Raw genomic sequence first — 115,343 nt, 5'->3', positions numbered from 1 at the left:
TCTGCAGCTGGCTTGTCGTTGGCGACCGGGCTGCCACCGCGCTGATGGTCGGCAATAACTTCGACCAACTGCGCTTTGCGCATCCGAGACGTGCCGGTGATACCCAGCTGTGATGCTAAGTCTTTGAGTTGGGCAAGTTTGAGGCTGCCCAGGCCACCAGACCCATTAGCTGTTGGGGCCTGTACTGTGTCTTGTTCAGTCACGAAGGTTCCTTCCCCCTCGTCGGACGGGCTTTAGATACCCGCAGGATGTGTGTGACAATCGTGGCTGCGAGTGGAAATGCGCCAGATTCGTCATGTGGTTTTGCGATATAGCAACACACAATGTTGCACGGTAAGTGTCAACGTTGGTGTTTAAGGTGTGAGATAACCTGACATCTTCAGATGATGAGTTATCAAAATCCTCTCCGCAGAATTGCGGTAAAGACCAGGCCGAACACGAAGATTTGGAATCGCCCAAACCGTAAAAACGTTCTCGTTATGGCCGGAATACTTCCATCGTAGCACCTTCGGTGGCAATCGGCAGAATCCGCACATCCCAACGCTGCGACGATTTCGCTGCGCGCTCCTGCAATTTCGTCGTCACCTTGGCTGATTCAGCCGCATTGGCCGCGAAAACACACAGGGTTGGGCCTGCACCGGATACCACTGCCGCGTGGTTTTCAGCTCGCAGCGCGAGCATATGTTGCAGCGTTTCGGGCATCGAGGGTTGGCGGTATTGCTGGTGCAACCAATCTTGGGTTGCGGGCATCAGCAGCTCCGGATGCGTGGTCATCGCCGGGGCTAATAGGGCGGCCCGTGAGGCATTGGCCACAGCTTCGGCGTAGGGCACATCAGCTGGCAGCAGCGTTCGAGCTGCCGCCGTCGAAAGTGGCTTGGCCGGAATAGCCACCACCGGCGTGATGTCAGGATGTGGAGACAGTTGGATCGAGCGATATTGTTTGCCGGATTCGCCTGGTTCGTGCCAAGAAAACGTCAGACCACCATAGACGGCCGGAGCAACATTATCCGGGTGGCCTTCAGCCTCTGAGGCCCACTGCAACAGGTGTTCTTTGGTCACGCCACAGTCGGGCGGCAGCAGCGCTTTGACCGCCATGGCAGCGGCGATATGAGCCGCAGCTGAGGAGCCTAGACCTCGGGAGTGCGGTATCCGGTTGATGGCTTTGAGGCGCAGGCCCGGCAGATGCCAGCCGAGCCGTTCGAGTCGAGCTCGGATCTGGGTGATGATCAGGTGTCTGGCGTCGGTGGGCAGGTAGTTGTGCCCCTCGCCCTCTACTTCGGCGCTGAAACCGGTTTCGGTGGTCTGGATTTCCAGTTCATCGTAGAGACCGAGGGCAACCCCGGCGCAGTCAAAACCGGGCCCGAGGTTGGCAGAAGTTGCCGGCACCTTGATGTTGGCGACGATATTCGCCGGTACCCGGTTGGCCGGCGGCGTGGTGGCTGGTGATGCCACGATTATTTACCCTCTACGCGCATTACAGACAGGACTTCGTCAACCACATCTAACTGTTTGGTTGCCTCGAGAGTTTTTGCCAATTGCGCTTCTTTGGCGCGGTGAGTGACAAAAGCCAACAGCGCCGTTTGACGCTCGTCGTTGGAATCCTGGTCTGGGGTTTGGTTCATCGATTTGATCGAGACATTGTGTTCGGCAAATGTCCCGGCCACCTTGGCCAACACTCCGGAAGCGTCGGCAGCGCGCACCACAACCATGTATCGGGTGGTCGCCTCACCGATATCCAGACACTCGAGTTCCCGACGGGCCGTATGAGTGCGTCCCGGTCCGCCACGCAGTTTCCGCTTGGCGATCGACGTCACGTCCCCCATGACCGCTGAAGCTGTCGCAGCACCACCGGCACCTGGACCGTAAAACATCAGCTCGCCGGCATTTTCGGCCTCGACAAAGACCGCGTTGTACGCGCCGCGCACCGCAGCCAGTGGGTGTTCGCGCGGTAGCAATGTGGGGTGTACGCGTAGTACCACGCCCGCTGGGTCATCGAGCTCTTCGACGATAGCCAGCAGTTTGATGACATAGCCGGCATCGGCTGCGGCTTTGTGGTCGAGGTCAGAGATCTCCGCGATGCCCTCGGTGTAAACCTGGTCCAAGGTAAATGGCGAGTGAAACGCCAAGTGCGCCAGAATCGCGGCTTTGGCGGCCGCATCTGCTCCGCCGACGTCGGCGGTGGGGTCAGCTTCGGCATAGCCGAGTCGTTGTGCTTCAGCCAACGCATCGTTGAAGGACGCGCCCGTGGAGTCCATCTCGTCGAGGATGTAATTGGTCGTGCCGTTGACGATCCCCATGATGCGGGTGATCTTATCTCCGGACAATGAGTCGCGCAGCGGGCGTAGGATCGGGATCGCACCGCCAACCGAAGCTTCAAAGGACAACTGGACCCCAGCTTCAGCTGCGGCTTCGTAGAGTTCATTGCCGTGAGTGGCCAATAAGGCTTTGTTCCCGGTGACCACACTGGCGCCCTGGTTGATCGCCCGCAGCACGAGTTCACGTGCTGGGTCTATGCCGCCCATGAGTTCAACCACGATATCGGCGCCTTCGAAGACTTCGTCGACGTCGTCGGTGTAGTACTCGGTGGGCAGTTCGTAGTCGCGGGTGGCCTGGGGGTTTCTGACCAGAATTTTGGTCAGGTTGAGCCGGGTGCCAATGCGCTGCGTCAGTGCGTCTGCGTTTTCGGTCAGAATACGAGCAACCTGTGATCCGACGGTTCCACCGCCCAACAATGCGATGTTCAGGGCCGGTGTATCAGATGCAGTGGTCATGGTCCTCCGAGTAAACAGTAAAAAAGTGGCTTTGGCACCGTGTCGTCATTGTAGTCCAGTTGGAATTGGCCGGTTACAAATCGACCTCACGGGCAAACAGATCATCGATGGTTTCGCGGCGAATAATTTCGCGGGCTGCACCGTCTTTGATGGCTACGATCGCCGGGCGTGTCAGCATGTTGTAGTTAGAACTCATCGCATGACCGTATGCACCGGTGGCTGGGACCACTAAGAGGTCTCCGTGGTCAGTGTCTTCTGGTAAGTACACGGTATTGACGACGATATCGCCGGACTCGCAGTGTTTGCCCACCACCCGAGACAGCACCGGCTCCGCGTCACTGACGCGATTGGCTAACACAGCGGTGTAGTCAGCGTCGTAGAGTACCGGCCGGGGGTTGTCGGACATGCCCCCATCGACGGCAACATAGCGACGCGGATGGTGTACCCCAGCGTGTTCGACCCACACGGTTTTGGTGGTGCCCACCGTGTAGATGGTCAGTCCGGCCGGACCTGCAATAGAGCGTCCCGGTTCGATCGAGATCCGCGGGCATGGGATGTTGAGTCGGTCGGTTTCGGCGCTCAAGTGTCTGGCGAGGTTATTGGCGATGACAGCCGGTGCGGCTGGATCATCTGCTTCGGTGTAGGCGATGCCGTATCCCCCACCGATATCGAGTTCTTCGATGTGGATGTTTTCGTCAGCCAGCACGGCGATGAATTCCAGCATGCGCGTGGCGGCGGCTTCAAAACCTTGGGAATCGAAGATCTGGCTGCCGATGTGGGAGTGCAGCCCAACGAAGTTGATATGAGAGGCCTCAGCGGCGATATGCGCCGCCTGATACGCAACCGAGGTCTGCGCATCGGGCGCTGGCGTGATGCTCAGCCCAAATTTTTGGTCCTCATGAGCGGTGGCGATGTGGTGGTGGGTCGAGGCATCCACGCCCGGGGTCAGTCGCAGCATCACATTCGCAGGGGTCTCCAGCTTGGCTGCCATGTGCGCGACACGGTGCAGCTCTGCCAGCGAATCGACCACAATTCGCCCGATGCGCTTGGTGATCGCAGTGTGCAGTTCTCCATCGGATTTATTGTTGCCGTGCAACCCGATGTGGGCCGGTTCGATTCCAGCTCGCATTGCCAGGGCCATTTCGCCACCGGATGCGGTGTCGATACGTAGGCCTTCCTCGCGAATCCAGCTGGCAACTTGGACGGTCAACAGGGCTTTGGAAGCGTAGTAGACATCGACTCCCCCGCACAGAGAACCAAAGGCTGTGTTGAAATCGTCAACATAGGCTCGGGCGCGGGCCCGGAAGTCATTTTCATCGATGACCCATAAGGGGCTACCAAAGCGTTCAACTAGCTCGGTGACGGGAATCCCCTGGATCGTGACCTGGTCATCATCACGAGCGACCCCGGACGAGAAAATCTTTGGATTCAGCGCGGGGGTGTTGTCGGGGAAGGTCAGCCATTGAGGGGCGAGCGGTGAGCGCATTACATTTTCTCCGGTGCGGATACACCCAGCAGACCCAGCCCATTGGCCAGTACTTGGGTGGTCGCATCATTGAGCCAACGACGCGAATAATTGACAGGTTCGGGGTCGACTTTCGTGCCGTCCTTCGCTGGTGCTGGCACGATGCGGGCGACAGCGTACCAGGCGTGATAGGCCGCCGCGATGGCTTCCAGGTGCCGGGCTAACCGGTGGGGTTGGCGCAATCTGGCGGCGCTTCCGACAATCGCCGGGAACTGTGCCAGTTTGGACAACAACTCTTCTTCGGTCGGATGCTGCAGCGTCGCTGCGTCAAACTTCTCGACTTCACGCACCACGCCCTGGGCGTCGGCGGTGCGAGCCGCTGAACGGGACCGGGCGTGGGCGTATTGCACATAAAAGACCGGGTTGTCGTTGGTCTGTGCTCGCAACAGGTCTGGATCAATCTCGATGGGAGAATCATTGGGGTAGCGTGCCAGTGAATACCGCAGCGCATCTACACCCAACCACTCGATGAGATCACGCAGCTCGATGATGTTGCCGGCACGTTTCGACAAGCGCGCACCGTCAACGGAAATCAGCTGCCCAATGAGGATCTCAATGTTTTCGTCCATATCGTCGCCGGCACACGCTGACAGCGCCCGAAGACGATTGACATAGCCGTGGTGGTCGGCACCCAAGAGGTAGATCTTATGGTGGAAACCGCGGTCTTTTTTCGACAGATAGTATGCCGCATCGCCAGCAAAATAGGTGGGTTTGCCGTCGGCTTTAATGAGCACCCGGTCTTTGTCGTCACCAAAGTCGGTGGTGCGCAACCAAAACGCGCCCTCCTGCTCAAAAGTGTGCCCCTGTGCTTTGAGCCGCTCAAGTGCTTCTTCAACTGCACCGGATTCATGGAGTTGCGCTTCCGAGAACCAGACATCAAAGTGGACATGGAAATCATCGAGCGTCTCGCGAATATCCTCGAGTTGCAGCTGATAGGCACGCGTGCGTAGCTGCGGTAGCACCGCCTCGTAATTTTGGTCTTTGATGCTGGGATCTTCGGCCAGGATGGCTTCGGCAATCTGGTGCACATATTGTCCCGGGTAGCCACCCTCGGGCACATCCTGGCCGTGCATCCGCGCCCAGACAGAGGCCGCGAATGTGTCGAGCTGTGCGCCGTAATCGTTGATGTAGTACTCGGTGGTCACTGTGGCCCCAGAGGCGCGCAACAGGCGGCTGATCGCATCCCCCAGCGCGGCCCACCGGGTGTGGCCGATGTGCAGCGGTCCGGTGGGGTTCGCCGAGACGAATTCCAAGTTGACCACGTCGCCGGCGGCCTGATCATTATGGCCGAAGGTATCGCCGGCTTCGACGATCGTCCGGGCCAGTTCCCCGGCCGCGGCGGCGTCCAGGGTGATATTGATGAATCCGGGGCCCGCAATATCGACGGCGGCAACACCATCGAGAGCCTGCAGCTTTGGAGCCACGATTTCCGCGAATTGTCGCGGGGTCATTCCGGCTCGTTTACCCAGTTGCATGGCAATATTGGTCGCCCAATCACCATGGTCGCGCGACTTCGGACGTTCAACACGAGGGGCCTCTGGGACCGCATCGGCGGGCAGATCGATCTCGCCGGCCTCAATCGCGTTGTGCAGGATGTGGGCAAGAGCTTCAGAAAGATTTTCAGGATTCACGAGACCAAGTTTAGCTATCGGGCACCTCCTGAGCACATTTAACGTCGCGTTTTACCATCTGGGCGGATGGGCGGCAGCCAATTTTCGTTCCGACCGGTTTGTACGGTAAGCTATTCAGGGTCTAGTAGAACTGTCTTGGTTCTGCAGGATCCCCGCCTCCGTAGCTCAGGGGATAGAGCGTCTGCCTCCGGAGCAGAAGGCCACAGGTTCGATTCCTGTCGGGGGCACTTTTTCTCGCCAGCCTGCGTGCTGGCGATTTTTCTTTTCTCTCACGGCCTGTGACGCACTGAACCATCCGCAGATGCGCTGACATATTCGAATCCACTGCCTCTTGCTCATGGTCACGGCCACCCCGAAAGCTCACCAGTTCACTAGTTTCGTGGATTCCCAGGGGTCCTGTCGCGCAAATCCTAAGTTTTGGACTAAAAGTCGTCATTGACGACAGTGTTTGTCTTTGAGTGAACTACTATGGAATGATGAAAAATTGCTGCATACTTCAAAAATCAACCGATGCGGAATAATTTTGGGGATGGCGAAATACATGCGACGGAAAACGCACCCTCTTGAAGGCCAGGATCATCTGAATCCCAACGATGAGCTATCCATTGGATTAGACATCATGCGACGCCGTGAGGCCTCAAATCTTCCGCGAACCGATTTAGCCCAGAAGATTGGGATTTCTGAACGGACCCTGTTCCGGTGGGAAATGGAAGGCACCACGATGAAAAATCGTGAGCGCACCATCGAAGCGCTCGCATCGATGGTCTACACCCCCGGTGGCAAACCCACGTCGTTGACGATGACGCGCAAAGAGCTGCGGCGTGCTACTTCAATGGATTTAGCCTCTGAGCTCCAAGATCGTGCCCGAATCATGGATAGCTACACCCAACTCGTTGAAGAGCTCAAACACCGGCTGCGCCGCGACGGTCTGGATCATTACATCCCGCCGGGACTCTAAGGCACGGATCCGACGCTGAACCCAGCCAGATGGCATGGATGAGTTCGTCAACAACCAACATCTGACCGTTAATACGCCACGATAGGCACAACTCACGTAGAATTTGGCCATCATGTCCAACACTTCTGCGCTTGAGCTGTCCGCCATCTCCTTTCCCGAAGATCTACCGGTCTCTCAACACCGCGAACAGATCATGGCCGCTATCGTCGACCACCAAGTGGTCATCGTTGCCGGGGAAACTGGCTCCGGTAAAACCACACAGCTGCCCAAAATGTGTCTTGCCCTCGGGCTCGCGGACGCCGGGATGATCGGCCACACCCAACCACGACGAATCGCCGCTCGATCAGTGGCTGAACGCGTCGCAGAAGAACTCGGCCAAAACATCGGCTCGACCGTGGGGTACCAGGTGCGGTTCACCTCCGAAGTATCCGATGATACCCAGCTGAAAGTCATGACCGACGGGATTTTGTTGGCTGAGATCCAACACGACCCGGACCTGTCGAAGTATTCGGTCATCATCATTGACGAAGCACACGAGCGCAGCCTCAACATCGATTTCCTGCTGGGCTACCTCAAACGACTTCTGAGGAAACGGGCCGATCTGAAGGTCATCATCACCTCGGCCACCATCGACCCCGAATCATTTGCCGAACACTTTTCAGACACCAATGATCAGCCAGCGCCAATCATCGAAGTCTCAGGGCGCACCTACCCGGTCGAGGTTCGGTATCGTCCGCTCCAACAAGAAGCGCTGCCGGATGATCCCGATGACGACGCCGACGATATGGAAGACGCCCGGGATCCCCTGGATGCGATCGCCGATGCGGTTGATGAGCTCAGCCACGAAGAGCCCGGCGACATCCTGATCTTCTTCCCCGGCGAGCGCGAGATCCGTGACGCCGCTGAGGTCTTGGGCCCGCGGGTGGCGCGCAACCCACGGTTAGCCAAGGCCGAGATTTTGCCGCTGTTTGGGCGCCTATCGCTACAAGACCAACAACGGGTATTTCGTCCCGGCAAAAATCCCCGTATCGTCTTAGCCACCAACGTCGCCGAAACCTCCCTGACCGTACCGGGCATTAAATATGTGATCGATACCGGAACCGCACGGATTTCGCGCTATTCCCAGCGCACCAAGGTCCAACGACTGCCCATTGAGCGCATCTCACAGGCTTCGGCTCAGCAACGTTCCGGCCGTGCGGGACGAACCAGCCCCGGTATTGCGATCCGGTTATATTCGGAAGAAGACTTTCAGGCACGGCCCGAGTTCACGGATCCAGAGATTCTTCGAACTTCGTTGGCTTCAGTGATCCTGCACATGGCCTCGATCAATATCATCTCCACGGCCGATGAGCTTCAAGACTTCCCATTCCTGCAACCGCCCGAACACAAACAGATTACCGACGGAGTCACCCTGCTGACCGAGCTGGGTGCGCTGAACACCGGCAACCCGGTGCGCGTGCGCGGCCGCGGTGGGCGCTGGGTAACTCGCACCTTCCCAGCTGGCACCATCACGCCGATTGGGCGCCGGTTGGCACGGTTACCAGTCGCGCCGAGGTTAGCCCGCATGATCCTGGCTGCAGAAGAGCATCATGTGGTGCCCGAAGTGCTCGTGTTGGCTGCCGGGCTGACCATCCAGGACCCCCGCGAACGCCCCGAAGAACACCGCGCGAAAGCCGATGAGCTCCATGCGCGGTTCACCGACGAAAGATCAGACTTCTCAGCCCTGCTGAACCTGTGGAACTACCTACATGATCAACAGCGCGAGTTGTCGGGTAACCAGTTCCGCAAACTGTGCCGCAACGAGTTCATCAACTATCTGCGAGTTAGGGAGTGGCAAGATCTGGTGCGTCAGTTACGCCAGATCGCCCGTGAGGTCGGCATAGAGACCGGGGCTAAAACCATCGATGCCGTCAAGAACCACGATGGGATGCACCAAGCGCTGTTAACCGGGCTGTTGTCGCATATCGGGTCCTGGGATGAACGTCGAAAGCACTACCAAGGCGCGCGCGGTACACGGTTTGCGATCTTTCCGGGATCCGGACTGTTCAAAAAACGTCACGACTTTGTCATGGCCGCAGAGCTGGTCGAAACCTCGCGGTTGTGGGCGCGCCAAGTCGCCGCAATTGAACCCGCATGGATCGAGCAAGCCGCCGGACCGATCGCCAAAACCAATACGTCAGAACCCTACTGGTCACGGCGTCATGGCACAGCGATGGCCCGCCAGCGCATCACCGTCTACGGGGTGACGATTGTGGCCGATCGCCCCGTACGGTACTACAACGTCGATCGACCGGCCGCGCGCGAACTGTTTATCCGGCATGCGCTGATCGAAGGTGACTGGAATACCCGGCACCACTTTTTCAAGCGAAATCGGGAACGGCTCGCAGAGGTTGAAGAACTAGAAACGCGGTTACGCCGTCGTGACCTGTTGGTTTCAGAAGACGATCTTTACGCGTTCTACGACGCACGGTTGCCGGAAAGCGCCGTCTCGCAACGGCATTTTGACGCTTGGTGGCGCAAGGAGCGCCACAACAATCCAGAGCTCTTGGATTTTGACCCCAACCAGCTTTTGGCAGAAAATATCCAGGATCTCGACCTCGAAGAATTTCCCGACGTATTCGTACACCCCACCCCAACCGGGGATGTGCAGTTACCGTTGCAATATGAATTCACCCCGGTCGCCAGCATTGGGGCCGATGCTTCGGGAACCGGTCGCCCTGCCGGTCCGCGTACCGATGGCGTGACGGTCACGATCCCGCTCGCCCTACTCCACCAGATGGATCAACAACGCTTCGATTGGCTCATCCCCGGGCTGCGTACCGAGCTCATTACCGCACTGATCCGCGGCCTGCCCAAACCCATTCGTAAACACCTCGTCCCCGCCCCTGATACCGCACAGGCTGCTGCTGAGCATCTGGCCGAACACGCCGACCCGGCACGCGATAACTTCTATGACGCGTTGGGCACCTACTTGCGGCAGGTCAAACACCAGGTGGTGGGCCCTGAAGACTGGGCACGGCAGAAACTGCCACCCCACCTACGCTTCACGTTCCAAGTGGTCGACGATCGCGGGGCGATTGTTGGCACTGATGACGATCTAGCCGCACTACAACGAAACCTTGCGGGCCAAAACCAGACTGCCCTGGCAGAGTCTCTCACGGATGCGGCACGGGCCAAAGGGGTAAACCTTCCTACCCCTGGAGCACAACAAACCCAACGCACTAAAGGCAAGAAACAACGTCCCCGTCCCCCAGCGCCGCCAACAAAACAAGCCGATGACCCACTGACCCCTCAATCGGGGTTGACCAGCTGGACTATAGGAGATATTCCTGCCACGATCCAGACGTCGGTATGGACTGGTTCTGCTCATCAGCAAGTCACCGGCTATCCTGCTCTGCAGGCCGAAGAGGGCCGGACACCATCTGCCGCGCTGGTGGTGTTGCGCACCGCTGGGGAACAGGCGGCCGTGCACCGCGGTGGGGTCATCGCCCTGTTGCAAGCTGAACTACCAAATCCGCAACGCTACATTCTTGATCATCTATCACCCACAGAGAAGTTGGCCTTTGCGCAATCACCCTATCCAGATAGCGCCGCTTTGGTCGCCGACTGCACGGCCACCGCCATTGATGCGCTCGTCCCCGAAGAACTGCCGATGACCGAGACGGCTTATCGCAACCTGCAACAGACTGTCCAACAGGACCTGATCGATACGACGTTCAAGGTGACCTCGGTGGTAGCCGAGATTCTGAACCTGTCGCGAGAGGTCGATCGTCGCATCCGGAAGATCCGTTCCCTATCGCTGGCTGCCGCGGCCGCAGATTTACGAACTCAACATGATGCGCTAATTCGACGCGGGTTCGTGTCCCGGACCGGCTGGGCGAGACTGCGCCATGTGCCGCGATATTTACAAGCGATGAATTTACGCATGGACAAGCTGGATGCCGGTGGTGCCCTGCAACGCGACGGGCTCAACACACAGGTGGTTCAGGAATTAGAAAAAGCCTATGAGGACCTGAAAACTCAGGCCCCCACAGGCGTACCCACTCCCGTAGCCATCCAGGAGATCTCTTGGCTTTTGCAGGAGCTGCGGGTTTCATTATTCGCCCAAGAACTTGGCACCGCGACCAGCGTGAGCGAAAAACGCCTCCGACAAGCTATCAAAGCCGCCGAGGCAGCACTGCGTTAGTCTTCCGGAACGAACTGGCCGTACCCGGCGTCGCGTAGCGCGGCACGCAACTTGGTGGCCGCTTCATCCATTTTTTCCTCATCGGGTTCACGAATGATGTTGGAGACGTCGAAGTCTGCGACCGAGTTGGTCGGGAAAACGTGCATGTGCATGTGCGGAACTTCGTAGCCTTGAATGATCAGCCCAGCACGTGTCGCCCCGAGGCCTTTGACCTGTGCGGCACCGATGCGCGACGCCACTGTGTACACGTGTGCGTTGAGCTCTTCGGGAAGATCTGTCCACATGTCAATTTCTTCACGTGGTACCACCAGGGTGTGACCATAGGTTAACGGACTGATGTCCAAAAACGCCGCGCACTTATCGTCCTGCCAGATGAATCGGCCCGGCAACTCACCGTTCATTATCTTGGTGAAAATCGTCGACACAAGTTCTCCTCACATTGTCCCAGGATATGTTCCGGCTTCAGTCTAGTATCGAGGCGACGAAAACTTCAGAGGTGAGCTGCCTAGATATCCGAGGGCATCACACCGGGTTCGTCCCCTGTGGCCACTGGCAGATCGCGGGAGGAGGACCACGCCGACCAGGACCCGGGATAGAGCGCACCGTCCAATCCGGCCAGCGCCAGCCCCAAGACTGTTTTTGAGGCAGTGACTCCAGAGCCGCAGTAGGCGGTCACCGGGGTCCCCGAGGTGATCCCATATTCGGCGAATTTCTCGCGCAGTTCCGCGGCCGGGAGGAATTTGCCCTCCTCATCGGTCAATTCGCCGCCCGGAGCCGAGACCGCCGCAGGGATGTGCCCGGCCACTGGATCAATGGGTTCTTCTTCACCGGTGTATCGCTGGTAGGCACGGGCATCAAGCAGGACCCCTTCGTCACGGACAAAGTCGGGTACCTCTTCGGTGTTGACGACGGGCATCTTGCCCCACGACAGGTAGGCCGAACCGATACGCGGCAACACCTCACCGGCATGCAGCGGTAGATCTGCCGCACGCCAGGCATCAAGACCGCCGTCGAGCACGTACACATCGGTCATGCCCGCATAGCGCAGCAACCACCAGGCGCGTGCGGCAGCCGATGCGGCCACGGCATCATAGATCACCACGGTGTCTTCGTCATTGAGACCCAGCATGCGGACCGCTTCGGTAAATTTCGCCGGATCGGGTAACGGATGTCGACCGGCAGCGGGCGCCCCGTGGCCGGCCAAGTGGCTGCTCATGGACACATAGACCGCTCCGGGGATGTGACCCTGCCGGTAGGCTTCGTGATTTTGCGTGGGATCAGTTGCGGACCAGCGCACATCCCAAATGACTAGCCGACCGGGTTCAGGCACCGGGGTGGGAGCGACAAAACCTTCAGGTTGCGGCGGAAGCTGGTCTGCCATCATCCGGGTACGCACTTCGACGGTGGATGCATCGGGCAGCGAATAGTCCGTGCGGTCCAGCCCCATCCAGGCGGCCAGTACATCAACGCTGACTAATACAGGTTGATTCATTCGACCATGCCTCCACCAAAAACGGGATCAGGGCATGTATTAGATTTGGTGACACGCAGCGTGCCATCGAGTTGCGGGATTTTCACATCCTCAACTTTAGCCCTGTGGGGGCTCAATTGCACAGACATTCGTCAATACCTTCTAACTATTCGGTCGCGGATGGTTCCTTGCTACACTGAAGGCCGAGTTCATCACATCAACTACAGGGAGCTTTCCGCAATGTCGTCAGCTTCATCGTCACGGCCTCGCACTCGCAATACGTGGCAGAAGCAGGCCATCGACGAGATTTTGGATGCCAGTCCAGACTTTTTGTCGGCCCAACAAATACACCAGTCAGTAGCCGAAACGGGCCGTTCTGTTTCGCTGGCCACCGTGTACCGGGTGCTGCAAGCCCAGGTTGAAGATGGGGTCGTAGATATCCTTGCGCTCGACGACGGGCAAACCTTATTCCGCAAATGCGCCTTGACTGGCCATCACCATCATTTGGTGTGTCGCAATTGCCGGGCGACCGAGGAGATCGAAGCCCCAAAAGTCGAACAATGGGCCGACCATATCGGCGATGAATACGGTTATACCGACATTGACCACACACTAGAGATTTATGGGTTGTGCCCTCAGTGTGCTCACAGCGCTTCGTAACGGCTATACCGCTCGCCCGGTTGATGCTCCTCGGATTCAAGGGCGTCCCCGTGTGCGGTACATTCGGGTAGTTCCACCACCGTGGTGCCGTCGATGGCGGCAGGTTCGTGCAAGCTCCCCAGTCCATAGGCAGCTTCCAGATTGTCTCGAGTCAGCACTTCGTCGGGCGTGCCGGCTGCTATGACTCTGCCATCCATGAGGATGACATGATCTGCTGCGGCGGCTTCGTCGAGATCGTGAGTGGTGAGAATTACAGAATGGCCATGATCGTCGACTTCAGCGTGAATCACCTCATCGATAATACGCATCGAGGTCAGGTCCAACCCGGTCATCGGTTCATCAAGCACCAGTATTTCATGCCCCTGGGCGATGCCCTGAGCAACATACACGCGCTGACGCTGACCGCCCGAGAGTTCCTCGAGATGCCGGTTTTTCAGGTCGGTAATGTTCATGACGTCCATCGCGTACTGAATTGCGTTGCGATCCGTTGGTCGGAAGATACCAAACCATCCGCGTTGCGCATAGCGCCCCATGGACACCACATCTTTGACGGTAATCGGTGTCCCCGTAGGGAAGACCACCGACTGCATCACAAACGAAATATCTTGTCTGACTTCTTTGACCGGCTTGCCGAGTACTTGAATCTCTCCGGCACTGGGTGCCAGTATCCCAGCAATAGCCTGCAGCAATGTGGTCTTGCCCGAGCCGTTGGGTCCTATCACCGCAGTGATTTTGCCTTCCGGGATGGTAAAACTCGAAGCCGAAACAGCGCGATGGGAACCGCGGTATAAGACAATGTCTCGGGCTGTCACGAGAGTCATAACGCTCCTTGCTCAGCGGGTGCTGCGCTACGCTGGCGACGGGCCAGTGCAGCGGTCGCTTCTCGAAGAGTTAACACCAAATAGAACCCGAGGATTGCCACCAGTGCCATAGATGCTCCGGCAGCGGTTCCCAGGTGATAACTGAGAATCAATCCAACAGTAACAGAGACGATTCCGATCACAAGCGAGGCCATGATCATTCGGGGCACCGTACGGGTAATAAGCGCTGCGGTAGCGGCCGGACCAATGAGCAAGCCAAGCACGAGTAATGTCCCAACGGCTTGGAAGGATCCAATGACTGCCGCAGCAATCATCAACAACAACAGCCAATGGGTTAGCTGTGGGCGCATTCCGAGTGCCTCAGCTTTATCCGGTGAAAACGACAGGGTCATCAGGGGGCGATAGAGCATCAGGGACAGCATGCCCACCCCGATGACGAACACCAGCTGCACCCCGATATCAGACCACGTCACGCCCAGCGCGTCGCCAAATAGGATCGCGGTCAGCGACCCCTGGAAGCTATCGGCGCGGGAGATGATCACGACACCAAGTGCCATCATGCCCACGAATAATAAACCGATGGCGGTATCTTCTTTCAACGTCGTGGTGCGATGGACGAGCTCCAGCAACGAGACCATGACAAATGCAGCCAGCGCTGCGCCCAAATACGGTGAGAAATTAAAGACCACGGCGGCGGCGATCCCGGGCACCACTCCATGGACGAACGCGTCACCGAAAAAGCTCATACCGCGCAGGACCAGCCAGACACCCACGAAGCTCGACATGAGTGCGGCGAGGAGTCCGCCTAACAGAGCTCGGATTTGGAAACCAGCCTGGAATGGTTCCATAACCCAGTTCAACAGCTCCACTATTTGGGCCCCTTCCGAATTGCTTGCATAGTTAGTTTATGGCCTCAGCCAGAGCTTCTGCGTTGTACACCATGGCATCCTGATATGTTTCCGCGCCCGATCCAGGCTCGCCAATACCATTTTCATAAAGCATCACAACCGGAACATCACTCTCTGTCTCGGCTTCAAGAGCTGCGATCATGCGATTGGGATTGTTTTTGGCGGTGACCAGTGCATCGGCGCCTTCATCATTCAACAACGCTGTCAGTTGCGACAGGTCCTGGGAAGACGGTTCACCATCGGTTGAGCCACCGGGAATGACTACGCCACTAACTTCCACACCATAACGATCAGCTAGATACCCATAGGCTGCATGGTCGGTCACTAAACGAGCCGAATCCACATGTGCAAGCAGTTCTTCCACCTGGGCGTCAGTCGCTCGGAGGTCTTCTGCAACTTCTGCCCCACAGGACACATAGGCATCCTCGCCGGTCACGTCGGCAAGTTTCTGACCAATCAGTTCAGCGCCATCAGCCATCCGCGAGACATCCATCCACACGTGGGAGTCGTAGGATCCGTGATCCTGGTCCTCAGCCTCGTGCCCGTGGGCATGTCCGTGCTCGTCAGCATGATCGTGGTGGTGTTCCTCTTGATACGGAATCGGATCAAGCTGTGGCGCTACTTCGAAGAGTTCGGCACCATCAGTTTCCGCGTTCTCCAAGGAGCGCTGCAACGACGACTCTAAACCCAGTCCATTCAAGACCACCAGATCAGCCGAAACCATATCGGCCATCTGGGCACTCGAGGCTTCGAATTGGTGCGGATCATCGCCAGCACTCATCAGGGTTGTCGTCTGACCCCCGGCACACGCAGTAATCTGTTCGGTAATGGAACCGACCTGCGTTGTCGTAGCGATGACCGTTGCATTGGTATCCCCATTGTCTGTGGACTGACTTTCTGCGTCTGTGGCGCATGCCGAGAGCGCCAGACCGAGAGCGCAGAAGGTACCAACCAGTGCCAGCGTGCGTTTTTCACTGAAGTGCATGATGAGCCTTGTAGTCCTTTGCTTTGGGAGATTCAGCCACCGTAGAGAGGGCATTCAACACTTTACAGTAATGCAAATGGTTCGCATTAGCAATAAGGGTGCGGGGCGACCTGGGCCTAGATCGACGCTTCTCCCCCAGCTTTGCCCATCCGTTGGCGAATCGTAATGGTCTGAGACTGCGTGACGTCGCGAATTTCTCCTACCAGAACCTCGATCACATCTTCGAGGAACAAGATTCCCACGGTGCTACCACTGTCATCTTGCACCCGGGCCATATGCACCCCGATGCGCTGCATCACGGTCAGCGCTTCCTCGATGGGTTTATCCAGCGTGATATTGACCATCGAGCGGACACGGGTGACCGGGATCGGTGCGGTATAACGCTCTTCGGGGACTGATAGCAGATCTTTAATGTGGAGATAGCCAATGACCGTATTATCGCCACGATCTTCGACCAACAAACGTGACAGCCCGGTCTTCCGCACGGCTTCGTCAAACCGTTCAGGAGTGTCCGTGGTGGAGACACTGATAATTTGATCCATGGGGACCATGACGTCTTGTGCTGTGACATCAGAGAAGTGCAACGCACCGGACAAAATGCCAGACTGGTCATCAACCAATCCGGTTCGTTGTGATTCAGCGACGATCGATTGGACTTCTTCCAGCGTGTAGGTCGAAGTGACCTCGGTCTGAGGTTCGACCTTGAACATGCGCAACACAATATTGGCTGTCCAGTTGAGCAGCCGAATAACTGGTCGTAGCACTTTCTCTAAGAACACCAGTGGCGGAGCTAACAGGATAACTGCTCGATCTGCCACGCTGACCGCAGCATTTTTCGGCACCATTTCGCCGAAGGTCACGTGCAGGAAAGTCACCACTATCAGCGCTAACACGAATGCCAGCACCCCAGCGAAGGCCGGATCCAGTCCAAGGGCTTCCAACGGAATACCAAACAGGTAAGCGATCGCTGGTTCCGAGACATTCAGGATCAGCAGCGAACACACCGTGATGCCTAACTGGCAAATGGCCAGAATATCGGTCACGTGCTCCATCGCGAAGAGCGCCTTTTTGGCCGCTTTCGAGCCTTCATCGACACGGGGCTCAATTTGAGAGCGTCTGGCCCCCATGACCGCGAATTCACCGGCCACGAAGAACGCGTTGCCAGCGAGCAGCACAATCAGCCACAGCAGACCCGGAACATGCTCACTCATGCATCCTCCTTCTGGGACGAGCGCTGCGGTGTGTGCGTATCCTCCGCGGGTACATATTTGACGCGCTCGATGCGGTGCCCATCGATACGACGCACTTCTAATGTGCCGTGATCGACATTGACCATGTCACCGACATCGGCCACGCGACCTAATTCCGCCATAATAAAACCGCCAACGGTCTCGTAGGCCTCATCTTCATCGATGACTAACCCCGGGATGTGCGTCATGACTTCATCGGGACGCATGACGGCCGGGAAGAACCAGCCCCCATCGGCACTTTGCAGCACGCCGGGCGTGATGCGGTCATGCTCATCGGCAACTTCCCCGACGATTTCTTCCACAAGATCTTCCAGCGTGACGATGCCAGCCGTGCCGCCGTATTCATCAACGACCAACGCCATTTGAAACGGTGCTTCACGCAAATCATTAATTAACGTGTCCAACGTGACTGATTCTGGCACGCGCACCATTTCACTTACAATCGTGCCGGCGCTGAGTTTAGCGCGGCGGTGTTTGGGCACGGCAATGACCTTTTTAATGTGCAGTATCCCGCGGATCTCATCGGCGTTACCATTACTGACCGGGAAGCGCGAGAACCCGGTCCGTCGGGCAAAGAATAGTACTTCATCAAGACTGGCATCGGCTTCAACGGTTTCCATATCCATTCGCGGCGTCATCACATCGGCTGCTGTCCGCTCCGAGAATTTCAGAGTGCGATCCACAAATGAAGCGGTCTTGACGTCGAGGGTGCCCATTTCGGCAGAACGCCGAACTAATGATGACAATTCCTCTGGTGTGCGCGCGCCGGAGAGTTCTTCCTGGGTGGCCATCCCAAACAGGCTCAACACCCAGTTGGAGAAGTTATTGAGTCCAGCAATGATCGGCCGGAAGACCGCGGTGAAAATCAACTGCGGGCGGGACAGCAGTCTGGCAATAGGCATGGCCCGGGCCAGGGATAAATTTTTTGGTACCAGCTCACCGATCAGCATCGACAACGCGGTTCCGATGATCATCGCGATCGTTAACGACACCGAATAGACCACAGCCTCGTTGTCACCTAAGAGTGGCTGCAACGGCGTGACCAGCAGACGCCCCAGCGACGGTTCGAGAAAAAACCCGGTCAACAGGGCGGTCAGCGTGATACCGAGCTGGCACGAGGACAGTTGAGTTGACAGTGACTTGAGTGCTTTCAGGACGGGCTCTGCGCCCTTGTCGCCCTCGTCCACCATGCGCTGTACCGTTGGCACGTCTAACGAAATGAGTGAGAACTCAACAGCGACAAAGAATCCGTTGCCGAAGATCAGCAGCATGCTCACGCCGAGTAATAGCCATTCGACCATCACGCTGCATCACCGACCTGTGCCGCGATCCCGGCACTGAGGCGCTCAGGCCAACTCGGGGGCTCCATTTCATTCGCCGGAGCGTGGCGATTGGTTCGAGAATCCGTGCGTCGAGCACGTCTGTCATTGTCCATGATGCAACTTATTATAGAGCCTATCTTCCTACCAGGAACTCGCGACCGGACGGCCTTCGTCATAGCCGGCGGCAGATTGCACTCCGACCACCGCCCGATCGTGGAATTCGGCAAGATTCGTGGCACCCGCATAGGTCATGGAAGAACGCACGCCCGCGGTGATTGAATCCAGCAGATCCTCGACCGACGGGTGGGCCGGATCGATATACATCTTGGATCCGGAGACCCCTTCTTCGAAGAAGGCTTTGCGTGCACGAGCGAACGCGTCGTCGTGCTTGGTTCGAGCCGACACAGCCCGAGCTGAGGCCATTCCGAAGTTTTCTTTGTATTTTCGACCATCCCGGTCGGTAAACATATCGCCAGGCGATTCCAACACCCCGGCGAACCAGGAGCCGATCATGACTTGGGAGGCGCCCGCGGCCAGTGCTAGCGCTACGTCGCGGGGATGTTTAATGCCACCGTCGGCCCAGACGTGTTTGCCATGGCTTGCAGCTGCTTGGGCACATTCATGGACGGCCGAGAACTGTGGCCGCCCGACCGCTGTCATCATGCGGGTGGTACACATGGCGCCGGGACCTACACCCACTTTGACGATGTCCGCACCGGCTTCAATGAGGTCATGTGTCCCTTCGGCAGAAACCACATTGCCGGCAACGATCGGCACGGGCAGTTCGGACAAACTCCGCAGGGCCGTCATCATCTTTTCCTGGTGACCGTGCGCGGTATCCACGACTAGCACGTCCACACCGGACTCGATGAGTTTCTCGGCGTGGTCCCGCACATCGGCGTTCACCCCGACGGCTGCACCCACACGCAGGCGCTTGCGCTCATCCAGCGCCGGCGTATAGATGGTTGACCGCAACACGCCCTGCTGCGTCAACACGCCCACAAGTTTCGTGCCATCCACAACCGGCGCATAGTTAAGCTGTGCGTCGTGCATTTTCATGTAGATATCGCGCAGCGATTTGGCTTGCGCATCTTGCGGTAGGCCGCTGAGATCAGACTCCGCAACGGTCAGCAGGGGTTCGCGCAACAACGCCTGCACGGATGCGAATTGATCGATGCCTTCCACGTCGGCCACGTGGACAATACCGAGCAGCGAGCGATCTTTGTCAACAACACAGACGGCTGGATGGTTGCGTTTTTCGGCCAGGTGGCGAACATCTAATACTCGGTCATCGAGCCCTACATAGAGTGGCGTCTCGAACAGCGTGTCACGGGATTTGACCCAGTCAATCGATTCTTGCAGCAGATGCAGTGGCATATCTTGCGGGAAGATACCAATTCCACCGCGCCGAGCGATGGTTTCGGTCATCCGTCGCCCGGTCACCCCGTTCATATTTGACGCAATCACCGGAATGGTCGTTCCGATGCCATCGGTGGATGAAATATCAACGTTCATCCGCGAGCCGACCTGGGAGTAGGAAGGCACGAGGAAAACGTCTGAATAGGTCAAGTCTGTGGTGACTGGGTTAAGAAAACGCATATGACCATCATGACAGTTTTTTCATCTCCTGGCAGCGCTGGCTCGTCGATCCGAGGCTGTAGCTGTGCTCATAATCACATTTATGTGGCGTGATTTTGCGCGCAGCCGATCTGTGCGCAATTCATCGTATTCTGTGGCAATTCAACTAACTTTGTCACTATGATGGATCCAGCTGCTGTTGACAGTTGCCTTCAGTGAGTTCGCATTCACCGAAGATAAGTACCGGGACGCTGTTAACGGAACCAACGGCGAGTATCGTCGTGCCCGGCGTTTCGAGTCTCGCCACGTGTACGCTCAAAACACAAGAACTTACGGAAGAGGCCTTCACCGTGCCAGAACTTACGTCCGCCCAGCTCTCCGAGGAATTTCCCGGGAATGAATGGCTTGTTGCGGATATCTACGAAAAGTACAAGGCGGATAAGTCTTCTGTGGATGAAAAATGGGCCGAAATCTTCGCCCGTTTAGAATCTGCCAACAATTCTGGTAACAACCAGCAAGCCGCAGACTCCCAGACCGCCGCACCTGCTCAACCCGCACAGACCAAAGAAGCTGCAAAGCCCGCGGCTGCTGAATCGAAGAAACCAGCTAAGTCTGAGCCTGCAGAAGCTGCGGCGAACTCCAAGAAGCCACCCAAGCCTAAAGTTCGTCGTGCTGAAGAGTCCCCCCAAGCCATTACTTCCGAACCGTCAATAGCTGCTCAAGCAGAACGCGACAAAGAAGAAGCCGCCGGCGAGGCGAAGGAAGACGAGTGGGTCCGCCTTCGTGGGATGTCCCAGGCGATTGCCGCCAATATGGACTCGTCGCTATCCATGCCCACCGCGACCACGGTGCGCGACATTCCGGTCAAGGCGCTCATTGATAACCGTACGGTGATTAACAACCACCTTCAGCGCACCCGAGGCGGACGGGTCTCCTTCACCCACCTGATCGGTTATGCGATTATTCGGGCCTTGGTCAAGCACCCTGAGATGAATGCGCTGTACCGAGAGGAAGACGGCAAGAAGTTTAAGGTCAACCCGGCCCACATCAACTTCGGGTTGGCCATCGACCTGCCAGGTGCGAAGGGTGAACGCGTCCTGGTCCAGCCGTCGATTAAAGCTGTTGAGACCATGAACTTCCGCGAGTTCTGGGAAGCGTATGAAGATCTGGTCAAACGCGCGCTGAACAATAAACTCACGATGGAAGACCACTCGGGCACCACCGTGTCGCTAACCAACCCCGGCGGTATAGGTACCGTTCACTCGGTCCCGCGGTTGTCTGAAGGCCAAGCGGCCATCATCGGTGTCGGCGCTTTGACCTACCCGGCCGAATTTGAAGGCACGTCGCAAAAAGTGCTCTCGGATCTGGCAGTTTCGAAGACCATGACCGTCACCTCAACCTATGACCACCGCGTCATCCAGGGTGCCGGTTCGGGCGAATTCTTGCGCACCGTACACAACCTGCTGCTGGGTGAAGACGATTTCTATGACGAGATCTTCGTCAACCTGCGCATCCCAACCGTCCCGGTTCGCTGGGCACCCGACGTGCAGGTGAACCCTGAAGACGAAGTGAGCAAGGCCGCTCGTATTCAGCAACTGATCCATGCCTACCGCGTCCGTGGCCACCTCATTGCGGACACGGACCCGCTGGAATACCGCATGCGTACCCACCCGGATCTTGACCTAGACTCACATGGATTGACTCTGTGGGATCTTGACCGGATCTGGCCTACCGGCGGTATTGGCGGCAAACCGAACATGTTGCTGCGTGACCTGCTCGGGGTGCTGCGTGATGCATATACCCGCAACTCTGGTTACGAGTACATGCACATCGACGACCCGGAACAGCGCGCCTGGTTCCAGGACAAGTTGGAACACCCGTTCACGAAGCCGACTCGCGAAGAGCAGTTGCGCATTCTGGGCCGGCTGAACGCAGCCGAAGCCTTCGAGACCTTCCTGCAGACCAAATTCGTGGGCCAAAAGCGCTTCTCCCTCGAGGGTTCCGAATCGCTGATCGCCCTATTGGACGCGGTACTGTCAGGTGCCGCAGATGATGGCTTGGACGAAGTCGCCATCGGGATGGCCCACCGCGGTCGTCTCAACGTGCTCACCAACATTGCCGGCAAGACCTTCACACAGGTGTTCCGGGAATTCGTGGGCGATGTTGATTCCGGTATCGCCCAGGGCTCCGGTGACGTCAAGTACCACCTGGGTACCGAAGGCACCTTTACCTCGTATAACCGCAATACCACGACCGTCTCGGTTGCGGCCAACCCGTCGCACCTCGAAGCCGTCAACCCCGTGTTAGAAGGTATCGTCCGGGCCAAGCAAGACCGCTACGACCACGGCACGAAATCGCCGAAATCGTATTCGGTGTTGCCAATCCAGATTCACGGTGACGCCTCCTTCGCTGGTCAGGGCGTGGTATTTGAGACCATGCAGATGTCACAACTGCGCGGGTACCGCACCGGTGGTACGGTGCACGTAATTATTAACAACCAGGTTGGGTTCACCACCCCGCCATCGCAGTCTCGTTCCACCACCTACGCCACCGATGTCGCCCGGTCGATTCAGGCTCCGGTCATCCACGTCAACGGAGATGACCCAGAGGCCGTTGTCCAGGCAGCTCAGTTGGCGTATGAATATCGTCAGCGCTTCCACCGCGACGTCGTGATCGATTTGATCACCTACCGTCGTCGTGGCCACAACGAGGGTGACGATCCTTCGATGACCCAGCCTGGCATGTACAACCTGATCTCCAACAAGACCTCCACGCGTCGCCTCTACGTTGACGCGCTGGTTGGTCGTGGTGACATCACCCAGGAGGAAGCAGACCAGGCCGCAGCCGATTACAAGAATCGTCTGGAAGCCGCTTTCGCCGAAATTGGCGAAGCGGAAACCTCGCCGATCCCAATCCTGGGTTCAGCACACGGTATCGAGGACACTTCAGAGCGCTACAAGCCTGAGTCCACCGCGATTTCCGAAGACATGTTGCGCCGCATTGGCGATGTGCACATGGAGATCCCAGAGGGCTTCAACGTGCACCCGAAACTGCTCACCCTGTTGGAGCGCCGTCAAAAGATGGCCATCAACGGCAACATCGACTGGGGCTTTGCAGAACTCGCAGCCTTCGGTTCCTTGGCCATGGAGGGCGTCCCAGTCCGGTTGGCCGGGCAGGACTCGCGCCGTGGAACCTTCGTCCAGCGTCACGCTGTCTTCTACGACCGCGAGACCAACGACGAATGGACACCACTAGCCTCCTTGTCCAATGATCAAGCCAAGTTCTGGATCTACAACTCGTTGCTCTCCGAATACGCCGCCCTTGGTTTTGAGTACGGCTACTCGGTCGAACGACCAGAAGCCCTGGTGCTGTGGGAAGCGCAATTTGGTGACTTCGTCAACGGCGCACAAATCGTCATTGACGAGTTCATTTCCTCATCGCAACAGAAGTGGAACCAACACTCCTCGATCGTGCTGTTACTGCCCCACGGTTATGAGGGCCAGGGGCCAGACCACTCCTCGGCACGCATCGAACGGTTCTTGCAGCTGTCTGCAGAGGAAAACATGCGCGTCGTCCAGCCGTCCTACGGTGCAAATCACTTCCACCTGCTGCGTGAACACGCCTACTCGACACCGCGTCGTCCACTGGTCGTGTTCAGCCCGAAGCAGCTGCTGCGCCTGCGTGCTGCAGCATCCCAGGTGGAAGACTTCACCCGTGGACGCTTCATGCCCGTCGTGCCTGATAATCGGGCCGCTGCCTCAGCATCCAAGGTAGTCCTAGTGTCGGGTCGGCTCTATTACGATCTGGTCGACCGGCGGAAGAAACTGGATCTGGAATCCGATATCGCTCTGGTCCGGGTTGAAGAGCTCTACCCGCTTCCGATCGAAGCGATCAAGACCGAATTGGACAAATACCCCAACGCCTCGGTGCACTGGGTCCAAGACGAACCAGAAAACCAAGGTCCGTGGCCGTTCATGATGCAGTACCTGGTACCGCAGCTGGAGCGTGAAGTCGCGGTCATTAGCCGTCCGGCTTCTGCATCCCCAGCAGCGGGTAATAAACCACGTCATGATGAAGAACAAGAAACCCTCTTGCAGGATGTCTTCGGCGCCTAGCTCAGCAATCGCTTAGCACTCCGCTTGTGGCGGCCCACGAATTGGGCCGCCACAAGCATTTAACCGCAGATTTCGACTTCCGAGCGCTACAGTAGAACAAATACCGGTTCGTGAAAGAGGCAAAATACGTGCACACTCGAAACATCCGATTATTCTCCGTCGGTGCCCAAACCCTCACCGGTGCCGGTGATGCCCGCGGTCTCGGATGGCTTGGCCGCGTGCTGGCAAAAACCCAGGCACCGGACCTACTCATCGAGTCCTATCCGTTGGTCTTTCCCGGCGAAACCACAGCACAACTTGCAGATCGCTGGGAGAACGAGGTGCTGCCCCGTCTGGCCACCGATGAAACAGAGAACCGTATGCTCCTGGCAGTGCCACAGGATCCACTTGAGATGGCCGGATCCTCAGCACGCGCCCGGCTGCACCTGGCCAACACACTTGACCGGGCAGCCCAACATAATATTGCGACCTTCGTGGTGGGCCCCACCCCCGCACAAGACACCGCGGTCAATAAACATCTGGCACAACTCAACGCCGCATACCAAGATGTCGCCGTGCGCCGCGAAGTCCCTTACATTGACGCGTTCACCGATCTGGTGAATCACCAAAACTTTAACGAAGACGTCATGATCAACGACGGGCTGCCCGGTCAAGCCGCCTACGGGTTGATCGCATGGCTGGTGCTGAACCGGGGTTGGTTCGAATGGTTAGGGATAACTGACCCAAATATTCATCGCTAACAGTGGGTGGTACACTGTTCTGGAGCCATTGAACGAAAGGAGTATCACGATGAGTAAACGTGGTCGTAAACGCAAGGATCGTCGCAAGAACCGTGCCAACTCCGGCAAGCGTCCAAACGCCTAGCCGGCATTAAATACGAAAAGTCTGAACTTTCATAGTTCAGACTTTTTGTATATGTGCAGGCTGTTAGCGGTCGTTGGTCTTCAACTGCTCGATACGCTGCATAATTTTCGTCTTCAAACTCTGGGGAGCTTTTTCATCGCATGACCGTTTAACCACGTCACGGATGATCAGTTCTAAGTCATGTTCAGACTGGCACTCCGAACAATTCTGGATGTGTGCTTTAACTTCCTCAAGATCCGCGGTATCTAAAGCACCGTCGAGGTAGCGATAGATGCTATCCATGCGAGCCTCTGGGCACCCGCCGGTTGTGTCGTACTGGTCGGACTCGGTCCGAACGTGCTGGGTCTCATAGGTCATTTTTGGGCCTCCTCCGATGCGTCTGATTGTTGTTCTTTTTGCAATGCGATTGCGCCTTCAATGCCGCGCTCGGCAGCATAGTCGGTGAGCAACTCGCGCAAACTACGACGCCCACGATGGAGTCGAGACATCACCGTCCCTATGGGAACATCCAGAATGTCGGCGATCTCTTTATACGCAAACCCCTCGACATCTGCTAAATACACTGGGATGCGGAAATCTTCCGAGATCTCCGCCAGTGCTTCTTTGACGTCACTATCGGGGAGATAATCTAACGCCTCCGTCTCAGCTGAACGCAACCCGGTGGCGGTATGGTCAGCGGCACGTGCCATCTGCCAGTCTTCTAATCCATCGCCATCGGCTTCTTGCGGACGCCGTTGACGTTTCCGATAGATATTAATGTAGGTGTTCGTCAAGATCCGGAACAGCCAGGCCCGTAAATTGGTGCCAGGCTTGTACTGATGAAATGAAGAGTACGCCCGAGCGTAGGCCTCTTGCACTAAATCCTCGGCGTCTTCCGGATTGCGCGTCATCCGAAGCGCACCGGAATACAGCTGATCCAGATACTGCATCGCGTCTCGTTCGAAACGAGCTCGACGCTGTGAGTCTGTCTCAGCTTTCGGATCAACACGAGAGCCGTCATCGGCTGCAGGGATATCAGAAGGCAAATGAGTCATCCCAGCCAAGTCTAGTCCCAAAACAGCCAAATGCGATGATTCTGTCGGCGCAGTCATGGTGAGCACGATGCTGCAACACCTCCTGGTTTTACGACCGCATGTGTTCGTCTAGCAACTACAGCGAGCAAACATCAGTAATTATTCCCTTTATGCCGGCTGAACTGCCACGCTGACAGCGAGAACAGGGTATCTTTGAAGGAGTTGATCATGTCACCGAATCTTATGAAAGAGGCCCTGTTGGTCCCAATGACGCCCGCCCCCGGTGAAGCCTGGCCAGCTCCCTTCACCACGCAGCCAGTCAATGCCACCGTGGCACTACCCGGCTCCAAGTCATTAACAAACCGACACCTCGTCCTCGCAGCCTTATCTCAGCAACCCAGCCGCCTAAGCGGCGTCTTAGTCTCGCGCGACACCGACCTAATGATCGAGGCGCTCACCGCGCTAGGGGCCCAGTTCACACCCGTCGATAACGACCCCACCGTCCTTGACGTCACACCCATCAGCTTGGGTGCCACCACCGGTCAGATCACCATTGACGCCGGCTTGGCCGGGACCGTGATGCGGTTTATTCCTGGTGTAGCAGCCACCACGAACGCCACCGTGCTCATCGACGGTGACGAGCAGTCCTATGCCCGACCCATGGGCCCGGTGATCGATGGTCTTCTTCAAGCAGGCGTCCACATCACCGCCCAGGACCAAGAGCCCATTGGCAGGCTGCCCCTGACCGTCCACGGGCAGGGCTCCCCCGCCGGAGGCGCCGTAGCTATCGACTCAGGTGGTTCCTCCCAATTTGTTTCTGCACTATTACTGGTCGGTGCGACCTTTACCAACGGCCTGGATATCCGACACACCGGAGAGCACACACCCAGCCCCGAGCACATCGACATGACAGTCAAGGTGCTGGAGGCCGCCGGTGTGGTCGTGCACACGCCAGAACCGAACCGATGGGTGGTTGAGCCCGGTCCGATAACTGCCGTCGATACGGCCGTCGAGCCTGATTTATCAAATGCCGGACCATACTTGGCCGCCGCGGTGATCACAGGTGGGGCCGTCACCGTGCCCTACTGGCCACTCGAGACCACCCAGATCGGCGATCGTTGGCGCCAGATCCTGCCCGCATTTGGTGCTACCGTCACGTTCGACCCCGTACCCGGCACAGATTATGGCAATCTCACGGTTTCGGGCACGCGCACAGCTGCGGGGCGTCCCGTGCTTACCGGCGCAGGCGAGCTAGAAAACCTAGCTGAACTGACCCCGACGACCGCCGCCCTGGCACTGCTGGCCGACGGGGAGACTCGTCTCACCAAGATCGGGCACTTACGGGGCCACGAAACTGATCGACTTACCGCCCTGCGGACCGAAGCACAAAAGCTTGGCGTCACCATCGACGAAGGCCCCGATTACCTCACCTTCTCGGGCGGGTACGAGCTGCATCCCGCCACACTCGAGTCATACGCTGACCACCGCATGGCCACCTTCGGAGCGCTCATCGGACTGGCCGTGGATGGCACCGTCGTCACCGATGTCGCAACCACCGCCAAAACTATGCCAGATTTCCCCATCGCGTGGGCCAAACTCGCTGCCGGTGAAGGACGAATTCGCGCATGAGTCGTTATCGTATCGATTACTCCCGCTACGATGAATCTTCGGTCCCGAAACGGCCCTCGAAACACGGCACCCGACCACGGACCAAAGACCGGCCCGCCCACGAAGACGCCATCACCGGACGCGTCACAACGGTCGACCGGGGCCGTTACACTATCTATCTAGCCGCCCAACGCAAGACCAAAAAGACCCCCGGAACCAAGGCGCGCTATATTACCGCGATGCGCGCACGCGAAATGCGCAACACCTCGATTGTGCCCGGTGATCTCGTCGACCTCGTCGGTGACACCTCCGGTGAGGAAGGCACTCTAGCCCGGATTGTGCGATTACAGCCCCGAGAAACTGTGCTGCGTCGCTCCGCAGACGATACTGATGCGTATGAGCGGGTCGTGGTGGCCAATGCCGACACGCTGATCATTGTCGTAGCTGCCGCCAATCCAGAACCTCGCACCGGGTTTATCGATCGGGCCATGGTTGCCGCGTTCGACGCCGGAATCACACCGGTGCTGTGCATTACCAAGACTGACCTGGCCGATCCCACCGAGTTGATCGCACACTACAATCATCTGGATCTAGAAATCTTCACCATCGGGCCTCTCAACCCCGACAGCGACGACGTCTCCCCCATCCTGCGTCCGGCAGACCTGGATGCTCTCCAAGAGCGGTTGGCGGGACACATTTCGGCACTTATCGGACCGTCTGGTGTGGGAAAATCTACCCTGCTGAACGCCTTGACCGGCGCAGACCGAGCAGTGGGACATGTCAATGTCGTGACCGGACGCGGCCGTCACACTTCGTCGTCGGCGTTGGGCATTCCACTCAACCAGGCGGGCACCTCCATGCTGATCGATACGCCTGGGATACGCTCCTTTGGGATGGGTCTGGTCGATCCGGATACCGTCGTTGCCGCATTCGAAGACTTGGCCGAGGCCATTGCGAACTGTCCGCGCGGTTGTACCCACACAGCAGATTCTCCAGGTTGTGCTCTCGATGCGTGGGTGGCCGCAGGCCACGCCGGAGAGGCCGGACCGCAACGGCTAGCCTCATTGCGCAGACTGTTGACCAACCGGTTAGAAACTGACGACTTTGAATAACCCCAACACGAAAGACTCCCCACTATGCAGCTGACCCCATCCCGCCAGGGCTACCGCGAGGATCTCAACCTCGCGCTTGTCATCGCCGACTCCGTTGATGCGCTGACCATGTCGCGTTTCCAATCCGTCGACCTCAAAGTCGACACGAAACCGGATATGACACCGGTATCTGACGCCGACCGGGCCGCCGAAGAATTGATCCGTCAACAGCTCAAACGGGCCCGCCCACGAGATGCTGTCACCGGTGAAGAATACGGCACCACCGGGTCGGGCAAGCGGCGCTGGATCATCGATCCGATTGACGGGACCAAAAACTTCGTGCGTGGGGTTCCTGTGTGGGCCACCCTGATCGCATTAGTCGATGACGATCGTCCCGTGGTCGGTGTCGTCTCCGCACCAGCGTTATCCCGCCGCTGGTGGGCCTATGAGGACGGAGGCGCCTACACCGGTAAGTCCCTGTCGAACGCCACCCGCATCCACGCTTCTGACGTCACCGACATCTCCGATGCCTCGCTATCGTTTTCTTCTCTTGAAGGCTGGCGCGACCGCGGCAATATCAGTGAGTTTCTCGAACTCACGACCGACGTCTGGCGGGTGCGCGCTTTCGGCGACTTCTGGTCCTACATGCTGGTGGCCGAAGGTGCCGTCGATATTGCCTGCGAGCCTGAACTCGAACTCTACGATATGGCCGCCCTGGTCCCAATCGTCACCGAAGCCGGCGGGACCTTCACCTCGTTGGACGGCGAACCCGGACCCTGGGGAGGACACGGCCTCGCCACGAATACGCACCTGCACCCTGACGTACTTGAACGTCTGAACCCGGCGTTGCGTGGCCAATCTCGAGCCTAAACTCCGTCCGACTACCCTGCTAGCTGTCGCGCTGGGCGGTATGCTCGGGGCAGCAGCCAGGGTCTTTCTGCCCTGGCCGACTCTGCCTATCCAGCCCGTGGCCGAGCTCGACCCAGTTTCGACTGCTATCGTGAATGTTTTGGGTGCCGCACTGCTGGGGTTAGTCGCCGGGTACACAGCGCATCGCCCGTGGCCAGAGCCATTGCAAAAGGGAGTCACCACTGGTTTTCTGGGCTCCTTCACTACCATGTCGGCGCTGGCCGTCGTGGTGGTCGGCTTCACGCTCGGACAGGGCATGGTTCATTCGGCCACACTGGGGTTCACCGTCGTCTCCCTTATCATCACGGTTTTTCTTATCGTTGTCTTCCTATGGCTTACGACGGTGATCACTATCGGAGCGAAACACCTCGGTTCTCGTTTGGCGGTGAGCCGGTCATGATGTGGTTTTGTTTAGCCGCAGGGCTAGGAGCCGTCCTGCGCTATGTCGCCGATATCTACCTGCCTCGCAGCGGCATCTTGGTGGTAAACATCGCCGGATCTTTCCTTGCCGGAGCTGTTCTCGGTTTCGACTATTTCGTGAACGTTGACCCAACAGTGGTTCTCATTGTCCTCGGCGGTTTCGCTGGCTCAGTGACCACGTACGCGACAGTTGCCCTCGCAGCTGCAGAGCAGCGAATCCAGAGCACACGCAAGGTGGCTCGCACCTGGTTGCTCCAGGTGGGACTATCAAGTCTCGCGTGCTGTTTCGGGTTGTTGGGCTCAATCGTACTGTTGGGTTAGGGCATACTCCATATGGTCTGGCCCGGCCCTGCATGGTCTGGATGCCCGAGCCCTCGGCACTCCGGTGCACCCGCAGACCCGGCTGCCTACGGACTAATACGCGCCAGTCAGCTCGTGTTAAAGGGCTAACCGGTAGATGTAGTAGTGGTAAGTTGGCCACCATTACAGCAGGAGGTGGAACACCCGTGACACTCACTCGTCCCCTAGGTGTGAGCGTCTTGCTCGCCGCAGCTACACTCACCGGATGTGCGACAGCGGACAGTGCTAAAGACGACGCGTCTCAAGCTCACGCGGAGCGCCTGAAAGAGGACGCAGCGACGAAAAAACAGTTAGAAACGCTAGAGGCTCTAGAAAAGCCTTCCGCCTCAGCTGAGAGCCCGGGAGACCAGGAACTAGCCGCGATCACAGATCCCGAGGAAGCAAAGGCCGTCGCACTTCAAAACGGTCGACCGGAGGCCGCGTGGGACAAGTATTGTGTTGCCTGGGACGTTAACGACCCTGAGCACGGCGGGACCGGGCTAGCCCGAGAAGTCGCGCAAATTTGGTTAGACACCCATGACGCTGAGTGCCCGGATGCAATAGTGCATCCGCATTATTATGCCCAGTCTTTCGCGGACGGTGAGCCGGGTGAGATCGTCGTGACGCTGGAGCAAGCTGCATTAGATGACTATTTCGTAAATCCAAACAGCGATAAAGGATTGCAGCAATTCGGGTTTCACATTTTCGAAGCTGCTCTTGAAGAACACTCCGAGCTGGAGGCCGTTACCGTCAAGGATGAGGAGACAACGCGTGCCTTCACCGCAACACCCGACCAATTTGAACGCGGCATCCTCGACGCGTACTAATTTCCAGAAAGACCGTACACAAAGTACAACCGGTTCAGCAGATTACTGGTACAGCCAGCTGGGAAGATCAACTTTCTAGCCGATTCGACGTCGGGCTGATTCCGCATGATAGGAACGAAAAAGCCCGCCACCTCAACGGTGACGGGCTTTGTCTTGTGGAGATGCCGGGAATTGAACCCGGGTCCGATGTGGTATTCGTAAGGCTTCTCCGTGCGCAGTCTGCATGGAGTTTTATCGACCTCAGTCACTCGCAGACGAGCAACTGTTAGGTCTAGTCGGCTTCAGGTCTCCGTCGCTTCCCCCGACAGGGGCGACGGACAGTGGCTATTTAAACGACGCCAGGATCTAGGTCAATAGCAAACCTAGGCTGACGGACTCGGTCGCTAGTTAGGCAGCGAGAGCGAAGTCAGTGCGTTTAGAATCGGCACTTGATTTTTTTGCAAAGGGTGTTTACGAGATAACTTTGCGTCCTCGGCACGCTTCCCTTACGGCAACTCACATCGTCGAAACCGATCATCCCCATATTCTGTTGTCTAACAGCACCTGGCCTTGCCAGGACCTTCTACTGTAACGCAGAAGCACATCATGTACAACTCCGGCCGGGAGTTTTTTATTCCCAAACCTCATGCGTTAAAGTGCTGAGCGACCGTGGCGGTTCGCCTCTCGCATGGCACGTTGGGCTTCTCGTTTATCTTGGGCCTCGCGAAGCGCCTGACGCTTATCGTAGTCACGTTTACCTTCAGCCAGCGCGATTTCGACTTTCGCTTTTCCATCACGGAAGTACAGCGACAGCGGGACGATGGTGGTACCCGTTGCGTCGAGCTCACGCTGGAGTTTATTCAGCTCACTGCGGTGAAGAAGTAACTTCCGACGGCGTCGAGCTTGATGGTTGGTCCACGACCCCATCCCATATTCCGGGATGTAGACGTTCTCGAGCCATAACTCGTCTTTAGCAAACATCGCGAAGCCGTCAACGATGGAGGCCTGACCATCACGCAGCGACTTCACTTCGGTTCCCATGAGCGCTAAACCAGCTTCATAGGTGTCTTTGATGTTGTAGTTGTGACGTGCCTTGCGGTTGGTAGCAATCACCTGTCGATCTGTATTCGCAGGCTTACTGCGACCAGACTTCTTGGACATGTATTCTCCTTCCGCATGACGAATTCGTCCAACGTCCTAGTATACAGCCCCTGTCAACGCAGCGCCCCCGCTCAATGAAGATATCGAGCGGGGGCGTCAACGCGCTTCGTAGGAGCTTAAGTTTAGAGCAACCCTGCAGGGTTGACCGGAGTACCGTTCACCAGAGTTTCGAAGTGCAGGTGGCATCCAGTGGAGTTTCCGGTCGTGCCCGTGTAGCCAATGACCTCACCTTGCGAGACCTTCTGTCCCGGGCTCACAATATAGCGGGTCATATGGTGGTATTTGGTCGCCAGCAGTTTCCCTTTCACGCTGCCGTGGTCAATGACTACACGGTTTCCTGCGGTTGAGACTGCCCAGTCAGCGTTGATGACAGTCCCGGAACGTGCAGCCTTGATTGGGATGCCACAGCCACCGCCGTAATCAATACCGGTATGGACATAGCCACCGCGACCACCGTAGTCATAGGTTCCAGCCGGAGTCGGACGCCAGCCGAAGCCGGAGGTGACGTAGGTATTGATCGGGACGATCAGGCCCCAGCTGCTCCCGCTGTTGCTCGTTGAGCCACTGTTGCTCGATGAACTACCGCTACTTCCTCCACTGCTGGCGGACCGAGCCGCCGTCTCAGTAGCTTTTTCTTCCGCTTCCTCATAGTCGTCGTTCGCAGTTTTAGCTTCTTCGCGAGCTTTTTCAGCAGCCTCTTTCTGCCGCTGCGTTGCCTCACGCTCTGCTGCCTGGCGTTCTGCCTCACGGGCTTTACGTTCCGCTTCTTCGGCTGCCTTACGTTTTGCTTCAGCTTCAGCGACAGCATCTTCGTATTCGCGCTGCAACGCTGAGATTTCAGAAGACCGGGCGTTAACTTTCTCCTGCTGTTCCAAGATCTGTTCGTTTACGGTGCTGGCTTCTTGGCGGTTCTCTTCAATGGCAGCCTCGATTTGAGGACGCTCGGCCTCAAGCTCAGCGGTGAGGCGCTCATTGGTATCGATCATGCCATCCAGCTCAGCCTTGGCTTCGTTGGCCTCATCGCGGGCTTGTTGTTCCGCAGCTAGCGCTTCTTCAGCCTGCGCTTTGAGCTCGCGGATCTCAGCTTCGACAGCTTCCAGACGGGCCTGGGCGTTCATATCTTCAGCGTTTTGCTGGGAGACATCCGCGATCTGATGCTCCTGAATGCGCAAAGCTTGCTGTGCCATCCCCATGGCTTCGGGTAGTGAGGAATCAGAGACGCCAAGGATGAAGGAAAGGTCGTTTACCCCGCCCGATTTGTACGCTTCGGCTGCGATTTGCCCTACCTCATCCGCGGCAAGGTCCAACGCTTCTTGCGACTCCGCGATTTCCTGCTGGATATCGGCAAGGCGGCTCTCGGCGTCTGCTACTCGGTTATTGAGCGAGCTGACTTCTTGCTGAGCCGCTGCAACGCGCGCTTCGGCATCTTCAACGGCCTGCTGTGCGGCGGGCAGCTTATCTTGCAGGTCTTGCAGTTCGGTGACCTTTTGCGCAATGTCCTCATCAAGACCTTCAAGCGAAGCGTTGAGGTCGCCGCGCTTTGAATCGAGGTTCTCTTTCTCGTCCGTCAGATCGGAGAGCGAATTGTCGAGTCTGTTTCGCTCGTTTTTGGAGTCTTCGAGTTCCCGCTCGAGCCGATCAATTCGATCTTGCCCAAAAGCGGGTACCACGGAGGTGACCCCTAATACGGCTACAATGCCGGCTGCGGCAAGAGCACTTGAGAACCGTCGTTGAATCATATTCATGTCTCCTTCAGACACGCGCCAGTGCACTCGGGGGAAGTGTAGTCAGTTGCCCGGTCATAACCATGTTTTCTAAAACCTAAACTTTCAAGTACCGACGAAGTGTCAACATCGATGACAGCGCGGCTAAGACCAACGCGATGAGAAATAGCAGCGGGACGAGTAATAACGCATCCGTTGAGGTGATGAAACCTGTCTGGGGATATTCAGTTGCCAACCAGTCCGCGATAAAGAATTTCGCAATGGCCCACGTGGCGATAGATGCTAATGCCGCCCCGAGGAGCGAAGCGACGACACCTTCGGCTAAGAACGGCAACTGAATCATGGTCTTAGATGCCCCTACGAGTCGCATGATCCCGGTTTCGCGTCGACGCGAGAATGCCGACAGACGAATGGTTGTCGCGATGAGCAAGATAGCCGTGATTAACATAATGACTGCCAAGGCGATAGCGATGACAGAAGCGATGTTCATGAGTGAGAATAACGATTCTAGGAGTTCTCGCTGATCCGAGACCACTTCGACCCCGGCCATTCCAGAGAACATTTCGTTGACGACTTCGTACTGCTCTGGATCGACCAGTGAGACCCTAAATGATTCTGGCAGTTGGTCAGCGGTGACACTTTCGGCCATGTCCAGGTTGGAGTATTGCTGCTGGAACAGCTCTAGGGCTTGTTCTTGAGACTCGTACTCGTAGCTTTCTACGTATGCTGCGGCCTGTGGGGACTCCAATTGCGCCTCGATAGCCTCGCGCTGGCCGTCGGTCACGGCCCCGCCGGCACAACTGGCGGCCGTAGAAGTGTCGTTACACAGGAAAATCGCAACTTCGACCCGGTCGTACCAGTAACCCTTCATCTGGTTGATTTGCATTTGCAAAAGCCCAGCGGACCCCACAAAAGTCAAAGAAATGAAGGTCACCAAAATAACCGAGATAACCATCGAGAGGTTACGGCGAATTCCCGAAAATGTCTCAGACAGGATAAACGCAAACCGCACTACCGTACCTCTGACTTTCTCAGGCGAGACTGCAGTTTTGCGGTATTGTCAGCTGGTTGATACCCAGCTTCGGGTTCGTCGCGAAGTATTTTACCGGCTTCCAGTTCAACCACACGCCGACGCATGGTATTTACAATTTCGTGATCGTGGGTCGCCATGACGACGGTGGTGCCGTTTTGGTGAATCGTGTCCAAGACTTCCATGATGCCCCAAGAGGTGTCTGGATCGAGGTTTCCAGTCGGTTCATCCGCAAGCAAGATGGCGGGCTTATTCACCGCAGCACGAGCGATTGCCACACGCTGCTGTTCACCACCGGAAAGTTCGTGTGGAAAGCGGCGCGCTTTGTCTTGTAATCCCACAGTCTCGAGCACTTCTGGGACAGCTTGGTTGATGAGGCCGCGGCGCTTCCCCAGCACCTGCATCGCGAACGCGACATTCGAGAACACATTTTTATTCGGTAACAAACGGAAGTCTTGAAAGACGACGCCCAAGTCGCGCCGAAGATGCGGAACACGCCATGAAGAGAGGCGGGCGACGTCGCGTCCGGAAACATAGACGGTACCCGTGGAGGCTTTTTCTTCGCGCTGGACGAGTCGGATAAAAGTGGATTTCCCGGATCCAGAGGGACCGACGAGGAACACGAATTCGCCACGCTCTATTTCCGTGGTCACTCCATTGAGTGCGGGACGCGAGGTCGTGTCGTAGACCTTCGTGACATCTTCGAATCGGATCATGTGTATTTCCTTGACCGAATCGGCACACGATTCACTGGCGCCCGGTCAGGGTTGGGGAAGCAAAAGCACCAGCCCTTCAAGACTAGTCACGGTTCGATAACATCCGTGGGATCTTGGGGCTGGTGCAGTCGGCGTGTTGAGTTTTTTATTAAAGTTTCAGCAAAACGGCTTCGCCTTGGCCGCCACCACCACAAAGACCGATGGCGGCTTTGCCGGATCCTCGGCGACCAAGCTCTTTGGCTGCGGTCAGAATGAGGCGAGCGCCAGAGGCTCCCACTGGGTGTCCTAAGGCGATCGCTCCACCATAAGGGTTGGTCTGCTCAAGCGGGTAGTCGCCTAAGTCTTTCAGCGATTGGACTATCACCGCGCCGAAGGCCTCATTGATTTCTATGAAGTCCAGATCGGTAGTGGACCACCCGGCACGGTTAATGGCGCTCAGAATCGCGTTCGACGGTTGTGAATGCAACTGGGCATCGTTCGGGCCTGCGACCTGCCCGTAACCGGCGACCGTAGCTAGGATGGTGTGACCGTGTTGTTCAGCATATTCGCGCGATACCACCAGCACCGCTGCTGCGCCGTCAGAAAGTTGTGAAGAGTTCCCGGCTGTGACAGTGCCATCTTTGGCAAACGCTGGGCGCAGTTTGGCTAGCGATTCTTCGGTGGTGCCTTCGCGCACCCCTTCATCACTATCGACGACGATGGGCTCACCACGGCGCTGCGGTATCTCCACCGGGCTGATTTCCTCGGCACGCATTGCTGCACCGTCCACTGCCCGCTGATGCGATAAAGCGGCAACCTTATCCTGGCTCTGCCGATCGATGCAGTGTTTTTGGTTGCCCTCTTCGGTAAGTACCCCCATGGAGCCGCCACTGTCCTGATCGACCAAAGCGTCATGATCAGTAGCGTCGAGCATGGTAACAGGTCCATACTTATGACCCCGCCGAGCACCGGGGATCATGTGCGGAGCATTTGTCATGGAGTCTTGGCCGCCGGCCACAACCACATCGGCATCTCCCAGGGCGATCAGTCGGGCTGCGTCAATGACTGCGGTGGCGCCCGATAGGCATACTTTGTTAATTGTGATGCCGTGAACGTTGCGGCCGATTCCTGCTTGCAGCGCTGCTTGACGTCCGGGGTTTTGACCGGCCCCGGCTTGAATGACCTGACCCATGATGACCGTATCAACGGCTTCTGCGGATACGCCGGCATCTTCAAGTGCGCCTTTGATAGCGTGCGCGCCCAGATCGATGGCTGTGAAGTCGGCTAGCGCACCTAGAAGGCGTCCGAATGGGGTGCGAGATCCGCCGATAATCACTGCGTCGCGTGGTGACGTAGGCAAAGTGACTCCTAAATTCTGTGTGTGGTACCCCACATAGTCTAGCGTAAGAAGCGCCACAGCCGGTCACTTGTATAGCCTTAGATTTACGTCTGGTGTGAACGTCGTCTAACTGTAAACGTGCCGCTATCGAAGCTTGGACTCGCTCCGAGAGACGCACCAGCGGAGTGTTTCAGGGGTTTCTAAGAGTCTGCCCTCGGAGCTCTGTTAGTCGTGACGAGCTTCGGCTCGCCAACGAATCCCTGCGTCAATAAAGTCATTTATTTCGCCGTTGAAGACCTTCTCCGGATTGCCTTCTTCGTGGCTCGTACGAAGATCTTTGACCATCTGGTACGGATTCAACACATAAGATCGCATCTGATCGCCCCAAGAGGCTTTGACGTCACCGGCCAGTTCCTTCTTCTTGGCATCCTCTTGTTCTTTTCGCAACAACAGCAAGCGTGACTTGAGAACACGCAAGGCCGCTGCACGGTTTTGGAGCTGCGACTTCTCATTTTGCATCGATACGACGATCCCGGTCGGAAGGTGAGTGAGTCGCACCGCCGAGTCAGTGGTATTGACGTGCTGACCTCCGGGTCCTGAAGACCTGAAGACATCCACGCGCAATTCGGTGTCCGGAATCTCAATAGAGTCGTCCGATTCGATCAGCGGGACAACTTCAACTGCAGCAAACGAGGTGTGACGGCGCCCCTGGTTATCGAACGGTGAGATGCGTACCAGTCGATGCGTACCGGCTTCAACAGACAAGGTGCCATACGCGTATGGAGCGTTCACCTCGAAGGTCGCGGATTTCAGTCCTGCCTCTTCAGCATACGAGGTATCCATAACCCGAGTCGGGTATCCGTTGTGTTCTGCCCACCGTAGATACATGCGCATCAGCATCAGGGTGAAATCGGAGGCGTCCACTCCCCCGGCTCCAGCACGGATAGTGACCACGGCTTCGCGCTCGTCGTACTCACCGCTGAGCAGCGTTACGGTTTCGAGCTGGCCAAGCGATTTTTTGATACTTTCCAATTCACCCATGGCCTCGGCTCGCAGATCAGCGTCTGCGCCTTCTTGGGCCAGTTCCACCATGACTTCGAGGTCGTCGATGCGGTTATACAACGAGGTGAGTCGTTCAAGTTCGTGTTCTTTACGAGACAGGGCTGAAGTAACCTGTTGTCCGATTGCGGGATCATTCCACAGGTCGGGGGCGCTGGCCTGTTCGGAAAGCTCAGCGATCTCGGCGCGGATCTGATCGATATCAGATACGGCCTCGATGGATTCGTAGGTGTGACGCAGGTCTGCGATTTCTGCGGAAAAGTCTATATCAGCCATTATTTCTCAAGGATACGCGAAATGCGCTAAGGCGCATAACTTTCTTGTTACTGCTCTAGTTGCGTTCGCGCTGTACTTTCTGCCACGACGCGCACCCCGGCGGGCAGCATCCAGTTGACAATAGGAGGATGTGCAGTTGCTGAAAGCTGGACCACAATGCTTGTATCGTCCACTACTTGTACCGAGTCGATGCTGAGGTTAGAAAAACGCTGGGCGGCGTCAACATCGTTGAGATGTTGGGCGACTTGGTTGCTAGCGGATACGGGATTGATGGATAGAGACAGTTGCTCGGGGCTGGCTACTGTAAAAGCGGTCGCTGCGCTCTGGGCTGCTGAATCGGTCAAAGATAGCAACTTGCGATGCTGGAGGGTGACCGACGTGATGGCTGCGATTGTCACAGCGAAGAGCAGAATGACAACCGTGGCTCCGATTATAAAGATGGAAGTTTGTCCATCATCGTCGCGGAATTTCTGGATCATTCGAACTCTCCGATGACGTGGTGACCTGTAGCGCTCATGGTGGCGATTCTGGTGGGGGTACCAAAGAAGGTAGGCACTAAGGGCAACGGAACATCGATACTGACGTGCACGCTGATACGCGTTCCTGGGGTGCTGCAGACTGGGTTACTGCAGTCGATCGTTGTGGTCGTCATGTCGGGGTCGAGTTCATAGTCCTGAGCAGTGAGATGGACCACGCTGACAGCACGACTCTCGGCGTCTGCCTCCGCACTCGTGTGGCCAACAGTTTTTGCGGCCTGATCTGAGGCAGCAACGGCTGCATAACCTGCCGCTTGTAACTGAGAAATGGTAATCAGCACATACATCGCAGGGATAAGCAACAGCACTGTCAGGCCGATAAATTCTACTGTGGCGGAGCCGGTGTCATTGTGGTGTGAGATCATATGCCTGGGCGGTAGCGGACAACGGGATTGGTCCGGTCAGGAATCCAAACAGCGGCACGCGATGCGAGACCGTCACGGTGATGCGTTCCCCGTCAGATTCGCGAGCGACCTGGATGTGCGCATTTCCAGAGTTTGGAATGGCTTCTGCAAGCAGCATCGCGGTTCGATCTTGCCCCTCCGCCAGGTTACGATCCGCCAGCGCAGCATGACGAGCTCCTGCGGAGGCCACATCGATCAGTGTGTTTTTGGTGTGGATGATAACCCCCACCTGCAAGATAGTGCCGCACAGCAACGTGACCAGTGCGATAATCATTGCCGATTCCGCGACAATGGCACCGTCATCCTCTCGCCGCCGCATTTAGGCTCCAGACACCCGTGCGATTGCGTCTTCAAAGAGGCCATTGAGAGCCGGACCGGCCAGGGCAATAAGTCCGGCAACTAGTATCGCTGACATCAAGGTGATCATCACCCACCCGGGGACATCACCTCTCTCGTCGGCGAGACGGTCGATAGAGAAATATCCAATGAGGCTGTGAATGAGGTGCATAGTGGGTTCCTTTCGAGATTAGATTCCGATATTGAGTAATGAGAGGCCTGGGAACACGGCAAACACCACCGTGAGGGGCATAATGCCAAAGATAAGCGGGACAAGCATATTGATTTCTTTCTTACCCGCTACCTCGAGGAGTTCTCGTTTGGTAAGTTCACGCACATCCATCGCTTGAGCATGAAGTACCCCGGCTAACGGCGTGCCACGTTCATAGGCCACTGTTAGACCTGTGATGAAGCGTTCAACGGAGTGGAGTTTGAGCCGATCTGAACAAGACTTGAGCGCCGTTGTGAGACTGTCTCCTGAACGGACGTCAGCAAGCACCACATTGAATTCATAGGCCAGCTCTCCACGGGCGGTGTTCACGACCCGTTCGACGGCCCCCTGCGCTGAATCTCCAGCTGTGACGGACAAGGCTAAGAGTTCCGCCACCGTAGGGAATTCCGCGAGGATGGTGGCGCGCCGCTTTGTGATTTGCGCAGTCAGAAGATTATCTCGTAGGAAAAATGCCAGGAGCGTCACGGCCAAGATCATGATCAATCCCACCAGCGGATGCAGGCTGTAGTTTATGGCCGCCCAGATGCAGGCCGTAGTGGCGGTAGCGGCCGCGAGGACCGCCATGATGAGTTGTTGTGCTCGATAGTCTGTCACCGTAAGTTTCGAACCGGCTTGGGCTAGACGCGCTGTAAGTTGGGCGTTGCCAAGATTGAGTTTGTTGAGTTGTGCAACACCCACCTCGATAACTGGGGCCGCCAGAGTCGAAAGTGTTCCAAGTGTTGTTAAGGTCGATGTTTCGTGGTGCTTGGCAGTAGTCTGTGCCCGCATCTGTGGTGCTACGCGCTCAATTAAGCTCGGTCTACTTCGACGCACGAGGACTACCGCGATCATGGTCAGTCCGAGGCCACATACGACGGCCAGAGATACAGCTGTCCACATCGTCGTCACAAGACTCTCCGCTCTGGAGGCAGAGAGCCAATCCGTAGCATGAGCTGGTAACAGATAATGGAAACTCCCATGCCCACCAGCAGCACGATGAGACCCGCGAGCGACTGGTAGGCAGCAGCTGCCTCGGGTTGCATGGCGAGCAACAATAGAATTAACCATGGCGCAACCACGGCTAGTCGTGCCCCATTAACTGTCCATGATTGTCGGGCTTCAAGTTCTGCTCGAGTCCGTGCATCATCTCGCAGGAAGTCGGACAGTGTTTCTAGCAGACGGCCAATATCCGCCCCGCCCACTTCGCGTGTCACCTGGAGCGCTGCGACCAGCCGATCTGCGGTCGGGTCGGCGAGGATATCCTTAAGCCGGTCAAGTGCATCATTGAACCGGGCCCCCGATCGGTAGTCGGTAGCGAAACTGGCAAATGCTTCCCGAAGTTCAACGGGACCACGCTCTGCCAAGTCGGCGAGCGCTTCGGGCAGGGTGAGACCTGCTCTGATTGCTGACCGAAGGTTGTCGATGGCATCGGGCCAAACCTCACGCAAGACTGTTTGGCGACGTTTGGCTTGCCAGGTGAGCGCGCCCCACGGTAGTGCGGCGGCGAATACAGCGAAGCACAAACCAATCGGCGCAGCCCCGGTCAAGGCTGTGAGGCCTATGAAAACGACCGTTCCCACAACGAGTGATAACGTAACCACGCCGGTTACTGTGATGCGCTGGATCCCGCTTCGTGCTATCAGCTGCTGGGCTTTAGATGGCGTCGGGTCAGAAGTTCGGGGTTTACGGGGCCAGCACGACCACCATATAAGTAGCAGCCCTGCCCCGAGTAACAACCCCAGGATCGCGCTCATGCCGCTTCTCCGAGCACACTCCGAATGTCTATTCCAGCATGAGCGTATTTCTGATGCTCCATCAGCCCGGTAGGGTTAAAAGTCAGTTGATGATCCTGCATACGAAATACCGGGGCGGTTTCGATCAAGCCCGCTTCGACGCGGTTTCCTACCGATAAAATTTCCGTAACTTGACGCTGGCCATTTGGATTGCGAGCGCAGTGCACGACTAGGTCGAAGCAACTTGCAACCGTTGGAGTTACGAAGTCGCGGCTGATATTTTCTCCCGCTAAGAGCGGCAGCGTACAAATTTTGGTCAGCGCGTCGTGAGCGGAGTTGGCGTGAACACTACACATTCCAGCTAATCCAGCATTCATGGCTACCAACATATCTAGGGCTTCAGCTTCTCTCACTTCGCCGACGATAATGCGATCTGGTCGCATGCGCAGGGCTTCTTTCACAAGACGTCGTAGCGATATCTCGCCGATTCCTTCGAGATTCGGTTGACGACACTGCATATTGACCACGTCTCGCTGAGGTATTTTCAATTCGAAAATCTCTTCCACAGTAATGACGCGTTCACGGGGCCCAATCGAGGCGGATAAACAATTGAGCATTGTGGTCTTACCTGCTTGAGTCGCGCCAGAAACCAAGATGTTCAGTCCGGCTCTGACTGCAGCATCGAGGAAAGCCGCGGCTTGGGCCGTCAGACTGTTATTCCGCACTAAATCATGGAGTTTGTGGGCACGGACCACGAACTTACGAATATTGACTGCCCAATGTTGTGAGGTGATATCGGGAATCACAACGTGTAATCGAGACCCGTCAGGTAATGCGGCATCAACGAATGGGGAGGACAGATCTAGGCGCCGCCCACTGCTTTTCAGCATTTTCTCCACCAGATCCGAGACCTGCTGAGCAGTCAAGGAAATATTGGTCATCTCTGTCACCCCAGCTCGAGCGCAGAAGACCTGGGTCGGAGAATTGATCCAGATTTCTTCTACTTCAGGATCATCAAGCAAAGGCTGTAACGGTCCGAAACCCGCGACTGCGTCGAAAACCGCCTGCTGGGTAGAGGCCATGTCTTCGACCATCGGTAGTGGCGCTTGCATGCTGCGAGCATCATATTCAGCTGCGGCGCTAGCGACGAGGGCTCGTATTTCTTCTGGTTGCCCTGTTGGATCAAGGCCACGAGCTCGGATGAGTTCGCGCACTTCAAGTTCCAACAACTGCTTTGCTTCCATACAGCTTCACTACCAACTGTTCTTCCAAATGCTTTGTGACAACGTTCACTTTGGTAGAAGGTTTCACAAGTTGCAAGCCCTGATCCACTCCGCTGTGGATAACCGTAGGAATGGGTGGCTTGTCCACAGACAGATCTCATGACCTAGGTGGTGGCTCCTGTTATTTCGGAGGATGGAAATCTACGTCATGAAAGGAACCGTGATGTACCTACAAATCTTTGGGCTAGCCTCACCACCTGCATGGTGGTACTTAAGTCGTGTGCCCGCCGAGGGTGGAGCAGAGTTGGCAGCAGCCCTGCGAGACATTCTGGGTTCACGGCTAAAGTTCTACTGTGGCAACAAGTTATTAGACGAGTACGAGCAACATGATCTAGCCGAACTCTGGACTACACAGCCTCCGCAAATCCTTGCCAAGCCCGCCGATGCCGAACCCCGGGTTGAACCTGAGACATACCTGAAGCTCATTACAACGACCGGTCCAGACGCGGGTCGTGTTTTCCCTCTGACGCGACGCAATTTATCCGTTGGTCGCGCTTCGGCTCGGGCTCAGGTGCGCGATCCGTGGTTGTCCGGATATGATTTCGATATTCGTTTAGCCTCAGATGGCCCCACAATAATTTCTACGGGAGCGCAACCGCGAGTCTGGGACTATGGAGACGTTTTTATCTCAGGCCAAACGACGTTCGTTTTGCGTCGCGGCATCCAAGGCCCTCTTCATGCCCCACGTGATCCAGGGGACTATGCAATCTCACCGGGTCAACCTCCATCTCCCCCAAACCTCCTCTTGCAGATCATTGGAGCTGCTGCACCGCTGCTAATCGGTGTGGTGTTAATGCTAGTAACTGGAATGTGGTATTTTCTACTATTTTCCGGTATCTCGGTCATTATCGCAGCCGTCCTCATCTTGCAATATCGTCGAGCCAGATCACGCCACATTGCTGCGATCCACGATGAACTGCAGAGGGTCGCAGACCGATTCGCAGCAGATGTATTTACTCCGCACGAATTGATCGGCGCATTTTCCAGTCCGGATGAGGATCCACTCGCTCTTACCGGGCTTCAGCCCACCTTCCCTGTAGTAACGGTTGGTACAGGCGCTCGTCAGGCTCAACTGACTGATTCCCAAGATAGTGACCGGTGGGCATCACATCTTGTCGGGCGTGTCTCTAGTGTCTTGTGTTTGGAACCCGGTAGTCAGACACTTATTACTGGTGATTTGGCAACGAGACGTGCCCTAAAGCATTGGCTTCTTGCTCAGATCATGCGACATGCAAAAGCGACGGGCACCGGTTTCATAGACGAAAGTATTCACGTCGGTGGGCCCCCCGCTGTGGAAGTTTTGGAAGGATACGTCCCAGCCCCCGATCCAAAGCTGCACCAGCTGATTTTCCTTCGGGATTCAAACGTAGTTGCCGACGACGAAACCGCAGTCGTCGATCTCAATGAGGGGACCATCGAAGGTCCGTATAGGTCTACAAACCTGGAGGTTTTCGGGCTTAGCGAACCGACGTTGCAACTGGTTTCTCAGGAACTTCTGCTGACCAGGCCAGCCGAGCAAGTAGAACCACATCATCTGAACTTGACGCAGAACTTGTTGGAGGGCACTGCCACCGCACAGATGCTTACTACTGTCGGATCGGGAAAGTTAGGGCTAAGCATCGACCTTGTACGAGAGGGGCCGCATTTGCTCATAACCGGTACCACCGGCTCTGGGAAATCCGAATTGCTCTTGACCGTGCTTGTGGGTCTTGCACAACGTTACCCACCATCTGAGATGAGCTTGATCCTGCTCGACTTCAAGGGTGGTTCCTCGTTCAACGTGCTGGCTGCACTGCCTCACACAATGAGCGTGGAAACTAACCATGTGGCGGCCGCCTCGTTTCGCTCACTGGAGGCCATCGCCGCGGAGCTGTATCGCCGGGAGGCCTTGTTTGCTAAGCATCTGGTAGCTGATTATGCAGCTTATCGGCGAGCCTTTCCCCAGAGGTTGCTGCCCCGATTAGTTGTCGCGATCGATGAACTGCGAGTGTTGGTAGACCAAAACACTGAGGCGGCGACGACGCTGGCGCACTTGGCTGCTACAGGACGGTCACTCGGGTTCCATTTGATCTTGGCTACTCAGCGGACCCAAGGAGCCGTTAGTGCGGATATTCGAGCAAATATTGGTTCTACAATTGCTCTTCGGACTGCCACAGAACACGACTCCTGGGACGTATTAGGTAGCGCCGATGCCTTTCAAATATCTCCTGTGACACCCGGAAGAGCATACTTTAAAGCCGGAGCAGCCGCACCACGTATGTTCCAAACCGCGCGGTACACGCTAGAAGACGACCCCCTGTTGATAGTTCCCCAAGATGATCCACGAGTCCACAAGGTGGCATCGACGAGTGACTGGCCCGGAGTTGTTCGTCGGCTCCAGCAGTCTGCTGCGGTATTGCCCACACCGCCCCCAGTGATACTTCCGGCACTCGTGAATGAGATCGAAGTAGCGACTCTACGAGAACAATACGGGACTACAGCACTGCACACACCCATTGGCCTGGTTGATGATCCAGCCAATTGTCGCCAGTATCCTGTGGAGATTGGTACGTCTGGCACGGCTTCCGATGAGCTCAGATTAAGCGGGTCTGTGGCGTGGATCGGCGCGGCAGGCAGCGGACTCGAGGCTCTTGTTGATGTTGTCAGTAACCACGTAGTAAGGACAGCGGAACACAAAATACTGTTTGAGGGCCGTCAGCTGGCGCAAACGCTTCCCGGGTGGGACTACGAAATGCTCATTGATCTGGCTACTAGTGATGCCCTGAGGGATGTTTTAGATGACCTGCGAACGAAACTGGCCTCTGGGATGCATATTACCCTGGTGATCACAGAATGGGGCAGCTGGGCCAATGCACCTGTAACCGGAAGTTTTCAAGGGCTTGAAGAATGTCTAATCCGGCTGATGCGACAATTTTCGCCGTTGCTTACTGTGTATGTGTTTGGTGCTCGAGAGCTCGCTGGAGGTCGGTTGCTCGCGACAATCCCAGACCGGTTCTATATACCGAAGAATTCCACTGCAGAACATCAGCTCATCTGGCCAACGCTCCGGTTAGTACCACCCGTGACCGCACGGGCAGTGCTAGTCACCGCTGATCAGCCCCAAGGTGGCCTCGAGGTCCAACTCTGTATTGGCTAAGCCCCGCTTTGGGCCATCGCCGAAGAATATAAACAAATCGTGGCGGCAGTGGCGACATTGAGGGATTCAGCTAGCCCGTAGAGAGGCACCGCAACCCGAGCGTCAGCAAATTCAAGATCGTGACCACTAAGCCCGCGCGCTTCGTTACCGAATAGCCATGCCGTGTGCTGAGCGAGCATACCCGTTTCAGTCTGATCTAAGCCAACGTCACCGTATCCGTCAGCAGCTAGGATCTGACCGCGATACTGAGTTCTAAAGTCGGCTAAAGGCACGTTGGCGTAGACCGGGAGATGGAACAGTGATCCCGCTGTGGAACGCACAGCTTTAGGATTATAAATGTCCACTGTATCGGGAGTCGTAAAAACGTAATCGGCTCCAGCCGCGTCTGCGGCGCGAATGATGGTACCGGCGTTGCCAGGATCCTGGACTCGTACCAACCCAGCAATCAACGCAGCTTCATCGGAGGGGACCCCTCGGGCTGCGGGCAGATTGGCAACCACAATAATGTTTTGGTGGACCACCGCATCTGACATAGCCTGTAACACCCGGTCGGTGGTCTCGGCTACAAAAACGCCATGGTCAAGCTCGGTTATAAGCTCCATCAGCTCTGGATGGGTTGAGGCCAACCGTGCAGTGTAGTAAACCTCTGCCACGGTCTGTTCGGGGGGCCAGAATTTCAGGGCCTCAACTGACAGGTCTAACAATCCCAGGTGTGCACGAAGGGCCTCACTCGCTGATTGCGGGCCTTCTGCTAAGAACCGCTGCCTCCGAATCCGGACAGCAGAACGCCCCGCCAACTGGGCGACCCGTTTGACGCGCTCAGCGTTCGGGTTGTCCATCGAGTTGACGGGGCGGCTATGCATCGAGAGAGTCGCTAGTTTTACTTAGCGGCCGGTGCGTTCACATCAGCTGGCAGGGCTTCCTTAGCCAATTTGACCAGCGAAGTGAAAGTCTCAGCATCAGATACGGCAATCTCAGCCAACATACGGCGATCCAAATCGATTTCAGCCAGCTTCAGACCCTGGATGAAGCGGTTGTAGGTCATACCGTTAGCACGAGCCGCAGCATTGATACGGGTGATCCACAACCGGCGGAAGTCGCCTTTGCGCTTGTGACGGTGCTGGTAGTTGTAGACATACGAGTGCAACAGCTGCTCGTGTGCTTTGCGGTACAAACGTGAGCGCTGACCGCGGTAACCTTTGGCGCGCTCCAGTACTGTGCGGCGCTTTTTCTTTGCGTTGATCGAACGTTTGACACGTGCCATGCGTTCTTCTCCTTAAGTGTGGGTTCCCGGGTGGGAAAAAATTGTTGGGATGCTACCTGGTAGCTAAACTTAGATGCCTAGCATGCGGCGAATACGTGCCACATCAGCTTTTGCCAGCGCTACGTCTGGTTTGAGACGACGCTTGTAGCGGGAGGACTTATGCTCCAGGTAATGCCGGCGATTAGCACGCTCGCGCATCAATTTTCCTGACCCTGTCACGCGGAAGCGCTTGCGGGCACCATTGTGAGTTTTCATTTTCGGCATGAGGGCCGCTCTCCTTCTTGTTGTTCGCTGACTTCCGCTTGGAACCAGCTCAGTCTTATGGCAAGACGTTACCTACCAGAAACGCTCCACGTTCCTAGCAAACTTCTAAATCGTCGAACTGTTTACGACTTGGGTCCTGGTTTTGGACCTTCGGAGGCTTGTTTCGCCTGCTCTTTCAGTTCTTCAGGCATTGCATCAGCCACAGAGTTCTTCGGCTCAGCCTGGTCGGCTTGCTCGTCCCGGGCCTTCTGCGCAGCTGCTGCCTCACGGTCACGACGTGATCCCCCACCTTGGCGTGGTTTGTGCGCGCCGCCTTTACCTTTTGTGGCCTGGGTGCCGCGATGCGGCCCGACCACCATGACCATGTTGCGTCCGTCCTGACGAGGTCTGGATTCGATCTCGCCAAATTCTGCAACATCTTCAGCAAAGCGCTCCAAGAGCTGCACGCCGAATTCTGGCCGCTGCTGCTCACGGCCGCGGAACTGAATCATCGCTTTGACCTTGTCTCCCGACTTCAAGAAACGCTGAGCCTGGCCAACCTTGGTCTGATAGTCATGGTCTTCAATTTTGAGACGGAAGCGGACTTCCTTCAATTGGGTGGTTGCTTGGTTTCGGCGGGACTGACGGGCCTTAACAGCGGCCTCGTATTTCCACTTACCGAAATCCATCAATTTTGCAACGGGTGGCTTCGCCTTCGGAGCGACTTCCACCAAATCTAGATCAGCTTCAACAGCCAGCCGCAACGCATCTTCTATGCGCACGATGCCGACCTGTTCGCCCTCTGGGCCAACTAACCGGACCTCGGGCACGCGGATGCGTTCGTTTACTCTTGGCTCGCTAATGAGATATCTCCTTGTTAGGTTGAATACTGTCAGTCGCCACCTCCCTGGCTGACTTCCAGGGCAAGGCATAAAAAATGCCTCCCTGTAAGACAGTGGAGGCTAATGCTGCGCCAACGTAGTTCAGCGCAGTCATTCGGACTGACGATACGAGAATCTGGTCCGAGCTACCCGATAACTTGATACATGATCCGTCGGCGGGTGGGAGGTGTGCTCCACTTGTCATTCAGCTAATGATCTTAGCATGTTCTTCAGGCACCATCAATTTGAAGTTGGCTCCCGCCAGCTACTCTGTGCACGAAAAGTTACTGCGACGATGATTTGAATGCGTCAAGGTGTGCCAAGCTTAGGGGTATGACTGAACCACATGATCACGCCCAAGAGGGTGTCTACGAATTTGGCCTCGACGATGTCGAAAACCAGGTTCGCGAAATACACGAAGTTCCTGCAGCCGAAGTTATTGCCACTACCGCTGTGCACTTGATGACGGCAGCCGCCGTTAAAGTCGGTCTTGGCGATATGCCCAATGCACGCGACCATATCGATCTGGATGAAGCGCGAAAATTGATTACCGCTCTTGCGGGACTCGTAGTCGCTGGGGCACCCGACATGGGTTCAGCCCACGCTGCTCCGCTGCGTGATGGTCTGCGTACGCTGCAACTGGCCTTCCGCGAAGAATCAATTGTGCCAGACCCCCCTGGTCAAGGACCCGGCGAAAAATACACCGGCCCAGTAAACTAACCACCAGTTGAGCTCCGGCGCTGCACCAAGTGTTCGTTCAGCGCCGGAGTGAACAATCCGATCAGCACTACGGCCCCGGAAAGAGCTAAAGCAATCCCGAGCACCGGTTCGCCGAGTTGGAAATAACTGATCGATACAATCACTGCCAACACCTCGATCACAATGAGCGCGCCACGAGGCCAGGCTTTCCCCCTAATCACGCCGAGGCCCGCGCCGGTCAACCAGACCGCACCCAGCAGGTAGAGGAACACCAAGAAAAAAATCGCTGTACCGGGCAACTGCTGAGAGCCCGGATCTGCGATGGTCAGCACAGCATTGACGACTAACGCCAGCGCTTGGGCAAACACAACGATGGCAACTATCCATACCGACGGTGACAGATTATTGGACTGCGAGGACTGCGACATATACGACTCCGTGGAACAAACGATGGCCTGAGCAGGACGGCCGATTTAGGTTTAGCCTAACGCCATGTTTCAACTGTTAATGTGAGCGTGGCATCACGGTCATGTTGAATTTACTTGAAATGTGATTAATCACTCTCGGTTTCGGCGAGAATTCTTTGAAAAGCTCTTGAACGGGTGCGGACTCCGTGGAAAGCTGGTTCATAACATATTGACGGAGATCAGTAATCACTTTGTCATTCTTGGACACAAGGCGTCGTTGCACTAATCTGAACGTCTTGGATTGCAGGTCAAAAACACCATTTAACTTGGACGCTGACAAGCGTCTTCTTAGGGAGCGATCATCATGGATTGGCGCAGTCGAGCAGCCTGTCTGGACAAGGACCCGGAGCTATTTTTCCCAGTCGGAAACACCGGCCCTGCGTTATTGCAGATTGAGGAAGCCAAAGCGATCTGCCGGACCTGTCCTGTGCAGGAAGTTTGCCTCCAATGGGCCATCGAGTCAGGTCAAGATTCTGGTGTTTGGGGTGGCATGAGTGAAGACGAACGCCGCGCCCTGAAACGCCGGAAAGCGCGCGCACGTCGCGCTTCATAGGTACAGATGTTCAATTGGGGTGTCGCACCAGCTGGTGTGACACCCCAATTGTTTAATGATCCAACGGGATCTTGATGATAGCCCGTGTGCCTGCTGTCCCGTGGTGATCAGGACGCTGACGCTCCCAAGTGATTGTTCCTCGCAAATCTGCTTCGACCAGCGTGCGAATAATCTGGGTGCCTAAGCCGCTGCCAAAGACTGTCGGAGCATCGGAGTTACTTGGAACTCCTTCATCGATGACTTCGACTCGTAGATATGGGTGGGGTTCACCGACCCGTTGCTGACGTTTGGTCAACAACTTAATCGTCCCTCCGGTGGCGGCCGTGCCATGTTCAACCGCGTTTGTTGCCAGCTCGTTGACGACCAACGCTAGGGGTGTGGCCAGCTGTCCCGGTAACTCGCCGAAGCTGCCATCGATCTGCGTGTGGATCAGTCGGTCCTGTGCGGCAATCTCGACTGCCATAGTGAATTGTCGGTGTAATAGGTCATCCATATCCACCGTGGCGTCCATGGTTTGAGACAGCGTCTCATGAACTAGGGCAATCGCATCCACCCGTGCCATTGCTTGCAGAAGCGCTTGGCGAGCGCTTTCGGACTGCATGCGGCGAGACTGCATGCGAAGCAGTGAGCCGACAGTCTGGAGGTTATTTTTGACCCGATGATGAATCTCTCGGATCGTCGCGTCTTTGCTGATCAATTGTTCGTCTCGGCGACGGATCTCTGTAATGTCACGCAGTAACACCAGAGCTGCGAAGCGTTCCCCGGACTGGTTTACAAGTGGAATCGACCTTGCTGAGAGAACTATTTTGCGCGTCTCGATATCGACTCGAGCTGATTGCCGGCCGAACAGCACGGTTGGCATGAGTTCGTCGATAGGTATGCCAGGGTCCAATTGGTTCGTTACTAACCGGGACAATTGGCGGCCATCCACCGCCTCGCGGATGCCGAGTTTCCGAAAAGCTGAGGTGGCGTTGGGTGACGCGTACGTCACCAGCCCGTGGGCATCGATACGCACCAAGCCGTCACCCACCCGCGGATTCCCGTGACTGGTCGAAGAGGCTTTAGAATCTTGGGCCGGCCATATCCTATTCGACATCATGACTAATAAATCATGGGCGGACTGGCGGTAAACCTCTTCGAGTCTCGATGCGTGCCGCTGCGACACCAGGTTTTGATGGACGGTCACGACCGCAACCGTTGTCTCCTTCGATGTGACAGGCCATGCGGACACCCCCGGTGGGCCGCTGGGATACTCGCCATCGACAGCTACCGGCGCGTGGGTAGCAAACACTTGCCGCAGGAGACCGATGATATTGGTCGGGGCCGTGATACCCATCATGTCCTGTGGCAGCGTCGTCTGAGCGGTCACCGGCCGTGCTTGGGCGTGAGCGACGAAGCTAGTGTCTTGGGGATACCACAACACCAGGTCACAAAACGACAAATCGGCGATGATCTGCCACTCGGCGGTGAGGAGCTCAAGCTGAGCTCGATGGTCTTCGGGAATGGAGAACCCGGAAGTCGAGGAGTGCATGGTTGTAGCGTAGTCCTGACTTCCGGGTTTTGCGAAGTGGTGTCGCGTCTACAGGATCAACGTCCGGAGCCGGCGGAGCACGACTGTGAGCATGGAAAGATCCGTGTACCCGGTCGCGGTGACTTGTGCCTTGAGCTGTTCCGAGATGCCATCCAAGAAGCTCCTGACCCTTGCCACGCGGCGGAGATGGTCCGCTTCCCAATGCCGGATGGCATCGACTGGGCTTAGGCCTTGACTGCCTTCAGTGGCGAGTACCTCTCCGGTCAGTTCGGTCAACCAAGAGTAGAGATCTTCGCGCATGGAGACCCTAGACAGCGCGTCCCATCGGGTCCGCCGTGACAGGCCACTCACCAATTCAAGAAGCTCGCTGACGTTGAACTCGTCGTGGAGTGCAAAAAACACGCCGATGACCCGTTTGGGGTCCATGTTGAGTCGTGCCGCGAGATCCACGATGTCCATGAGTGAATAAGCTTCGAACATGCGTGCAGTCCGAACGGCCAGTTGCGGTGGGAACCCCGCTTCGATAAACCGGTCGCGATCGGTTTCAAAGCGTTTCTTCGTATCCCCGATAAATGCAGATGAGATCTCCGGGATCAGTTCCACGACCTGATCTTTGTATGCACTGATGCGCTGATGCATCGTCAGGTCGGCACGCTGGTGGTGAATGATCCAGCGAGTGAGCCGATCGCTGAGACGTCGCAACCGGTAACCGGATTCCCAACGAACCGAGGCATCCATGGTTTTGGGCAGTGTGTCGAGGTCCTCGCGATATTCGTCCACCTCATATACCGCCTGGGCTGTCAAGAAGGATTCGACGACAGTATGGGTGTCTGCTCCGGTCTCTTCTTGGGCCCGGAACACGGTGGTGATGCCTCCGGTATCGACGACGTAGTTGGCCACCATCATAGCGATGATCTCACGGGCCAACGGGTGTTCAAACACTGTGCTTCCCGCCTTGTCACGCAGCGTTTTCGGGAAGTAGTCACATAGCCAGTCTCGAAACCACTCGTCATCGACCATGTCCGAATCCAGCAAATCTTGCATCAGCTGGATCTTGGTGTAAGACGCTAAGACGGCTAGTTCGGGTGTGACGAATCCTCGACCGTCACGCATCCGTTGGCGGACTTCTTCTTCAGAAGGCAAGGATTCTTGTTCTCGGTCCAGGCCTGCGTGTTCTTCTAACCATGCGGTGTGCCGGATAAGGGTCGGCGTCCAGTCTTCATCAAGACCTTCTTCCAGCCGTAACAATGCGTTCTGGTTGACGTTTGTGGTCAGCACCAGGTCCGCGACCTCATCGGTCATCGACAACAGCAAGTCTGTGCGTTCTTCAGGTGAGATCAGATTCTGGGCCAGCATCGTGTCGATGAGAATCTTGATATTGACCTCATGATCTGATGCGTCCACCCCGCCTGAGTTATCGATGGCATCCATATTGAGCCGCACACCGTGCAGGGCAGCTTCCACACGCCCCGCTTGCGTCGCACCGAGGTTACCGCCCTCACCAACAACGCGGGCCTGAAGTTGTCGCCCGTCAATGCGAATGGGGTCATTGGCCCGGTCGCCAACATCGTCGTGGGTCTCGTCCGAGGCTTTGATGTAGGTACCGATGCCCCCGTTATACACGAGGTCTACCGGTGCTTGGAGGAGGGTCTTAATGAGTTCATTGGGCGTCATTTCTGTGACATTCGGGCCGATATCAAATGCTTGACGCATTTCCTCGGTGATGTCGATAGAGCGTGCGGTGCGATCAAAGACTCCCCCACCAGCGGAGATCAAGTCCGGATCATAGTCTGCCCACGTCGACCGTGGCGTGTTGTAGAGGCGCTCGCGCTCGTCGAAAGATGCCTCCGGCTCCGGATTTGGGTCAACGAAGATGTGTAAGTGGTTGAACGCGGCGAGCAGTTTGGTGTGTCGGGAACGCCGCATACCATTGCCAAATACATCCCCGGACATGTCGCCGATCCCCACGACGGTGAACGGCTCGTTCTCGACGTCCATGCCGAGCATGCCAAAGTGGGACTTCACTGATTCCCATGCGCCACGGGCTGTGATGCCCATGCCCTTATGGTCATACCCGACGGAGCCGCCCGAAGCAAAGGCGTCCCCGAGCCAGTGATCATATTCGGCAGCAATTTCGTTTGCCGTGTCGGAGAAACCTGCGGTGCCTTTATCCGCTGCGACCACGAGGTATGTGTCGATGCCGTCGTGTCGGATGATGTTATCCCGCGTCCAGGTTACGATACCGGCGTCACCGGTTTTCTGGTTGTCGGTGATGTCTAACATGCCGCGCATAAATGTTCGGTAGGCGTCGCGGCCGGCTTCGACCCACGCAGTGCGGTCGACTCTGGGATCAGGCAGCCGGTGAGCATAGAATCCACCCTTAGCGCCCTGCGGCACGATCACAGCATTTTTCGTCTGTTGGGTTTGTACCAGTGACAGAACTTCCGTCCGGAAATCCTCTCGCCGATCCGACCAACGTAACCCGCCGCGCGCAATCGCACCGAACCGGAAATGCACCCCAGAGACTTGCGGGGAGTGCACCCAAATTTCATGCAGTGGACGGGGATTGGGCGCAAACGGAATGCGTTGAGGTGCGAGTTTGAAGCTCAACCACCCGTGACCGGTATAAGCGTTGGTTCGGTCCGTGGCTTGCATGACCGTCAAGTACTGACGCAACAGTCGATCGGCATCTAATGTGGGAACTTGTTCAAAACGTTCGTGTAGCTTACCGACGATCTCATCCAGTTTGTTTGTGCGCTCTTGTGATGCTGCCCCATCGCTCTCATCACCGACGCCAGCTAGCTCTGGGGAAAAGCGGGTCTCAAAATATTCGACTAATCCAGCGGTGATTCCCGGGTTATCCAAGAGGACTTCGGCCATGAACTGGATCGAGGTGGGTACTTGGAGTTGACGCAAGTAATGTCCATAGGAGCGCAGTACCGCCACCATCTGGGGATCGATGCCTTGATGCAGCACTAATTTGTTGAACGCATCGGCGGTAATATCGCCCGAAATCGCGGCCGCGACGGTATCTTCGAGCAACTGGCTCACACTGGAGAGGTTCACATCCTCCTCGGTGACCAAACCAACGTCGTAGAGGTAGTAAATATGCCCATTGCGTGGCGTGATTCGGAAGGGGTATTCATCCGTGACTTGCACACCAAGTTCACCCAGAATCGGCATAAGCGTAGTCAAAGTGATGGGCTGCGTCGAATACACCTTCATTCGCGCACCCTTTTCTAGGGGTTCCAGATAAATGGAAGGCCGATCCTCTGACAGAGCCGTCAAACGCGAGATGTCTTCCATCGCGTCGTCGATTTCAAACCGTACCCGGTAATTGGGCGGGAACGCTTCATCCCAGACTTGCGCGGCTTCTACCCCCGAGTCCTCCCCGAAGACCGCGACGGCTTGGATATCCACGCCCTCTTTCCAGGACCGGACCGCCATAACCAGGTCTTTTTCAATCTGGTGCGAATCTACCGAATCATAGCCTTCCCAACCATGAGGCAACTGGATACGGTAAAACAGGCGCGCCAGCACGGACTCGTCGAGGAAGACATTGAAATCTAATGACTCGGCGTTGAGGTGCTCCACGAGCACGTCTTGGATACGTAGACGCACCGAGGTGTTGTAGCGGTCTCGAGGCAACAACACCATGGCCGTCATGAACCGCCCGTAGATATCGGGGCGTAGGAAAAGCTTGGTTCTGCGACGCTGGCCGAGCGACAAGATCCCGAGCATGGTATCTAGTAGCTCTTGGGCATTCATCTGGAGCATCTCGTCACGCGGGTAGCGCTCCAACTCATGAGCCAATGCTGCACCCGAGTGCGATTGCGGATCAAATCCAGCCTCAGCTTGGACTTGTTCAGCAAGTTCGCGGGCGTATGGAACCTGGTCGATGGGGACAGAGCCCAACGTGGGACGCCACAAACCAATAAAACGACGCTCTCCGACTACTTCGCCGGTCGTGTCGTACTGCTTGGTCGAAATGAAATCCATATAGGCGTTGCGGTACACGCGAGATCGCGAATTCGTTTTGGTGATGATCAACGGCTGTGGTTTCTCGATCTGCTGTTGACCTAAGTTGGTCAGAGGCTGTTTCCGAGACTCTTGTTCCCGTAAAACTCCCAAACCTGTATCGGGTCTGGCATCTAAGTAGTGCTCGCCTCGTTCGTTGGTTGCCAACTCGTATTCTCGATACCCCAGAAAGACGAAGTTATCGTCGCGCATCCACTCCAGAAGTTGTGCTGCTTGTTCAACACCGCGCGCGGTGTCAGGGCTTTCAGTTCGTAACGCCTCGGCCGCCTGGGTGGCAGCATCTTTCAACAAACCGAAATCGTCGTGTGCCGCCCGTGCATCCGCAAGTGACGCATACACCGCTTGCTCTAACTGTTCTGCCTGGTCAGGTTCCAATGGAATAGCCGTTTGGATGGAGATCCAGGACTGCAGTTCTGCATGATAACCCTCGGGCGATGCTGGGATCTGTTCCAGGGGCACCGCCGGGTCACCAGAGATCCGCGGGCGGTGTGGGGGCAGTTCGAAGATATTGGTCAGTCTGCCGTCGTCATTGGCATGCTGCGCTACAACTATGGGGTGCACTATCACAGAGATCGGGACGTCGAGCTTGTTCAGCTCAGCCGAAACCGAGTCGACAAGGTACCGAATGTCGGGATGGACCACTTGCACAGTAGCGTGGCGGGCCGAACGAATGACGGCAATTTTCGGTTGCCCAGCAGCAGCCACGGCAAGCTCCAGGTGCGACTGGACCATAGCGGCTCGGCCCTTGTCTCCAAGCGCACGTTGGTCATCGACGCCGACATGCCGGAAATAGGCTTGAGTCAACTCATCAGAGGCTTGTATCGGGCTGTTCGCGGACGGCGCTGTCCACAACGGATCATTCGCTGGCATCATGCAACTTTCTGTGGAAGACATTACCTGTTGGCGGCCCCATTGCCGCCTCCACTTACCTTAGCTTCTGGCCCGTCACCGCAACAGGGTTCACAGAGACATCCGGTTACTCAGTGCTACGAGCGGTCTCTGGCCTGCTCTTGAGCCCCTTTATTATATTGCGAAACGACCAGTGAGATCGAGTGCGTCCGGTAGGTCCTCGGGAGGGTGTGCGGGTCATCCCGACTGGGGCGCATGCGTGGAGTAGGTGGCGAATCGCCAGTCGCACTTCCGCTTTCGGTGCGCGCTCAGCCAGAGTTTTACCCTCCAGCAGAGCGGCAGCGGTCACTTCCGGTGCCCACGGTATGAAGTGGCGTAGCTCAATCTTCGGGCCAAATCGCTCCCAGACATCTTCTAGCTGGCGTTTAGGGGCGATGCCAGCGGTCATAGCTGTGACTTTATTGACAAGTGGAACAACGGGCCCGGTAGTGATTTCAGTCAGCTGTTCCATCCCTTTCATCAGTCGCACGAAACCCACTGGGTCGCCAGTGCCGACAGCAACGACAGTGTTGGCGGCTGTAACGGCACCGATAGTGGTGGCATTACGTTGAGGAGCTGGAATATCAAAGCTTAGCTCTTCGTCTTCTTCAAGTCCGAAACCACAGTCGATAACAATGTGATCCCACCCGTCCCGAGCGGTCTCTAGCAGCTGCTCCCAGGCTGCTGCCCGGATTTGCGGCCAACGCTCGGAGCGGGTCAACCCTGTAATGACATCCAGTGACGCACCGTCAATACGAACATTCTGGGCGTAGTCTCCCAGTTCGATGGCAGAAATACCGCGGTGCTCAATCGCTCGGCAGGCTTGGGCAATTGCCGCGGCGTCATCTAATAAGCCCAGCTGCACTGCTACGGCCGCGCCATAAGTATTCGCGTCAATGAGCAAGGTACGGTATCCATCCAGTGCCGATTCTGCAGCCAGGTTGACCGCCACCGTGGTCACCCCCGGAGCACCGATGGGTCCCCACACCGCAGTCAGTTGACCGCGTGGTGTTTCATCTGACCCCACGGGTGCCATGTCCTCACATCGGACAACTCGATCCGGTGAGGTGTACCGGTCCATTGTGTCGGATGAGGCCACAACGGTGCTGAGCTGGTCAGGTGGTGGTTGGGGCAGGTGAGTCAGCGCTTCGGGTGTCTCAGATTGAGTTGGCAGATCTTTGGTTGGATCATAGGGTGCTGCCCTGCGTCCGGTTTTACGCTTTGGTAACGTGTCGGGATCCAACTGCTCCAACACCTGCAAGTCATGAGCGCTAAACTCGACCGGTTGTTCGGAAGGTGCAGCAGAATCCTGATGGGCCTGACGCAGCCACTCAACAAGCTGTGGGCCCGTCAGCGTCGGGGAAGCAACAGGAACGCCTAGATCGGCAAGTCGCTGACGATCTTCCACGACATCCGATATCGCCGCCACCTTTGGGCCTTGACTCTCACCATCAAGCACCTGGTGCAGTGTCTCTAATCCGACAAGCTCAATGTCGTCGGCGATTAGCACGATGTCAACCAAGCCGGACCGCGCAACTGCCATGAGCTCAGCGAAGACCTGGCAACGGTGTGTAATAGTGACTGAAGATTGAGTTGCTTCAATCGGGGTGACATGGTCGAAGCGTGGATTAATTGTGGTGGCTACACTCAGTTCGGACATTCGCTCAATCTCCGATAGTCGCCGGCACAAGCGCAATCTTTGCGTCGTTAGCCTGGGCATCCAGTACAGGTGGAACGGCATCCTGTGCGAGCATCATGTAGACCGTGGTGGTGTTTGCCGCCGCAAAGGCAGAGGTGTTGTTATCTGTGCCCGTTACTTCAGCGTTGGAGATCATCTTGGTCGGCTCCTCATAGCCACGGCCGTCCTCGCGTGCTGCAGCAACCCACACGTCCACTCGTGAACCGATGGTCACGGAGGCTGGCATGTCCTCAGATACTCGCACCCCGACTTGTTGACGACCATCAGGATCCGATTGCGCGACTTGACGCTGCGTGAGCAATTCCCCTTGCAGGATCGTGGATGAGACCAAAAATTCAGGTGGCAGCTCCGTATCGGCTTCCCAATAGTGCTCCGCGGACTCAGAAATACTGGCCTGAACTATATGAAAATCTTCGGCCGTGACTTGCGCTCCCGGAACGATGTCCGTCGATGCCGCCCAGTAACCCTGGCGCTCGTCAATGGATTGCACCAGAGCCACTACCCCGGTGACTGATAGCGCTACTAAAAGCAGCCCAATAAGTAGGCGCGGGTCCCGCCAACCGGGCGGGCGAATGCGACGTGCTTCTGCTGGTTTATCGTTCATGCTTGTCCCTCAGTGATGCTTCCAACCATCTACTGTGACCCATCACTCCCGAGAACAAAAGAGCTCGTGGCCCAACTGTGGACAACTTCTTGAACCGCATCGCCGTACCCAGGATGCATTCACTGCGGTGCGCTTGTGAACAACCTGAAGCTGAAGTAGTCTAAGAGCATCAAACGACATCAAATTTTAGCCTTTGAAGGAGCTGCGGTGCCTCGATTCATGACCTTGACGGATGTTGCAGAAGAGCTCCAGATCTCAACCGCCGCGGTTCGCACTATGGTATTGAAGGGTGAACTCGAAGCGTTTCAAATTGGCGGCCGGGGTCAATGGCGGGTCGACTCCCAGAAGTTCGAAGCATTCATCGAACAACTTCATGCTGAACAACGCCAACGTGTCGAGACCGAACAGCAACAACACACTGAACAGCACCAATAACCCGCTGCCCCTATACCTCATCTAATCCCATCGGCGAAGCACGCACCAATTGGATCGCCTCGAATGGCACGATTCTGAAACCTCGCAGTGCCGTGGTGCGACGGAATTCGTCACGCGCATGCAGCGCAAGATCGAGATGATCATATCCCACCCGGTCGATCGTCCCCTCGGCTAGGGTGTCGCCGTGACGCGCCACGATTTGAACCGGCTCACGCCGCCGAGCCAACATCCGGTAGACGGAGCCCATCTTTGGGCCGGCCTGTAATGGTCTGCTCGGGACTACAGCGCGCCGCAAGTCGGCATCAACGCTGAGGATCGCTTCGCGAGGGACCAGCAGAGCATTTGCCCCATCGGCACCACCTACCCATGCTGGTCCAACCGCTTTGAGCACCAACGTTTGCAGCCGACCGTCGCGCAGCATAATGCGCACCTGTTGACCTAGTGCCGCTCGGAGTCGATCCATCAGGGTTAATTCCGCCCACAGACCACGGGTTAGTTCTGCGGCATCCTGTTCCACCGCTTGCCATTGGCCAAATTCTAATTGCGCTTCGAGATCTGCAAATAAGTCGTTCCATCGCATGTGATCACCTTATGTCGCCCACTAGTCAAAAGCATTGACGGCCTGTCCGCTCGGGCGAGATTTTCCGCCTCTTAGAGCTTTTTCAACGCACCATATCGACCCTGGACGAGTAAAGTTTATCAAACGATATCAAAATGCATCATTGACATTCAAAGTTTATCTCTGTAAAACTACTGTCATCATTGATCGTTGAACTATCGGAGAAAATATGACGGGTCCTCAAGTTACACCCATCAAGTCCCGCATTAGCGCTGAAGATCTCTTGCTGTGCGTGCTGAGTCTCGCCACCGGGCCCATACTCTGGTGGTTGAGTCGATCATGGCAGAGCCTTTCAGCAGCGACCTCAGGTCAAACACTGGAATACTGGATCGCTCTCGTTTGCGGGTTTGGCGGCATAGCTCTATCCGTCCTGTGGATACTCTTTTTCCTAGCTGGGGTGGGCATGATCATCGGGCTGAGAACTCGCAATGCTGCGCTAGCGTACTGGGCCGAAGTGTTTACGCCAAAGTTTCTGCGCCGTCTCATCATTTCGGTGGTAGGCCTGCAAGTAGCTGTCGCTCCACAAGCGTTCGCACTACCCAACGAACACGAGAGTACCGAAGCCCCCCACGTCGAAGATCACCAGCCATTTATGCCAGAGGTTTACGATCCTCAAGTTGACCCCACCGAGTCTGAGTCACCGACCGATGGGCTTGTACCAGAGGCCTCCCCCACGAGCTCTGATACTGAGACACCTTCCCCCGCAGTTGAACCACGTCAATTGAGTGAGGCAACTATCACTCCAACACCTGAAGCGTCACCTTCACTAGCTGAAGACGTAGATCCCATGCCACGCCAGACCTCTACCATCGAGCTCGAATTCGAACCTGACTCACAGACTCAAACTGATCCGCAGCTGCAACAACCGGGGAACCGTTTCACACCACAACAACCCATCCCGTCACCCTATATTGCCGCGCCACAGCCGACTCGGAACACAGAAGATCCCACGGTGGTGATCAAGACCGGTGACTGCCTCTGGGACATCGCCCACAACGAGCTCGGGGCCGACGCGACGCTGTTCCAGATCGATCAACGATGGAGACATTGGTGGGACCATAACCGCGCAGTAATTGGGGAAGACCCTCACGTCCTGAGTCCAGGGACAGTCCTAAAAGCTCCGCCATTTACCAGCTAATCTCATCCCCCATCCCGAGAAAAAGGAAAAACATCATGTACTCAGCTCTCACTGCCTCCACCCTGTCTGATCATCTCGAAGAGACCCAAGATACGCCCAGCCAGAGACGACATCTACAAGCAGTAGAGGCCCCGCCACTTCAGATTGGCTCGGCCGCGATCCTACCGGCCACGAGACTTCGCCAGGCGGCCCGCCCTGAACATGTTCCACTGGATCCCCGAGAGGAGTTCGCCCCAGCTCAAGAGGTGGGAGCTCAACGCGGCCGATCGAACGTCTTTACGTTCCGTAGCGCCGAACGTCCCCAACCAGTCGATCATCAACACGCCAAGTTGCTGGCAGATATAAAGAAAGTAACCCAAGCCGTCGGGTCAGCATTTATTGAAGCCGAACTGGGTATTCGGTCCTTCGGCCAATTGAGCTCATGGTTAGAATTCGACCTATTTCACAAACTCAAAGCACGGGTTTACCACAGCGCCAATGCAAAGCATGTGGCAGCTCGTCGTGGCGAAGCCTCTCGAAAGGTGCCCTCGGTAAAAACCATTGGGGTGCGGGCTGCCATGCATCGCAACGGAGAATGGGAAAGCTCGATGACCATTCGCGTGGGGAAACGAGCCCGCGCGATCGCAATGCGAATACAGCTGCATCGCGATCGCTGGCGGGTTATTGCTCTGGAGGTTGGTTAGGAATCCCGACGCGCTTTCTTAGCTGCCTTCCGGGCCTCACGTTGTGCAGTTTTGCGGTCCGTTCGAGACTTTTGCTGCGTTTTGACTCGCTGGCCATCAGCCGCCCGTGTTTGGGTAGTCGTTGAACCGGGGGCTTCTGCCGAGGGACCGGAAAACTGCAGAGGCTGTTGTTGGCGATTGCCAAAGTTTGCGATCTGCGAGAAATCTGCCGCAACACCGGGCATTTGCGATCCGACTTTGACTTCAGGTTTACGAATCTTGAGGTGGAACAGCTTATGCACAGTATCCTCGCGGATCGCTTGCATCATCGACTGGAACATCGTATGGCCTTCGCGCTGATACTCGACCAGTGGATCGCGTTGGGCCATGGCACGTAATCCAACACCTTCGCGCAGGTAATCCATCTCGTAGAGATGTTCTTGCCACTTCTGTCCGATAGATTCCAACAACACGCGGCGTTCGAGTTCCCGCAACTGCTCAGCGCCAAGTTCTTCCTCACGCAGACCATAGAGAACTTTCGCATCGGAGATGAGTTCACGCTTCAGGTCGGCTGGCTTCAGAGAAGACAGGTCGCCCAGTTCTTGTTCGATATCTTCTTGCGACAGAGAAATCGGGTATAGCGCCCTCAGATTCTGCCACAGCTGATCCCCATCGACTTCTTCGGAGCTTTCCAGCATGTATGCTTCGTCAACGATAGCTGAAATAGAGTCTTCAATGAACTCATGAATTCTCGTCTCAAGGTTTTCACCCTCGAGGATCTGGCGCCGGTCGGCATAGATTGCCTCACGCTGCGAGTTCATGACCTGGTCATATTTCAAAACATCTTTACGCTGTTGCGTGTTGCGTTCCTCGACGGTCGCCTGTGCCCGCTCGATCGCTTTGCTCACCATCTTGGCTTCCAGGGGCATATCGTCAGGATAATTGCTCATACTCATAACGCGTTGAGCCATCCCCGCGTTGAAGAGGCGAAGCAGATCATCGGTCATCGACAGATAGAACCGAGACTCTCCAGGGTCTCCTTGACGACCGGAACGTCCCCGCAGCTGATTATCGATGCGTCGGGACTCGTGACGTTCGGTACCCAGGACGTACAGCCCTCCAGCCGCTTTAACTGCTTCGCGTTCCTCTTCACTAGCTGCCTGTGCTTTGGCGAAGACTTCAGCCCAGACGGCCTCATATTCTTCGGCGTCCTCTTCGGGATCCAAACCGCGTCGATTCATCTCCGCAACGGCCGCGAATTCTGCGTTGCCGCCCAAAATAATGTCGGTCCCGCGACCGGCCATGTTCGTGGCAACAGTGACCGCACCAAGACGTCCGGCGTCGGCAATAATGGCTGCTTCACGCGCATAGTTCTTGGCGTTGAGCACCTCGTGTTTGACGCCAGCTTTGGCCAACAGTTTCGAAACGTACTCAGATTTTTCAATCGAGGTTGTACCGATAAGAATCGGTTGCCCCTTCTTGTGCCGTTCCACCACGTCTTCAACCACCGCGGCAAATTTGCCCTTTTCGTTCTTATACACCAGGTCTTGACGATCCTCGCGTTGGACGTCGCGATGGGTAGGGATGGGAACCACGGCGAGTTCGTAGGTGGACATGAATTCGCCGGCTTCTGTTTCGGCGGTACCGGTCATCCCCGACAACTTGTCATACTTGCGGAAATAGTTTTGCAGGGTAATCGAAGCAAGGGTCTGGTTTTCCGGTTGCACCTTGACCTTTTCTTTGGCTTCAATAGCCTGGTGCAATCCGTCTGATAAGCGTCGACCCGGCAACATACGTCCGGTGTGTTCGTCGACAATACGAACTTCACCATCAATAATTTCGTATTCCCGGCCGCGCAGAAAGAGCTCTTTGGCTCGAATGGCGTTATTCAGATGTCCGATCAGTGGAGTGTTGGCAGACTCATAGAGGTTGTCGATGCCCAGCCAATCTTCAACCTTGTCAATCCCTGATTCCAAGACCGATACGGTGCGTTTCTTCTCATCGATTTCGTAGTCGATGTCGCGTTTGAGGCGCGGGGCTAGCGCAGCGAACTGAGAATACCAACCGGAAACGCCACCTTGCGCCGGTCCTGAAATGATAAGCGGGGTCCGAGCTTCGTCGATCAGAATCGAGTCGATCTCGTCGACAATCGCAAAGCCGTGTCCACGCTGGACCATATTGTCTTTGCTCATGACCATGTTGTCACGCAGATAGTCGAAACCGAATTCGTTATTCGTCCCGTAGGTAATATCAGCATCGTATTGGGCTTTGCGTTCCGAAGGCGGTTGACCCGAGGAAATCACCCCGGTCGTCATCCCTAAGAACCGGAAAATACGCCCCATAAGTTCCGACTGGTATTCGGCAAGGTAATCATTGACCGTGACGATGTGCACGGCATTACCGGTCAGTGCATTGAGGTAGGCCGGTGCGGTAGCGACCAAGGTTTTACCTTCACCGGTTTTCATTTCAGCGATCATGCCTTCGTGCAGCGCTGCGCCACCCATGAGCTGCACGTCAAAATGCCGCAACCCAACGGTGCGCGACGCGGCCTCACGGACCGCTGCAAATGCCTCGGGCAAAAGAACATTCAGGCTCACGCCGTCTGCGATCTGTTCTTTGAACGCATCGGTTTCTGCACGCAGCTCAGCATCCGTGAGGTTTTTGAAATCGTCTTCAACTGCATTCACGGCGTCTGCGTATTGGCGTAGCCGCTTCAGCGTGCGTTTCTCGCCGGTTCGCAAAATCCGTTCGATAAAAGATGCCACGTGTTTTTGTACTCCCGAAGTCTATTCCTATGGCGGTTTTGCCGCACACATTTGACAGTCTACGCCGCTAGGCTTCCCGGATACCAAATTTCAGGCTCCTAGACATACATGATGCCCCACCATTACGGGCGGGGCATCATGGTTTAGCAGCTAGCTTTAGGATTCGGCCTGGCGATAATCGCGTACTGTTTCAGTTTCTTCATCCCCCATGGAGATCACACCGTAAGACCAACCGCGACGACGATAGGCCACCGATGGGAGATCGGTCTCCTCATCAATAAACAAGTAGAAATCGTGTCCGACCAGTTCCATGTTGTCGATGGCATCATCCAGGGTCATTTTCTCCGTGGGGAAGACCTTCCGACGAATCGTCACAGGTACTTCGCCGTTCTGGTTGATACGTTCTTCTTCAGCCTGTTCCTTGGCCTCCGCGGCCTGTTGCTCCAGGACCTCTTCAACCAGCGAGACATCAGATGGTACAGGTGAGAAGTTCTGGGTAAGTTCCTGCACGGAGGGACGACGGCGCCCCCCTTTTGCTCGTTCACGAAGCCGGCGCAGTCGTTCCTGTAAACGTGCAAACGCGTGATCGAAGGCGATTTGCTTATCGTTATCATTAGCTTCGGAACGAACCACGTTTCGAGGTGAATGCAAAGTGAGTTCAGCGGTCACCAGACCGGAAGCTCCGGTGTGTGATTCACGAGAAACGAGTTTGACCTCCAGACGCTGCGCTTGTTCGGTCAAAGATGAGATCTTGTCGAACTTTTCTTCGACGTAAGAACGAAAATCATCCGTAAGATCTGTGTCGCGGGCTAGGTAATTGATGTCTAATGCCATCAAAGCCTCCTCGTGTACTTAGAACAATAAAGTTAACGACGAAACAACTAAAACTCCCGTCCTATTTGCTCCGCCGCCTTCGCTGGTCACCCCAATGTTACCTGCTGTGGCCCGCCAGGATAAGATTTAGTCTGGCCTCTCTACCTCTCGAGTACTTTTTATGGACTTCTTCGACACTCTGGCGGACTAACTGCGCGGTATCACCGTCGACAGTACGACAGCCGCAGCGATATCAAAACCTGCCGCTTGTAATGTCCTGGCGGCTCCCGCGAGTGTCGCGCCAGTAGTCAAAACGTCATCCACGAGGATAATAGGCTCTGCAGGTTCTTGATGTCGCCGAGCAAGCCGGAACTTTCGTCGAGCACTTTCTCGCCGAGCCTGGACCCCGCTGCCGTGATGGGCAGTGCGCGAAAAGAAATTCCATCGAGTTTTCAACAAACCTGGATCGCAGTGCAACCTGTCAGGCAGGGGGCTTGGCAGCATCATTGTCACTGGGTTGTAACCGCGTTTCCGCATACCGGCACCTGAGGTTGGGATAGGCACCACGCGATAGGATGGCGAGCCACAGTCTTGGGTGGCGTATTGCAGGGTTCGGTACATAATCGGACGAAACACTTGCGCGAGTTTGATGCGCTGGTGATCTTTGAAGTTCAGGACCAGTCTTGCCATCTCCGGGGTATATAACGAGGCAGCAAATACCGGTAAAGGTTGGCCCGTCACGATATCTAGCGGTAATGCATCGGCGAAATCTTGGGCCTGGATCACCTGGCGGGTTTGGTCTCTGAGCAGAGCGGTACACACGCGACACAAATGGTATTTTTCGGCATCAGACCAAACACACAGCGCACAAGGATTGGGAACCAGCAGATTCATCATACCGCCCCAGGCCCGACCGACGTGTTGAGCCACCGGCGACGTCATGAAGCTATCCAGACGGTGTAAGAGACGCATGTTTCGAGCATGCCGTATGGCAGCATCGAGGGGGCTGGATCAGCACAGCTTGTGGACAACTCAGCCTTGTGGACAACTCAGCCCGGGTAGGACAGTTGGGTGGGAGCCTCGGGCTGGGCACGCCAGTTATTACCGACGCGCAGGTACACGTTGTCTTCGGTTTCGGCATAGGTATTGCCAGCACCGGTCGAAAAGTTGATCATTCCCAGCATCGGTTTGAAACTCACAGACGGGCCGCTAAACCCGATGAGTTCCAATTCGACACGGTCTCGGGCAGACACTTGGCCGGCCAAGATCTCGGCGGTGGAGTACCACGAAACTTGGTTGGGAGGTTCGTCGGTCTGGAGCCGGAACGTGTTGCCTAGCGCTTGGGGTTGGCTGTCTTCGTCGCGAATGACCCCAGCGATGTACAGCTGGGCGGGGTCATCTTCTGATTCGACCACGACCGCGGCTCGGGTGCCTTCCGGTGAGATTCGCAGGTCAATGATTTCTTCGTCGCGGCCGGCCCAGGGGTGCATAATCTCTAACACTTGGCCGTTGCGATTGGTATTGGAAGCGATGATCGTGTTGCCATCGGTGACCGTAAATACCCAGCCGTGCACATCAAGTGATGGAGCCGTCAGCTCTGATCCGGTGGCGATTTCATAGGCCTGCGTAGCATCGGTGGCGATATAGAGCGTGTCACGGTCGCTGTTCACAAAGGCGGCGGTGTCGCGCTCGCGGTTGATGGTGGGGTCAGTGGGCTCGAGGTTTGCCACGTTTGGAAAGCCCGGCAGTGTACCGGTGCTATTGGCTTCGTAACTGACCAATTGATCCGTATCCGCATCGACACCCACCTGAGTATTACCCGGGGTCACGGTGCTATCGGCAGCGACAAAACCGTCCGGGGGATCCTCGAACGTCAAGGTGGTGCGCTCACGGGTCATCGCAAGTTCCGAAATACCGGGGTATCGCTGCAGCGTCAGCTCCAGCTGTTGTGCCATGCGATATCGACCGAGTTCAGAAGTGTTTTGAAAGGTCTCATCGGTGAAATCGACCTGGGCGATACCACTGGTCACCGGCACCACATCGCGGTACAGGTCCGCATCGGCCGGGAAGGCCGTCACGACCGCCCCCTCCAAATACCGCGCTGGCCCATCTAGCAACGCATTGACGATCGTGGTGGGTTGGTCCGGAGTGTTGAGCATCCACCGGACATCGGGTACCGCATACTGATACGTCGGGTCATAGAAGTACAGCGTTTGGGTGTTAAACAGTGCACGGAATTGTGCAGCGTCAAGGTGAATGCCGTCGGGGACCTCATCGATTCGCCACTGACCATCAACTTGCACGAGCCCAAAGTCGGCTTCGCGGGTGGCGCCGTCATCGGCGATCTCCAGCACTCCGACATCATCCAGGGAACCGACGACGGCAAGCTCGACGGTGTAGTTGTTGTCGCCGGTGGCATCCACGATGGGCCGTCCGGTGTAGATGGTGGTTTGGGCCGCCGGGTCCCAGTTGGCGGCTGCGGAGTCGGTCAGAAATTCACGGGCGGTAGAGAAATCTCCCTGAATGCCGGTTGCCGCCAGGATGAACCCGTTGATGACCGAGGTTGGGGTGGCGTCGGTTGCCGGGCCGGCTGGGTTGAAGGTGTAGGCCACGTCTCGGTCGATGTCAGCTTGCGGATCAGATTCGCCGACCTGACTGGATTGCGGGATGCTGGCGCAGCCGGCCAGGATGGTGGCTACAAACACCGCGACAACGAGCGTGAGGTAGCGCACCGACCTCATGGGGACTCACTTTTCGGCTGGTACAGGTGTTGTTCGGTAATCCGATTGAACACGGCCGAATGGGTCGGTTCCTCAGCGTCGGTGACATCCACATCGCGGGGGGCAATACGTTGCGCCCGGTCGTATTCGGGCGGCAGGCCTAGCGGCGGTGCCCCTGACACGACGGTGCCGGATACCCTGGGCAGCGTGACCCGGAACGCCGAACCTTGATCGATTTTGCCCCAGGCGTCAAGGGTACCGTTATGCAGGCGCGTATCTTCGACGGCGATGGCTAATCCTAAGCCTGAACCACCGGTGGTACGGGTACGCGCCGGGTCGGCGCGCCAGAACCGATCAAAGACGTGTTCGAGTTGCTCTTCGGTCATGCCCATACCGTGATCACGTACCACAATGGACACTGCGGTATCGTCACCTTCTAATATGACATCCACCGGGTTGGACAACCCGTGTTCAATCGCGTTATTGACCAGATTGCGCAGAATGCGTTCGATACGACGCGAGTCAACTTCAGCGGTGAAGGAGTCTCCTTTGGCCACGACTGACAGTTGTGTTTCCATCTTGTCTGCCAAAGGCTGGGCCGTGAGCGCGACATCAGCAGCTAGGTGCAGCAGATCAGTTTTCTCGACGGCGACCTCAGCCACTCCGGCGTCGAAACGAGAAATTTCTAGCAGGTCTTCCAATAACGCTTGGAACCGCTGAACTTGGTGATGCATCAATTCAGTCGAACGACGCAGCACCGGATCCAACTCACCACGGGACTCATACAGCACTTCCGAAGCCATGGACACCGTCGTCAACGGGGTGCGCAACTCGTGGGACACATCGGAGACGAAGCGTTGCTGGATCTGTGACAGGTCAGCCAGCTGGGTGATCTGGTCCTGAATGTTGTCGGCCATCTTATTGAACGACTCGGACAGTGAGCCGATTTCGTCGGTGCGTTTGACGTCCATCCGGACCGACAGATCCCCCGACGAGAGCCATTCGGCAGTTTGGGCAGCCTGTTGAATAGGTTTTCCGACCGAGCGGGTGACCCACAGTGCAATGCCGATATTCATGAACACCAACACCACTCCGGCTACCAGCAGGATGTTCATCAGGTAGTCAATGGTCGCCTGGACGTCGGACAGATCATAGATGAAATACAGCGCGTAGTAGTTGCCGGGCGGCAGTACAACCTGGGTCCCAAATGCCAGGCCGGGTTGGGTGGAGCCCGCATCCGGCAAGGAAATGGATTGGTAATAAATTCCACTCCCGGAAGCAACCTGTTCGGCTAACTCATCGGTGATGAGTTGTTCCGTGGCGCCTCCGGAACTCATCGAACCCACATACAGGCTGTCGTCTTCGTCAAGTGGCAACAGCAAGAAGTCCCGGGCGAAAGCCGTGTCGTCAGTGGTCAGCTGCCGCAGCGTGTCAGCAACCAGTGAAGTGGTGGATTCTTCGTCCGCGGTCGCGGCGTTTTCAAAGACCTGGCGGGTCTGTTGCAACGCGTGGTTTGCTTCGGCTTGGACTTGATTGAACCGAGATCGAAACAACCCGCTGGTGATCTGTTGGGTAAGAAAAAACGCCAGGAACAAGGACCCGATGATGGTTGCTGCCGCCGCGATAACGGCGGTACGCAGAGACATCGACGAATCCCAGCGCCACAAGAACCGACGGCGAGCGCGATTGGCCATGCGACCAAGGCGTTGAAACCATGAGGGTCTTTGCTGCTCTGGCGGCGCTTCGGCCGGGGTTGCAATGTCGGTGGACATGATCAACCGGCTTTATATCCGACCCCGCGCACGGTGAGAATCACTTCTGGATTGTCAGGGTCTTTTTCCACTTTGGCGCGCAACCGCTGCACGTGGACATTGACCAACCGGGCGTCGCCCTGATGGCGGTAGCCCCAAATCTCTTCGAGTAGCTCTTCGCGGGTCAACACTTGGCCTGGTCGACGTGCAAGTTCCACCAGCAGGTCGAATTCCAGCGGGGTCAAGCTGAGGCTTTCGCCATCGCGGGTCACTTCGTGGCCAGCGACGTCGATGGTCAAGTCAGCGATCTGTAGGGTTTCAGGGTCGCGACTATCGGTTTCGCGTAACCGGGCGCGCACCCGGGCAACCAGCTCGGCGGGTTTAAACGGTTTGGGCACGTAGTCATCGGCGCCGGCTTCGAGGCCACGCACGACGTCGGCGGTTTCAGACTTTGCGGTCAACATGACCACAGGGGTGTCGGACTCTTTACGTAGCTCCCGCAGAATCTCGATTCCGTCTTTGCCGGGCAGCATGAGGTCCAAGAGCACCAAGTCCGGGCGGACGCTACGATACATGTCATTGGCTTGATTCCCGTCGTAACAGAAGTAGGTTTCGAACCCATCGTTACTCAAGACGATCCCGATCATCTCGGCCAATGCTTCATCGTCGTCAACCACTAAAATTTTGGTCTTCAACCATCTTCCTTCCCGCGCGACTGGTAGATGAATTCCCGTCTAAAGCATACCGGACAACTCCGCGTAACCTGTTCCATAATGGATATTAAGGTAATCGCGCCAAAATTGCCCATCGAGTCTGGTCTACCGTGGTTAGAATCTGTCGTACTACTCGTCTGACTGATTCTTGTCACGCACCCCTGGCACACGCAAGGTTATGAGGAGCCCATGTCACAGTACGGCCCACCCAATCCACCCCCTGAACACCAGGGGCCACAACAGCCGGGCTCCTATAGTTGGAGTTCGCAGGACGCCCAGCCGAGTCCATACCCAAATTATGGCGGGCAAGCCCCATATGTGGCCGCAAGTCAACCAGGTACCTTGCCGCTGCGTCCCCTGACTCTGGGTGATTACTTCGCTTCAATGTTTACCACGATTCGAAAATCCCCCGGCCTATTTTTTGGGGCCGCCCTGATCTTCGGCTCGATAGCCGCCATCCTTGCTGCTACCGGCGAGTTTTTTCTGCTGCGCTCCTTTGGGACCGCAATGTTTGACCCCTCTGCCGCCTTCGACCAAATCTTTAGCGGTCTTGGGCTCGGCTTCTTTGGGGCCATGATGCTATCGCAGCTCGTCATGCTCTTGGGCCAAACTCTTAACTGGGGGATGTACTCCGCGATGGTCGCACGCGGGGCCATCGGGATGAAGACCTCTCTGGGCCAAGGCTTCCGATTACTACGGGGGCAATGGGGCAGACTCATCGGACTGATCGCCCTGTTGATCGCCGCTGTCGTGGTGGTCTGGCTCGTCGTGGCGCTGTTGGTATTTCTGGTCATCGCTGTGGCATTTGCTGGCGGAGAACCACAAAGCGGCGCCGGTGTGGCAGCTACCGTTATCAGCGTGCTCGTGGCTGTCTTCGCGCCCTTGGTGGTGGCGTTGTTCTTGGTGATTCGTTGGTATCTGGTCATTCCGACGATGATTATCGAAGACGTCAGCATTTTTGCAGCACTTCGTCGGTCTTGGCGCCTGACCCGCGGGCACTTCTGGCGCACGCTTGGCATAGTACTGTTATTTGCGTTGATCCTGGGGATCGTCTCGGCGATCATCACCAGTCCGCTGAGTTTCATCTCGGGCTTTATCGTGGCCAGCGCTGGCACGGAGGCGGAGCTGTTTGGTTCAGTCATGGTGGTGAACCTGCTCATCAACGCGATCGCCACCCTGATCACCTTTATTGTCACAAATATGGCCGTGTTGATCTCTATTTTCTTCTACTTCGATTACCGCTTCCGGAAAGAAGGCCTCAGCCTACACTTCCAGCAATTAGCGTCCCAATATGCAGCCGGTGCCCGTTCGGATCGATTTGATACCTCCATGCAACAACCGGTAGGAGCCGACGACGAAGCTGATGACACGATCCCGGGTCGACATGCCACCCCGGCAACCTCCGGTGCTCCCTTTGGGCCCGGCCTGCACAACACAGGTCAACACAGCCCACTGAACCAGCCGCATTACCCCTACCCAACCCAGCAGCCCCCTCATCCCGGGCAATCCGGACCGCAGGGACCACCGGCACCACCGACCCCGCCGGGGTCTGAGCAGTGACCATCCCCTGGACTCCCGATGACGACGATGCCCGGCAACTGCTCGATGAGCGCATTGAGACCTATGACCTCGATCCGGCCGGGATGACCCTCTGGGAGCGCATCATCGGCTGGCTCAACGACGCACTGGCCATCAATATCGATCCCACCGGCACCGGCAGTGTCATCGTGCAGGTTCTATTGATCATCGCCGTTGGGGTGTTGGCATTTGCCCTGTTTCGGTATTTTCGACCCTCGGTCTCGCCGGCAGGCACCCGGCAGGAAGCTCAACTTGCAGACCCCAGTGTCCCGGCCGAGGATTACCTCCGTGCTGCCCATCGCTTGTTCAACGCCGACCAATTCGATCAGGCCTACCTGCAGGCCTACCGATTTATCGTGCGCAGCGCATCCGACCGTGAACTGGTCGAGGTCACGCCTGCCACCACAGCCACCACTTTCGGATGGTCTCTGGGGGCCGTGCTGCCGGCGTATCGTGAAGGCCTCACCGAGGCTTCCACCGAGTTCAACCGCATCAGTTATGGCGGCAACATTCCCACCCGAGAGGCCACCGAAACCGTCCTTCAACTGGCCACCACCATCGCCACCGCACACCCCCACCCCGGAGGTAACATCAATGATCCGTCAAGGCTGATGCCTCGATGATCCAACGTCGCAGAAAGCTCGGCCTGATTGTGCTGGTGGTCGCGACCGTCGCCGCCTGGCTTGCGGTGATGATCTGGCTTGCGTTCCAGCCCCACCGCGATGACGGCAACCTCGGGCTCGATGACGAGACCGGCCCGGGTGCCGCCGCGATAACCAATGTGCTGGAAGACCATGGCATCGCTGTGCGCCCAGCCCAGTCAATGACCCAGCTGCAAAGCGAGCTGGACCGGAACCCAGACGCCACCGTGCTCATCCACGACAAATACCACGCCATGGACAGCGCATCCTACGAGCGCCTCCAAGACTTAGACAGCTTGATCCCGCCTGACCAGCGAGTCTATGCGGGTGTGTCGGAGCGTCAACGACAGTTTCTACTTGACGGCGTGGAAACAACCATGCCACTGGGCTTCGAAGAGCACCTCGAGGTAGAAGCCACCTGCCAACTCGAAGCCGCACGCGAGGCCGGCGATATCTCGAACATCCGTCACGGCGTGGTCTTAACCGATGATGCTTACGGCTGCTTCAGCGTCGTGGACGAGGCCACGGATGCCACCGCCTACGCATTTGCCCACAGTGGTGATGGCTCCGTGATCTTCGCTGACTGGCGGATGCTATCCAACTCGGGGCTGCACGACAACGGCACCGCTACCCTGGCGACCTGGTCGCTGGGCCGATCCGATACGGTGATCTGGTTTCAGCCAAATTTCCAGTTCGACCCTGACCCCGACGGTCAGCTCTCTCCCGTTCAACTGCCCGACTGGGTTCGCATGGGCATTGTCTGGGCCGTCATCGTCACGGGTATTTACTTGTTCTACCGTGGACGGCGCACCGGACCCGTCATCACCGAACCGCTCCCAGCCGAAGTGCCGGCCGCCGAAACCACCGTGGGTCGCGGACGCCTCTACGCCCGAGCAAAACACCACCACCACGCTATGACCACGCTCCAGCGGGCTTCGCTTGCGCGCTTAGCCCGGTTGTTGCAACTTGGGCCACGCACCCCGGACGACACTGTCCTGGCCGAAACCGCCAAACAGCTCGGCATGCCGTTGCAGCAGATCCAAGCCCTGTACACGCCACCGCGCGACCGCCTCAGCTCGGCACAATTTGTTACCTGGTCAAAGCAGTTACATGACCTTGAAGCCACCGTGCGCCATCGCTACAGCACACCATCGAAGGAGTCCTCGTGAACACCACCACCCGTCCTGCCCTCAATGAAGTCCGGACTGAGGTTGCCAAGGCCGTGGTCGGGCAAGACCATGCTGTGACCTCACTGCTCATCGGATTACTTGCCGATGGTCACGTTCTACTGGAAGGCGTTCCCGGTGTCGCAAAGACCTTGTTGGTACGCAGCCTGGCCGAGGCCATGGATCTCAACAACACGCGGGTGCAATTTACGCCGGATCTGATGCCCGGCGATGTGACCGGTTCGCTTATCTATGATGCCTCCTCGGCACGGTTCGAATTCCGCGAGGGCCCGGTGTTTACCAACCTGATGCTGGCAGATGAAATCAACCGAACCCCACCCAAGACCCAAGCGGCGCTATTGGAAGCCATGGAAGAACACCAAGTGTCGGTCGACGGCGACACCTATCCCCTGCCCGAACCATTCATGGTGATTGCCACCCAGAACCCCATCGAATACGAGGGCACCTATCCGCTACCGGAAGCGCAACTCGACCGCTTCATGCTAAAGGTCAAACTCGATTTACCCGCCCGTGACGAAGAAATCGAAATCCTCCACCGCCACGCCAACGGATTCCACCCCACCGAACTAGCCCAGGCCGGTTTGCGTCCCGTCGCCGACCAGCACACGATCGCCTCGGCGCGGGCCGAAATCGCCAACATCAAAACGTCGCCCGAGGTGCTGGCGTACATCGTGGATCTGGTCCAAGCCACCCGCACGTCCCCCTCGTTCCAAGCCGGCGTCTCACCCCGCGGGTCGACCGCTCTGATGAAAACTGCTAAAGCCTGGGCCTGGTTGTTGGGCCGGGATTTCATTACTCCCGACGATGTCCAAGCGCTGGTGCTGCCCTGTTTACGCCACCGCGTTTCGCTCCGGCCAGAGGCGGAGATGGATGGTGTCAGCACCGATCAGGTATTGTCCGGTCTGATTGCTACGGTTCCGGTTCCTCGCTGATGTTTGTTTCGTCTCGGTTTGTTCTCTTAGCTGCCATCGGTTTTGTGCCGATGGTGTTGTGGCCCAGCTGGGGCACCGTCTTCGCACTGGTCGGGCTACTTGCCCTCGTGTTGGCTATCGAGCTGAGCTTGACTCCATCCCCAAGAGCAGTAGCGATCCGACGTAGCGACAACAAACAGGTCCGTTTAGACACGCCCCTGGAAGTGTGGGTAGAAGTCTCTAACCGCGCTCGTCGCCGGATGCGCGGACATATTCGCGACGGCTGGCAACCTTCAGCCCACGCCGACCAGCCCCTCCAGGCACTGAATCTTGCACCCGGGTCCACTCAACGTTTCACGACCGTGGTCACACCAAGCCGGCGAGGCACGGTGCGTACCGGCAAGCTCACGATCCGCACGACAGGCCCGTTGGGTCTAGCGGGTCGCCAATATACGCACGCCTTAAGTGGCGAAGTCACGGTTGTGCCACCTTTTCGGTCTCGTCGACATCTACCGTCCCGTATCCAACAATTACGCGAAATCGATGGCCGCTCAGCGGTGCATATGCCCGGGGCCGGTCATGAATTCGATTCCCTGCGTGGGTATGTTCGCGGTGATGATGTGCGCACGATTGATTGGCGAGCATCTGCGCGGTCCGATGAACTTATCGTCCGGACGTATCGTCCCGAGCGCGATCGCCGTGTGGTGGTAGTCCTTGATTCTTCGCGGGCTTCAGCGGTTCGGGTGGGCGATGAAACGCGCTTTGATGCCGGTATCGAAGCTGCTCTATTTATGGCTGCGTTAGCTAACGCCGGCGGAGACCGCGTGGATCTATTAGCTTTGGACCAGACAGTACGTGCGCGGTCGTCGTCGGAGGAAAAGGGACACCTGCTGCACCGTGTAGCGACGGTATTGGCGAAAGTTTTCCCTCGATTATTAGCCGCCGACTGGTCTATTCTGCCTCCCGAAATCGCGGCAATCAGCCGGCAACGGGCGCTTATAGTCCTGGTCACGCCGCTGGACTCCGGTGCCATCGAAGAAGGGCTGCTCCCCATTTTACCGGTCTTAACGCATCGCCACGTCGTGCTTGTAGCGGCTGTGGCGGATCCCGAACTCGATGAGATGGCCGAACAGCGAGATACCCCCGACAGCGCCTTTATCGCTGCAAGCGCTGAGGCGCAGAAATTGCGGAATCGAAATCTGATCCAACTGCTCAACCGCTACGGTGCTGAGGTAGTGGAAGCTCAGCCCGACGACCTGCCGATGGCGGTGGGCGATGCCTACCTGCGGTTGAAAGCTGCCGGGCGTCTCTAAGCCATAGGTGTGGAGGGATCTCGGTGCATCCGAGGTGTGTTAGATATTCCAATAGATGTTGCGGAGCAGTGGTTGGGTGGGGTCCAGCCAGGGTGCCGGCTGAAAGAACAGCAGTCCCTCGTGTCGCCGGATAACCCACTTTCCGTTATGCACGGCGGCGTGGTGGCGGGGACACAAAGTCACGCCATTCGTCTCGTCGGTCATGCCACCTTCAAACCATTCTTTGATGTGGTGGATGGCGCAGTTGACCGCTGGGATGGCACACCCGGGTGCTTGGCACCCCTTGTCCCTTGCAAGGATGGCACGGCGTTGGGCGAGCGTAAAGAATCTTTGTGCTCGTTTCTGCTGTAGAACCGTGTCTGGGCCGTCCCATATTTGGCCGACCAGATCACTACTGCACGCGAGAATTTCCGCATCCCTTGGATGAATCGGTCCAATATTCACAGCTTCAGATTGATACGGGGTCCAAGCCCGTTTCTCTGGTTCGTCTGGATTGGGACGTTTTATAACCGAGGTCTGGAGACCTGGCGAGCCTCGCGGTCTTCGAGCGGCCTCTGGAATTTGTTCGAGACCGAGAGTTTCGTAGGCCGTCTCAATATCTTGCACAATCATCAGTTGCGCCGAGGCCCCATGCGCTTTCTTAGCCCCTAGAAGTCCAGGATCTAAAGACACCATGTTATAAAACAGGCTTACTAGGATCGTGCCTAGCCGCTGTCCAGTGGTCATATGGTCCAGGAGGTCTACTTCTCGGGCGCTGACAGGTTCACCATTTGAATCTTCGGCTACGACATCGTCTAAATCCGGGGTGGTGTCCCAAGTATCGATTGGTCCGAGGACTTCTCCGGCACTATAGGTCGCCCCAGTTCGTCCCGTGGCGCACTTCGTCTCATTTTCTGGGCCTCGTTCTTCGACACGAGGTTCGGAGGAATCTCTTTGGACCGTGGAGGTGCCTGATTTAAAGCTTCCGCCGGTGGGCTGATCATCTGCACCCGTCTCAGCTTGCGAGTTCTCTGGGCGGCTCGGGGGATCCTGGGCGTCTCGGGCTGTTTTGAAGGTGTTTAATAAACTGAACACCTTCTCCGGGATTTTCACCGGGCTGCCGTTGAAGTTGAGTTGGTGCAACATGAAGTTCTTGAAAACCGCTGATGCCTCTGTTGTGGCATGCATCGAATACGTAGCGCTACCGTCCGCGTGTTCCCGCATACGCAATTCGTTATCGGCCTGTTTCGCCATCGCTTGGGCCGGGGACGGACCGTCTGGGCAGACCCAGTGAGCAATATGGTTGAGCCAGCGGTGCTTTGTTTTTGAGAGCTCGTCAGGGGTGGCAGCTTCTCCGGCTTCAATCAGCGTTGATTCGAAGGCTTGAAGTGCGAGGTCTTTCCGCTCCGCTGGCTGGTGGGTTTTCTCTGAATACTTCGTGAGATCTTCATCCAGCGCGATGATCTTGTCGGCATTCTCTATGGGCAGCCGGCCTGCCGCCAATGACTTGGCAAGACCATTGAAAACAGGCTGCCCAGACCGAAGCTGCGGATCAGTACCAGGCCGCGGAGCGAAATACACACCCCGTCGAACGATCTTACGCGCCGAATGTCGCGAGATGCGCATGGTTTCTACTAGATAGTCAATGGCATCTTTAAAATGGCTATCTTTATACGGTGTGCCTAAATAACTTCGCTGCTCTTTCATCGAAGCCTCGAGGTACCTCGAAAAGTGCGTCAAATTCACTTCTTGATACCGCGTCAACTGACTCAACATATGCCCAATGGCTGGCAGCGTATCGCAATAGTTATCGGGCGCGGCTGGTGCTGTCGGCGGTGGCTGTGTTGTGTCCTCAGCTGTGCCAGTAGGTGAGTTATCCGACGGCGGCTCTTTAAGAAGGTTAGCCTGCTCTGAGGGCGGCTGGAATCCTGACCAATCAGCTCCGTTTGCATCAGCGAACGTGGCTACCTGATGATAGGTCTGCGGATCAGCAATTTGCTGGGTGACAATACGAGTCAGGAGTGTGGCAGCGTGCAGAATTTCTCCGAAGCTAGCGTCGTCCAAGGCTGCCAGATTCAGCAAATCGGTAGAGACCGGCTCACCTAGGGGCGGTAGGACCGTCGGTATCTCCATGCACTCCCCTAATATTCGAGGGTCGAACGTATATGCCTCTATTTTACTAACCTAGGGAGAAACCGGCAAGTATTTAAGCATATTCTATTGTTTTGTTGAACGCTCTACAGAACTCGAATAGTTTATAAATAAAATAAAACGATTATGGAGATATTTAACGTATTGTACTGTGGATAATTAGCGTCTTGTGGCTGGGATATCCACATCTTGACGCGACACGGTTGCAAAATTCGAAAATGCCTCACGAGGCCCAGACGCACAAGCTGCGAAATCGCTCAGAAAACAAAAGCCCTGTTCCAGCAATGCTAAGAACAGGGCAGATACTTTGTGTTTTACAGCGTCGAGAGATATCCAGGTGCATGCTCGGCCATGGTGCGCAGCCATTCCAGGCCGGGGCCAACTGTCTGCTCGGAGCCCATTTCGAATCGGCTCGTTAATCGAAGATAGCCGACGCTTTCCGGTGGTAGTCCCCAATCGAGGTACTGGTGAATAAATTCCTCGGCAAAGCGGTTCGGGTCGCCGTGGCGCGGCATGTACAGGGCTACGGGTTTCTCAGCGGAGATAAGTGTATCGACGAGTTCCCATGTGCGCTCGGCCTGATGCGTTCTCCCCTTCGGCAAGGCCAATGCAACTGATCCCACTTCTGCGGCCGTGGCAGCTAGCTCGGTGGTCGTGTCGATCAACACGGTCGCGCCTGTGGTCGCCGCTTGCTGCCACATAAAGCGCACCTCGTTGATGTCCAAGGCTCGTTCGACATCGGCGCCTGACACTGAGCGGATTCGCCCTTCGATTGCCTGGCCGGCCTGTGGTTCTTGCACAAAGATTGTGGTGCGAGCGCCGACGACGTCGTGGATTCGACTCGTGAGATTTTCAACCGCGTCGACCCATGCTGCTGCAACATCATGGCGTGCACCCGGATCGCGCACGATGCGCTGTCCAGAGGGCAACATCCCGTCGATCATCGTGGTCACCGGGCCGGGCAGCCTTACTGACACTTCTGGCACGGCATCATCTTGGGCGACATCGACGAGGGCTTGGATCACGCTGTCTCGATGCGCTATGGCCCGATGTTGATCGGAGGAACTAATGCGGACCCCGCGTTGCAGCTGCCACCCATAAGTACGCAGCTCGAAGGGCAGGCTGATGTTGGCAGCGATGTTCCCCAGACCGGTGGCATGCGGCCCGACGTCGGGCAATTCTGCGAGCGCCGGAATGTGTGGGGAGCTGATCTCCGAAAGCTCAAGTGCGTAGACGGCGTGCGGATCGGTACCGGCAAACGTCCCTTCAACCACACCGATCGGCTGGGTCAAGGACGCTCCTGAGAGATGGCCTTGTGGTGGCGGATGACCTCGTCGATGATGAAGTTCAGGAACTTCTCGGCGAATGCGGGATCTAGATCTGCGTCTTGGCTCAGGGCGTGGAGCCGCTTGATTTGAGCCTTTTCGCGTTCGGGGTCGCTGGGCGGTAAGTCGTGCTCGGCTTTGAGTTTGCCCACCTTTTGAGTGCATTTGAACCGCTCAGCTAATAAATACACCAGCGTGGCATCAATATTGTCGATGCTAGAGCGGATGGCCAACAGTTCTTCAAGGATCGCCGGATCGGTGGTGCCCGTCAACGAAGACGCAGTCGAATCGTAAGTCATGGTCTCCAGTTTAGACGTGCGCCAGACGTTCAGCGTTGATCGACTTGTGAATGGTTACCTGACCAAGCACACGCGTACCTTGGTACAGGACAGCTGTCTGACCAGGCGCAACGCCTGTGATGGTGTCATCGAGCTCAATCTCCCATACGACATCCGTGTCGCCATCGACATCACCGGTGGTGACGCGTGCGCGGCCGGGCACCGGCTCGGCGTGAGCCCGAACTTGCACGCGGCAGTCGAACCATGCACCGGTGGCTTCTTCGGCCAGTGGAGCTCCAGCCCAGGATGGGCGGATACCGGTGATGCGGTCTACAGCGAGCATTTCGCGGGACCCGACCACGACGGTGTTTTCCTTGGGACGGATTTCTAATACGAAACGCGGCTTGCCGTCCTCTGCGGGTTTGCCAATGGCAAGTCCGCGGCGCTGGCCGATGGTAAAGGCTTGTGCGCCAGGATGCGTGCCGACTTCCTCGCCCTCGGTGTCGAGGATCGGACCATCTTGCATGTCGATTTTTTCTTCCAGCCAGCCGCGAGTGTCCCCGTCGGGGATGAAGCAGATGTCGTGCGAGTCAGGCTTCTGGGCAACCGACAGGCCGCGTTCTGCGGCCTCGGCGCGAACCATTTCCTTCGAGGGAGTATCTCCCAGCGGAAACATCGAGTGTTTGAGCTGCTCGGCGGTCAGCACGCCCAGCACGTAGGACTGATCTTTGGCGTCGTCGGCGGCACGGTGGAGTTCCAGCTCGCCGTTGTCGTTTTCAATGACCTTGGCGTAATGCCCGGTCACGACGGCGTCGAAGCCCAGGGCCAGGGCGCGTTCGAGCAGTGCCGCGAATTTGATACGTTCATTACAGCGCATGCAAGGGTTGGGGGTGCGGCCGGCGGCGTATTCTTCGATGAAGTCATCAACGACTTCTTCTTGGAACCGTTCGGAGAAATCCCAAGTGTAGTAGGGGATGCCGAGCTTTTCGCAAGCACGCCAGGCATCTGAGGCGTCTTCGATGGTGCAGCACCCGCGCGAGCCGGTGCGCAGCGTGCCGGGCATCCGGGACAACGCGAGGTGCACGCCTACGACATCATGGCCGGCATCGACGGCGCGTGCGGCGGCAACTGCTGAATCCACACCACCTGACATAGCGGCTAAAACCTTCAACTTTTTCATCTTCATCTCCGTTATCGGTGGGAATTCGCCGTGCGGATGGAGGACTTTTCTGCTGCCATGCCGGCTTGGGCTGCTGCCCGGTAAATACCCGGCAGCGCGGTGAGCACACCGTCGATATCTTCTTGGGTCGTTGTGTGGCCCAGGGAAAAACGCTGGGTTGATCGTGCGGCGGCTTCGTCTTGACCGGTGGCCAAGATGACCTGTGAGGGGCGCGATACCCCGGCGTTACAGGCAGATCCCGTAGAGGATTCAATCCCCGCCATGTCCAACCCAAATAATAACGAGTCACCCTCGGCTTGTGCAAAGGAAAAGTGCACGTTCGTTGGCAGCCGATATTTGGGGTCACGGGGCCCCTGAAGTTTGGCTTCCGGAATGGCCGCTTGGATGCCCGCGATGAGCTGATCGCGCAGTCGGGCGAGTCGAGCAGTTTCGTCGGGCAGGTTGTTCGTGGCTTCTTCGGCGGCTGCAGCAAACGCAGCGATCAAGGCGTCGGCGGTCGTGCCCGAACGGATGTCGCGCTCCTGTCCCCCGCCGTGCAGCACTGGCATCGGCTTGGCATCCCGTCGCACTAAGAGGGCACCAATACCAACCGGGGCACCAATCTTGTGACCCGACAGGGCCATCGTGGTGATCCCTTCGGCAAACGTGATGGGCAGCGCGCCAAACGCTTGCACCGCGTCAACGTGAAAGGCCACGTTCTCGGCCTGGCATAGGGCAGCGATCTGCTCGATCGGTTGGATCGTGCCAATCTCGTTATTGGCCCACATCAACGTGGCCAATGCGATCCGACCCCGATGACGGTCCAACGCGGCCTGCCACGCATCCACGTCGACAAAACCCTCATCGGTAACATCAACGAATTCCAACTCGGCAGCCTCGTGGGACTCGAGCCATTCCAGGGATTCCATCACGGCTGGATGCTCAATGCGAGTAGCGATAACCACGTTCTTGGCGGGGTCAGCCGCACGAGCCGCCAGGTAGAGCCCTTTGATGCCGAGGTTATCCGACTCTGTCCCACCGGCGGTGAAGATCACCTCGGTAGGATCCGCAGCCAAGGTAGCAGCCAAGCGATCGCGCGCATCAGCGACGTGCAGCTTCACCGAGCGTCCTGCTGAATGCAGCGCAGACGCATTGCCTGGTCGTTTCGCCTGGGCGATAAACGCCTCGAGTGCGGCGTCACGAACCGGCGTGGTGGCAGCGTGATCAAGATAAATGCGGGACATGTCTTCTAGTGTAGAACAGCGCGGGTAGAATATGGCCCGTGTCAGACAATCGTGGTAACTCCCTGGACCCCTACCGCGTGCTTGGGGTCAGCCCATCGGCGAGCGAAAAACAGATTCGCCGAGCCTATTTAGCGTTGGCTAAAAAGCACCACCCGGACCGCGGTGGCGACGCGGCGCGCTTCGATCAAATCACCAAGGCATGGAACCAACTGTCCGAGCTTGATTCCTCGCCAGAACCGGCTCCCGAGTCGCCGCGTCCAAGACGCACCAGCACGAAACCCCGCTCGGAACCAGAACCGGTACGCTTCCGGCCGCCTCTTGCTGACGGCCCAGTTCGCACTCAGACGAAACCACCGATAACCGTTGATTCGCTGTTGGCCCAACAGCTCGTGCACGGCAGTATCCCCAGTGGGTTTTTCGGCAGAAAACAGCGTGCGCTCCACGCCCGGTTATCCGAAGTTCTGCAATCGCGCGTACAAGCGGCCCTGCCCGCTGTTCGTATTTTTCACGGAGTGAAACTGTCCAGAAAACTGACGCTGGACACCGTGCTGCTGGGCGGCACAAAAGTCGCAGTCTTTGCTGTCCAACACACCCCGCCAGACGTGTACCAGTTCAACGGCAGCGAGCTCGTCGGCCGCAAACGCATCGAGTTACCCGATTTGACCGACTCGGTGGCCGAGCTGAAAAAACTCCTCCCCGATTTCGAGGTCGGCGGTTTCGCGGTGTTGTTTTCATCCAATCCCCACGCTCCCACCATCCAGGCCCCTGACCGCCTCAACACCTTGGGACTGACCGAAGTACCAGCCTCAATCATGGACGCGGTCCGGGACATCAAATTCTTTATCGGCACCGGCGAACACAACGTCGTCGACCGGGCCGCCATGGGACAACTCATCGCCAAATTATGAATCCACACGAAACCGCACCCCGTACCCCGCAGGCCACGAATCCGCAGTTCCGCCTGCTCTTTCACACCCCGGAGATCCCTGGCAACACTGGCAATGCCATCCGCTTAGCCGCCATCACCGGAGCAGAATTGCACCTGGTTGAACCGCTTGGATTTAACTTCGACGACGCACACCTGCGTCGGGCTGGGCTGGACTATCACGACCTGGCGCTCGTCACCCTCCACGCCAATCTTGCTGCCGCGTGGGAGGCCCTGCAGCCCGAACGCGTCTTTGCGTTCACCGGCAGCGGCACCGTGCGCTACGACGAGATTGCCTATCAACCCGGCGATGTGCTCGTCTTTGGTCAGGAGTCCACCGGATTGCCCGCCGAAGTGTTAACCGACGAGATGATCACCGAGACCGTGTATTTACCCATGCAATCCGGACGCAGATCACTCAACCTTGCCAACTCGGCCTCGATCGTGCTCTATGAAGCCTGGCGTCAACACGATTTCGCTGGGAGTTAGCCGGCCATAGGGCGCGCCGGGCCTTCCGGGTCTTCAAGTCCTCGGTAAGCTTGACGGTGATGGACACTTACACTCCTGGCCCCGCACAACTGCTCCGTTCCGCTGGCGATGATGACACGGCTGCTTTCGCCGCGCTCTATGATGTCACCTCGCCGCAGGTATACGGCATGCTCACCTCGATGTTTCCCACCGAGCACGACGCGCTGCAGGCCACCACGGACGCCTACATCTCCTTGTGGCGACAAGCGCCGCACTTTACCTTCGATTTCAATGTCGACCACGCCGACGAAAAAGCACGGGACCGCACAGTGGTGGCGTGGATTAACTCGATCGCCCAGCAGACCGGGCGCTACCACCGTCCCGATGCCGAGGAAGTCGGTTCCGTCGAGCGTATGCAGGCCATCGCAGGACAGCTAACCGAGTTGGAGCCACTGACCGCTGCCCAGGCCGTGGCGTTAACCACCGTGTGGTTGGGCGGTCGGACCGTCGAAGAGGCTGCTGTAGACCTCAACGTGGCCTTGCCGACTTTGAAGTCACGTCTTCGGGATGCTGCGGTGCGGCTGACTCGTCACTATCTGTCCGAAATTCGGGCCAACGCTGACACCGATCCGCTGCTGACCACCCGGGTGACGGGATCGCTGTCGTCAACGGGCGGTCAAACGGCAGCATTTTCCGACGATGTGAGCACCGACCTTCAGGTCGGGCTGGGCAGTGAATTAGCCACGCTGAACGCACTACAAGCACTCAACGACGATGATGCCGTCGCGGTGGAGGCCTGGATTAACCGGCAGGATCGCGACATCGCGGCACAACTGCGCGCCCGGACTGCCCTGTTCCAGCGCATGCTGACCTGGGCGTATCGTCGGGTTTCGGCTCACCCACCGGCGCGGTTATTGGAATCAGTGTTAGATCAACTGCCCGAACAAAACGTGGGCATTGGGTTCATCGAGTCTGTTGATGACTACGAGGTCGAAGAGGACCCAGCGCAACAACGGCGGAGCCGCACGATGTTCATTATCATCGGTGCGGTGTTGGTCATCGCAGTGCTGGTTGCGGTGATTTTCCTGAATACCGGTAACCAGCGCATCCGTAGCGCGGTGGATAGTGCCGACGACGTGACCAGCGTGACCGCCGACCTTGATGGCTCCACGGTGGCCGGGCACTATTCGACTGAAGAAGATGCCGCCTACCTGTCGTTCAATGAGGTCCCCGAGCTTGCCGAGGACGAACGCTATCAGGTGTGGTTATTTGAAGAACCGGGCGGTCATGTCGTGTCTGTAGGACTTTTTACTGCCGAGCAAATGGAAAACGACGAGGTACGGTTCCGCGGGGTGAACTCTTATGAACTGTTGTGGATCACGGTTGAGCCCGAGACTGGCTCAGATACCCCTTCAAGCGCTGCGCTGGTCGAAATGCCACTCACCGACGGTTAGAACCCGGCAAACGTGGTTTCGTCATTGACGGCCACCACGTGAAAACGCTCGGCGGCACGATCGACCTCGGGATGATTTGCGGCCAGGGCGGCTCGCACCCGATCGTCCATGACCTTCGGATCAGGGTGCTGGGAAACGTGCCGATGCAGTGCACTGAGCTTGCGCTCCACGTGATCGGTTACGTCCACGGCCAGGTTCGCCAGTTCTGTGGGAGCTCCCATCATCCATAATTGACCGATGTGAAATGCCGGCAGCTCAAGTTCCGGGTAGGCAAAGGGATTTTCCACCGCCGGATAGATCGCACGCGCGGTCGCTTCTCCGACGGCTAGATGGTCGGGGTGGGACGCCTGGATTCGTTCCCAGTTCCGCTGCGGGTGTTGGCTGATGACCACCTCGGGTTGCACCTGGCGCATGACCCCAACCAGCTGACTGATCAGCCGGTGCGTGGGCTCGACGTAACCATCCGAATGGTCCAGGAAGCACACCTGATCCACCCCGAGCTCGCGTGCGGCGTCGCGTTGTTCTTGCTGCCGACGTGCCACCATCTGTTCACGGGTCTGATCCAGTTCAAACCCGCCGGCATCGCCGGAGGTCACCAGGCAAAAGGTGACCTCTACCCCGGCATCGGTCAGTGCGGCGATGGTTGCCCCGGCACCGAAGTCAATGTCGTCGGGGTGGGCGGCAATGGCCAGCGCACGCCGGATATTGGAAGTCGAGACGAGATCAGCTGCGAAAACAGGTTTGGTAAGCACGGCTACCAGTGTAGCCCTAGTTCGTGCCGCCCAACGTGACCGTTTCGGTGAACTCTTCGCCGTCACGCTCGACGGTTAACTCGACCTCCGCACCGGCCGGGTATTCTCGAACCGTCGCCGATAATGAGCCCGGATCATTGATCGTTTTGTCGTCAATACCCACGATCACATCATCAGAACGAATCTCGGTGTCGTCGACCGGGCCGCCTTCGAGAACTTCAACAACCTGAGCGCCAGACGAGACGTACTGGTCCCCCGCTGGAACGATGGTCACGCCAAGCATGCCGTGCGACGCTTCCCCATGTTCGATGAGTTCTTCAGCGACCCGCTGGGCATAATCCACAGGGATAGCAAAGCCGAGTCCAACGTTGCCCTCCGTACGGGTGGCAATGGCCACGTTAATGCCGATGAGTCGTCCGGCATGATCCACCAGTGCCCCACCCGAGTTACCCGGGTTAATGGCCGCATCGGACTGGATCACGTTGAGGTGAATCTGGCCCTGCGCGGTTGGCGGGTCTGACTGGTCCGGTAGACGGAATTCAAATGGGTTTTCCTGTTCGGGGGTATCGGGCTCTTCTGGGACCGCCGAGGACGCGACCGAAATTGTCCGGTCTAAGGTGGAGATAATGCCTTCGGTGACCGTTCCGGCTAGGCCTAGCGGAGCGCCGATGGCTACCGCCTGGTCGCCCACGTTGAGATCATCTACGCTGCCCATATCAATGGGGGTGAGGCCTTCTGCCTCAATGCGAATGACCGCAAGATCAGACATTGGGTCCAAACCGACGACTTCGGCTTCGTATACTTCCCCGTCAGAGGTCTGTACCAACACGCTGGCTGCTGCGGTCTGTCCGCCGAGCGTCACCACGTGAGTATTGGTCAGGATGTGGCCTTGGTCGTCCAGAATGACACCTGAACCGGATCCCAGTGCCTGGTCCCCTCCCACGGATAAGGTCACCACTGAGGGGCCAGCGACTGAGGCGGCTTCGGTGGTCGGTGTGACGTCATCTGTGCGGTTGAGTTGTGGAGTCTGTTGTGGTGCACCCTCAACGGTTGATGTCCCTAGGGAGTTGACGGCCAAGCCCCCGACGGCGCCGCCCAATAGAGCCGCGACCGCCACCGCTGCAATCAGCGCGGGCCAACCGAAACGCTTCGACTTGCGCTCGTTCGGTTGCGATGCCGGTGGTGGCGGAGGTGGGTTATAGGAGCCGTTCTCGGGCTGGTCAGTTCGACGCTCTGGGTCGTGTGGCCATGTTTGGGGCATTCGCCGTCCTTTCCTGTCAGCTCTATTTTGATATATTTTTCTGGATGTCGACGTCATGAAGCCCGAACACTTCCTGGTCGTCCCCTGCGAGGTCGGTCCAAGTTTTCCAGGATCGCGGCAGAACCGCTCCGAGCGGCTTCCTCTATAGATTACCGACCGACACCACAGTGCGCTCGGGTCCAGCTCCTCCGAAATCGTGCTCTAGCAGTGAAGTGTCGAAAACCTCGTAGTGATGCAGCACGCACAGCGAAGCGGAAAAGAAAAGCGAACGCGAGAAAATGGCTACCGACGAACGTCGACCGGTATTCCTTAGTAGCGCACAATGGGAAGGTAGAAAGTAGACGGAACGCAAAAGGCCCCCGAGAATCTCGGGGGCCTTTCACGTTATTCAGTTGCGGGGGCAGGATTTGAACCTGCGGCCTTCGGGTTATGAGCCCGACGAGCTACCGAACTGCTCCACCCCGCGGCGTCTTTCTCTACTGTACACACCGCGGAAATGGAATGCAAATCGGAGGACTAGTTCATCGGAACCGCATCAGGCCTAGTCACCCTGCCCTTCGGTGTCGTTGTTAGCAGCGTCACCTTCGTCGGCGTCGGTGTCAGCAGCATCTGGGTCCTCGCCCTCTTCGAGTGCAAGGGCGCGTTCCAGAGCTTCTTGCAGGTCGGCTTGAGCCTGACCGTACGCTGCCCAGTCGCCGTCAGCCATGGCGCTCTCCGAGCGAGACATCGCATCGCGGGCGTCATTGAGTGCCTCGTCGAGTTGATCGGCCGGTGAAGTAGCCATTGGCGGTTCAGCCTGATCATCAGCCTCTGGCGACGCGTCAGTTTCACCTTCTGGTACGTCTTCGACTTGCTGCTCTTCAGGTGTTTCTGCGCCCGAGTCACCTTCGAAGACCTGGTCCAGGGCCTCGGCGAGAGTATCGGCGAATCCGACTTCGTCACCAAAGGCCACCAGGACCTTCTGCAGTACCGGGTAAGAAGTTTCCCCGGTAGAGCGGACATAGACCGGTTGCACGTAGAGAATACCGTTGGCTACCGGCAAGGTCAGCATGTTGCCGTTGATCACATCGGAGGCACCCTGGCGTAACAGGTTCAGCTCTTGCGACACGACATCATTGGAGTTGAAGTTGTTCTGCGCCTGTCCGGGCCCTGGAGTGGACGTCTGACGTGGCAGCTCCAGCATCTGCATGTGCCCGTAAGTATCGGCCTTTACGCCATCCTCACCGGTACCCGCGTCACCATTAGCACCCAGGAAGCCATACAGCACGTTTCGCTGTGTGGCCCCTTCACGGGCTTGTGGAATAAACGGCGTGGTCAGCTGGAATGCGGGTTCATCTTGCCCCGGCATCTGCATGGTCATGTAGTACGGCGGGATTTGCACACCGGCTTCGCCGCCCGCGGTTGGATCGTCTGGGACGGACCAGGCGTCGTTGGCTTCGTAGAAGTCACCTGGATCGTCAACGTGGTACCGAGCCAGGACTTCACGCTGCACTTTGAACATGTCCTGTGGGTAGCGGACGTGATCGAGCAGTTCAGCGGACATTTCTGAATACGGCTGAACCGTACCCTCATAGACATTCATCCAGGCTTGCAGCAGTGGATCTTCGGGCTCCCAAGCGTACAGATCGACACTACCGTCGTAGGCATCCACGGTGGCTTTGACCGAGTTGCGGATGTAGTTGATCTGCCCGGTGAGCACGAGGTTCGGATCAACGTTGAGCGCGTCGACGGTCGCAGATTCTAGCTGTGATTGGTCGGAGTATGGGAAGGCGTCCGAGGTGGTGTAGCCATCCACGATCCACTTCACGCGGCCATCCACGATGGCGGGATAGGTGTTGGTATCAACGGTCAGGTACGGCGCGACTTTCTCCACGCGTTCTACGGGATCGCGGTCGAAGAGGATCTGCGACTGTGAGTTCACGTCCTGCGACAAGAACAGATCGGTGGAACCGAACTTGATCGCATAGGCCAATCGGTTGAACATGTTGCCCACTGAGGGTCCACCGTCACCGCTGAAGGTGTAGGTGGTGTCCTGTTCTGCCCCGGTCTCCTGTGGACGGTCACGTTCGCGGTCCGGTTCGCCTTCTTCTTTCCCAACCACCGAGTACTCAGGTGAGTTGCCACCGAAATAGATACGCGGCTCGTAATCGTCTTCCGAGGCAAGCGGACCCGAAGTCGGGATGCCGTTGAGCAAGAAGGCCGGACGACCGCCGCCCCCTACCTCTGAGGCGTCAGCTGCGACGAGTCCGTAACCGTGGGTGTAGATAACGTGCTGGTTGACCCAGGAGTCATCAGCCGGCGGGTTAATGTCACGCGCCGCCAGGATCGTGTCACGCACTTCGCCGTCGATTTCATAGCGGTCGACGTGCAGCGTGCTCGGGAAGGTGTAGTACGGACGGAATTGTTCCAACTGCCCGAAGGTTTCGCTCAGCAGGTTCGGGTCCATCAAACGGACGTTGGCGGTAGTTGCCGCTTCACCCTCCAAGGCACCGGCTTCGGTTTCGGTTTCGCCGGCATATGGGGTGTACTCGACGTCGGCTACGTCATAGCCTTCTCGAGTGTATTCAATGTTGCGCTCCAGGTAAGGCGCTTCCATGGTCTGCTCAGTCGGCGATACCTGGTACTGCTGAATGAGGAACGGGTAGATCGAACCGGCGATCAGTGCCGCCACCAAGAACCCTGCCACACCGATAATGGACAACCGCCAGCTGCCGTTGATCATCGTAGCGATGAAGAGCCCGATAACTAACAGCGCTGCGATCGCCAAGATCGTCGAGGTAGGAATGACAGCGTTGACATCGGTGTACATTGCACCGGCCCAGTTGCCCGACTGGTCTTGCAGAGTCTGGTAACGGTTGAGCCAGTAGCGTGCGGCTTGGAGCAGCATGTACAGCGAAGCGAAGACCAGAATATGGATCCGCGCTGCGCGTTCAACGGTGATTCCCGCGCCATCTTCTATGCGAATACCACCGTAGAGGTAATGCACAATGATGCCAGCGATCCCGGCCACCAAAACGATCGACGTCAGGAACGACACGACCGTAGACAACAGCGGCAGCGTGGCCATGAAGAAGGTCAGATCTAGTCCGAATTCAGGGTCGCCTGTGCCGTAGGGAACTTGGTTCATGAAGAGCAGTACGTCTTCCCATGCGTTCATTGCTGCGGTTCCAGCAAAGAACCCGATGAGAATCGGGGCGCCGATAAATACCAACCGACGGATTGGCTCAAGCTGTTTTTGGTACTGTTCGACGTTCTGGCGAAGCTGTCCGGCGAGATTTTTCGGCCGGTACTTATACGCTAAATGCAGGGCCAGCCACGTCACGACGGCCATGAGCACACCGGCTATAACAAACAGTATTGCCTTTGTGACATTCTCAATCCAGAACACCTGCTGGTAGCCCAGTTGGTTGAACCACAGCACCTCGGTGTACACCATGGTGAACAGCACAAACAGAGCTACTAGTACACCGAGAATGATCAGTGTTAGCAGTAAAGCACCGGGACGACGCGAACCTGCGCCTTCCCCACCTGCCCTGTCGTCGCTTCCTGAGCCTCCGTTGCCTGACGAAAATCCGTATCCACGGGTCGATGACCCGCCGGAATCGCCAGAGCCACCGGAGGGATCATCGGGGCGACCAAAAATGCCGCCGAATCCTTGTCCGAAACTCACGGTAGTTCCCTATCTGCGGGCAATGCCCGACTCGTTTGTTTTCAAATTAGTAAAATTCTAGCCAACTGCCAGCTCACGAACAGGTTGCGTAATTTCTTTCACCTGTTGGCGCATCCAGAATTTCCAATGCCGTGTCTAGTGTATCCACACTGTAAACGGTGATGTTAGCTGGAACATAAGTTATTTCTTGGCAGTTGCGTTCCGGTGCCAAGAAAATGGTGGCCCCTTCAGAAGCCGCTGCGATGACCTTCTGCTGGATCCCCCCGATCGGCCCGACGGTGCCGTCCGGATCAATCGTCCCGGTCCCGGCGATATGTTCACCCTCGGTCACCGACTCCTGGGTCATCCGGTCAATCAGAGCCAAGCTAAAGATCAAACCGGCAGAGGGTCCACCAACGTCTTGCAGATGAATATCTACATCCAGGGGGAACTCAAACTCGGAATCCAGGTAGACCCCGATCTGATACGTTCCGTCCTCACCTTGCGTCACGGGGATCGTAAAGGTCTGTTCGTCGTCATCACGACGAACCCGCAACTCAACCGGTTGGCCCTGGGCTTCCTGGATCGTATTGACTAATTGGGCGTGGCCGGTTATTTCGGTCCCGTTGACACTGAGAATTTCATCATCGGGCTCGAGGATGCCGGCAGCAGGCGACTCTTCTGTGAAATCCAGCGCAAATAAGCGCTGCTGATAGTCGATATCTAGGTGTTCGAGCGCGGCTGCGACCGCCCAGGATTGCGAATCGGCCATCGCTTCAGCGTTTTGACTGCGAACTTCATCACCGGTGGTGTCAGGCGGGTAGATCAGCTGCGCAGGGGTTATGGCAGGATACGGCTGTACCGCATGATAAAGGACCTCCAGCATCAGTGATGAAGAGGTTGGCGGACCTGACACCGAGATCGTCGTTAGATCAAGTCTGCCCTCGGTCGGGTAGGTTGGGGCACCGTCGATTTCAACCATGTCGTGTGCTTCCCCGTCGAATTCGACTTGTTCCAACGTGTCGAATGTCGGCCCCGGAGATTGAATGGTGTACGGGGTAGGGATGAACAGCGTGATGAAAACCAAGACCGCCAGATAGACACCTGCGCGCTTGGCCCGTGGCCGAAGTTTAGTTTGAACGTCCATATACCGCTTTCGTTCCCGATTCCCGATTGAGGATCCCTAGCCTATCTAGGGTAAATTGAGACCAGCATTCTGACTTTCCGCTTCGGTAAAGGACCATTTTGGACTGGCTCGTCAAACTCAGCATGAAGAATCGTGCGTTCATCGCATTAGTCACCATCGTCATCATGGTACTGGGGCTCATCTCGCTTAACATGCTACGGCGAGAACTCATCCCGCCGGTTGAGTTACCCGCGGTTGCAATCACAGCGACCAACCCTGGTGCGTCATCGGAACAGATGGCAGAACAAGTAGCTGAGCCCATCGAACGCCAGTTGTCCACCGTCGATAACGCCGTATCCACGACGTCGACCTCGAACTCTAACTTCTCCTTGATCACTCTGGAGTTAGAGTACGGGTCAGACGTTTTCCGCGCGGCTTCGCAAACTGATGTCTTGTTAAATTCACTCGACGAGGAATTGCCCGACGGCACGAACACCACCACTTTAACCGGTGGCACTTCGAATATTCCGGCAATGGCCGTGTCGATCTCGTCGCAACTTGATCCTGCTGAACTCAGCGAACGATTCGATCAAGCAGCCCGATCCGACCTGGAAAATATCTCTGGTGTTTCCCAAGTTCAGTTATTCGGCGCCGAGGAAGAGATCGTGCGAATCAATCCCGACGATGATGCGCTCACCGAGCAAGGTATCGACCGCACCGATCTCATTGACGCGCTCGAAGACGCTGGAGCAGTGGTCCCCGGGGGCAGCGTCAGTGACAACAATGAATCCTTAGATATCGCCATCGGCAAGGAATTCAACGAAGTCGACGATATGGGATCCATTTTGGTGGCCGTCGAAGAAGGCCCACCGGTGCCTTTATCGGAGATCGCTGAGGTCGAACAAACACAAGCTGAGACCCAAACCGTTTCTCGGACAAATGGTGACGATGCCATTTCGCTGATGATTTTGCCTTCCAATGATGCTAACTTCATCGAACTATCCGAAGAGGCCAAAGCCATCATGGATGAGGCTGCGGTGCAAATGGCCGACGGCACCGAATTCACGATCGTTTTTGATCAGGCCGATTTCATTGAAGACGCGATCGCCGGCCTAGCCAATGAGGGTCTGTGGGGGCTCGCGCTGGCTGTGTTAGTTATCTTCGTGTTCCTCTTAGCCGTGCGTCCCACCATCATTACCGGTATCACTATTCCGCTATCGGTGCTGTTTGCTTTTGTCGGCATGTTGGCCACTGGCACGACCGTCAACATGATGTCGCTTGCGGGGCTGATGATCACCATTGGGCGCATGGTCGACGACTCGATTGTTGTGATCGAAAATATCATGCGACATCTCCGGCAGGCGCCCGAAGGTGAGTCCAAACTCAAAACGATCACCCGCGCCACCGGAGAAGTCTCATCGGCGGTCATTTCTTCAACGGTCGTCACTGTCTTGGTTTTCGTGCCTATTTTGCTGGTCGAAGGCGTCGCCGGAGAGCTATTCCGACCTTTTGCGTTGACCGTCGTGTTGGCTATGGTGGGCTCAACGCTGGTAGCACTCACGATCGTGCCCGTATTGGCGTACTGGTTTATGCGCAATAAGCGCATTCGTGGAGACCAGGCCCGCGTGATGGAAAATACTGACCTTCGAGTCACCACCAACCGGTTGGCTCGCATCTACCGTCCGATCATTACCTGGGCGATTCGGTCCCGGGCGACGCGCTGGACCACCGCAATCGCTGCGCTGGCAGTATTTGTCGGTTCAATCGCGCTGGTGCCGGCGCTGAAGGTGAATCTGCTGGGCGACACGGGGATGAATATGCAGGTGGTTACGTATAACGCACCGCAAGGTTCCTCGCTGCAACGTACGTCTGAACTTGCCCGCGATCTGGAAACTGTTCTGGCGGACGTCGAAGCGGTCGAAACAGTCCAAGTCGATATCGGTGGTGGCCAGACCATGATGAGTCCCGGCGATGACGAGGCGACATTTACGCTGATTACCGAGGCTAGCGCTGACCAGCCGGAAGTCGAAGCGAACCTACAACAAACGTTGGAAGACTTCTTCGCAGAAAATCCCGATCACGGTGAATTCCAGATGGAAACCGGGGACGCCATGATGGGCTCTGACACTGTCGATGTCCGTCTTGATGCGCTCAACGAGGATGACCTCGGTGAGGCATCGGAGACCCTAGTGAACGCTTTTGAAGAACTCGACGAGACGGCCCAGGTCGAGTCGGACTTTACGGCAGAACAGCCCTCGATCGAGATCATCCCGCGAGAAGACGAGGTCGCCCAGTACGGGATGACCGTTGCCGATGCGATGGGTCTGATTGTTTCTCACACCGCCGAGTTCCCGGTATCTGAAGTAACCATCAACGACCGCGACCTGGAGGTCTATATCGAATCTTCAGCCGCCGTGGAGACTGTCGAAGACCTCGAAAACTTAGACCTATTCGGTATTCCACTGACCGACCTCGCCGAAGTCAACCGCGTGAACATCCCACCGACGGTGAGCACGATGAATGCTATCCGCACCGTGACCATCTCGGTGACTCCCGCCTCGACTGATGATGTCGGGGCAACCACCGCCGCACTGTCCGAAGCGATCGATAACGCCGATCTTCCAGATGGAGTGCAGTCCGAACTTGCCGGTGTGGCAGAGGAGATCGATACGACCTTCGAGCAGCTTGCGCTGGCGATGATCGCCGCGGTGCTACTGATCTATGTCGTGTTGGTGTGGTTGCTGAAATCCTTGGTCCAACCGCTGGTGATGTTGGTAGCCATACCGTTTGCAGCAACCGGCATGATTGTAGCCTTGCTGATTACCGGTACACCGCTCGGTGCGACCACCTTGGTCGGGATGCTCATGCTGATTGGGATCGTGGTGACCAACTCGATTGTCTTAATGGACTTGATCAACCAGTATCGTCGTCGAGATGCCACGCTGGAGGACGCGATTCTTGCCGGTGCGCAGAACCGTGTCCGACCTATCATTATGACGGCAGCCGCAACCATCGGCGCGTTGATTCCACCGGCGCTTGGGTTGGCGAGCCAGTCGAGCTTCGTTTCGGCCCCGATGGCGGTGGCAGTTATCGGCGGTCTGGTGGCCTCGACACTGATCACATTGGTCATTGTGCCGGTGCTATACCGTATGACGGAGGGCACCGCAGAGACTGTGAGTCGGCACCAAGCCAGGAAGGAAGCAGCGGCGCAAGACGTTCACTCTGCGCCAAGCGAGTAAGGTCTATTTTTTCAACCCGACGCTACAGTAACGTGGAGAGATATGAGCAACCAAGGCCCAACAAACGGTGACGACCACGACCCAATGTCCGAAATGTTTCGGCGCATGTTTGGTGGCAACGCCCCCGATCCAGAAGAAATCCAACGCGCCATGAACCAATTCGGTGGTGGGATGCCATTTGATCCCTCCATGATGGATCCACAAATGATCCAGAACATGATGCAGCAGTTCCAATTCATGATGCACTCTTCTGACGAAGAAGGCCCCGTCAAATGGGATTTGGCCAAGCAGACAGCTCGCCAAACAGTTGCCGGTCAAGACCCCTCCGTGGGTTCCTTTGCAGCCAAGGAAATAAGCGATGCTCTTCGCCTTGCTGACTCCTGGCTAGATCAGGCCACCACCCTTGAGCCAGCCAATGTGCCGGTCGTGTCGTGGTCGCGGGCAGAGTGGGTTGAATCCACGATGGACAACTGGCGTGAGATGACCGAACCAGTCGTATTGTCCCTGTCCGAGGCCCTCACCCGAGCAGTCACCGAACAACTTCCAGGTCAATTGCCCGAAGAGCTGCAAGGGGCCATGGGCAATATGGAACCGATGATGAAAAATCTCGGCGGCTCTATGTTCGGACTGCAGCTGGGACATGCCATCGGTGAACTGGCTCAGGAAGTCTTGTCCGGCACCGATACCGGTTTCCCGGTAGCAGGACAGCGGATGGCGATGCTGCCGGTCAATATCGAAGAATTCGGTGACGGACTCGATATTGAGCCCGATCAAGTTCGGATTTATCTCGCGCTGCGTGAGGCTGCCCGGATGCGTCTGTACGCGAATTCACCGTGGTTGGCGCGTGACCTGACCGCTATGGTGCAGCAGTATGCTGCCGGCATCAGCATCGATGTGTCGGCTATTGAAGACGCCGTCCAGACTCTGGACCCTATGGACCCAGAATCCATGAATCAAATGTTCTCTGGATCCATGTTCATTCCCGAACCAGAAGGTGCCCAAAAAGCTGCCATTGAGCAACTCGAAACACTCCTGGCCTTGGTAGAAGGCTGGGTCGACGTGGTGGTCACCGAAGCCGCTAAACCGTTAGAATCAGCCGATGCGATGCGGGAGATGATCAACCGGCGCCGTGCCTCCGGCGGACCCGCCGAGCACGCGTTTGGCTCCTTAGTCGGATTGGACTTACGCCCCCGTCGGCTCAACGATGCCGCTGAGTTGTGGAGCACGATCGAAGAATCGGAAGGTCGGGAATACCGGGACGCGATCTGGGAGTCGCAACTTCGACTGCCCACCCAGGAAGATCTCGATGATCCCCAAGGGTATATGAAACGTCGCGAAAGCGCCGCCGAGCAATCCGCAAGCCTTGATGAGGACTTGAAGAAGCTGCTCGAGGGCGGTTACGAAGACAACTAATCGTAGGCGTTTGGAAACGGGGTGCCTTGCTCGCGTCGCTGTGCAAAGGTGACCCCTTCCAAAAACGCGTCCGCTTCGGCCATTCGCGGGTACCGTCTCGTGAACGTCTGAAAGTCCTCCCCATGACCGGCATATTTCAGATGTGCCAGCTCATGGACGAGCACTCCATCGATCACCCACTGGGGCATCCCACGCAGCATGGTCGAAATGCGGATCGATTTTGTGGTGGCCGTACATGATCCCCACAATGTGGTTTGCCGCTCCGACCAAGTCACCGAGTTGGGATGCACTTCACTATTGAGCCATACCCTAGCTAGATGGACGGCACGGGCAAACAATTCTGGGTTGGATTGGAATCGCTGACTTGCGCGTTGTCTCGCTTTGATCTTGGCGATGAGCCCCCGCGCTGAGGTGACAATGTCGGCGTCTCGCATGGTGCTGGGCACCGACAATTGAATCATGCCATCCCGCACGGATGCCGAGACGGTCTTGCGACGGCGGGCCGAGGCAATGAGACGGATGGGTTCTCCATCGATTTCGACTACCGAGGCAATACGTCCCCCGGACAGTTGCTCAATATTATCGCGTACCAGAGTTGAAATAGTGTTCATGCCCTTCATGCTGCACCATTGGATAATGCCCCGTGGCGTGACGACCTCACCATGTGGATAACACTACGGAAGTACTACCACTGTGGAAAACGTACGGCACGACGCGTCGCGGTCGATCATCATGGTAACACCTTGAATCCAGCGAGGAGTTGTCATGCAAATCAATCCGGGCCTGTCGTTTACCCAGCTGTCGGTCACCCATTTCCAAATCGGTTCGGGATATCGCGCACTTGAGCTGACCGGCGTGACTCACCCAGTCCGAACCTTCCTACACCGGCTGCGCGAAGGCATCGCCGATGGTGAGGAATACATCGTGGCAAAGGACTGCCAAGTCTCAGAAGTGGACTGCCACCTGCTATTGACCAAACTGGCACCCGTGCTGGTGTCTACACTTAACCAGGACCATTTTGTCATTAGCGCAGATCCGGATCATCGCGGTAGTTTGGCACGCCTACGGTGTGTGACTCCGGTCTTCAAAGCAGGGAAGTTCCATGGGCTGGCGCCCCATGACCGCCAGGAATTCCAAACCCAGCGGCACAGAGCCGCCATTCAGATTTTTGGTTTGGGACGCACCGGAGTTGCGCTAACGAAGATTCTGCAGGATTCGGGGCTGGGTCATCTCAACGTATGGGATGCGACCCGGGTTACGAGCGCAGACATTGGGACAGGACTCAGGGAATCCGATATCGGGCAGATTCGCGCGCTTGCGACCGCGGCGGCTCTGAACCCAAAATACCGGCGTCCCAGCGTGCACCCAACCGGATGGTTTCGCCAACCCGAACTGGCCGGGTTGGCCACGGTGCACATTACCTTAGGCGGTTTCAACGCCGAAACTATCCTCGCTGCCAAAAACCAACGTCACCCGTATCTCCCGGTGGTGGTGCGAGATGATGAGATCGATATCGGCCCGTGGGTCGTGCAGCAGGGTCATACATGTCCGCTTTGTCTGATCTCCCCGAGTACCGTATCCAACACTCCCCTGCTGCAACGAATGACCGCGCTCAGGGAACATTCGGGCGGTATTGAAACCATCGCTGGTGCCCATCTTGTAGCAGGTCTGATTGCCACCGATGTATTGACGATGGTGGATTCTCAACAGCTACGGCATCAAGTCCCCATCACAAAACACGGTGTGGTCCCCGGCATGACACTCAATACCTTCACGCGTGTGCATCTAGCCAATGGGTGGGTTCAGACGTTTGAGGTCGATCCTCGGCCCGGGTGCTGTGTTGCCTTACCAGAACTGAGGATTGCCAGTACTTCTGCGCCGTAGCGTTCCAGTTTTTTGGGCCCGATACCCGGCAGCTGGCGCAACTGTTGCAAATCAGTCGGCATTTTTTCGGCGATCGCAACCAAGGTGGCATCGGTAAAGACGACGAATGCTGGTACTTTATCCGCCGTAGAGATGTCCTTCCGCCAACTCACCAGACTATCGAAGACGGCTTGATCATAGGTAGGCGGGCAGTCTTGGCAGCGCCCGATTTTGCGCTCTGCACCACTCGAGAGCACTGCCCCACAGGTGCGGCATTTGGAGACTTTGGCACGACGGGTTTTGGCGGTGCGTTCGGTGGAGCTAGACGCTGACCGAGTGGTGGATGGGCGAATCGCTTGCAGGAACCGTGACGGGCGGCGACTGGCACGACCTCCCGCTGACCGGGCCAAGGACCACGACAGGAATAAGCGGGTTTTGGCTCGAGTGATGCCCACGTACAAGAGTCGACGCTCTTCGTCCACATTCTTGTCTTCGGTAGCGAAACTGATGGGCATCAACCCTTCGGTCAGCCCAACGAGGAAGACCGTGTCCCATTCGAGGCCTTTAGCAGAGTGGATCGATGCCAGCGTGACCCCGTCCATCACCGGGGCGTGCTGATGTGATGCACGCTCGTCGAGTTCGGCGACCACCACATCCATGGTGACCTGGTCCCCGCGAGCTGTTACAAGGTCTTCAGCCAAGTTCACGATCGCATTCAAGGACTCCCAGCGCTCTCTGACCGCACCGGACTGCTGAGGCGCTATCGGGGTATAACCTAGCGAGGCCAAGACGTCTTTGACACGTGTGACAACCTCGGATCCAGCTACCCCGTCGGCGGATTTGGCCGCAGCACGTAACTGCAAGATGCCATCGCGTACTTCGCGGCGGTTGAAGAAGCGTTCGGCACCGCGGACCTGGTAGGAAATGCCGGCATCCGACAGTACTTGTTCAAAAGCAGCAGACTGAGCATTGGTCCGGAACAGCACCGCCATGTCTGAGCCTTTATGCCCCTCGGCTACCAGTTGCTGGATCTGTTGGGCTACCCACTCTGCTTCGGCCTGGTCGTGGGTACATTCGGCAAAGACCGGGGCCGGGCCGGGATCGCGTTGTGAGAGCAATTCAAGAGGTTGGGGCCAGCGTGGTAACGAGGGTCGATCGGCCCTGGTGCGTTCCTGCAGCAGCCGGTTGGCTAACTCGACGATTTGTGGGGTCGAACGATAATCCCGGATCAGATTGATCTGAGTGGCATTCGGGAAGTCCTGGGTGAAGTCCAACAGAAAGTCTGCGGTGGCCCCGGTGAACGAGTAAATCGTCTGGGAGGTGTCGCCAACAACGCACAGGTCATCGCGATCACCCAGCCAGCCTTTGAGCAATCGATATTGCAACGGCGACACGTCCTGGAATTCATCGACCAAAAAAATCCGGTACTGCTTGCGAATAGTGGCCGCAATGCGTGGTTCGGATTCTAAGATACCCACCATGATCAACAGGACGTCTTCAAAGTCGATTAGCGCGCGGTCAGATTTGAGGTCCTCATATGCCTGGAACAGGCGGGTCACAGCGATCAGGTCCCACCCGGAAGGCATGGACCGGTGCCCGGCACGCTGTTGATACGTCTGGGGCGTGAGCATATTGAATTTTGCCCACTCGATCTCGCCGGCCAGGTCACGGATAGTGGCTTTATCGGTAGTCATACGCAACCGTTGTGCGGCTTCCATGATGAGGTTGGTTTTGTGGTCCACCAAGCGGGGCATGTCACCGCCGACGGCTTGCTGCCAGAAATACTGCAGTTGACTCAACGCTGCGGCGTGGAAAGTTCTTGCTTGAACCCCGTGGGCCCCGAGGTCGCGTAACCGAGAACGCATTTCGGCTGCAGCGCGAGCAGTAAAGGTGACCGCCAGGACGTTATAGGGGTTGTACACCCCGGTAGCCACACCGTAAGCGATGCGGTGGGTAATGGCCCGGGTTTTCCCGGTACCGGCACCGGCTAAAATGCGGACGGGCCCGGTCAACGCAGTTGCAGCTTGGCGTTGCTCAGCGTCTAAACCGGCGAGGATATCTTCTGGTGTTTGCAAGGCTAGTTCTCTAGGGTTCGAGGTTGCGGCAATGGTCCACCGTACCAGTGGCGGAGCAAGTGGTGAGCTATCGATGAGGCTCCGGGGATAAACATGCGGCCGTTTTCCACTTCTTCACGCAGTCGTTCGCGGGTAAACCATTGAACCTGAGCCATCTCTTCAAGATCCGCTGCCGCGTCGTCTGGTCGCGACGTGTGCCCGATAAAGCCCAACATCAACGACTGCGGAAAGGGCCAGGGCTGGGAGCCCATGTATTTGACGCCGTCAACGATAATGCGCGACTCCTCATAGACCTCACGTTTAACGGCGGCCTCCAGCGATTCGCCGGGCTCTACAAACCCAGCCAGTGTGGAGTAGCGCTTATCACCCCAGGCCCGGTTGTTCCCTAACAGCGCGCGGTCGTAGGAGTCGGTGATCAGCATGATCACGGCTGGGTCAGTGCGAGGAAAATGTTGCGTGCCGTCCTCGGGGCAGACTTGGACCCAGCCAGAGGTTTTCAGTTGGGTTTTGGTCCCACACCGCGGACAGTAGCGATTCGCCTTGTGCCAGTTTGCGATCGCAATGGCAGAGACAAAAATCCCGACGTCACGGTCATTGAGTCCCGCAGCTATATCGGAGACCCCGAGCCAGTCAATGTAGTCGGCATGCTCAACGTCGACGCCGCCCACCTGAGGGGCCATCAGTTCAGGGGTCGGGTCCGAAGAGTCGGCTGTGAGCAAGATGATTTCGACGTGTTCCGCGGCGGGTTCGACAAACTGACTGTGTTTGGCACGATGGTGAGCTGACCGGCCCAGGTATACGGCTTCGTCAGGAAGGTCTCCAGTAGCAGCGGCCAAGACAATCTGACCGGCGTAGATGGGGGCCGTCCGACCGTGGAGCCACAGCACCCGGGTGTTGGGCCGGTCCCACAACGTGGTCAACCAGGTTTCGTCGTCACGAAGTTCAGTACCACGATCCACATCGTCGCGGGCAAGGGGCAAACGTCCAAGATCGGGCAACATATCCATGGACTCCAGCTTAGTCTTGTCGGGAAGTTTTTCGACTCACCACCGGGGTTAGGTCACAACCTGTTGGCAACCCGCGTAAGGTAGACATGATGAAACGTACCGTTATGGAACTTGCAGCACTGGCCTCAGCAGCCATGCCCGGGCTCGATATCGTTGAAGCCGCGGCATTCCCAGATGACCCGCGCGCATTCGACTCTGCAATCGTGACCGATGCCGACAATAATCACTGGCGCGTGCGTTCTCCGAGAAACTCTCAAGCGGCCTTCCGCTTGGAGACTGAAATCCAGGTCCTATCCGGTTTCACGCCGGCCATCCGGGCACATCTACCATTCCGAGTGCCATCAGTTGCCGGTGCCGTACAGCTCGATTCGTTGCGTACCTTTATTTATCACCAGATGCCGGGCAAGCCGGTGGACCTAGATACGCTCACCCGGGCTGAAGACCAGACCATTGATGACATCGGCCGGATTATTGCCGCGATCCATAAGCTACCCAGCGCTGTGGTCGAAACTGCAGACCTACCGGCATATGGAGCTGAGCAGTCACGAGCCCGGTTACTATCGGAGCTGGATCAGATGGCGCTCACGGGCAAGGTGCCGTCAGCCTTGCTTCGCCGGTGGGAAAACGCCTTTGAGGAACGTCCGATGTGGACCTTTACCCCGCGCGTTGTCCACGGCGATTTCGATGAAGCGTCATTACTGATTGATCGCAATCGCGCGGTTGGGGTTACAGCGTGGACCGATTTACATATCGGCGACCCGGCGCGGGATTTCATGTGGCTGGCTTCCACCGAGTCTCTTGAGTTCCGTGAAGCAGTACTGTCTGCCTATCATCGGCATATGGCGGTTCCGTCGGATCACGTTGATCTGCACATCATGCGCAGGGCTGCCCTGGCTGCTGAGTTTTCTCTTGCGAAATATTTGATGTCGGGCATTCACGCATCCGATGACGAGGTTATTACTGAAGCGGAATCCATGTTGTCCGAGCTGGCAGCAGACATTGACCGGACCGGTGGTCAAGATATCGGCCAGCAGTTCTGGGAGCCCTCAGCGGAGGTAGCAGCCGAAGATGACGTGGTGATAGCCTCCGACGAAGAACATGTGCCCCAGACCGTTGCAGCCCGCGAAGTTGCCACTCCTACTGATACCACTGCGACAGCCCAGCCCTCAGCATCCGAAGACTCCCCTGAAGCACCAGCGGCGAATCCTGTTGACACCCAAGATGTGACTCCTTCTCCTGCTACGCGTGACAAGCAGGAGGCAGCAGAGCCTGCGCTTCCAAACGCTGCCGATGCTGCCGCATCTGAAAAGTCGTCAGATTCAACCGGTGAGGGGCCTGAAACCCAGGAACATCAGGCTCAACTGATCGTCCACAAATTGACCGAGGACGATGAAGTGGTACCTCAAGAGGTGGCTGAGGACGAAGATACTCAGCCCATCTCCTGGAAAGTGGTCCGTCAGAACTTGGAACGGGACTAGCTCTCAGACAGAGCGCTAGCCAGGATCGATTCAAGTTCTTCTGCGGTGGCGAAATCTTGGGGAGTTTTTTCGACCCCGTGGGCCAGATAGACGAATTTTCCGGTGATATTTTCTAGCGGAATACCGTGCAGTCTGGACCACGCCAGGCGATAAATTGCTAACTGGAGACTGCGCCGTGGCATTTCGGCATCCGTTGGTACACGCCCGGTTTTCCAGTCGACCAGCTCCCAGGTTGCTTCTGGATCGAACTCAATTGTACGGTCTCCCCCACTGCGAAATACCGCGTCGATTCGTCCGCGCAGCGTCAAACCAGCCACCGAGGTCTCGACCGCGGCTTCGATCATGACGGGGGTTTTCTCTGACCAATGCGAGGCCTCGAACTTCTCGCGTAGTTCGGCCAGTCCGGTGGCTTGGTCCCATTCGGCATCCACCAGCATCTCAGTCTCTTCAATATCGAAGGTCGGAGTCAGCCCCGGACGATTCTGAGTGTAGTAATGCTCAATCCATTCATGGACCAGGGTCCCCTCGCGTGCTGCAGCGGTCGGACGTTGCGGCATGGGGCGACGGATTTGCCGAGCCACACCTTCGGGATCGCTGGCCAGCTCAACGAAGCGGCTGGTCGAGATATGTTCGGGCATCGGGACATCATGTGTCAGCGGCACATTGGCTCGGTCCAACACCCAATGAATGCGTTGGGATAGATCCTCATCCAGACTGATCTCAGTCTCTGTGGCGTGTCGGACCCTATTGGCTGCCCGCTGCAGTACTGCACGGCGCGGGTGGCTGCGCCGTACTTCGACAGCGTGCTCATCGGGCTCCGGCAGTCTGCCGTCCTCACGAGCTTCGACCTGATAGTGGACGGGGCCATCCAGTGGATCATATGGCCACTGGGCGACGACGGCTTTGGCGCGTCTCGGATTTTCCTCGGGAAATTCTTCAGCCCAGTGCGCCTTGTAATCCAACCCGTGATCATTCTGGTACTGGACCATTTCTTCCAGAAAAACCGACATGCTATCGGGACGTTTAGTAATCCCTTGCCAGTGGGCGCCGGATACCCATAACAAGTCTTTGGCACGGGTAAATGCTACATAAGCTAACCGTCGGGCCTCGTCGAGTTCATGCAGCTGTACCTGCTGTTTCAGTGTCAGAACTTCCCTACCCTGGGTCTCCATGATCGTCTCGGCCATCTTCTCAGACCAACCGTCTACCCCCGACAGCCCAGCCCATTCGCGAACGTCAGTGGCCAGTTCATATTCCCACTTGGGCAAGGTTTCAGCGTCACCGCGCAGCGGCCAGGGCAGATCTCCTCGACTCTTGGCAGTCCATAAATCTACGCTGGTACCAGGAAAGTACCGTTCATTGAGGCCCGGCACAAACACTGCGTCCCATTCTAGGCCTTTCGAGGCGTGCATCGTCATGATCTGCACGGCTCCGGGTTTTGGTTGTTCGGGAGGCATATCGAGGCCGTCTTCTTCATCTGCGGCTGTTTCGAGCCACGTCAGAAACGTTACGAGATCTAAGGTTCGCGTGTGATCCGCGGAGGCCTGGAAAGCTTCGGCAATTCTCAGGAACTCATCGAGGTAGCGGCGCGAAGCGACGGCTTCGTTGCCGGGACGCACACCAACCTCGATACCTAAGCCGGTGAGTTTTTCAATGTGTCGAATCAGCGTGGGAATGGGCAGATGGATCTGGCGCATGAGATCGCGCAACCTGGCCCCGATGGTATGCAGACGCTCGAGCCCGGCTTCGCTAAATCGTTGACCTCGCGGACTCGTCCAGTTATCTTTCGGAAGCCGCAAAACGGCGCTGACCAATGACGGATGGTCAATGTCTTCTTTCGGCGAGGTCTCAGCATTCAGCGGGTTATACCGATCCTGGTATTCCAACGTGCGGGCATAGGCATTGAGCACCCAGAGATCCTCGGGTCCGATGCGCCAGCGGGCATTCGATAACAACCGGATCAGCGGTTCGGATGACTGCGGTTCGGCGAGGACTTTGAGGATCGAAACAATTTCAATAATTTCGGGGATGCTTAACAGTCCCGCCAGCCCCACGACCTCGTAGGATATACTGCGGGCCTCGAGCGCTTCGATCAGTGGGGTGAACTGTTTTTTGGTTCGGCACAAGATCGCAGCGGTGTACTCCCCCTCTGCGATGGCCAGGTCTTGGATCCGTTGGGCCAACTGCGCTGCTTCGTCGTCGGCGGAGGCAAACCAGTTGAGTTCTACTGTCCCGGCTTGGGCACCCTGGCGGGGTTGCAGCTCTGGGATCAGATGACCGGCCTGTGCTTGTTCTCGCAGGGGCTGAGCGACATGATTTGCCACATCGAGAATCTGACTGCTGTTGCGCCAGGCGGTCGTGAGCTCAAGTTGCTCGGCACCGAACTCTTCGACGAAGGAAAACAACTGCCCGGCAGAGGCCCCGCGGAATCCATAGATCGACTGATTCGGGTCACCCACAGCGGTCACAGAGTGGGGTTCCTGGGTACCTCCGGCACGGCCATATAAGGCAGAAAACAGTTGTAATTGGGCGTGAGAGGTGTCTTGAAACTCGTCGAGCAACACGATCTTGTACTTTTCGAGTTCCACTGCTCGAACTTCAGGCAGCTGTGTTGCGATCAGTGCCGCGTATCGGACGAGGTCACCGTAATCCATGACGTTATTGGCGTGTTTGAGTTCTAGATAGCTGGTGACCATGTCCGCGATTTTGCTGCGGAGTTTCAGCCCGGCAAACAACGATTTGGTGTTGGCGGTCATGGATTTGCTTACCGGCAGGCCCTGTCCAAAGGTGAACATTTCGGCCAGTGCCGCATTGACCCGATCGGGTTCAACTAGGTGTTCAGCGCAGTCGCCGGCAAGTTTCTTGATGGCTTTGATGGTCGATGACAATGGCCGGTCGCGCACGTCATCGGCGATGCTGGTCAGCAAATCTTCCGATTGCACATCGGATAGGTCGATGTCGGAGTCATGGTCGCGGGCCACTTCGGTGATCAGTTGGTAGGACTCTGCTTCTCCGATGAGTCGGGCATCTGGCTCCACACCGATCCGCAGCCCGTGGTCTGCCACCAGCGAGTTGGCATAGGAGTGGTAGGTGGTCACAGTGGCTTGGCCGACCTCTGCGGTATCCAGTCCAAGGTCTAGGTCCGTATGAGAAGCCAGACGGTCGATAGCGCTGTTGATCCGGGTTTCCAATTCCCCGGCGGCCTTGCGGGTGAACGTCACCCCCAAGACCTCTTCTGGCCGGACGTACCCATTGGCAATCAGCCAGATCACCCGGTCGGTCATGGTGTGGGTTTTGCCCGACCCTGCCCCGGCGACAACTAATAGTGGGCTCGGTCCGGCCTCAATGATGGCGGTTTGTTCATCAGTCGGGTACAGCCGTTTGCTGGCAGGTTTGTGGTCCTCCAACAGGTCGGTCAGCTGGCGGGCGGTGTAGCGCGGTGGGTGACCCCAGGTTAGATCAGCCATTCGGTGACTTGTTGTCCTTCCTTGCACAGCGGGCACAGCGTTTTGAGGCTGCAGTCGTTTTCTTGGTGCACAGCATAAAAGTAGGGGCCTTGGACCCAGCGTGCAGCGTCGGCGATGTCTTGTTCAGCCCAGGTGTGACCCGGCTCCAGCGGCGCCTGGGGTTGGATTTGGACATTGGTCCGGTTTTTACCCAGTTGCACCAGGGCTGCTCCGGCCGGATCGGTGCGGTCGACAAGCTCTGTCAGTGCGCCTGCTTTGACCATGGCCTGATAGACCCCCAGTTGCGGCAGGCGGGTTATATCTGCTGCGCTGATTTCGGTAGCCCCGGTCTTCAGATCGACGATGTACGGCCGTCCGGATTGATCGACCTCGACCCGGTCGATGACCCCATTGAGTCTGACCTTGACTTCGTCAAACTCGAGATCAGCCGTGACTTGTTGTTCGACGGCGACGAGTCGGCGGGGCCCAAATTCTTCGGCAGTAGCTCCTCGACCGGTTTTGTAGCCGGACCGCATGCCAGAGACATATTGATAAAAGAATTCTAGGGCGCGTTCTGCTTTGGCATACAACGCATCGTATTCCCAACCCGGTTCGATGCCCGCTTCGGCGGCCAGCACGGGGAATTTTTCCTTTAGTTCAGTGAACATCGAGTCCACATCGGCATCCCGGTACTTTTCGGCGATCGCGTGGATGAACGTGCCGGTGGCAGCGGCTGGTCCTGCTGCGGAAGTCGAGACCTGATAGATAAACCACTGCAGCGGCGAATGGACCGCGGTTTCCACCGTCGACGGGGACAACTGAATGCGATTGGGTATGCCCTGCTCGTCGAGCCCATGAATGGGGCGCGTGGTTGATAATTCGTTGAGACCCCACCAATTTGCCGGATCGGCGGTAGCGATACCGCCCTCGGCAAGCACCGCGAGCGCACGAGCTGCCTGATCAGCCTGATTTTGCACCGTCTGGACATCGGCAACACCAGCTTCCAATTGGCGCTCGGCGTCTTCGAGGGTGCGGCGCAAGTGAATGACCAACCCATCTACCGTGAGCGGAGTCGCAACCGGAGTGTAGGGGCGTACCGGTTGCTCGTCGGTGGGAGTCCACGGGGCGAGCCGTTCAATGAACATGGATGGTTGGTGATCGGCATCGGCGACCGCAGTAGCGATCAATCGGCATGAGGCCCGAGAGATCGCAGCCGCAAAGGTTCTGAGCTCATCGTGGCGCACCTGGGCGATCCGCTCGTTGATGGGCTGCTGTCCTGCGGTGCCAGTGACCTCTTCGACTAATTCCTGGGTGTGTAGCAGTTGGCCGCGCAACCGGGTGTTAGGCCATACTCCTTCTTGGACGCCCACCACGAAGACGGTGTTCCAGTCACGTCCGGCCGCAGTGGTCGGGGTAAGTACAGAGACTCCGGTTTGACCGCCGCGGTTGGACAAGGAGTCCATGGGCAGGTCTTGTTCTGCCAGGTATTCAGTAAAACCGAGTGCGGTTTGGCCTGGGAACTGGACCGCATAGCGTTCGGCTGCCTCGAACAGGGCGACAGCGGCGTCGAGGTCGCGGTTTGCTCGGATAGCGGCGTCTTTATCGTTCGATAGGGCTTGTTCTTCCCAGACTTTCCCAACCTGTGGCAGGGCGGTCTCCCATCCGGCCCACAGCACCATCTCGGCCGAAGCTTTCTCATTGACCGTGGCTTGCACCATGGCTGCTAGCATTCGTCCGATGCGCACCGCCCCCGCGGTATAGCGTGGTAGGGGTCGATCTGGGTCGAGCCCCAGGATGCTCGCGGCGTCTTCTGGATTCGCGACCAGGTGATCGAGCAGTTCAGCGGAATCGCGGGTACCGTGCGCGTCCCGTTCGGCGGCCAGCAGCCGACGTCGCAGGTTGCGTAACTCTAGGGGCGTGGATGCGCCATAGCGCCCGGTGATCAACCAGTGCAGATCTGCGGGGTCTAATCCCGTGGCGGTTTCGGCTCTACCGTGCGCAACCGCGTCGGCTGCCGCGGTCAACACCAGCAACGGGGCGGCCGCAGGCTGTTGGTTTAACATGACTTCGCTGGTGGAACGCACCACCGGGATGGCTTCGGTTTCAAGAGCGGTCACGACTTCGGAGATTTTGGCCGCGGTGCGAGCTAACACCGCGATGTCTTCAAAGGCCACTCCCTGACGGTGGTGCAGTTCCAGGATTTGCTGGACGATAAACAGGTACTCTTGGACAGGTGAGGCCAGGCGATGGACGGCCAGCGCGTCGTCGTGGTCGGCTGCGCTGAGGTTGGTCCGGGCATCGGGCAGCCCGGACACGGCCGGGATGCGGCTGACGGTGCGCTGATAGGCCTCATGCAAGCGGTCTGCCAGCCGGTAGCCGGTTTCAAGCGTGATGGTGGGCGCGTTGGGGGCCAGGACTTGGGGCCAGTGGACGAGTTCTTGCGGTCGGGCGCCGCGGAATCCTTGGACGGTCGTATCCGGGTTGACGGTGATGACAATGTCACGATCGGTGCCGATGAGTTTGATCAGCCGGTGAATAGCGGGTGTGGCATCCTGGAAATCGTCAATGATGATGTGTCGGACGCGTTGTCTTTCGGCTGCGGCGAAGACCGGGTTAGCTTCCCACAGCTTCGCGGCGGCGGTGATGAGTCCCGAAGGGTCATATGCGGCGGCACCCGACAGATCCAGTACGTCGCGATAATCTTGCAGAATGGTGGCCGCTGCGACCCATTCGGCACGGCCTTTCGTTCTGCCCAGCGCGGCGAGTTCACCGGGATCGATGCCGTATTCGGCGCTGCGGTCGATAAGTTCGCGTAACTCATGACGTAACCCGCGCAGCCCGACAGCTTCGATGAGGTTTTCCGGCCATTCAATGGTCAGCTGCGGGTCGGTTTGATAGCCCTCAATGAGCTCAGCAATCAGCCGGTCCTGTTCAGCGCCGGCTAACAGTCTTGGGGTGACGCCTTCGTCTTCTCGCATCCGGTGGATGAGATCGAAAGCATAGGAGGCGAACGACCGAACTGGGGTCTCGGCTCGAGAGTCGACGGATTCATAGTTCAGGCGCGCGGTGAGGTAGTCCCGAAGCTGTGCCGCACCGGTTCGTGTATTCGTCAGCAGCAGCACCTGGTTCGTGGGCACTCCCGCAGTAATTTTGGCGACCGCGTATTCGACTGCTGTGGTGGTTTTCCCGGTTCCCGGACCGCCCAGCACCAGCATTGGGCCGTGTCCGGCCGGCTGGTCGACAATCTCTTGCTGTTGAGCGTCAAGAACCGGGGCAGGACGATACAGGTTTTTGGGCCGAAGCAGTTGCGGAGTGGAAACCATAGCTTCTATTGAACCATCTTTCGCCTGCGCACTAACAATGTATCCACAACTCCGGTGGTCATCCACATGTTATTCAATTCCGGTCAGCGACAAGGTATTTTGGAAACATGCTCAATCCTGAACGCGTCTTGGCCATCCCGGGTCCGACCGAGCCCTGGCATGCTGGGACGCTAGTGGGGTTTGATTTAGAAACCACCGGCCGTAACCCGCACACCGCGCGTATTGTGACGGCCTCTATTGTGCTGCTGGATCCGCAGGGTCAGCTGCGTGCCACCGCCGAGTGGCTGGTTGATCCCGAGGTCGAGATCCCTGCTGAAGCGGCCGCGGTGCACGGGGTTACCACCGAGCATGCTCGAGCCCATGGGATGGATGCGACCCTGGGGTTGGGTGAAATTGTGGCTACGCTGATGGATTTCATGTATCACCGTGTCCCGGTCGTGGCCTATAACGGGGTCTACGATTTCACGGTGCTGACCGCTGAGATGGCTCGCCGCCAAATGGGCGAGTTCGCGGTGGCTGGTGTGGTGGATCCATACGTGTTGGATAAACATGTCGACACCTACCGGAAGGGAAAACGGACCCTCGAAGCTGTGTCGGCTCACTACGGGGTTACCCTTGATGCTGCTCACACGTCCCTGGCCGATTCGATTGCTGCCGTCCAGGTTGCTCAAGCCATGGTGGCCCAGCATCCGGAACGCTTCGATGTGCCACTGGAGACGATTTTTAACCACCAGATCCGATGGAAAGCCGAGCAAGCGGCAAGCTTTGAACAGTATTTGCGGCGCAAGAATCCCCAAGCGACAGTCTCTCGAGATTGGCCTGTGGAGCACCCACCCGCTCTGGCTCCTGCATGATCTCACCCTAAGTTGGGATTGTCTTTGGGCGCCCGAAGATCTTACGCAGGACGGGCCTGCCCCGCGTCGGGCTGCTGGCTGTCACCACGTTCATTCTCTATGGTTTCTGCCAGGAGTTTGCCGCCGTTGGTCAGCAGGGCTCTCTTCCACGGCAAGACCCCATCAATTTCAATTTGGATGGAAAAGCTCAGCAACGTTCGAATGATGACAATGATGCCAAGCACTACTGCTTCTTCGAGCGAGGGATTCATCACGGTCCGGATGAGATCGGCAGCAACCAGAATCTCCAAGCCCAACAGAATCGCTGACCCCACCATGGTGCGCACCAGGTGAAAGGCGGCACGTCCGCCTCTGCGATGCACCAGCGCGCGCAGTGCGAAGTATCCCGCGATCACAAAACCGATAGTCATGGTCACCACGCCGAGTCCCTCAAGGACCAGGACAATCACTTCAACGACAGCTTCGAGGGACATCACGTGAGACTCCTGGAGGACGCATGGAAATTGTGTTCTTACCGAGACCGTTTGTCGTGTTGGAAAGCCCTCCCGCGTCAGGAGGCGGGGGTCAGATCTTCACGAACTTCAGCATGGTGGCACGCCGAGGGATGATCGGTCCCGGGACGTGTGACTAGTGCTGGCACTTGTTCAGCACAAATCTCAGTAGCCTTCCAACATCGGGTGCGAAAACGGCACCCTGAAGGCGGATTGGCCGGACTGGGCGGGTCCCCCTGCAGTACGATCTGTTCCCGTTGCCCGCGAAGTGTCGGGTCCGGCACTGGCACCGCAGACAGTAACGCCTGAGTGTACGGGTGGGCCGGGGCGCCATAGATTTCTTCCTCGGTACCGGTTTCCACAATCTTGCCCAGGTACATCACCCCGACACGATCGGAGATGTGGCGTACTACCGACAGGTCATGGGCAATGAAAATATATGACAAGCCGAATTCGACTTGCAGGTCATCTAAGAGGTTCATCACTTGGGCTTGTACCGACACATCGAGTGCCGAGACCGGTTCGTCCAAAATAATGACATCTGGGTTCAGGGCCAGCCCACGAGCGATACCAATACGTTGACGTTGTCCGCCAGAAAATTGGTGTGGGTAGCGGTTAATGTGTTCCGGGTTCAGACCGACAACATCAAGTAGTTCCTGGACACGTGTGCGGATCCCTTGTTGAGGTTTGACATCCGGGTGGACGCGGAATGGTTCGGCCACAATATCGCCTACCGACATGCGCGGATTCAACGAGGTATATGGGTCCTGGAAAATGATCTGGATCTTGCGACGTAGGCGTCGTAGCTTGTCCCCGGAGACAGCAAGAAAGTCTTCGCCCTGGAATTCAATCTCACCCGCGTCGGGTTCTTCCAACCGAACTAATAATCTGGCCAACGTAGATTTCCCGGAACCCGATTCACCGACAATGCCCAGTGTTTCACCGCGACGTAGTTGCAAGTCGATGCCATCAACGGCCTGGACTGCACCAATTTGTTTCTGAAAGATGACCCCGCGGCGCAATGGGTAGTGTTTGACCAAGCCGCGGACGTCGAGCACGACCTCGCGGTCGGCGAAGGGATCAGTGGGTGATGTCATCATGATGCTCCTGGGTGGCGTCGGGGTGCAGCTGATCACGGTAGTGGCAGGCAGAAACGTGGTCTTGGATCACCGGCAGCAGTCCTGGTCGTTCGGCTACGCATAGTTCTGTGGCCATCGGACAGCGAGGCTGAAATAGACAGCCCGGTGGAAGGTCGGTGAGTTTGGGTGGCAGTCCCTCGATGGCCCGCAGCCGCCCATCGGTGCCATCGATCCGTGGAATAGAATCCAGCAGGCCTTGAGTGTAGGGGTGTGAGGGGTGCCGGTAGATTTCAAACACGTCAGAGGCTTCCATTACTTGCCCGGCGTACATGACAGCGATTTCGTCAGCTACATCCGCCACAACTCCCAGGTCGTGGGTGATCAGGATCATCCCCATGGTGAATTCATCTTGCAAGTCTTTGAGAAGCTTCATTACTTGAGCCTGAACGGTGACGTCCAGCGCGGTTGTGGGTTCATCGGCGATGAGTAGCTCGGGGTCTAATGCGATGGCCATAGCGATCATGATGCGTTGTCGCATTCCCCCAGAAAATTCGTGCGGGTAGTCTCCCACCCGATCTTCGGCCGCTGGGATTCCCACCCGTTGCATCAGCTGGATGGCCCGTTCCCGTGCTTGTTTGCGGTTCATTTTGTGGTGGACCCGGAACATTTCGGCAATCTGCCATCCGACCGGATACACCGGATTCAACGCTGACAGCGCGTCTTGGAAGATCATCGCGATGTTGCGTCCGCGGAGTCGACGTCGCCGCTCTTCGGGCATGGTCAACAGGTCCTCGCCGTGGAAGAGGATTTGACCGCCAGAGATGTTGCCGGGTGGGATATCTAAAATTCCCATGATGGCTTGTGCGGTCACGGATTTCCCGGATCCCGACTCCCCCAAGATGGCCAATGTTTGACCGGCTTCAAGGGTGAAGTTCAGTCCGTTGACGGCTTGGACCACGCCGGATTTGGTACGAAATTCAACGTGCAGGTCACGGACTTCCAGCAATGGAGCGGTCTGGTTGGTCGATTGCACCTTGTCGGCCCTCATTTCTTAATTTTGGGATCGATGGCATCGCGGATGGCATCGCCCATCACGGTGAACGCGAACACAGTGATCGCCACAAATATCAGGGGGAACACCAACAGGTGGGGCACGGTTTGGATGTATCCGTGGGCGTTGGATAGTTGCAGTCCCCAAGAAATTGAGGGCAGTTGGAGACCAACCCCGAGGAAGGTCAGAGCGGCTTCGGCGGATATCATCAGCCCGACCAAGATTGAGGAATACCCCAGGATGGGGGCCAGCGAATTCGGCAGGATGTGTCTGCGCATGATGGCCATGTGCCCGGCGCCCATCGCCCGGGCTGCTAGGACGAATTCGTTATTTGTCACGGCCATGACTGCTCCGCGCATCAAACGCATCGTGATTGGCCAGGTGAAAATCGTCAGCACGAAGGCGACTTCTAGAATTCCGCGGGATTCTAAGACATTGAGGAAAACTATGGCACCTAAGAAATACGGGATGGCAAACACCATGTCGGCAAAACGCGATATGACGGTGTCAATCCATCGGCCAAAGTAACCGGCCACCAAGCCCAGAATGATGGAAACGGCTACCGATAAGGCAGCGACCACGACGCCCACGGCGATTGAAGCTCGCGCCCCGTAGATCACACGGGTGTAGTAATCACAGCCTTGAATATCGGTTCCGAACCAGTGCTGGGCTGACGGTCGTTGCCGGCTGCGTTCCAACAGACATTCTTGTGGACTGGTATTGGTGAACAGCTGCGGAAAGATTGCCATGAGCACCATAATGATCAGGATGATCCCCGAGATGATGAACCACGGGTTAGTGCGTAGGCTGCGCCAGGCGTCTTTCCACAGGCTAGCGTCCTCTTCGGGTTTCGCGCCGGTGGCACGAGCTTCAGTCGGGTCGTGCCGTGCTTCGATCAGCTCACTCATAACGAATCCTCGGATCAAGGTAGGCGTACACGATGTCGACAATCAGGTTAACGACTACAAAGAAGATCACCAGGATGGTCACGATCCCGACCACCACGGTGCCTTCTTGTTGCTGGATCGACTGAAAAACCTGTTGTCCGATCCCCGGAAGGTTAAAGACTGACTCGGTGATGATCGCGCCACCGATCATGGTGGCGAGATCAGCCCCAATGAAGGTCACCACTGGTATGAGCGCGTTGCGCATAGCGTGGCGCCCGACGACCCGTCCGCGCGGTAGGCCTTTGGCGGTGGCGGTGCGAACATAGTCCGAGCCCAGTGTCTCGACCAGCGAGTTGCGCAGGAGACGTGCCACGAGCGCGGTCGAGACCGCAGCGAGTGTGAAACCCGGCAGGATGTAACTTTGTAGCCCGGCACCGGCTCCCGCGATCGGAAACCAACCCAACTGAAGGCCGAAAATCAACTGCAACCCGAAGGCGATGGCCAGTACCGGGATGGCAACCACAGCCACGGATGAGACTTGGACGAGACGGTCGATGAAACGGTCGCGGTAGAGGGCTGCTAGAGTACCGGCGATGAAGCCCAGCACGGTTTGGAAAATCAGCGCTACCATCGCCAAATACAACGTTACGGGAAGACGTTGGGCGACGATGTCGGCAACGGGGCGCCCTTGGAAGGTAGTGCCAAAATCGCCCATGACTACCCCGCCAATGTATTTGAAGTATTGGACGAACAGGTTGTCGTCGAGGTTGTACTGGTCGCGCAGAGCTTGTTGGACCGCTTCGGGCATGGGTCTGTCCCCGCTCAGTGCACGAATCGGATCGCCCGGAATCGCGAATACCAGCGCGTAGACAATAAATGTCGATAGCAGTATCACCGGGATGAACTGCAGCATGCGCCGAAGAATGTAGCGAATCATATAAGTCCTTCGACCAGTCAGATACGAAGTTGAGGTAGCTCATGTGCTACCTCACGTGGGACAGGACCGGTCCGTCCGCACTATGTCGGACAGACCGGATACCTGTTTGCCGGTAGGAGGTTATTCCTGTGTGACGACTACCTCTTCGACGCGCAGGAAGGT

The 115,343-nt window shown here is 57.1% G+C and carries 95 protein-coding genes, 2 tRNA genes and 1 other RNA gene (2 of these 98 cut by a window edge); 32 read left to right on the top strand and 66 right to left on the bottom strand.

The window, feature by feature from the left end:
* From rho to argS, 5 genes are all read right to left on the bottom strand, one after another.
* Positions 1-203, bottom strand: partial view of a transcription termination factor Rho gene (rho, locus tag J2S62_RS05165; protein WP_310172165.1) — the beginning only. Its footprint begins 1,840 nt before the window's first position; the window shows 203 of its 2,043 coding nt (coding positions 1-203); the start codon lies at positions 201-203; its stop codon lies off the left edge, out of view.
* Between the two features lie 274 nt (positions 204-477).
* Positions 478-1,452 carry a homoserine kinase gene (thrB, locus tag J2S62_RS05160; RefSeq protein WP_310172161.1) on the bottom strand — a complete coding sequence of 325 codons (975 nt, stop codon included), beginning with the start codon at positions 1,450-1,452 and terminating at the stop codon, positions 478-480.
* Positions 1,453-1,454: 2 nt separating this feature from the next.
* Positions 1,455-2,771, bottom strand: a complete 1,317-nt coding sequence (locus J2S62_RS05155; protein ID WP_310172158.1) for a homoserine dehydrogenase — start codon at positions 2,769-2,771, stop codon at positions 1,455-1,457.
* Between the two features lie 73 nt (positions 2,772-2,844).
* The gene (gene lysA / locus J2S62_RS05150; RefSeq protein WP_310172156.1) at positions 2,845-4,257 is read right to left on the bottom strand and encodes a diaminopimelate decarboxylase; all 1,413 of its coding nucleotides are present in this window, start codon (positions 4,255-4,257) and stop codon (positions 2,845-2,847) included.
* On the bottom strand, positions 4,257-5,927 hold the full coding sequence (gene argS / locus J2S62_RS05145) for an arginine--tRNA ligase (protein WP_310172153.1): 1,671 nt from the start codon (positions 5,925-5,927) through the stop codon (positions 4,257-4,259). Before argS ends, lysA begins: the two co-directional genes overlap by 1 nt.
* A 154-nt stretch (positions 5,928-6,081) precedes the next feature.
* Here argS and J2S62_RS05140 point away from each other — a divergent pair.
* The 3 genes from J2S62_RS05140 (at position 6,082) to hrpA (ending at position 11,071) form a co-directional block, all read left to right on the top strand.
* Positions 6,082-6,154, top strand: a tRNA-Arg gene (locus J2S62_RS05140).
* A gap of 302 nt (positions 6,155-6,456) precedes the next feature.
* Complete coding sequence (locus J2S62_RS05135; protein ID WP_310172150.1) at positions 6,457-6,885, top strand: helix-turn-helix domain-containing protein; 429 nt, start codon at positions 6,457-6,459, stop codon at positions 6,883-6,885.
* 112 nt (positions 6,886-6,997) lie between these two features.
* Positions 6,998-11,071: an ATP-dependent RNA helicase HrpA gene (hrpA, locus tag J2S62_RS05130; RefSeq protein ID WP_310172147.1), complete on the top strand. Its 4,074-nt coding sequence runs from the start codon at positions 6,998-7,000 to the stop codon at positions 11,069-11,071.
* Here hrpA and J2S62_RS05125 read toward each other — a convergent pair.
* On the bottom strand, positions 11,068-11,496 hold the full coding sequence (locus J2S62_RS05125; protein WP_310172144.1) for an HIT family protein: 429 nt from the start codon (positions 11,494-11,496) through the stop codon (positions 11,068-11,070). The genes hrpA and J2S62_RS05125 overlap by 4 nt on opposite strands.
* Before the next feature lie 80 nt (positions 11,497-11,576).
* Positions 11,577-12,563, bottom strand: coding sequence for a sulfurtransferase (locus J2S62_RS05120; RefSeq protein WP_310172142.1), 987 nt, complete (start codon positions 12,561-12,563; stop codon positions 11,577-11,579).
* Positions 12,564-12,782: 219 nt separating this feature from the next.
* Between J2S62_RS05120 and J2S62_RS05115 the strand changes: the two genes are divergently transcribed.
* On the top strand, positions 12,783-13,202 hold the full coding sequence (locus tag J2S62_RS05115) for a Fur family transcriptional regulator (protein WP_310172141.1): 420 nt from the start codon (positions 12,783-12,785) through the stop codon (positions 13,200-13,202).
* Here the strand turns inward: J2S62_RS05115 and J2S62_RS05110 are convergent.
* The 6 genes from J2S62_RS05110 to guaB1 all read right to left on the bottom strand — a co-directional run bounded on the left by J2S62_RS05110 (position 13,187) and on the right by guaB1 (position 20,087).
* On the bottom strand, positions 13,187-14,023 hold the full coding sequence (locus J2S62_RS05110; protein ID WP_310172140.1) for a metal ABC transporter ATP-binding protein: 837 nt from the start codon (positions 14,021-14,023) through the stop codon (positions 13,187-13,189). The two genes, J2S62_RS05115 and J2S62_RS05110, sit on opposite strands and share 16 nt — an antisense overlap.
* Entirely contained in the window at positions 14,020-14,892 is an 873-nt protein-coding gene (locus J2S62_RS05105; protein WP_310172136.1) for a metal ABC transporter permease, read from the bottom strand. Before J2S62_RS05105 ends, J2S62_RS05110 begins: the two co-directional genes overlap by 4 nt.
* A 31-nt stretch (positions 14,893-14,923) precedes the next feature.
* The gene (locus J2S62_RS05100) at positions 14,924-15,916 is read right to left on the bottom strand and encodes a metal ABC transporter substrate-binding protein (protein ID WP_310172134.1); all 993 of its coding nucleotides are present in this window, start codon (positions 15,914-15,916) and stop codon (positions 14,924-14,926) included.
* Between the two features lie 116 nt (positions 15,917-16,032).
* Positions 16,033-17,127, bottom strand: coding sequence for a hemolysin family protein (locus J2S62_RS05095; RefSeq protein ID WP_310172131.1), 1,095 nt, complete (start codon positions 17,125-17,127; stop codon positions 16,033-16,035).
* Positions 17,124-18,467, bottom strand: a complete 1,344-nt coding sequence (locus J2S62_RS05090; RefSeq protein ID WP_310175725.1) for a hemolysin family protein — start codon at positions 18,465-18,467, stop codon at positions 17,124-17,126. Before J2S62_RS05090 ends, J2S62_RS05095 begins: the two co-directional genes overlap by 4 nt.
* Before the next feature lie 162 nt (positions 18,468-18,629).
* Positions 18,630-20,087, bottom strand: a complete 1,458-nt coding sequence (gene guaB1 / locus J2S62_RS05085; protein WP_310172128.1) for a GMP reductase — start codon at positions 20,085-20,087, stop codon at positions 18,630-18,632.
* A gap of 329 nt (positions 20,088-20,416) precedes the next feature.
* Between guaB1 and J2S62_RS05080 the strand changes: the two genes are divergently transcribed.
* The 3 genes from J2S62_RS05080 (at position 20,417) to J2S62_RS13575 (ending at position 25,045) form a co-directional block, all read left to right on the top strand.
* On the top strand, positions 20,417-24,181 hold the full coding sequence (locus tag J2S62_RS05080; protein ID WP_310175723.1) for a multifunctional oxoglutarate decarboxylase/oxoglutarate dehydrogenase thiamine pyrophosphate-binding subunit/dihydrolipoyllysine-residue succinyltransferase subunit: 3,765 nt from the start codon (positions 20,417-20,419) through the stop codon (positions 24,179-24,181).
* A 110-nt stretch (positions 24,182-24,291) separates the two neighbouring features.
* Complete coding sequence (locus J2S62_RS05075) at positions 24,292-24,921, top strand: GDSL-type esterase/lipase family protein (RefSeq protein ID WP_310172125.1); 630 nt, start codon at positions 24,292-24,294, stop codon at positions 24,919-24,921.
* Between the two features lie 49 nt (positions 24,922-24,970).
* Positions 24,971-25,045 (top strand): 50S ribosomal protein bL37, encoded by a 75-nt coding sequence (locus tag J2S62_RS13575; protein WP_379985263.1) that lies wholly within the window; start codon positions 24,971-24,973, stop codon positions 25,043-25,045.
* A gap of 63 nt (positions 25,046-25,108) precedes the next feature.
* Here the strand turns inward: J2S62_RS13575 and rsrA are convergent, their stop codons facing one another.
* Both rsrA and J2S62_RS05065 read right to left on the bottom strand, forming a co-directional pair.
* Positions 25,109-25,402, bottom strand: coding sequence for a mycothiol system anti-sigma-R factor (rsrA, locus tag J2S62_RS05070; RefSeq protein WP_310172123.1), 294 nt, complete (start codon positions 25,400-25,402; stop codon positions 25,109-25,111).
* A complete protein-coding gene (locus J2S62_RS05065; RefSeq protein ID WP_310172121.1) occupies positions 25,399-26,079 on the bottom strand; it encodes a sigma-70 family RNA polymerase sigma factor in 681 nt (226 codons plus the stop codon). Before J2S62_RS05065 ends, rsrA begins: the two co-directional genes overlap by 4 nt.
* A 207-nt stretch (positions 26,080-26,286) precedes the next feature.
* Between J2S62_RS05065 and aroA the strand changes: the two genes are divergently transcribed.
* The 6 genes from aroA (at position 26,287) to J2S62_RS05035 (ending at position 31,252) form a co-directional block, all read left to right on the top strand.
* The gene (gene aroA / locus J2S62_RS05060) at positions 26,287-27,687 is read left to right on the top strand and encodes a 3-phosphoshikimate 1-carboxyvinyltransferase (protein WP_310172118.1); all 1,401 of its coding nucleotides are present in this window, start codon (positions 26,287-26,289) and stop codon (positions 27,685-27,687) included.
* On the top strand, positions 27,684-28,778 hold the full coding sequence (gene rsgA, locus J2S62_RS05055; protein ID WP_310172116.1) for a ribosome small subunit-dependent GTPase A: 1,095 nt from the start codon (positions 27,684-27,686) through the stop codon (positions 28,776-28,778). Before aroA ends, rsgA begins: the two co-directional genes overlap by 4 nt.
* Positions 28,779-28,802: 24 nt before the next feature.
* Positions 28,803-29,627 (top strand): histidinol-phosphatase, encoded by an 825-nt coding sequence (hisN, locus tag J2S62_RS05050; protein ID WP_310172114.1) that lies wholly within the window; start codon positions 28,803-28,805, stop codon positions 29,625-29,627.
* Entirely contained in the window at positions 29,608-30,066 is a 459-nt protein-coding gene (locus J2S62_RS05045) for a FluC/FEX family fluoride channel (protein WP_310172111.1), read from the top strand. The genes hisN and J2S62_RS05045 overlap by 20 nt, the downstream gene beginning before the upstream one ends.
* Positions 30,063-30,407: a CrcB family protein gene (locus tag J2S62_RS05040; RefSeq protein ID WP_310172109.1), complete on the top strand. Its 345-nt coding sequence runs from the start codon at positions 30,063-30,065 to the stop codon at positions 30,405-30,407. Before J2S62_RS05045 ends, J2S62_RS05040 begins: the two co-directional genes overlap by 4 nt.
* Positions 30,408-30,592: 185 nt before the next feature.
* Entirely contained in the window at positions 30,593-31,252 is a 660-nt protein-coding gene (locus J2S62_RS05035) for a hypothetical protein (RefSeq protein ID WP_310172106.1), read from the top strand.
* A 153-nt stretch (positions 31,253-31,405) separates the two neighbouring features.
* On the opposite strand, the gene ssrA is transcribed toward J2S62_RS05035, so the two are convergent.
* The 14 genes from ssrA to J2S62_RS04965 all read right to left on the bottom strand — a co-directional run bounded on the left by ssrA (position 31,406) and on the right by J2S62_RS04965 (position 42,979).
* Positions 31,406-31,773: a transfer-messenger RNA gene (gene ssrA / locus J2S62_RS05030) on the bottom strand.
* Positions 31,774-31,882: 109 nt separating this feature from the next.
* Positions 31,883-32,392, bottom strand: a complete 510-nt coding sequence (gene smpB / locus J2S62_RS05025) for an SsrA-binding protein SmpB (RefSeq protein WP_310172104.1) — start codon at positions 32,390-32,392, stop codon at positions 31,883-31,885.
* Positions 32,393-32,514: 122 nt separating this feature from the next.
* Positions 32,515-34,137, bottom strand: a complete 1,623-nt coding sequence (locus tag J2S62_RS05020; RefSeq protein WP_310172101.1) for a peptidoglycan DD-metalloendopeptidase family protein — start codon at positions 34,135-34,137, stop codon at positions 32,515-32,517.
* A 76-nt stretch (positions 34,138-34,213) separates the two neighbouring features.
* Positions 34,214-35,128, bottom strand: coding sequence for a permease-like cell division protein FtsX (gene ftsX / locus J2S62_RS05015; protein WP_310172100.1), 915 nt, complete (start codon positions 35,126-35,128; stop codon positions 34,214-34,216).
* Complete coding sequence (gene ftsE, locus J2S62_RS05010) at positions 35,128-35,862, bottom strand: cell division ATP-binding protein FtsE (RefSeq protein ID WP_310172098.1); 735 nt, start codon at positions 35,860-35,862, stop codon at positions 35,128-35,130. Before ftsE ends, ftsX begins: the two co-directional genes overlap by 1 nt.
* A 148-nt stretch (positions 35,863-36,010) precedes the next feature.
* Positions 36,011-37,201: an acetyl-CoA C-acyltransferase gene (locus tag J2S62_RS05005; protein WP_310172096.1), complete on the bottom strand. Its 1,191-nt coding sequence runs from the start codon at positions 37,199-37,201 to the stop codon at positions 36,011-36,013.
* A 204-nt stretch (positions 37,202-37,405) separates the two neighbouring features.
* Entirely contained in the window at positions 37,406-38,515 is a 1,110-nt protein-coding gene (gene prfB / locus J2S62_RS05000) for a peptide chain release factor 2 (protein ID WP_310172094.1), read from the bottom strand.
* 47 nt (positions 38,516-38,562) lie between these two features.
* Entirely contained in the window at positions 38,563-38,994 is a 432-nt protein-coding gene (locus J2S62_RS04995; RefSeq protein ID WP_310172091.1) for a pilus assembly protein TadG-related protein, read from the bottom strand.
* Positions 38,991-39,416: a hypothetical protein gene (locus J2S62_RS04990; protein ID WP_310172090.1), complete on the bottom strand. Its 426-nt coding sequence runs from the start codon at positions 39,414-39,416 to the stop codon at positions 38,991-38,993. Before J2S62_RS04990 ends, J2S62_RS04995 begins: the two co-directional genes overlap by 4 nt.
* Entirely contained in the window at positions 39,397-39,774 is a 378-nt protein-coding gene (locus tag J2S62_RS04985; RefSeq protein WP_310172088.1) for a TadE/TadG family type IV pilus assembly protein, read from the bottom strand. Before J2S62_RS04985 ends, J2S62_RS04990 begins: the two co-directional genes overlap by 20 nt.
* Positions 39,775-39,963, bottom strand: a complete 189-nt coding sequence (locus J2S62_RS04980; protein WP_310172086.1) for a hypothetical protein — start codon at positions 39,961-39,963, stop codon at positions 39,775-39,777. It abuts the gene before it with no gap.
* 18 nt (positions 39,964-39,981) lie between these two features.
* Positions 39,982-40,791: a type II secretion system F family protein gene (locus tag J2S62_RS04975; RefSeq protein ID WP_310172085.1), complete on the bottom strand. Its 810-nt coding sequence runs from the start codon at positions 40,789-40,791 to the stop codon at positions 39,982-39,984.
* A gap of 116 nt (positions 40,792-40,907) precedes the next feature.
* Positions 40,908-41,756 carry a type II secretion system F family protein gene (locus J2S62_RS04970; protein WP_310172082.1) on the bottom strand — a complete coding sequence of 283 codons (849 nt, stop codon included), beginning with the start codon at positions 41,754-41,756 and terminating at the stop codon, positions 40,908-40,910.
* Entirely contained in the window at positions 41,753-42,979 is a 1,227-nt protein-coding gene (locus J2S62_RS04965; RefSeq protein ID WP_310172080.1) for a CpaF family protein, read from the bottom strand. Before J2S62_RS04965 ends, J2S62_RS04970 begins: the two co-directional genes overlap by 4 nt.
* Positions 42,980-43,181: 202 nt before the next feature.
* On the opposite strand from J2S62_RS04965, the gene J2S62_RS04960 reads away from it, so the two are divergent.
* Positions 43,182-46,154 (top strand): FtsK/SpoIIIE domain-containing protein, encoded by a 2,973-nt coding sequence (locus J2S62_RS04960; RefSeq protein WP_310175721.1) that lies wholly within the window; start codon positions 43,182-43,184, stop codon positions 46,152-46,154.
* On the opposite strand, the gene J2S62_RS04955 is transcribed toward J2S62_RS04960, so the two are convergent.
* The 4 genes from J2S62_RS04955 to infC form a co-directional block, all read right to left on the bottom strand.
* Positions 46,151-47,017 (bottom strand): TrmH family RNA methyltransferase, encoded by an 867-nt coding sequence (locus J2S62_RS04955; RefSeq protein ID WP_310172078.1) that lies wholly within the window; start codon positions 47,015-47,017, stop codon positions 46,151-46,153. The two genes, J2S62_RS04960 and J2S62_RS04955, sit on opposite strands and share 4 nt — an antisense overlap.
* Positions 47,018-47,034: 17 nt before the next feature.
* Positions 47,035-47,418 (bottom strand): 50S ribosomal protein L20, encoded by a 384-nt coding sequence (rplT, locus tag J2S62_RS04950; RefSeq protein ID WP_310172075.1) that lies wholly within the window; start codon positions 47,416-47,418, stop codon positions 47,035-47,037.
* A 69-nt stretch (positions 47,419-47,487) separates the two neighbouring features.
* On the bottom strand, positions 47,488-47,682 hold the full coding sequence (rpmI, locus tag J2S62_RS04945) for a 50S ribosomal protein L35 (RefSeq protein WP_043058549.1): 195 nt from the start codon (positions 47,680-47,682) through the stop codon (positions 47,488-47,490).
* 122 nt (positions 47,683-47,804) lie between these two features.
* Complete coding sequence (gene infC / locus J2S62_RS04940) at positions 47,805-48,593, bottom strand: translation initiation factor IF-3 (RefSeq protein ID WP_407649899.1); 789 nt, start codon at positions 48,591-48,593, stop codon at positions 47,805-47,807.
* A gap of 282 nt (positions 48,594-48,875) precedes the next feature.
* Between infC and J2S62_RS04935 the strand changes: the two genes are divergently transcribed.
* Positions 48,876-49,262, top strand: coding sequence for a DUF1844 domain-containing protein (locus J2S62_RS04935; protein ID WP_310172072.1), 387 nt, complete (start codon positions 48,876-48,878; stop codon positions 49,260-49,262).
* Here J2S62_RS04935 and J2S62_RS04930 read toward each other — a convergent pair.
* The gene (locus J2S62_RS04930; protein WP_310172071.1) at positions 49,259-49,669 is read right to left on the bottom strand and encodes a hypothetical protein; all 411 of its coding nucleotides are present in this window, start codon (positions 49,667-49,669) and stop codon (positions 49,259-49,261) included. The two genes, J2S62_RS04935 and J2S62_RS04930, sit on opposite strands and share 4 nt — an antisense overlap.
* 343 nt (positions 49,670-50,012) lie before the next feature.
* Here J2S62_RS04930 and J2S62_RS04925 point away from each other — a divergent pair, with 343 nt between their 5' ends.
* Positions 50,013-50,261: a WhiB family transcriptional regulator gene (locus J2S62_RS04925; protein ID WP_310172068.1), complete on the top strand. Its 249-nt coding sequence runs from the start codon at positions 50,013-50,015 to the stop codon at positions 50,259-50,261.
* A gap of 52 nt (positions 50,262-50,313) precedes the next feature.
* Here J2S62_RS04925 and J2S62_RS04920 read toward each other — a convergent pair whose 3' ends face one another.
* From J2S62_RS04920 to J2S62_RS04905, 4 genes are all read right to left on the bottom strand, one after another.
* Positions 50,314-51,792 carry a sensor histidine kinase gene (locus J2S62_RS04920; RefSeq protein WP_310172066.1) on the bottom strand — a complete coding sequence of 493 codons (1,479 nt, stop codon included), beginning with the start codon at positions 51,790-51,792 and terminating at the stop codon, positions 50,314-50,316.
* Positions 51,793-51,840: 48 nt separating this feature from the next.
* A complete protein-coding gene (locus tag J2S62_RS04915) occupies positions 51,841-56,703 on the bottom strand; it encodes an NAD-glutamate dehydrogenase (protein WP_310172064.1) in 4,863 nt (1,620 codons plus the stop codon).
* 103 nt (positions 56,704-56,806) lie between these two features.
* Positions 56,807-58,378, bottom strand: coding sequence for an AAA family ATPase (locus J2S62_RS04910; RefSeq protein WP_310172062.1), 1,572 nt, complete (start codon positions 58,376-58,378; stop codon positions 56,807-56,809).
* 4 nt (positions 58,379-58,382) lie between these two features.
* Entirely contained in the window at positions 58,383-59,021 is a 639-nt protein-coding gene (locus J2S62_RS04905; protein ID WP_310172060.1) for a flagellar biosynthesis protein FlgA, read from the bottom strand.
* A 207-nt stretch (positions 59,022-59,228) separates the two neighbouring features.
* On the opposite strand from J2S62_RS04905, the gene J2S62_RS04900 reads away from it, so the two are divergent.
* Positions 59,229-59,456, top strand: coding sequence for a helix-turn-helix domain-containing protein (locus J2S62_RS04900; RefSeq protein WP_310172058.1), 228 nt, complete (start codon positions 59,229-59,231; stop codon positions 59,454-59,456).
* A gap of 10 nt (positions 59,457-59,466) precedes the next feature.
* Here J2S62_RS04900 and J2S62_RS04895 read toward each other — a convergent pair whose 3' ends face one another.
* Positions 59,467-60,036, bottom strand: coding sequence for a hypothetical protein (locus J2S62_RS04895; protein ID WP_310172056.1), 570 nt, complete (start codon positions 60,034-60,036; stop codon positions 59,467-59,469).
* A gap of 208 nt (positions 60,037-60,244) precedes the next feature.
* On the opposite strand from J2S62_RS04895, the gene J2S62_RS04890 reads away from it, so the two are divergent.
* Both J2S62_RS04890 and J2S62_RS04885 read left to right on the top strand, forming a co-directional pair.
* Complete coding sequence (locus tag J2S62_RS04890) at positions 60,245-61,213, top strand: LysM peptidoglycan-binding domain-containing protein (RefSeq protein WP_310172054.1); 969 nt, start codon at positions 60,245-60,247, stop codon at positions 61,211-61,213.
* A 35-nt stretch (positions 61,214-61,248) separates the two neighbouring features.
* Positions 61,249-61,896, top strand: coding sequence for an Rv3235 family protein (locus J2S62_RS04885; RefSeq protein ID WP_310172052.1), 648 nt, complete (start codon positions 61,249-61,251; stop codon positions 61,894-61,896).
* On the opposite strand, the gene secA is transcribed toward J2S62_RS04885, so the two are convergent.
* The 6 genes from secA to mtrA form a co-directional block, all read right to left on the bottom strand.
* A complete protein-coding gene (gene secA, locus J2S62_RS04880) occupies positions 61,893-64,640 on the bottom strand; it encodes a preprotein translocase subunit SecA (protein WP_310172051.1) in 2,748 nt (915 codons plus the stop codon). The genes J2S62_RS04885 and secA overlap by 4 nt on opposite strands.
* Positions 64,641-64,796: 156 nt before the next feature.
* Positions 64,797-65,474: a ribosome hibernation-promoting factor, HPF/YfiA family gene (gene hpf, locus J2S62_RS04875; RefSeq protein WP_310172049.1), complete on the bottom strand. Its 678-nt coding sequence runs from the start codon at positions 65,472-65,474 to the stop codon at positions 64,797-64,799.
* A 186-nt stretch (positions 65,475-65,660) separates the two neighbouring features.
* Positions 65,661-66,425, bottom strand: coding sequence for a ComF family protein (locus tag J2S62_RS04870; RefSeq protein ID WP_310172046.1), 765 nt, complete (start codon positions 66,423-66,425; stop codon positions 65,661-65,663).
* A gap of 77 nt (positions 66,426-66,502) precedes the next feature.
* A complete protein-coding gene (locus tag J2S62_RS04865; protein ID WP_310172044.1) occupies positions 66,503-68,194 on the bottom strand; it encodes an LpqB family beta-propeller domain-containing protein in 1,692 nt (563 codons plus the stop codon).
* A complete protein-coding gene (mtrB, locus tag J2S62_RS04860; RefSeq protein WP_310172042.1) occupies positions 68,191-69,945 on the bottom strand; it encodes an MtrAB system histidine kinase MtrB in 1,755 nt (584 codons plus the stop codon). The genes J2S62_RS04865 and mtrB overlap by 4 nt, the downstream gene beginning before the upstream one ends.
* 2 nt (positions 69,946-69,947) lie before the next feature.
* Positions 69,948-70,619: an MtrAB system response regulator MtrA gene (mtrA, locus tag J2S62_RS04855; RefSeq protein ID WP_310172040.1), complete on the bottom strand. Its 672-nt coding sequence runs from the start codon at positions 70,617-70,619 to the stop codon at positions 69,948-69,950.
* Positions 70,620-70,826: 207 nt separating this feature from the next.
* Between mtrA and J2S62_RS04850 the strand changes: the two genes are divergently transcribed.
* Genes J2S62_RS04850 through J2S62_RS04830 form a run of 5 tightly spaced genes read left to right on the top strand, consistent with a single transcriptional unit; the run spans position 70,827 to position 76,267 of the window.
* Positions 70,827-72,197, top strand: a complete 1,371-nt coding sequence (locus J2S62_RS04850; protein WP_310172037.1) for a glycerophosphoryl diester phosphodiesterase membrane domain-containing protein — start codon at positions 70,827-70,829, stop codon at positions 72,195-72,197.
* Entirely contained in the window at positions 72,194-72,838 is a 645-nt protein-coding gene (locus tag J2S62_RS04845) for a hypothetical protein (protein ID WP_310172035.1), read from the top strand. The genes J2S62_RS04850 and J2S62_RS04845 overlap by 4 nt, the downstream gene beginning before the upstream one ends.
* A complete protein-coding gene (locus J2S62_RS04840; RefSeq protein WP_310172032.1) occupies positions 72,835-74,025 on the top strand; it encodes a hypothetical protein in 1,191 nt (396 codons plus the stop codon). Before J2S62_RS04845 ends, J2S62_RS04840 begins: the two co-directional genes overlap by 4 nt.
* Complete coding sequence (locus J2S62_RS04835) at positions 74,022-74,975, top strand: AAA family ATPase (protein WP_310172029.1); 954 nt, start codon at positions 74,022-74,024, stop codon at positions 74,973-74,975. Before J2S62_RS04840 ends, J2S62_RS04835 begins: the two co-directional genes overlap by 4 nt.
* Positions 74,975-76,267, top strand: a complete 1,293-nt coding sequence (locus tag J2S62_RS04830) for a DUF58 domain-containing protein (RefSeq protein ID WP_310172027.1) — start codon at positions 74,975-74,977, stop codon at positions 76,265-76,267. Before J2S62_RS04835 ends, J2S62_RS04830 begins: the two co-directional genes overlap by 1 nt.
* A 39-nt stretch (positions 76,268-76,306) precedes the next feature.
* Here the strand turns inward: J2S62_RS04830 and J2S62_RS04825 are convergent, their stop codons facing one another.
* From J2S62_RS04825 to J2S62_RS04805, 5 genes are all read right to left on the bottom strand, one after another.
* On the bottom strand, positions 76,307-78,379 hold the full coding sequence (locus tag J2S62_RS04825; protein WP_310172024.1) for an HNH endonuclease signature motif containing protein: 2,073 nt from the start codon (positions 78,377-78,379) through the stop codon (positions 76,307-76,309).
* Positions 78,380-78,711: 332 nt separating this feature from the next.
* On the bottom strand, positions 78,712-79,689 hold the full coding sequence (locus tag J2S62_RS04820) for a hypothetical protein (protein WP_310172022.1): 978 nt from the start codon (positions 79,687-79,689) through the stop codon (positions 78,712-78,714).
* The gene (locus tag J2S62_RS04815) at positions 79,686-80,021 is read right to left on the bottom strand and encodes a chorismate mutase (RefSeq protein WP_310172020.1); all 336 of its coding nucleotides are present in this window, start codon (positions 80,019-80,021) and stop codon (positions 79,686-79,688) included. Before J2S62_RS04815 ends, J2S62_RS04820 begins: the two co-directional genes overlap by 4 nt.
* Positions 80,022-80,031: 10 nt before the next feature.
* Complete coding sequence (gene mnmA / locus J2S62_RS04810) at positions 80,032-81,171, bottom strand: tRNA 2-thiouridine(34) synthase MnmA (RefSeq protein WP_310175717.1); 1,140 nt, start codon at positions 81,169-81,171, stop codon at positions 80,032-80,034.
* 20 nt (positions 81,172-81,191) lie between these two features.
* On the bottom strand, positions 81,192-82,403 hold the full coding sequence (locus J2S62_RS04805; protein WP_310172018.1) for a cysteine desulfurase family protein: 1,212 nt from the start codon (positions 82,401-82,403) through the stop codon (positions 81,192-81,194).
* Between the two features lie 38 nt (positions 82,404-82,441).
* Between J2S62_RS04805 and J2S62_RS04800 the strand changes: the two genes are divergently transcribed.
* The 3 genes from J2S62_RS04800 to J2S62_RS04790 are packed head-to-tail and all read left to right on the top strand — an operon-like array spanning position 82,442 to position 85,250.
* Positions 82,442-83,311, top strand: coding sequence for a J domain-containing protein (locus J2S62_RS04800; RefSeq protein WP_310172016.1), 870 nt, complete (start codon positions 82,442-82,444; stop codon positions 83,309-83,311).
* Entirely contained in the window at positions 83,308-83,817 is a 510-nt protein-coding gene (locus J2S62_RS04795; RefSeq protein ID WP_310172014.1) for a tRNA (cytidine(34)-2'-O)-methyltransferase, read from the top strand. The genes J2S62_RS04800 and J2S62_RS04795 overlap by 4 nt, the downstream gene beginning before the upstream one ends.
* Before the next feature lie 59 nt (positions 83,818-83,876).
* On the top strand, positions 83,877-85,250 hold the full coding sequence (locus J2S62_RS04790; protein ID WP_310172012.1) for an anti-sigma factor domain-containing protein: 1,374 nt from the start codon (positions 83,877-83,879) through the stop codon (positions 85,248-85,250).
* Here the strand turns inward: J2S62_RS04790 and J2S62_RS04785 are convergent.
* From J2S62_RS04785 to J2S62_RS04765, 5 genes are all read right to left on the bottom strand, one after another.
* Positions 85,247-86,002, bottom strand: a complete 756-nt coding sequence (locus J2S62_RS04785) for a PIG-L deacetylase family protein (protein WP_310172010.1) — start codon at positions 86,000-86,002, stop codon at positions 85,247-85,249. The two genes, J2S62_RS04790 and J2S62_RS04785, sit on opposite strands and share 4 nt — an antisense overlap.
* A gap of 16 nt (positions 86,003-86,018) precedes the next feature.
* Entirely contained in the window at positions 86,019-87,263 is a 1,245-nt protein-coding gene (locus J2S62_RS04780) for a S1C family serine protease (protein WP_310172008.1), read from the bottom strand.
* Between the two features lie 392 nt (positions 87,264-87,655).
* Positions 87,656-87,729: transfer RNA gene (locus J2S62_RS04775), tRNA-Met, on the bottom strand.
* Between the two features lie 75 nt (positions 87,730-87,804).
* On the bottom strand, positions 87,805-90,933 hold the full coding sequence (locus tag J2S62_RS04770; RefSeq protein ID WP_310172005.1) for a UPF0182 family membrane protein: 3,129 nt from the start codon (positions 90,931-90,933) through the stop codon (positions 87,805-87,807).
* 73 nt (positions 90,934-91,006) lie between these two features.
* Entirely contained in the window at positions 91,007-92,059 is a 1,053-nt protein-coding gene (locus J2S62_RS04765; RefSeq protein ID WP_310172002.1) for a YlbL family protein, read from the bottom strand.
* A gap of 122 nt (positions 92,060-92,181) precedes the next feature.
* Between J2S62_RS04765 and J2S62_RS04760 the strand changes: the two genes are divergently transcribed.
* Positions 92,182-95,277: an efflux RND transporter permease subunit gene (locus J2S62_RS04760; RefSeq protein ID WP_310172000.1), complete on the top strand. Its 3,096-nt coding sequence runs from the start codon at positions 92,182-92,184 to the stop codon at positions 95,275-95,277.
* A gap of 42 nt (positions 95,278-95,319) precedes the next feature.
* On the top strand, positions 95,320-96,690 hold the full coding sequence (locus J2S62_RS04755) for a zinc-dependent metalloprotease (RefSeq protein ID WP_310171998.1): 1,371 nt from the start codon (positions 95,320-95,322) through the stop codon (positions 96,688-96,690).
* On the opposite strand, the gene J2S62_RS04750 is transcribed toward J2S62_RS04755, so the two are convergent.
* Positions 96,687-97,301 carry a M48 metallopeptidase family protein gene (locus tag J2S62_RS04750; RefSeq protein WP_310171996.1) on the bottom strand — a complete coding sequence of 205 codons (615 nt, stop codon included), beginning with the start codon at positions 97,299-97,301 and terminating at the stop codon, positions 96,687-96,689. The two genes, J2S62_RS04755 and J2S62_RS04750, sit on opposite strands and share 4 nt — an antisense overlap.
* 154 nt (positions 97,302-97,455) lie before the next feature.
* On the opposite strand from J2S62_RS04750, the gene J2S62_RS04745 reads away from it, so the two are divergent.
* Positions 97,456-98,574 (top strand): ubiquitin-activating E1 family protein, encoded by a 1,119-nt coding sequence (locus tag J2S62_RS04745; protein WP_310171993.1) that lies wholly within the window; start codon positions 97,456-97,458, stop codon positions 98,572-98,574.
* On the opposite strand, the gene J2S62_RS04740 is transcribed toward J2S62_RS04745, so the two are convergent.
* Both J2S62_RS04740 and nudC read right to left on the bottom strand, forming a co-directional pair.
* Positions 98,493-100,628, bottom strand: a complete 2,136-nt coding sequence (locus J2S62_RS04740) for an ATP-dependent DNA helicase UvrD2 (protein ID WP_310171991.1) — start codon at positions 100,626-100,628, stop codon at positions 98,493-98,495. The genes J2S62_RS04745 and J2S62_RS04740 overlap by 82 nt on opposite strands.
* Before the next feature lie 2 nt (positions 100,629-100,630).
* Entirely contained in the window at positions 100,631-101,635 is a 1,005-nt protein-coding gene (nudC, locus tag J2S62_RS04735; protein ID WP_310171989.1) for an NAD(+) diphosphatase, read from the bottom strand.
* 86 nt (positions 101,636-101,721) lie between these two features.
* On the opposite strand from nudC, the gene J2S62_RS04730 reads away from it, so the two are divergent.
* Positions 101,722-103,113, top strand: coding sequence for a phosphotransferase (locus tag J2S62_RS04730; protein WP_310171987.1), 1,392 nt, complete (start codon positions 101,722-101,724; stop codon positions 103,111-103,113).
* Here the strand turns inward: J2S62_RS04730 and J2S62_RS04725 are convergent.
* Both J2S62_RS04725 and J2S62_RS04720 read right to left on the bottom strand, forming a co-directional pair.
* On the bottom strand, positions 103,110-106,580 hold the full coding sequence (locus J2S62_RS04725; RefSeq protein WP_310171983.1) for an ATP-dependent helicase: 3,471 nt from the start codon (positions 106,578-106,580) through the stop codon (positions 103,110-103,112). The two genes, J2S62_RS04730 and J2S62_RS04725, sit on opposite strands and share 4 nt — an antisense overlap.
* Positions 106,568-109,882: an ATP-dependent DNA helicase gene (locus J2S62_RS04720; RefSeq protein WP_310171981.1), complete on the bottom strand. Its 3,315-nt coding sequence runs from the start codon at positions 109,880-109,882 to the stop codon at positions 106,568-106,570. Before J2S62_RS04720 ends, J2S62_RS04725 begins: the two co-directional genes overlap by 13 nt.
* A gap of 107 nt (positions 109,883-109,989) precedes the next feature.
* On the opposite strand from J2S62_RS04720, the gene J2S62_RS04715 reads away from it, so the two are divergent.
* A complete protein-coding gene (locus J2S62_RS04715; RefSeq protein WP_310171979.1) occupies positions 109,990-110,736 on the top strand; it encodes a 3'-5' exonuclease in 747 nt (248 codons plus the stop codon).
* A 41-nt stretch (positions 110,737-110,777) separates the two neighbouring features.
* Here the strand turns inward: J2S62_RS04715 and J2S62_RS04710 are convergent, their stop codons facing one another.
* From J2S62_RS04710 to J2S62_RS04685, 6 genes are all read right to left on the bottom strand, one after another.
* Positions 110,778-111,209, bottom strand: a complete 432-nt coding sequence (locus J2S62_RS04710; RefSeq protein WP_310175715.1) for a DUF1622 domain-containing protein — start codon at positions 111,207-111,209, stop codon at positions 110,778-110,780.
* Positions 111,210-111,286: 77 nt separating this feature from the next.
* Positions 111,287-112,327 carry an ABC transporter ATP-binding protein gene (locus J2S62_RS04705; protein WP_310171976.1) on the bottom strand — a complete coding sequence of 347 codons (1,041 nt, stop codon included), beginning with the start codon at positions 112,325-112,327 and terminating at the stop codon, positions 111,287-111,289.
* Positions 112,308-113,354, bottom strand: a complete 1,047-nt coding sequence (locus tag J2S62_RS04700; protein WP_407649897.1) for an ABC transporter ATP-binding protein — start codon at positions 113,352-113,354, stop codon at positions 112,308-112,310. The genes J2S62_RS04705 and J2S62_RS04700 overlap by 20 nt, the downstream gene beginning before the upstream one ends.
* Complete coding sequence (locus J2S62_RS04695; protein WP_310171971.1) at positions 113,351-114,265, bottom strand: ABC transporter permease; 915 nt, start codon at positions 114,263-114,265, stop codon at positions 113,351-113,353. Before J2S62_RS04695 ends, J2S62_RS04700 begins: the two co-directional genes overlap by 4 nt.
* Positions 114,258-115,181, bottom strand: coding sequence for an ABC transporter permease (locus J2S62_RS04690; RefSeq protein WP_310171970.1), 924 nt, complete (start codon positions 115,179-115,181; stop codon positions 114,258-114,260). The genes J2S62_RS04695 and J2S62_RS04690 overlap by 8 nt, the downstream gene beginning before the upstream one ends.
* A 120-nt stretch (positions 115,182-115,301) precedes the next feature.
* A protein-coding gene (locus J2S62_RS04685) for a peptide ABC transporter substrate-binding protein (RefSeq protein WP_310171968.1) crosses the window boundary here: on the bottom strand, positions 115,302-115,343 show its 3' end. The gene runs 1,596 nt beyond the window's last position; 42 of the gene's 1,638 nt are visible here — the last part of the coding sequence; its start codon lies off the right edge, out of view; it ends in the stop codon at positions 115,302-115,304.

Origin of the sequence: Enteractinococcus fodinae (genome assembly GCF_031458395.1) — a bacterium.
In the GTDB taxonomy this organism is placed as follows: Bacteria; Actinomycetota; Actinomycetes; order Actinomycetales; family Micrococcaceae; genus Yaniella; species Yaniella fodinae.
The sequence above is the reverse complement of the archived record's forward strand: the minus strand, read 5'-3'. Positions and strand labels throughout refer to the sequence as shown.

Coding starts and splice junctions, on each gene's coding strand:
- J2S62_RS05155 (WP_310172158.1), bottom strand. CDS start 2,771: ATGACCACTGCATCTGATACACCGGCCCTGAACATCGCATTGTTGGGC.
- lysA (WP_310172156.1), bottom strand. CDS start 4,257: ATGCGCTCACCGCTCGCCCCTCAATGGCTGACCTTCCCCGACAACACC.
- J2S62_RS05135 (WP_310172150.1), top strand. CDS start 6,457: ATGGCGAAATACATGCGACGGAAAACGCACCCTCTTGAAGGCCAGGAT.
- hrpA (WP_310172147.1), top strand. CDS start 6,998: ATGTCCAACACTTCTGCGCTTGAGCTGTCCGCCATCTCCTTTCCCGAA.
- J2S62_RS05120 (WP_310172142.1), bottom strand. CDS start 12,563: ATGAATCAACCTGTATTAGTCAGCGTTGATGTACTGGCCGCCTGGATG.
- J2S62_RS05115 (WP_310172141.1), top strand. CDS start 12,783: ATGTCGTCAGCTTCATCGTCACGGCCTCGCACTCGCAATACGTGGCAG.
- J2S62_RS05110 (WP_310172140.1), bottom strand. CDS start 14,023: ATGACTCTCGTGACAGCCCGAGACATTGTCTTATACCGCGGTTCCCAT.
- J2S62_RS05100 (WP_310172134.1), bottom strand. CDS start 15,916: ATGCACTTCAGTGAAAAACGCACGCTGGCACTGGTTGGTACCTTCTGC.
- J2S62_RS05095 (WP_310172131.1), bottom strand. CDS start 17,127: ATGAGTGAGCATGTTCCGGGTCTGCTGTGGCTGATTGTGCTGCTCGCT.
- J2S62_RS05090 (WP_310175725.1), bottom strand. CDS start 18,467: ATGGTCGAATGGCTATTACTCGGCGTGAGCATGCTGCTGATCTTCGGC.
- guaB1 (WP_310172128.1), bottom strand. CDS start 20,087: ATGCGTTTTCTTAACCCAGTCACCACAGACTTGACCTATTCAGACGTT.
- rsrA (WP_310172123.1), bottom strand. CDS start 25,402: ATGACCTATGAGACCCAGCACGTTCGGACCGAGTCCGACCAGTACGAC.
- J2S62_RS05065 (WP_310172121.1), bottom strand. CDS start 26,079: ATGACTCATTTGCCTTCTGATATCCCTGCAGCCGATGACGGCTCTCGT.
- aroA (WP_310172118.1), top strand. CDS start 26,287: ATGTCACCGAATCTTATGAAAGAGGCCCTGTTGGTCCCAATGACGCCC.
- rsgA (WP_310172116.1), top strand. CDS start 27,684: ATGAGTCGTTATCGTATCGATTACTCCCGCTACGATGAATCTTCGGTC.
- hisN (WP_310172114.1), top strand. CDS start 28,803: ATGCAGCTGACCCCATCCCGCCAGGGCTACCGCGAGGATCTCAACCTC.
- J2S62_RS05040 (WP_310172109.1), top strand. CDS start 30,063: ATGATGTGGTTTTGTTTAGCCGCAGGGCTAGGAGCCGTCCTGCGCTAT.
- smpB (WP_310172104.1), bottom strand. CDS start 32,392: ATGTCCAAGAAGTCTGGTCGCAGTAAGCCTGCGAATACAGATCGACAG.
- J2S62_RS05020 (WP_310172101.1), bottom strand. CDS start 34,137: ATGAATATGATTCAACGACGGTTCTCAAGTGCTCTTGCCGCAGCCGGC.
- ftsE (WP_310172098.1), bottom strand. CDS start 35,862: ATGATCCGATTCGAAGATGTCACGAAGGTCTACGACACGACCTCGCGT.
- prfB (WP_310172094.1), bottom strand. CDS start 38,515: ATGGCTGATATAGACTTTTCCGCAGAAATCGCAGACCTGCGTCACACC.
- J2S62_RS04995 (WP_310172091.1), bottom strand. CDS start 38,994: ATGATCCAGAAATTCCGCGACGATGATGGACAAACTTCCATCTTTATA.
- J2S62_RS04990 (WP_310172090.1), bottom strand. CDS start 39,416: ATGATCTCACACCACAATGACACCGGCTCCGCCACAGTAGAATTTATC.
- J2S62_RS04985 (WP_310172088.1), bottom strand. CDS start 39,774: ATGCGGCGGCGAGAGGATGACGGTGCCATTGTCGCGGAATCGGCAATG.
- J2S62_RS04980 (WP_310172086.1), bottom strand. CDS start 39,963: ATGCACCTCATTCACAGCCTCATTGGATATTTCTCTATCGACCGTCTC.
- J2S62_RS04975 (WP_310172085.1), bottom strand. CDS start 40,791: ATGCGGGCACAGACTACTGCCAAGCACCACGAAACATCGACCTTAACA.
- J2S62_RS04970 (WP_310172082.1), bottom strand. CDS start 41,756: ATGAGCGCGATCCTGGGGTTGTTACTCGGGGCAGGGCTGCTACTTATA.
- J2S62_RS04965 (WP_310172080.1), bottom strand. CDS start 42,979: ATGGAAGCAAAGCAGTTGTTGGAACTTGAAGTGCGCGAACTCATCCGA.
- J2S62_RS04960 (WP_310175721.1), top strand. CDS start 43,182: ATGTACCTACAAATCTTTGGGCTAGCCTCACCACCTGCATGGTGGTAC.
- J2S62_RS04955 (WP_310172078.1), bottom strand. CDS start 47,017: ATGCATAGCCGCCCCGTCAACTCGATGGACAACCCGAACGCTGAGCGC.
- rplT (WP_310172075.1), bottom strand. CDS start 47,418: ATGGCACGTGTCAAACGTTCGATCAACGCAAAGAAAAAGCGCCGCACA.
- rpmI (WP_043058549.1), bottom strand. CDS start 47,682: ATGCCGAAAATGAAAACTCACAATGGTGCCCGCAAGCGCTTCCGCGTG.
- infC (WP_407649899.1), bottom strand. CDS start 48,593: ATGCCTTGCCCTGGAAGTCAGCCAGGGAGGTGGCGACTGACAGTATTC.
- J2S62_RS04935 (WP_310172072.1), top strand. CDS start 48,876: ATGACTGAACCACATGATCACGCCCAAGAGGGTGTCTACGAATTTGGC.
- J2S62_RS04930 (WP_310172071.1), bottom strand. CDS start 49,669: ATGTCGCAGTCCTCGCAGTCCAATAATCTGTCACCGTCGGTATGGATA.
- J2S62_RS04925 (WP_310172068.1), top strand. CDS start 50,013: ATGGATTGGCGCAGTCGAGCAGCCTGTCTGGACAAGGACCCGGAGCTA.
- J2S62_RS04920 (WP_310172066.1), bottom strand. CDS start 51,792: ATGCACTCCTCGACTTCCGGGTTCTCCATTCCCGAAGACCATCGAGCT.
- J2S62_RS04915 (WP_310172064.1), bottom strand. CDS start 56,703: ATGATGCCAGCGAATGATCCGTTGTGGACAGCGCCGTCCGCGAACAGC.
- J2S62_RS04910 (WP_310172062.1), bottom strand. CDS start 58,378: ATGTCCGAACTGAGTGTAGCCACCACAATTAATCCACGCTTCGACCAT.
- J2S62_RS04905 (WP_310172060.1), bottom strand. CDS start 59,021: ATGAACGATAAACCAGCAGAAGCACGTCGCATTCGCCCGCCCGGTTGG.
- J2S62_RS04895 (WP_310172056.1), bottom strand. CDS start 60,036: ATGCGATGGAACGACTTATTTGCAGATCTCGAAGCGCAATTAGAATTT.
- J2S62_RS04890 (WP_310172054.1), top strand. CDS start 60,245: ATGACGGGTCCTCAAGTTACACCCATCAAGTCCCGCATTAGCGCTGAA.
- J2S62_RS04885 (WP_310172052.1), top strand. CDS start 61,249: ATGTACTCAGCTCTCACTGCCTCCACCCTGTCTGATCATCTCGAAGAG.
- hpf (WP_310172049.1), bottom strand. CDS start 65,474: ATGGCATTAGACATCAATTACCTAGCCCGCGACACAGATCTTACGGAT.
- J2S62_RS04870 (WP_310172046.1), bottom strand. CDS start 66,425: ATGCGTCTCTTACACCGTCTGGATAGCTTCATGACGTCGCCGGTGGCT.
- J2S62_RS04865 (WP_310172044.1), bottom strand. CDS start 68,194: ATGAGGTCGGTGCGCTACCTCACGCTCGTTGTCGCGGTGTTTGTAGCC.
- mtrB (WP_310172042.1), bottom strand. CDS start 69,945: ATGTCCACCGACATTGCAACCCCGGCCGAAGCGCCGCCAGAGCAGCAA.
- J2S62_RS04850 (WP_310172037.1), top strand. CDS start 70,827: ATGTCACAGTACGGCCCACCCAATCCACCCCCTGAACACCAGGGGCCA.
- J2S62_RS04840 (WP_310172032.1), top strand. CDS start 72,835: ATGATCCAACGTCGCAGAAAGCTCGGCCTGATTGTGCTGGTGGTCGCG.
- J2S62_RS04830 (WP_310172027.1), top strand. CDS start 74,975: ATGTTTGTTTCGTCTCGGTTTGTTCTCTTAGCTGCCATCGGTTTTGTG.
- J2S62_RS04825 (WP_310172024.1), bottom strand. CDS start 78,379: ATGGAGATACCGACGGTCCTACCGCCCCTAGGTGAGCCGGTCTCTACC.
- J2S62_RS04815 (WP_310172020.1), bottom strand. CDS start 80,021: ATGACTTACGATTCGACTGCGTCTTCGTTGACGGGCACCACCGATCCG.
- J2S62_RS04805 (WP_310172018.1), bottom strand. CDS start 82,403: ATGTCCCGCATTTATCTTGATCACGCTGCCACCACGCCGGTTCGTGAC.
- J2S62_RS04795 (WP_310172014.1), top strand. CDS start 83,308: ATGAATCCACACGAAACCGCACCCCGTACCCCGCAGGCCACGAATCCG.
- J2S62_RS04790 (WP_310172012.1), top strand. CDS start 83,877: ATGGACACTTACACTCCTGGCCCCGCACAACTGCTCCGTTCCGCTGGC.
- J2S62_RS04780 (WP_310172008.1), bottom strand. CDS start 87,263: ATGCCCCAAACATGGCCACACGACCCAGAGCGTCGAACTGACCAGCCC.
- J2S62_RS04765 (WP_310172002.1), bottom strand. CDS start 92,059: ATGGACGTTCAAACTAAACTTCGGCCACGGGCCAAGCGCGCAGGTGTC.
- J2S62_RS04760 (WP_310172000.1), top strand. CDS start 92,182: ATGAAGAATCGTGCGTTCATCGCATTAGTCACCATCGTCATCATGGTA.
- J2S62_RS04755 (WP_310171998.1), top strand. CDS start 95,320: ATGAGCAACCAAGGCCCAACAAACGGTGACGACCACGACCCAATGTCC.
- J2S62_RS04750 (WP_310171996.1), bottom strand. CDS start 97,301: ATGAACACTATTTCAACTCTGGTACGCGATAATATTGAGCAACTGTCC.
- J2S62_RS04745 (WP_310171993.1), top strand. CDS start 97,456: ATGCAAATCAATCCGGGCCTGTCGTTTACCCAGCTGTCGGTCACCCAT.
- nudC (WP_310171989.1), bottom strand. CDS start 101,635: ATGGATATGTTGCCCGATCTTGGACGTTTGCCCCTTGCCCGCGACGAT.
- J2S62_RS04730 (WP_310171987.1), top strand. CDS start 101,722: ATGATGAAACGTACCGTTATGGAACTTGCAGCACTGGCCTCAGCAGCC.
- J2S62_RS04725 (WP_310171983.1), bottom strand. CDS start 106,580: ATGGCTGATCTAACCTGGGGTCACCCACCGCGCTACACCGCCCGCCAG.
- J2S62_RS04720 (WP_310171981.1), bottom strand. CDS start 109,882: ATGGTTTCCACTCCGCAACTGCTTCGGCCCAAAAACCTGTATCGTCCT.
- J2S62_RS04715 (WP_310171979.1), top strand. CDS start 109,990: ATGCTCAATCCTGAACGCGTCTTGGCCATCCCGGGTCCGACCGAGCCC.
- J2S62_RS04710 (WP_310175715.1), bottom strand. CDS start 111,209: ATGTCCCTCGAAGCTGTCGTTGAAGTGATTGTCCTGGTCCTTGAGGGA.
- J2S62_RS04705 (WP_310171976.1), bottom strand. CDS start 112,327: ATGATGACATCACCCACTGATCCCTTCGCCGACCGCGAGGTCGTGCTC.
- J2S62_RS04700 (WP_407649897.1), bottom strand. CDS start 113,354: ATGAGGGCCGACAAGGTGCAATCGACCAACCAGACCGCTCCATTGCTG.
- J2S62_RS04695 (WP_310171971.1), bottom strand. CDS start 114,265: ATGAGTGAGCTGATCGAAGCACGGCACGACCCGACTGAAGCTCGTGCC.
- J2S62_RS04690 (WP_310171970.1), bottom strand. CDS start 115,181: ATGATTCGCTACATTCTTCGGCGCATGCTGCAGTTCATCCCGGTGATA.